Below are 98,178 nucleotides of genomic sequence, written 5' to 3' on the forward strand. Positions count from 1 at the left end.
AAACTAAAGTAAACTGACGGTGGAGGTGTCTTTCCAATTAAAACAATTGCCTCGTCAGGACGCAGCTTATAGTACACCCCCGTCATTGCATAATCAATATTGGGTGGGTAATTATTTGTGTCGTCAGGATTATAGCCACTTGGTGGTCGCTGCCCAGGTGATGGTTCCTGATTTGGTGCAGGGGGAAGGAGATAGGTTGCATAGGGTGCTCCTACAATATTCCCGAAAGCCGAGTCAACTTTACCTTCACTGGCCAGCTTTAATATATCAATATATCTTAAGTTTCCTTTCTGTACAATAAAACCTCGTTCTTCTAAGTTTGAGATAAAATTACTTATGCCGTCTTGTTCATTAAAGTAAGGGTTATAGATTGGTGTGTTGCCCAAGTGAGGAGAGGGGTATGGTTTGTAAGTAGTATTATGCATATTATGTGGGTGATACATGGTTGGGGTAATGCTATAAGGATAGTAGCAGGGATTATACATATTATACATTCGGCTCATTCCTTTCATAAGACTTTATAATATAAAGTAAGTTATGGTTAGGAAGGGTAATTTAAAGCTATTGTATTATAAGGATGTGGAATGAAAGGGAATTTTGAGATGAAATAAATGCTTGGATTTAACACTAAAACTGATACGAAACTTTAAAATTAGCGGCTTATACTTTCCTACCATACTCTTTTGAGTCTTAACAATAGTTTAATATTATGTTAATCCCACCTCATTCGTTTTTGTGTTATTCCGCTTTATTTTATTCCTACATATATTTGTACTATAACTCTTTTATTTATGATTCACGTTAAGACGGAGTTCGAGGGTATTTCTTCTTCGGGTTATACCCATTATTAAAGTGGTTGATGATGGTGGGCAGAACCTTCAACAAATGTGAACTATTATACTTAAACAAACGAAGAGCAATAGTTTAATAAAAAGGGAAATTGTGTTTTTTATAGAATTAAGTAAAAAACACAATGAGCGGGGGAATTTTAATGAACCTAACAATTATTAAGAGTGTTAGAACTAATAATTTTAACGATAACGCTATTATGCAAAAGATTACAGAAATGTGGAAAGAAGCATCAAGTATTTTGAAGCATCATGATGAAGTTAAATATGGTCTGTATTATGATTACGAGAGTGATTATAAAGGCGATTATACATTAAGTGTAGCAATTGAAAGTAGTGATAACGATCCCACAATTAAGATTTCAAACAAAAGTAAATATGAAATTTTTGAAGTGGATACATCAGATGAATTTGGGATACTTAACGCTTGGAAGGATATATGGAGACTTGAAGAGATAGGAGATCTGGAGAGAGCTTATTCAACAGATTTTGAAAAATACTATCCCAATGGTCAAATTGAGATTCACATAGCAATTAAATAGTTTACATCGCTCATTAAATTCCTTCAAAAAGATAGATATCTCTCTCGAATAATAGCATGTGTAGGGGCTAAATACGTTGATATTGTGAATTAATATTCTTACACTAACAAGTGCGATCGTAAATTACGGGCTGTAATAGATGCAGCTCGTTTTTTTATGCCTATGTATTGGAAAATGATGTTAAAATAAAGAAGCAGTATTGCAAATTAAATAGGTTAGGAGATTTTTAGTAATGATACAGTCGTTGATCATTGGGTTGTTCCTTATTTAGAATATAGATGAATTTTTTTGAGATTTTGTGGTGAAATTAGGATAAACTATGGTGATGGTAAGGGGGTATTGAATGGAAAATATTATACAATATGAAAAAGTTAAATCTTCTATCAAGCTATTGTTATTAGTCTTAACAATCCTAATGATGGGCGTTTTAGCATGGGCAGGTTTTAGTGGGAGAGAGTCTATTTTTCCGTTTTTACTAACTCTAACATTGTTTCTGTCTATCTGTAATTTACAACTTGTTAATGAAAATCCAGACAGAAAGAAGTTGTATAAGATAATATTTTTTGTGTCATGTCTGTCGGTTATATTCGCATTTATAAAATTAATGGTTGGATAGTTAGTACATAAACGTCTTTAATTAACGGGCTATAACAAAAAAATAATTATTGAAGGACTTGGTTACATATCTAACTAGTTTTTTATTTGGTTCAAAAATTTTCTATTCGTGATTAGAAGAAATCTTAAAATATACTTATTCAGTTAACGGAGTGGTTTAGTGAAGGACCCATTCTAACTTTTTTAAATTTGATTATGATATAATCTCCAAAATCGGTAAATGTTGTAGGGGGAATTTATATGAAGTTTACAATTCGCGAGATGCTTCATGATGATACAAAACAAGTACAAGAAGTGGCGAAAAAGACTTGGAATGCTACATATGAAGGAATAATTCCATTAGAGGTTCAAGATGATTTCCTGAATGCAGCTTACAATGACGAAAGAATGAAACAACGATTAGAACGCTCTTTTCTCTTTGTAGCCGAATTCGATGGTAGAGTTGTTGGTTTTGCTAACTTTTCTCCAGTAAGAGACAACGGAAAAGTTGAATTAGCTGCCATTTACCTTTACCCTGAATACCAAGGAAAAGGGATTGGTTCAGCGTTGTTACAACAAGGAATTAAGGATTTAGACGGGATAAAAGAGATTTATATAAATGTAGAAAAGGATAATAAGATCGGCAAGGCATTTTATGATGCAAAAAGTTTTAAAGTTGTTAAAGAGTTCGATGAGGATTTCGATGGACATATCTTAAAAACGGTACGAATGGTATTAAAAGTATAGATATTAAGATAACGGGGGGGCTGTCATGAGCAGGAACGTTTTTCTTTTCCAAGTTAAAGGAAATTAATGTTAATATTAAAATATAATTGATTATTAAAGCCTAAAAAAATGACCTTAACTATTGAAAGTATTAGTGAAATTTTAATACATAACAGAAAGCAGGAAACGAGTTGGAATTGTTAATTTTGGTATTACTATTTGCTGGTTTATTTGCCATATATGACGCAATAAGAAAAGTGAACAATAATATCCTCGAGCAGACTGAGGAACTAAAAAAGATCCGTGAAGAATTAAAGGAAAACAATAAAAAGTAGGTTTTATTATGAGCTAACGGATACTTTAGTACATTACGGGCTGTAATAGATGCAGCTCGTTTTTAATGCCTATTTATTGGAGAAAGATGTTCAGCTAAAATAGCAAGATTGTGAGTTTTAATATTAGGTGTATAAAAGCATTGGGGGGAGATGTCCATGAAGAAGAATATCATTCTTTCATTATGTTTTATGTTATTGATCACTATGTTTATTTTTATTAATCCTTATGAGATGTATCATCATGTTAAAGCAGAGGAGAGAATATCCAATTTATTTGGTGACCCCAGTGTAAGAGAGAATGTTTTTGGTGATGACTCGGTAATAACTAATATTGAATATGTGGGAAGTAATATGTACCGTTTAGAAATAAAAAATAATGCGTTTGTAATTAAAATAAAATCTAAAGGGTCTCGGACAAGTTATGAAGTTTTTGAGTTGAAACATAGTATTGATCAATTCGGATATTAAGTTTGCGAAAAGCTCGGCTTAAAAGTAGTGTGATTTCAATAACGCATACAATAGCTTAAATAAAGGTTAAGTCGTTTAATCTCAAAATATGTCAACTGTAAATTGGAGGTACGTGGTGGAATTATGGGATGTGTATGATATAAATCGAAGCAAAACAGATCGTACTTGGGTTCGTGGTATCGAGCTTGCCCCTGGGGATTTTCATTTAGTTATTCATGTATGTATTTTTAACTCAAACGGGAAAATGCTCATACAACAAAGGCAGTCCTTCAAAGAAAGTTGGCCTAATCTGTGGGATCTCACTGCAGGAGGGAGTGCCACAGCTGGGGATACAAGTCAAACGGCTGCACAAAGAGAATTGTATGAAGAAATTGGCTTGAAATTAGATTTTCAGTATATACGACCTCATTTAACGATAAATTTTGAGAATGGATTTGATGACATTTATTTAATTCAAGAAGATGTGCAATTACATACGCTCACTTTACAGTATGAAGAGGTTCAAAACGTGAAATGGGCAAGCAAGGAAGAAATTTTGAAGATGATCAAAAATAAAGAATTTCTTCCATATTACGAAAGTCTTATCCACTTACTATTTGATTGCCGAAACAATCGTGGTACTATTCAAAGGTAAAAGAATTTTATAAACAAACTGAAGGAAATTCAGCCAGGACATTATTGTTAGGAAGCTTTAGTTAGCGAGTAGAGCAGAGTGTTGAGTCTGAATGAATGCGTTAACGAGTTATTAATGTTCTACTGATATTTACAAAAGTAGCGCACATAATAAAGTAATAATGTTTACTCAGTAAAATAAGGTATAGTATATTTGTTGAATAGCTCCTGTTTAAAAGACAAGAAAAGTAGGTGAACAAAGTGGGAAAATATCAATTGGATGCCAAAAGTAAGGTAGCTGTGAGAAAGTATCAAGAAAAACAGACGCCTGCCAAAGTTGATAAAAAGCAGCAACTCGAAAAATTACGTGCGGAGTATTTGAAAAAGAAGGAAAAACAAACAGATAACTAATTTGAATGAAAACATAGGAAGACAAAATCTCCCTATGTTTTTCTTATTCAAAGTTTTTTTCGATTGATGAAAGGTTTATCCCGTTTAACTGGCGCTAAGACACTCCCACTTCAAGACTTTGACGACGTGATAAAGGAAAAGTGGGAGACGATTGAACACAGACTAAGGTTAGAGAAGAGTCAAAGTATAAAAGAGGCTCTAGGATTGAGCAATGAACAGGACTATATTCAATTTAATGAAAATAAAATCTTTATTGCCAACTCAGCTGTGGAAAAATTTAGTGAAGAATTCGTTGAAATACATTACAGGTATGAAAATGGAAAATTAGTTAAACAATGATATGCTCATAATTACTATTTTTAAAAGATACAAAATGGATCTTAGCTATGAGGAAATAGAGGGGTTTTCAAATGATGAAAAAGATTAACATTTTGTCATTTATCTTATCAATAATTTGTATTTTATTATTTATTATCGTTTCTTTTTCAGGTCCAATAGATTATTCCATAATGGGCAATCACCCTTTAAATTTGGTCTTATATATTACATTGATTACATTTGTTTTAGGGGTATTAGGTTTTTCGGGTACTCAAGATTGGAAAGGGATGGCGAGAAGCGTAACTACTATAATACTTACATTGGGATTATCAGTGTTTTTAACTTTCGTTGTATTTTTTGGAAACTTGTTAAGCTAAAGGGTAGCGTTTCTGCAATAAGCAGAGACGCATTTTTTTACAAAACAAAAGGAAATTAATGTTAAAATGATAACAATGGTTATTCAAGTCATGAAGCAGAATACTTGAACAAGAATTTAAATTTGAAACCATATATTATAAATTTACGTAAATAAAGATTAGAAAAATTAGAATTTTATTTTGGCGGGTATTGAAACTACAAAAAGGAGATGAGATTAATGAGGATAAAGTTAGTTGGGAATGGCATTAGTTCTTTTGGATTGGGTGTAATAGTAAGTTCAATTGTTCATCCTCTCGGTTTTATGAACTCTCAATCCGTTTTTTATGTAATGCTGGTAATCGGAGCGGTTTTACTACTAACTGGGAAACTTATTGGTAAAACGCAGAAAGAGATCGAGATCATAAGTACCAAAATACAATAACGTTAACATTATCGAAGTAACGGGATGCTTTAACAAAATAGGATAGTGAAAGGGTGGAATAATTGGTTTTGTTTTTTATACAATTGGGAATCGCCATTACTTCTCTTTTGTTTTCAACTTTTGCAAGTTGGTATGAAGGAAGTGCTATTTTAGATAATCCATGGGAATGGAAATATTCAACACCATTTTCTCAATTATTATATGGAGATGTACAAAATATAAATCAAATATCACAACTTGACCATTTTGTATATGCAGCGAAGTTTCAACCAACTTTCCCACTTATTATGCTAATCAGTGGATTGTATTTGTTAATTCTTATAGGTTACCAGTTATTTAAGAGCCGAAAAATACGATTTGTTTATTTTCTATCTTTATTAGCTGGAACCTTATTTATACTTAGCTATTTAGTATTCAATTCTCCAACAATAGGTGGTCAAATCTTCTTCTATTTTGGCTTAACAAGTGGCATTTTATGTATCGTAGGAGCTGCAATTATTTACTTTATACTTTTTAAACGTAATACGAACGAGCATGATAGTTGAACAAGGTATTTAAATAAATGGGGTGAGTTAATGAAAAAGTATTCATTCATTTCAATTCTTGTTTTACTAATGGTAATTGGACTCATTTTAATATTTATAGAGTTAAATAAGGATGAAACATTTACAGTTGTTCAAAAAGAAGCGGAAATAGGAGTTTTAATTGAAAGCAATAAGCTATTAAACCCAAGCTATAAACGTGCAACTTTAGGTTTAAAGGATGTACTTATAGTAAACGCATCAGGTAATGAAATAGATATTAGTAAATTAGAAGTAGGAGATGAAATAAAAGCTGAGTTTAGAGCAATAGCAGGGCTATCTGATCCTCCTGTTTTGAGTGCAACGAGAGTAGTTTTATTGGACTAACGGTGAGCAATAGTGCAAGAAGCTGTTGCTCCGTTGTGGTGCTAACGAAGCAGTTTAATTGAAGAGTGTTGTTGAACAAATCTTTTGCGTAGTTGTAGAAAAGTGTGCAGTAAAAGGAGCAGGAGGAGGCAGTAAATATGACTGACAAAAATAATACTAATAAAGAACAAGATAATAATGATAGGAACTCATTTGTGGGTTTTGGAGTTGCCTTCGGATTGCTTGGAGGTGCTTTATTTTCATCTATTGTTGGAATGTTTTTTGAATCTCCACTAATTTGGGCTTTTGGACCTGGATTAGGAATGCTTATTGGAATAGTAATAGGCTCAATAATGGATTCAAATAAAATTAAAGAATAGTTTAATGTGATGTTTAAAAAAAATGCGCAATATTTATATAATATACAGTTAGATTCTTCAACTAACGGGTTGCGATAGCTTAATTAAAAGCTATCGTTGTTCAGCTAACGAGGGTAAGTATTATAGGCGGCTTAATATGGATTGGATATTTTCATGGATTGCGATTTCGATTGCAATTGGTGCATTTGTTGAAGTGGCAATTAAAAATAGGAAATTAGAAAAAAGAATAAAAGATTTGGAAGATAAAATAAGTTTGGTGGTATGTTAGAAAATTAACAACTAAAGTGGTGATATTATGAATTTTAATGGTGAGTTCACTAATTTCGAGCAATTGGTTCGTTCAATGGATTTAATTCCAAAAAAACAATCAACTTTGTTAATTGGAATAGACGGTTGTGGCGGTTCAGGAAAAAGTACATTAGCAACTATATTAAAGGATCATGGTTCTAACATAACTGTTGTCCATATGGATGATTTTTATTTACCATCCTCACAAATTATAAAGTTAAGTCCAGAGAAAAAGCCAATTGGTGCGGACTTTGATTGGAAACGTGTATTAAATCAAGTTCTTGAACCAATTAGTAATAATCGAGAAGGACACTATCAGCGCTATGATTGGGAGAAGGATGATTTAGTAGAATGGCATACAGTTCCGATCGGAGGAATTGTTATAGTGGAAGGTGTCTATTCTATTCGTGAGGAATTAGCAGCTAAATACGATTTTACCATATGGGTTGACTGTCCACGAGAAACAAGGCTTTTGCGTGGTCTTGAAAGAGACGGGGAAGAAGCTCGTGATCGGTGGGAAAATAACTGGATGGTCTCAGAAGACATTTATGTTAACGAACATAAACCTTTTAAAAGAGCAGACCTCGTAGTTAATGGAACTAAATAATATCTTGTTAAACTTTTACATTGAATTTATGTATTTGGAGTTTGGTTTTGTTGTCCAGGAGTTGAGGACAAACAACTGTTAAAGGATAATTTCAAAAAGTTATTGAAGGTTTGTTCAGGCAGACTACCGTCGATCATTAGAATTGACTATCAAATTAACATAAATTACTTACTTTAAGACGATTACGCCCAAAGTGATCGTCTTTTCATATTTGACGCCTTCTGAACTTACAACAATGTCTTCCTCATATATTGCTTACTTTTTGAAAGAATATACTTAATCTAGCAAGAGGCCATAGATTACCACAATTTTATAGATAATTCGGATAGAGCATTATTTCAAGCGAAAGAAAGTGGTCGAAATCGATTGGTTGTTAACTAAGCATGGTTCTTATTTATTAGTTTAAACATCAGAAAAAAAGGGAGATTGTTTTCGAAACAATCTCCCTTTTATATTTAATCAGCTAATCTATTAGTTTGTGGTCACTTCTTGTTGAAGGAAATCCTCTGTCGAAATTACATTGGCATATATTCCGTTAAGTGCACTGATAAATGCATAATGAACCTGCTCAGCTGGCACGACCTTCCCTTGGTAAGCTAAGTCCGTTGTAGTACATGCATCTTCAATAAGTGTAGATTGAAAACCTAGCTCCATTGCTGCTCTTACTGTGGCATCCACGCACATATGTGTCATCATACCTACAATGACTAGCTTCGTCACTCCATTTTCTCTTAAGTGGCTTTCTAGTTCAGTGTTGAAAAAGCTGTTAGGCGCATGTTTAATTATAATATTTTCATTTTCTAATGGTGAAACAGCTTCATTTATTTCGACTCCTTCTGTATTTGGAAGAAAGAAGCCTAACCCTTCGTCAGCCGCGATATGCTGGACATGAAAAATATTTTCTTGATTATTTTGTCTAAACCATTTAAGAATTTTACCTGCATTATCAGCTGCTATTAGTGGATTGCTTAACTCCATTCTTCCGTTCGGAAAATAATCGTTTTGAATATCAATAATAATTAAAGCAGTGCTCATGTATTCACCTCATTAAAATATTTAGTATAGTATAATTCTATTAAGTATATTAATTATTATGAATTTTTATATAAAATATTTAGATTATTAAGATTGAAGTGTTAACGGATGAGAACGGGAGTAATGAATGATTAAAGCCAATTATCAATCTATAGAGACACTCCTGCTTCCCTCTTTTAATAGTGAGATGAAGAATTTAGCGGACTGAGAGGACCTTATTTTCATGAAAACGGCCATAATCGATGATAGAGGACTGAGAGGCCATTATTTGCTAAAAAATACGCCGAAATCAACGGAATTGGGCTAAATAAGGGCCTCAGAGTCCGTTCCGATCATTAAAGCATAGGATTTTGCTTAAATAGCGTCCTCTCAGTCCGCTTAGAATTCAATTCGGGAAATTGATCATTCTCGTATTACTAAAATCATCTATAGCTTGAAAAAGTAGGGTGGGGAAAACGCTAAATTAAACCTGTATTGTAAAAAACGAAGTATTCTAGCAAAAAGGGCCTTCCTTTTCTCCTAATATAGTAGTATCTGAAGTAGTACATGAATTAATAGAAGAATTCTTTTTGTATCTAGCTAGAAAATAGACATATGAAAGAAAAATTCTCTGCAATAAAAAATTTGACCATCGTTAGATTTAAAATTGTGATATCAGTAATAGATATGTGTAAAGGACTATACCTTTTTACCCTTTCTTCTGCCATGTTTTAGCTCTATAATTTTATGGGGAAATTATCAAAAATAGGAAAAATTGATGTGGAACTAAAGTACGGTAATGTAAAGAAAAGGAGATAAGAACGTGAAGAAAAAATCATCCGGAGTAGGGAAAAAGGTACAAAGTAAGAGACTTCAAAGAAACATGGTTGTCTGTATAGCTTCCTTAGCAATTCTTTCAGCTTGCAGCAATTCAACTTCACAAGAAGATGTTACTGTAACCGATAACGAGACATTGGTTGAACAAGAGGTCATTGCTGATGAAGAACCTAGTAATATAGAACCTACCAATGAAGAATCTCATAATGAAGACAAAGAAATGGAAGAGAAAAAAGATACTGTTAAATCAGAACTGCCAAAAACAATTGAGGTGGATCAACAATTAATACATAATAACGGTACGGTCTTGACAATAGAAAGTGTCCATTTAGGAGAAGAATTCATAACGATTGACATACAAGCGATTAACGGGGCAAGTAATAATGTATTCCTTTCCTGGGGTGGAAAAAATTCGATGATCTTACAGGATGATACAGGAGTAACCTATCCTTTCTTGCCACCAGAAAGGAATCATAACTTAGAAATAAAAATTGGAGAACGCTTATCAGGTTCGCTTATTTTTGTTGGCAGGATTAACGGTGAAGCGACCTCTCTTCATTTAAAAACCAATCCAAATGGCTCAGAGGATAAAGATGCGACAGATATGCCATCTTTCTTCTTCGAATATGAAGACCTCTAAGACTAAGGGAGGTTAACCAATGATAAGCAAAGCTGCATTTAATATATTAGGATTACTTCTATTAATCTCATTGATGGTTTCCTGCTCAAATGACAACACAGTTAATCAAGAAGACGAGTCAGAAAACACTCACATACAGGAAGTAGATTTAGAGACGTCTAACAACAATACCCAAAAGTTCACATCAGATGTCACAATAGAAAACAACGTACAATCACAAGTCTATTTGTCTCAAGTACCTAGGAGTAGGGTCATTGTAAGAGAAATTCAACTGTCACAAGTGGAAAAGGAAATTTTGGATACATTGACGGAATTTGAAGCTGTTGTTGAAGAACAGCTAACAACCTTAACGTTACCTGACAATATCCTCTTTGATTTTGGTTCACATCAACTTCGAGATGAGGCAAATGAAGTAATTGAACAACTAGTACAAGTAATAGAAGCGTCAGAAGGTGAAGTGCATATTGCAGGTCATACCGATCATATTGGAGAGGCATCGTTTAACAAGCAATTATCTGAAGATAGAGCACAATCAGTTTTACAAGCATTCGTTAATAAAGGCCTAGACGAGTCCCGCTTCGTCGCTGAGGGATTTGGTGAAGAAAAGCCCATCGTCAGCAATACTCGCCCTGACGGTTCTGATTACGAAGAAGGACGACAAAAAAACCGTCGAGTCGAAATTACAGTCCAAGGATTATTTCAAGAATAAATCAGTAAGGTTCACTTTTATATAGGGTAAGGAGTTGTTTCAATTTTTTGGAACAACTCCTTTTTTATAGCTGATAGATGTTGTTGCAGCTCTTTTTTATTTTCATTAGCCGTTTGATATAGGTATGATGATGAAGTTATGGTACTATCAAGTTAACAAATTCATATTGCATACTAAGGTAGAGACACTAAATTAAAGAATATAGGAGTATTTGTTATGTCATTTTCTAATGGAGATATCGGATTATTAGTTACTTTTTTAGTTATTTTATTTTTTTTAATGTTTGTAATTGCTATTATGGCAAACGTCATAAAGTTTGTAAAAAAACAATCCAGTGAAGAAAAAGACTTGAAAATCGAAGAATTACACAATGAAATTGTAGAGTTGAAAAAAGAAATTGAAGAGCTGAGAACAGGTCGAGATGCGTGAGTATAAAAGTAATAGGTTACAGCTGAGGGCGTTTCTGCAAGGTGGCAGGAACGCCTTTTTCAATTCAGCGCGGAATACTGCCCGAGCAGCAGCTGAAACGAAAGAAGAGGTCATCATAGAGCGCGAATGAAGCCCGAGCAATTATTAAAATGAGGTAGGAGATCATCCCAATACTCATCCACACAAAGATGCTCCCTAATAAAAAGAACCAGTCATTCGACTGACTATCCTTATTCTACTTACATGCATTTATTTTCTTATATTTTATTTGGAGTAGTTTTTCTTGATGATGGTAGGCTTTTTGAAATAATTTGCCTTTTTTTGTTACGTCGCTTGCTGGACAATTGGTATATTTCGAGAAATAGTATCTTGTGCACATTTCTCGCCACCACATTTGGATTCATACCATATGGTTCACCTCATTTGGCCATACTTGTAAGGACTTGGAACGTATTCGGCAGCTGGCTGGCATGACTTACGTTTTAGCCCCTATAGCTTTGCGTTAGCATTTTTCAAAGATTTTGCCTGTTCGTACGAAAATGGTAGTTTTTCATGTCATACCATCAAACATTTTTGAAGCCCTGTAAAAATATTTAATTAAAGTTATCTACATGTAGATCGAATTTATCCTGGCGAATCGCACCGCTGTGTCGCAGCTTTAGCTATACTATACTAAAGAAGGAAAAAATACCTGGTCGGTCATTCATCGGATGAATGAAAGTACTCTTTTATCTTGTTTTTCCCAAGTTCTTTTAGCGCCTCGATTTCCTCGGCTGAAAAATGGTGTTTTAATGTCGTTTTCATTTCTTCAAATTCTTTTTCAGTTAAGCCATTTTTTACTTTATCTACCATTGTGACCAACTCTGTCATCGAAAATTCAGACAGCACCCTTGTGATCGCCTCATCTTTTGTTAATGCGAGCTCCTCTTGTTGGTCGGTGGAAGTTTCATCCGTCATTGGGCCGAGATCATGGTGGCGCAACTCAACTTCATCATCGGCTAAACCAGCATCATGTTGTGACTCAATTTTGTCTTGCCCCAACATATCAAACTTTTCATTACTAATAAAGTTCTCCTTCAAATCTTTACCTTCCTCTAAGAAGTTGTGATCTGCCATTAAGTTTTTCCCAAAATTCGTGCCTGTCAAAATAAAAAGAGCAATGAAGGCGAAAAGAATAAGTCTAAGCATGTTGTTCACCTCTGATATGTGTGTGTTTTTAGTGATGAAACCCGATATAACCGAGCATATACACATTGGTCACAGTGTCGACATCAATTAGAAAGGACATACATAAAATCGGGAGCTTAATATTTATATCCATGCTATTTCTCATTTTCTTAGATGACAGTAAAGATGTAAGAGTGATTGTACCTGGGATGGAAGAGTTAGTATTAGAAAGTGGAAAGTATACAATTTTTCATGAGTATCCGTATCCTATCGCAAAATCGTATATTATAATCGGAAATGCAGCTAATTTGTATTTGTATTTACAGCTTAATTTGTGGGGCAATTAAATATAAAAAAGCTCGGTTTACACATCGGTGAACCGAGCCATTTTTATTACTTTTTTTACCTTCTTATATCACAAACTCTCTCGTTAGTGGACTATGATTAGTTAGGGTTCCTTTTTTCTTCGAGTTCTCCCCAAATTATGTACGCAATTCCTGTAATCAAAGTAAATAAACTGAAAATATTTAGTGTATAGCCAACATCACTTACCATATCCGCTATTATTCTTCCATTACCTATACCTAAAGCAGAGCCAAAAATGGCTACACTTAAATATTTGGTAGATATTAGAAATGCAGATATAGCTATAAATGCTACGCCAGCTCCTCGTTTCGTCATAAATTCGCCCTCCATTTCAAAAAACATTTTTCAATTCTAATCATTTGTTTTTATTAACCTTAGTTTAACATTAACGCTTTTTACTGCAACTCTATGAAACCTTTTTACTTTTAAAGCGTATTAAGAACATACAATAATTAATGGGCTTACAAATAACGTAATGGTATTTGAATGAGGTGAACTTATTATGAAGAAATTGTTAATGATCTTTTTCGCCACAACTAGTATTTTTGGATTGACGATGTTTATCAACGATCGTGATGTTTCAACCAATATCACATCTGGTTTAGCCTTTGGGATTTTCATGACGGTCATTCTAGGGGCTATGAACTACCTTTTAGTTAAGCGAGTCGGTGGAAAAGCTGAAAGTAGTGTAAGGCAAGAAAAAGAAATTGAACTTCAGCTGCCATATCAAGATGCCTTTGAGCTGTGCAAAAACTCTCTTTCTAGTATTAACGGTACGAAAATTACTCATGAAGATGTAGAAAAAGGGATCATCCAAGCAAAGACAGGAGTCAACATTCAAACATGGGGTGATAAACTAGAATTTCATATTCAAAAAGTCGATGAAGAAGTTTCTAAAGTATGGGTTCAAAGCAGGCCTATCGTTCCAACCACTTTAATTGACTACGGGAAAAATTTAAACAACATCAAACTGATCTCTAACTATCTAGAAGAAAACCGTTAAAGGAATACTTTTTTAGTTTTATGAACATCCAACATCTTGCTGTAGATTACGAGAGGATGAACTGCACAATTACTTTTTAAGGGCAAATAAGTAAAGTAGATTGATGAATTGGGGTAAAAAGAAATGGACTTCTTTGAAGAAAAAGGTCGAACGTTATTATTAGAAGTTATCGGAATACTATTGATTTTAGCCGTGATTTCTTTTTTGACCGAACCAGATGCTTTTTCACTTTTTGTACTTTTACTAAACATTGGCTTGTGGGGGGTAATGTATAAAGGATATTTTTGGGCTAAAATAGTTACGGTCATTTGGCTGTTTATTCAAGTTGTTATATACATATGTACAAGTTTCATTTAAATATTTTCAAAAAGTATCTCGGCGTATATGCTGTACAAAGAAAAGTAATATACTCATCAATTTACTATAATTCAATTGTGAGCTTAAACGTTTAAACATTGTAGTGAAAAATATTAAGTAGTGGTGGGAAGCTAAATGAAATTTCTTTTTATTGGTTTAATGTTAGTACTGTTATTCACTATTCCAGTTACGGGTTGCTCTAATGATACAAACGTACAAAAACACTTAGATAAAGAAGTAAATTTAGATTTTGAAGTTCAGTATATTCGTACCAATGCGTTCGTTGACGGAAAGAGTTATCCGACCGTTTCACGGATTTCTTCAACCGAGGAGTTAAACGCTTATTATATCGAGAACAAAGATGCCTACGATTTAGAAAAAAAAGAAGTAGTTTATTCCGATGCAACCATTGGTTTTTTGGATGCAATAGAGAAATATAACGATGATTTTTTCAAAGATCATGTTCTTGTGTTTGTGTTATTACAAGAAGGTAGCGGGTCTATTCGGCATGATATTACAGACATCAAACGTAATAAAAGTCTTGTCGATGTTAGTGTCAAAAGAAATGTACCCCAATACGCAACTGATGATATGGCAGAGTGGCATGTCATGGTTGAGCTTAAAAGAGATACATATAATGCTTCTGAGTTTAAAATAGTATTTGAATAGGATGATTATTTTACTGTGACTACCGGTGAAGGATCGGTCATTGCACATATTTTTTTCTTGTGATATTATTTCATTGAACAGGCGGTGAATGAAATGACAGATAAGAAAATGACAGAACGTGCAAAGCAGGCTCAACAACGGAGAAATGAGCTTCTTCAATCTGCCAAACGATTGTTTGCAGAAAAAGGCTACCATGCAACTACAACAAGATCGATTAATCAATCTATCGGTATGGCTGACGGATTGATATACCATTATTTCCCTGAAGGTAAAAAACAAATCCTGTTTACTCTTATTGAAGAGGAATCCGAAAGAAAGCTTAATGGCATGCGACAAGCTGTTTCTTCCCTTCATAAGGAAATGCCTGTAGACGAATTTTTGTTTAATATCGCAAAAATAATTTTTAAATATGCAACGAAAGACAAAGAATACATTCTTATCCTATTTAGAGAAAGTAATATTTTGGAGTCGGATGCTATTACTAGCTTCTTTCATCAATTTAAAGAAACGATTGATTTTGCAGTGGACATTTTGAACCATTATATTGCGGAAAATAAAGTAAAGGATCTTGATCCAAGAATGATGCTTATGCAATTTTCTAACTCGATCACCATATATATTATTCAAAAACTCATTATGAACAAAGACTTTATTTTTGGATTGGAAGAAGAGGAAGATTACATTCGTATGTTAGTGGATCATACAGTAAAAACGTGGTCTCGATCATAAAAGGAGGAGGCCACTTATTTTACCTATTTAATTCATTGATTGTTCAATGAAATATATATTTTTAAAAAGGAGGAAGGAACATGAAAAACTTTATTTTAAGTAAGAATTTTATTGGAGTTATTCTATTTGTCTTTGTCATTCAAATGTTGTTAGCCTATGCGAGCTTTGGTCCGGTCATATTTACTGAGGTTAAAAACTTACCCGTAGGATTTGTTTCGAGTGACACTGGAGAAATGATCAAACAAGTGGAGTCAGAAATGATCTCAACAGACATGAAAGAGGTGGAATGGATTTTATATTCCAACTATGAAGAGATGATGGAAGGCTTAGAGAATAAAGAAGTATACGGCGCTCTTCATATTCCAGAGAAATTCACTTCAAGTTTAAGTGCTATAATGGAGGGAACACTTCAACCTGTAACGATCGACATATTTATTAATGAAGGAATGAATCTCCAAGGAGCACAGATAGTTAGTTCGATCCTAGGAGGCGTTGTTGCAAAACAAAATGCCGAGATAAGAAATGAATTACTTGTACGTTACGCTGCGAATGACATCCAAGTTTCACCAGATGATGTATTATTAATAGGTAACATAGTGACAGCAAACACCACTCAAATACATGCTCCAAGCAGCAATAAAGAAGGGCAGCTACCAATGATATTTACTGTATTGATTTGGCTTGGTAGTTTAATAGGTGCTTTAATGGTATGGCTTGGGATGCATCGTCCTGAACAAAAGCCTGGCTCTTTTATAAGTACACAATTGGTATCTGGTCTTCTGCTATCAATCGTTCAAACCCTCTTAGCCTATATCATTGTAAATGTGTTTATGGGACTTGAGGTCACAAATACAGGACTTCTTTTATTTTTCATTTTATTGACAGCATTCGTTTTTTTCTTAATTCAAAGCTCCGTTTTAAATTGGTTTGGATTTAAAGGGTGGCCAATTCTAATCATTATTTGGCTCTTTGGTCCCGCCCTAGTCCAAGTTCCGCCTGAAATGTTATCTAATGCCTATTATTATGGCGTTTATTCGTGGATCCCAATACGTTTCCATGTGGAGGGCTTTAAGGATATTCTCTTCTTTAATGGAGGGGGCACGTTTAACCAATCGTTAAGTGTTGTCATCGGTATTGGGGTTGGTTTTCTACTCATGATTACCCTTTCTATTTTTTCTTTAAGACAAAGGGATTTAACAAAGAGCCCTCTAAAAAAGCGAATGGATAATGTGGCATCCTAACATTTTATAAAAGATTAAAAAATATCCCAATTTCTCAAAGTTAGTGCAGAAATTGGGATATTTTTGTTGAAAAGTATATTAAGTTGTAATTGAAATAAAATTTGCACTTACAACTATGTTAAAGGGTGTACTTAACAACGAAGAGCTTTAATTAAGTAGGTGCTAAATAACAGATGAAACGGGTCGAGCTTCAATGTAGCCTCTATAGCCCATTGGTGCAAGTTGGAATCTTGGAGCTGCTTCAGGTTGCCATTTAAAACCGTAAATAGTAGGGTTAAAGTTATCGATATGTTTCCAAACTTGATCAATTTCAGCCATAAAGTCTTCATCGTCGTAAGGCTCTCCTTGGAACACCATCATTGTACAAGGGTCAAGTTCAATTAGCTCAAATCCCTCTGGAATTTTGTTGCTATAGTCCAAAGGCACTTCAACTCCTTGGACGTACTGAGACGTATTTTCTTCAATGAGGTGGTTTGGTAGCCACATACCAACAGGTTCATATATCGCCTCTTTAACGCTTGTAAGGATCGACCAAACTTCAACACTATCAACCTCCTCACAGTATTGAAAATAGTCTTTGGCGCTTACGCCACGCTTCAACAATACCTTTCTTGCTGGGCGCTCGACCACTTGAACAAATACCGATTTCGTATCTTTTTTTTGACTCATTGATACTCCTCCTTTTTGTAGGGCATAGTAGGTGTCGAAAACTTTTTCTGGCATGAATAATTTAATTGGCGGTGTAGATTGCTTATACCTTTTAGGTGGTAATCCGAATTCCTTTGAAAATGCTCTTGTGAAACCCTCATGGGAATGAAATACAAAATTTAGTGCAACATCAATGATCCTCTCATTACTATCACGTAAAATAAGGGCAGCTTTTGTAAGTCGTAAAGATCTGATGTAATCAAAAGGTGTCTTACCAGTAGCATTCTTAAAAATCTTGGCTGCGTGCCATGGTGAGTAACCAGCTACATTAGCTAATTGTTTAAGTGTAATTTGCTCATGCAAATTAGCATCAATATATTCTTGCATTCGTTGTACCGCCATTTTCATTTCCAATGCATCCATTTCCGAACCCTCCTTGTTTTAAATAATATAATAGAAAAGTTGTCATTTCTTGACTTGTATAGCGAATTCCTCAAGTGTGAAAACATGATTTTCTATTTTAGAGAAGGTAAAAAAGTTTATGAAATAAAGAAATTAACATATTGTTCAAATAAAAACAAAACTATCTGTCTAATGAAGGTAAAATTTGTATTAAAATTATTTGTGGGGGGGTTGGGATGTTTTATAATTTTGATGGTGGAAAATTATACTATAAAGTATCTGGTCAGGACAATAAGACTTCATTAGTATTTTTACATGGAGTTGCAATGGACCATATAACGTTTGAATCTCAGATTGTTGAACTAGAAAAGCAGTATAAAATCATTGTATTAGATTTACCTAATCATGGGAAATCTTCACATCTAGATCATCGTTTGCCATATTCTAAAACTTGTGCACATCTTGTAATTAAATTATTAAATCATTTAAATATTGATAGAGCAATTCTAATTGGTCAATCACTTGGTAGTTTTATCGTTTCACATGCGGCTAATTTATATCCAGAAAAAGTTATTGCCACAGTTCATATTGGTGGAGGTGGGCTATATCCTAAGTCTAGTATTTTACTAAAGGCAGTGGTTCCGTTTATTAGCCCAATGATTATGCTAATTCCAAATAAGTATATGTTTAAAATGTTCGCTAAACATAAGGCGTTACAAAAGCAGACTCAAGATTACTTGGAAAAATCTTCTGCTAAAACAGGAAAACATGTCATCATACACCTTACAAAAGCTATGTTACTTGATATGGTAGAAGGTATTTCCACACCAATTGAACAGCCAACTTTAATTTTATATGGAGATCATGAAGCAGGATTTGTAAAGAAAATGAATATTAAATTTAACGAAACTCTAGAAAATAGTAAACTGACAATTATAAAAAATGCTCACCATATTGCAAACCAAGATAACCCAACTGATTTTACTAAAGAATTAATCACATTTATTACAGATACAACAAAAGAAAAACTAATTTCACAAAAGAAAGTTAATAATAGTCCAGATGTAATTTTTTCGAAGAATGTGGAAGTGATGAAATGAATAAGGTTAATGTTAAACATATAGAAGAGCCAGAGATAGAGGAAGGAATGAACGTGTTGGTCGAATCTTTTCAACACGAAGCTTTTACTAGTGCTGTTTATGATTTTTCAAATGCTAAAACGAAAGAGCTATTCTATCTTTTGTCGATATTAAAAGCGAAAGTATATTTTAATGCAGGTCACTATATTCTTGTGGCTACTAAAGATGACTTAATACTAGGGATCGCAATAATAAAAAAAGATATGAAAATTCCCTTTAATAAAGCAATCCAAATGGTGTTTCCGGATGTTTTGAAAGCTATCTCTATAGTATCAAAAGTAAACTGGAGAAAGACATTAAAACTTGGTAAGGCTATGAAGCATTCTCAAAAATTTTAGAAACCTTATCTAGTGCTAGAGGCAATAGCAGTCCACCCTGATTATCAAGGATATGGGATCGGTAAGGCATTAATGGAAAAGGTACACCAAATTTCTGAATCTGATGCTATGGGGACTTATTTGTTTACTGCTGATAAAAAAAATCAACAAATATACGAGTATCTTGGTTATAAAACAGTAGAAGAGTGTCCATCTAAAGTATTGACGGTATATCATATGTTTAGAAATAATGATTAAATTTCGAGTTTACTCCAAAGTGAATGATGAATTGTGTTAGGAAATGGAAGTCTGTATATAAAATTAGAGTAAGTGTGGGTGAAATAATTATATGGACGAAAACAAGATATAGATTAGAAAAACATAGAGACGATTTACTTGAATTACTTTCGTATCTCAACATTCAGCAAGTTCATTATGTAGGGAATTCTGCAGGGGGTATTATCGGGTATGTCCTTTTACAAAAACAAGATCAATTAATAAAAAGTCTTTGTACATTTGGAACAACTGCAGAATTAAAATATCCGAAAATAGTAGCAGGCTGCATAGTCGGATCATTAATTAAATTATCTAATGCTGGTCACATTGCAAATTTGGATAACCCTAGAGAGTTTAATGAAATTATTGAAAGTTTTATTAAAAGTATTTATATAAATGATAAGACAGATAACCATATATCTTAATGGATCAATCTCGAACAATTCTCTAGTAAGAGGTTGTTCCTTTTTCTATTAGTGGACCATAGTTTTGAAGGGTATATAACCATTTGGTTGTTACTACACGAACGAGGGGGAGACATATGACCAGATTGTCAAATCTATCAGAAGAAGAGCTGCTAGAAAAGGAAGATGATTGGTGGGAACGAGAGGATGAAACGAGCCTGCGTTGGATTAACGAAGGGGTCGAGATTTTTAGAAATCTCTCGAGGTTAAAGCCGAATGTCATCCGTTTTAAAGAAACGCTTGCTTATTTATTACTTGTGCAAGGGGAAGACTTGAAACTCCGTCAGCATTCTTACAAAAAAGCGATCATGCGATTTCATCAAGTCGTCAAAATCGATCCTGAAAATGCAAGGGCCTATTATCGTTTAGGATTTCTTTATTTTTATGAGCAGGAATGGGCGAAGTCCGTTGACTCGTTTCAGCGTTCTCTGAATTGTTTTCCTAGGCAGGCCCGAAATCAACTTGAAAAAGAACAACAAATTAAGGCTCATTATTACACATTAAAAGCAACGCAAATTATTTTAAAAGAGAGTCTTGGTAGGGTGGAACAAATTCCTCCTGCAGACCTCGAACTGTTTGGCGAATTTAAACATTTATTAAGTGAACTAAAAGCAACCGGCCAACCGGAAGAAAAACCTTACCAAATGATTGTAGACGGAAAAGAATTTAAAGAGATTAGTGAGCGGGAATACGAACAGCTTTCCGATCCCTTTGAAAATAAGAGTTGTTATATTTTAAATCAACGCAGCATAAACGATACTACTTTATCATTCAACGAACGGGAAGTTTCCATCCCAGCATCACAAGTGCCTTTGATTGAGTTTTTAATGCGGCATCCTGAAGGGGTTCATCGCGAAGAAATTATTCAGAGAAGGTATCGACATTCCAGGGATCCCCACGCTGCGTTAAGACGCAGTATTTCGAGATTACGGGAGCGATTGGAATTTTTAGACCCGCAGCATGAAATGATTGAAACGATTGACGGCGGTTACCGCTGGAATCGTCTATACCAATATCGTATGTTTAAACATAACCGAGATGTGAGCACCGATCTGCTTCTGGATTAATCCAGAGGCTTTTTCGCTGTGACAGTGGTGTCACACCCCATTGATTATACTTCAGGTATCAAATAACAAGGGAGATGATGTTGATGCTAAAAAGAAAAGAGAGCAGCTTAAAGATGAAAAATGGATATGAGGTGTTTGTTTACGGTACACTGCGTCAGCATGAAAACAATCACTACTTACTAAAAGACGCGAGATGTGTAAGCCGTCAATGCTGGACATATGGAAGCTTGTATGACACAGGTTGCGGCTATCCTGCAATGGTTGCTGGCACGAGTGAACGTGTCTATGGCGAAGTCTATGAGGTAACGCCGGAGCAGCTTAAGCGACTGGATGTGTTAGAAGGGTATGAAGGTCAAGGTAAAAACAATCTGTACGATCGAATCACCCAGGAGGTTCATACCGACTTCGGAACCATCGAAGCGTTGGTTTATGTGTTCCATGATGAAAACGTTTCTGAATTTGATACAATTAAGTTCGGTGATTGGAAGTGTTATCGTTATTTACAGCAGGACGAATTGCTATACTTTGCCTATGGGTCATGCCTTGATGATGAACGATTTCAACTGGCCGGCGTAAAGAACCAGTTTGAAAGAGTGCTAGGTTGTGGTGTGGCAAACGGTTATTCATTAGCATATACCCGAAAAGCGCATGATGGCGGGAGAGCCGATATCATAGAATCGGATGAGTATGCAGAAGGAAAAGTCTATCACATTAGCCGTGACACTCTACCTTACTTGTTCCGGAGAGAGGGTGTGACCGCTGCCATTTATCGACCTGCTTTTATCGATGTGACGTTCGGTGGAAACACCTACAAGAATGTATTAACGTTTTTAGTCGTTGATAAAACAGAGGAAGTGGCGCCGCCTGACCACTATGCAGAAGAAATCCTTCGAGGGGCAGAAGGGTTTATAAGTGACAGCTACTATCAAAAGCTCGTAACCGATTTGCAGACTAAATTTAAAATGAAACAATAACTAGGAGGGGTTCGAATGAGTACATTTACTGCCCAGCTGCTTGTTGGTCATGGACATCCAAATGACGGGGGGATTTGTGGAATTACACATACCCTTCATTTATCAGAGAATAGCAGGCCTGCGTGGGTTTTACAGACAGCAGGTGCTGGAAGGAAGAATGAGATTACATGGATCCCTACTCTCGAAAACATGCTAGACGATGCCTTGTTAATGATTGGGATATATGTTTTGAAGGATGAAACCTTATGTAAAATGATAGATTGCTTTTTTTCCAATAAGCAGAAAAACTATATTGAACTATATGATATTGAACCGATTCATTTGAGTGAAATGCGTACGCGTTGTTATGAGCTGTCTAGTGATCTTAAAATAATGATTTCAGTGTTTGAGGGATCAACGGTTCAAAGGCAGCTACACGCTATTAGTGCGTATGACTTTGATTTTGAAGTTTGTTTGTCTGTTTATCAGAAAACGTACAATGTGTGGAGCGGAAAGCGAGAGGAACGAGGTGAAATAAGACCATCATGAGATATGATGGTTTTTTGTTTTTTTTAAACAGAGATGACAGCCTGATGACAGAGATTGAAAGCTAATTCCTCTGATACAGTATTTACCACCGCAATCTTACTTGGTGTAAAAGATAAAATGTATAAAGCCATAGTTTGGAATACCGATATTGTTAAACAGTTGATTTAATTTCAGTAAGAATAAGGCCAGCCTTACGCAAATGGGATTGAATATGTGAGTAACTCTTGTATTACGCAGTAGACCATTACTGTGCAGCAAGTAATTAACCAAAAAACTCATAGCTACAAGTAGTTTTACAATTCACGGAGCAGAAGTTAATAAAAAGTATGAATAAAGGGTCTCAATTAGTAAAACCCTAAAATTTGTAAAAATCCAAAACTAACAATTGAGGCGAAAAAATTGAATAATTTTAACTCCACGAATAGGGAACGTCGGTTTAAAGCACATGTAAGTGCTGTTGGTACTACCCAACTCCATTTAAGAAATCCATATATAATAGCATGGTGGTCGGCAGCCTTCCCAGGCTTTGGTCATCTCCTCTTATCAAAATATTTGAGAGGGTATGCATTGTTTTTATGGGAAATTCTTGTGAATAATATGGCAAATATAAATCTGGCAATGGTCTACTCATTTACTGGGAATATTGAATTGGCAAAAGAAGTTCTTGAACCAAGATGGATGCTTTTGTATATTCCAGTTTATATTTATGCGATATGGGATAGCTATCGTACATCTGTTGATATGAACAAAGTTTTCTTATTAGCAGAGCACGAAAATGCTGATTTTAACTCATATACCATTGGTGCTTTAGAAATAAATTATTTAGATAAAAGAAGACCGATAATGGCAATCATTTGGTCTCTTTTTACACCTGGGCTTGGTCAACTCTATATACACCGAGTGATTACCGCTATTTTCACAATGGCTTTTATGATAGGATTTGTATACTTTTCGAATGTTTTAGTCGCTATCCATCATCTTTTTTTAGGGGAGATAGCATTAGCAACACAAGCAATGGACCCACAATGGTTACTTTTTATTCCTTCACACCTCGGATTTGGCGTTTATGATTCTTATGTAAATACTGTTGAGAATAATAAACTATACGAAAGTGAACAGAGAAAGTTTTTAATAGAAAAATATCAGAAATACCGTGTGAAGTTCCCTTACTCTGTAAATGAGGTGAAATAGTTGCAAATATTTTCGACATTTGAGCACTCGTCGTATCTTGAGTTATCCATTACATCATTAGAAAAAATTGGAGTGAGTAGAGAATGTATATTAGCAGTTCCTCTTATTAACCGAGTAGAAGAAAGAAGGTTATTTGATACCCTTCATCGAGCAGATGGAATTAGCTTATTTGACAAGGGAGCTGCAATAGGAACTGCATTTGCAGTAATTGGGGCAAGTGTCGGGTTTGTTTTAGAGTGGGGTCCAATCTACTGGGGGTTAATTGGGGCAGCAGTTGGTTTTATAATAGGATTTATTATTGACTATATTATTTTTAAAGTTATCCATAAAAGAAAAAGAGTATTAAAAGGAAAACAGTCAGAAGTAGTTTTAGTTGTAGAGTGTTCGAAGGAATTAGTTGATAAAGTAGAAGAAATTTTGTGGGAACATCTTGCACTAGGTGTTGCAAAAGTTGAAGAATAATTCTCTTGGCTAAAAAAGAATTATTATTACATAAATTTAACTAGACGATGCATCCTAATTTTTAAAGGGGTGCATTTTTCATGTGGGGAAATAAGAAATTAGATAAGTTTATTTTAGGAACTCTATTTGTGGTAGGTATTGGGTTACTACCGCTTGCTTTAAGGAAGCGACCAATTAAAGATTGGTTATTGGTTTTTCTTTGGAATGCCGCTACAAATGGAATTATTGATAATTTTGTTGTTACCTACAACACAGTGAAATACCCTACACGACTATTGCCTAAAGTGTTTAAAATAAATATTTTATTTGACTTTTTACTATATCCGACAATGACGATGTTCTATAATCAGTTTACCGAAAAAGATAACAAACCTCTTACCATATTTTTAAAACTACTTTGTTTCACAATCCCAATGATTCTGATTGAGCTTTGGGCAGAAAGAAATACAGGTTTAATAAAATTTAAGCGGAGTTGGAAATGGTATCATTCCTTTATTAGTCTTAATGTAAAATCCTTAGTGACTAGGTTATGGATTGGTTTGGTGAGGAAAATGGAAGAAAAACAAAAAATGGTTCAATAAACAATGAGTTTTAATGAAGATTTATGATTAGAAAAGGATTTATATCCCTATGTGAATTGTTACACTTAAAGTAACGATAAGCTTATGTTGAAGAAGAAATTAAGGAAAATAACAGCTCCATTTGTTTCGCAATTCAAATATACTGTTGAAAAATTACGGAGACGATTACGTTTATTAAGTGATCGTCTCTTCTTCATATATGACGATAACTGCGCAGTAAAGTTTCTTCATTTTTAAAGGAGTTTGTGAAAGAATGTACTTAAGCTAACGGTGCTTTTGTTGAGTAAGAACGTTTGGTCAAATATAAGACACCTCCCATTAATGAGAGGTGCTAATTGGTTAATTATTTGTCTTTTGCAAGGTTTTTTCTATTTGGAGAAAGTGGAGGCTCCTCTAACCACTTATACTGCGTCATTATATTGAACCATTCTTTTGTCACCATCAAGTTTTTTAATATAATCTTCTCATAAGTTACGGCAAGGTCAGTTCGCATTGCAGAAGCAAGTCCTGTTCCATGATAGGCTTGTGCGGTTTGTAGTAGGAAACCAATATGATACAACATTAACTTATCTGAAAAAGGAGGATCCTGAGAAGTTGTGACCTCTGTTTCCCAAGACATTGGTACAGGCAAATTATCTTTTTTTAATATAGAACTAAGTGCTTGAATTTGGTTATCCGAGGTCTTTTGCGATGATTCCAAAAATTTTCTTACTTCTTTAGATTGGGCAACTTGGCTAAATGCAATAGAAAGAGTTTTCTCCAATATCTTCTTTTTCAAATTAAAAGAAAGGCTAATCATTTCGGTTGCAGCTAAAGGTCGTTTGTCCCCAAAGTAGCCATCTAAAAATTGTTGACCTGAAATAAATTCAGGAGTTGCTTCAGGATAAAAGTAAGGGTCTCTTTGAAAATGTCCCTTTTCTAACAGTAATTCTATCGTTTGATGATACATTCTTTTGCCGTCATTATCGCACGAATCATAAAAATTTCTCAAATCCTTTCTTACAGAGGCACTAAGTGATGTTGTGTGTCCCAATAAACCATGTAACGTCATAACGTGTAAATAGTGTAAACAAAAAATGTCCGAAAATAATCTTTTTGTCCCTTTATTAAGGTCTGCATCAGTAAATCCAATTGGTACAGGAAATCCCTCATTTTCAATAAACGTAGCTATCTGATTTTTCTGTTTTGCAAATGTACTTATCGCATCCTCAAAAAGTGTTTTTATTTTTTCATCTTCTATAATGGATAACATATACTTGTTTATAATATCAACAGCTGTACCATTAACATATTCTCCCCACAAAGTCCCTATCTCAGCAGATGTGAGCTTTAAATCCTCTTTATCCATAAAATCACCTCATAAAGTATATTTTACTAAATCGGATAGAAATATAATCTTTTTAAAAATATAGAGGAAATGTAAAGTTTGAATTCTTGAGAATTATTTAAATAAGTATTAATATGTATTAACTAAAAAAGGCAAGCAAAATAATTGGCTTGCCTCTTTCGTAAACAATGTACACAAGGTAATACTTGATGAATATTCAATAATTTAATTTAGAGATTGCATCCTTAACATCGTATTTAATCTGAATATGATATTGCTAAAGAAGAATGCTACTCTAACTCCTGCTGTAATTATGCCTGAGAATAAACTAAAAAGAATATCCAAAGTATATCCCTCCACATTGAGTTTAGTGTTAAAAAATAACACTAGAGTTAGTATCTAGCTGGTAAGGAAATTTATTCAGTGAAATTTATTCAGTGAAATTAATTTTAAAAGGATTTACTATTAACTTCGAACTCTGTAATTAATAAAAAAGAAGATTACTTATTCAACTAACTGACCTTTAGTTGAACAAGACCTATCATTTATAACAGGATCTCTTGATGAGCAGTTCAACGATATTACGCAACAACGGTTACCAAGATTGTGGAAAAATAAACAAAAATACTCTTCTGATATGATTTTAGTATGAAGATTGTGTAGGGTGTTTTAGCTTAGACTAAAAGGCAGAATGTTAATGGGAGAAGGGTTTCCTGTATTACCTATAGAATAAATAATGATGAATTTCTTCATTTTTTGGTTTTGGAAATAACAGGGAAAGATGATTAGAATAGGAGGATCTGGAATGAGTGAAAACAATGCGATTGAAAATTCCTTTACAAAGCTTAAAAACAACCAATACGATACAAAAGCATTAACTTCCGAAGAGCGTGAAATCTTACAAGAATTTGCCCCTGCTTTATTAGAAGCGGCTACCAAATTTATTCAAGAAGGTAGAAAAGTACAGAAAAAAGTGTTAAGCATTATCGATAAAGCAATGGATACTTATGCAGACCAATTAAAAAATCCAAATTTAACTCCAGAAGAGAGAGAAAATTTGAATGATAGAATCGAACGAATGGTTGAGCTATCATTGAAAAAAGATACGGAGTACAAACAGTGGATGGGTTACATAGTGGTTGCAGCAGTAGGTGGAGTAGGTTTATTTTGGAAAGCAAAGAATTCTAACTTACTCAAAAATGATAAATCTTAACCAAAAGAAGAATACCGACTTCCAATCATTATCAATCGAAGAACTAGAAATGTTAAGAAATTCCTGCAATACAGTCCGGTAGCGAGGAAGGCATTGTCTTTTACACTGCCTTCCTTTTTCCTCCTTGGGTAGCTAATTGTTGTTACTGGAACACACCGCTTGACTTAAATAGTGTGCTCAAATTAATTAGTTATTAGGCATAATCTTTTTTTCGGACTGCTTTACACTAAGTACGGTAATCGTAAGCAGGACGAGCACCATTCCAAGAAGTTGAACGATTGTCAAATGATCTCCAATAAGCAGAACGCCAAATAATGAAGCTGTCACAGGCTCTACCATAGCGACCATCGAAGCAGTTGTCGCAGTAGTCCATCGAATGCCAATCAGATAAATTATAAATGAAATTCCAGCACCCACGATCCCTAATAGAAGAAACCATCCCATGTCACTCGATGTCACCACACTAGCTGCCTCACCAGTGTCCATAAATAGAAAAAGGAAGAGGCAAAATGAAAAAAAAGCGATAGTTAAAGTGGTCTGAGGCTTTCCGATAGAAGAGGCGTTCTTAAAGCCGAATATAAATAATGCATAAGAAAGACCAGAAGCAAGCCCCGCTGCCGTCCCTACAAAACTCACTGAAATGGATTCGGTGTTGTAGGCACCTGTAAGCAGGATAATCCCCATAAGTACTCCGGAAATGCACCCCCATTTAAACCAAGTCGAACGTTCTATTCGTAATAAAAAGGAGATTAAAAGAACGAACAGAGGTGCGGTGTACATTAAAGTAGACGCAACAGCAATGCTCGAGGCTTCGATACTTATAAAATAAAAAGTGAAATTTCCAGCAACACCAACACCTGCCAATAGGGACCATATGTATAAACGAGTAGAGAAGATCCAATTTTGTCTAAAGTGAAAGAGAAACCACGCGAAAAAACATAGAAATCCAATAGCCCCTCGGTAAAATGAAATCACAATAGGGTCCCAGCCCTTGTTTATTAAAATGTTGGCAATTCCTCCACTAATGCCCCAGCATATAGCGGCTAGCATAACCAAACCTACACCTGAAAATCTCATCGTGTGCCTCCTAAGATAAGTAATGGTACGAATTTTATTTTATATTGGAAACATTATTTCAGTAATTAGGGGTTTATGCTTAATCATTAAAGTAATTAAAATTAAGTTCAATTAACTTACTTTTCTTATTGTTTAAAGGGCTTATTTTGAAGAAGGCCAACTGACTAAAACAAAGTGGTTTCCTGCGCAGTCCAATACTACTAGCAAAAGAAGATGATAGTCCACAATCTGGCGTGATTGTGACAAACCATAGCAGACGTGATACATCCTTGTCGCTGTAAACACAGCCCGAGCACCGAGTGGCTATTGGGCTACACTCATCTACTTTTGGTGATCAATATCTGTTCACTAGCTTAAACTGCGTTTTCTTAATCTCATACGGCGGGCTAAACCTTGACACAGGTGCTTGCGGCTTGCATATGTCGCAAATCAACGTTTCTTTCCAAGTTTAAATTGTGCTTTCTTGTTTCTTTCGCGGTGTGACAGGTGTGTCACAGCTCCTTTGAGATAATGTGTCTAGAAACAAAAGGGAGATGATACGATGAAAACTTGGAATCAATTATTTACTCGTCATGGATGGCTACTGGAAGAACAAGGGGGAAACACGTTTGATTGTATAAATGAAACGGAATTAAATCTTCAATTTCTATTCGAGTGCCTTGAGAAGGCGAACGTTGAATTTATTTTCAATAAGGGCATGTTATCCCTTCTCGAAGAATCCATAGGGGAAGAGGACTGGATTGAAGCCATTCAATTTCCTCAACGTGGAAGAGGAGAAGGGTTATGGTTTCATTCTGGCCACGAGGCTCCAAAGGTACGTGAATTAGATGTGTATATTAGTGGTGTCGTTCGCCAGTTTAATCGCATTGGTTTTTATACCACAGGGTCATGTGATGGTCACGGTAGAAGAGCAGCTCATGTAATGCTTACAAAAGATTGTAACATCGAAACATTGAATGAAATGTTGCTTGCCCTTGGCATAAGACGTGTATATTGGCGGGAGCACCGTAATTCTTTCCATTTACCATTAGCTCTAAGCCAAAATGAGCTTCTAAATTTAGCAGAAAAAATGAGCGTTGTTGATGAAAACTGGCTAGGGCATGGTGTTGATTTTATAAAAGAACAATTGTTCTATCAACAACTGGAGCAATTGTTAATGATCCCTGGAGTGAGTGGGAATGAAGGAAGAGTAAGAGAATTTGTAATGAAAAAACTATCCCCTTTTGTGGACCATATGACCGTCGACCACACAGGAAATGTGTTGGCTGAAAAAACATATCGCAGCGGGCATGGACCAACGATTTTGTTAAACGCTCACTTGGATACAGCCTATGAACTAGAAGAGGATCGAGTCATTTCGAAGAAAGCCACGATCTGGTCTAGCAGTAAAGGAATATTAGGTGCTGATGACCGTGCAGGGATTGCGGTTATCCTTCATCTTATTGAACATCTGTATCATTCTACTTTCAGCGGGAGAGTAAAAGTTATCTTTACAGTCGAGGAGGAATGCGGGTTAATTGGCGCAAAGAAGGTGGACGAATATTTCCTTTGGGGAACGGATGCAGCAATCGTTGTAGACCGACGGGGAAATGGTGATATTGTCACTTCTTGCGGGAGTTTTCAACCGTTTTGCGATCCAGAATACGGTGACTTTTTCGAAAAAGTAGCGGTTGAAGAAGGCTTGAGCGGTTGGGCGACTACAATAGGCGGAAGCAGTGACACAAGAATTTGGGCTGGCCATTCCATTCAAAGCGTAAATTTATCGGCGGGTTATATGAATGAGCATACGGACGAGGAAAATCTCGATGTAGCAGCTTGCTATCAAACAGCTAAACTACTAATAGGAGTTTTTAAGAGAGAAAAAGAATTGAGAAGAGTGCTTAGAAAAATCTCTCGTCAACAACAGGTTGCAAAAATTTGCCGAGAAGCACAGTAAGGAGTTGCGCCAAAGCAGGCACGCTGTTCGTGGTTAACTTAGGGAACTGAGAGGCGCTTAATTTCATATAAAACGCCTTTTTAGAGGTGTTGCGGCACTGAGAGGTCCTTAATTACTATGAAACACGTAAAAATCATCCTATTTTTGCTAGATAAGGGCCTCTCAGTGGTATAAAATCGTGAAACCATCGATTTTATCACAAATAGAGGCCTCTCAGTTCCGCATAGTTAGGGTGAAGGGGTTTGTCCAATTAATTAAACGCAATTGAAGAGGGGATGTTGCCCCATCAAGTAGCGAGGGACAGACCTTGCTACTGCTCTTATTTCATCACTTTATCTACTATCACATTATCTACTATCACATTATCTACTATCACATTATCTACTATCACATTATCTACTATCACTATTCGCAGGACAGCATTGTACACGTCCTCAAAGACGAGAATTCGAGATGAGTCCAACCGTTTTCCTCCTTGGTAAATAGATTTTCATGATTGCAAGAAGAATCAATGCAATTGCACCTGCTAGAAGGGGAACGCTATCAATCTTTTCCCATAATGCAAGAGGATTGGGTACAAGCTGACCGAGTGTAAAATACAACAATGCCCAAATAAAAATACTCGGATAGGAGTAAATAGCATACGTAGCAAAAGGAATCCTTTTCATTCCGCATAGTAAAGCAGCCACATTCCGAATACCGGGCATGAAATAGGTTACCAAAAGAATTTTTTCGTTAAACAAATTAAGGAGGGTTTCTGCTTTATGAAAATATTTTGTTCGATTATATCGTGATACAATGCGTGACCCACAGTATTTGCCGACCAAGTAAGATGTTGTATTTCCTGCTAAAAGTCCACTGAACACCACAAGGAAAAGAATAATCGGATAAGCTTGATCGTTATGGGTACTGCTGATGGTTAACAACATTAATTCATTCGGCACAGGAGCTATAAATCCTCCTAACCAAAACCAAAGAAATATGAAAATCATAGAATTTCCTCCTATATTTGACAGACATAATGAATGACTGTTGTTTCTTTTCTATTCTAGGGAAAATATCTTAACGAATAGTAAGGGTAATTCTTAAGATTTTCTTAATGTATTAAAAGACTTTATTAAATGATAGTGAGAGGGGGCAGGGTTATAAGGAGAGGACGCCTTTTTTTAAAAGGTACAGGACTTGAATAGAACAGTCAGCAGCCTCAGATCTTGTTGAGGAGGCAGGCGAAGAAAATCAAGGGAAAATGGTATCCGAAGATGAAATAGAACCGTTCCTATAACTTTAAAATATTGACGAAAATTGACGAATCCTTTAGTATAATAAAATAATATAATAATATAATAAAATTAATTAACAGCTTAATCCTGAAAAGGAGCGGGGGAACCATCATATAGTAGATTGTACTATTGGGGTGAATCCTTGAAGAAGGAAGGGAATTTCTCTGTTCCCGAATCCGACAGCTAACCTCGTAAGCTATTTTAGAGACCTATGCTTATTTATTTGTGAGTAAGTAAAGCCATGATGGAGTTCTCTTTTCATGGCTTTTTTTATATTAAAAAAACTTAATAGGAGGTAACATATGAAACCAAATAGTAATCTTACAAAAAAGATCATCATTGCACTAATTCTTGGTATTTTCGCTGGATTTGCGCTTAATTTGTTTGCACCAGCAGCATTTAGTATTATTGATAAATACGTCCTTTATCCATTAGGACAGCTCTTTTTAAATTTAATTAAAATGTTAGTTGTGCCACTAGTCTTTATCTCCATCACTTTAGGGGTAGCAGGACTTGGCGACCCGAAAAAGTTAGGTAGAATTGGTGTGAAAACGATTGGGTATTTTTTAGTCACGACTACAGTTGCCATAATGATTGCATTAGGCGTTGCTTCTGTAATGCAGCCGGGGTTAAATGGGAACTTCGATACTGAAAATGCCCAGTTTGAGGCAACCGAAGCACCACCTGTTGTTGATACACTGTTAAATATTATACCAACCAACCCAATCGATTCTATGTCTAGTGGAAATATGCTTCAAATCATTGCTTTTGCAGTGTTCATTGGTCTTGCACTTGGTGTATTAGGTCAAAAAACAGAGGGAATTTACCGCCTTGTGGAACAAGGTAATGAAATCATGATGTACCTTGTTAATCTAATTATGAAATTAGCTCCGTATGGCGCCTTTGCCCTAATCGCATCTGCGATCGGAAAACAAGGCTGGGAAGCTTTTGAAGTGATGGGCATGTATTTTATTGCCGTTATGATTGCATTATTCATTCACGCGCTACTCACTTATGGAACAGCGGTGTCAGTGCTTGGAAAGATGAACCCCATTAAATTCTTTAAAGGGTTAGCTCCTGCCATGTCCGTTGCATTCAGTACATCAAGTAGTAGTGCAACCCTGCCTATATCAATGGAAACGGCTCAAAAAAATCTTAACGTGCCAAAATCAATTAGCAGCTTTGTTCAACCTCTTGGCGCGACGATTAATATGGATGGAACAGCGATTATGCAAGGTGTAGCAGTTGTTTTCATCGCACAAGTATTTGGTGTGGATCTATCTATCAATGAAATTCTCATTGTTGTTTTAACAGCTGTGCTTGCAAGTATTGGTACTGCAGGTGTTCCTGGTGTAGGATTAATCATGCTTGCTATGGTTTTAAAATCAGTTGGGTTACCAGTGGAAGGGATTGCCCTGATTATCGGTGTGGATCGACTGTTAGATATGACGAGAACCGCGGTTAATATTACTGGTGATGCATCATGTGCTGTCATTGTTACAGAAACTGAGAAAAAGCATGGCTTAGATGAAGGTAATAAAAATGTTTCTGCTTAATCAAGAAGCTTTTTTAACGGCAACCGTTTTGAAACACAGAAATTAAATACAAAGAAATAATTAGTTGAAACACACCAATTCGCTCAATGGTTGGTGTGTTTTTTTGTGCTGTTAATGGCTGAGTAATGTGCTAAAGGTGTTTATTTTCGCATGGCTCCTGCTTCACGAGCAGTCATTGCCCCTTGGCCTTGGCTTACATCTTTTTGGATTTCTTTTTTTACTTTTTGCGGATCACTTAGCAATTGGGAGACCAAACCTCATAAGAGTGAAACATTTACGAAATGGAGGACAGTTCCTTTTATTTGAACAAATATGGATTGTACAAACACAGAAAACGACTACTTATATATTAAATTCTACAGAACTCGACCAAGTAACAAAATTGTTACATAGCCACAATTCCACCGATACAATGAAATTTTATACTTTAGTTGTTAACAAAAACCAACAGGAGGTCAAGAAGATGAAAAAAATAAGATCCATTATTATAGGTGTTAGTGTTGCTGTGATTGTTGGAGGAATTGGAGTGGTCAACGCTTCAAGTTATCTAACTTCAGGAAGTGACCAGTCGAGCCATGCAGAACAAGGAGAACAAGAGATGGTTGTGTATCAAGAAACCGGGACATTTATCGGTTTAGCCGATCCGCATACGGTTGAAATCAAAACAAGTAAAGGCTACGAAGCGTTTCAATTAAGTCCAGTTGCTCAAAAGAGTGCTTTATCTTTAGGAGCGAATGAAACAATTACTTTTTCGTATACAGAAAAAGGACAGCAGTTTATTATTGTAGAGATTAACAAGTAATGTCATGATAACAAGTAAGTAAAGGCTCATTTTACCGAGCCTTTACTTTTAGCATCCAGTAGAAAGTCATTCGAGAGGTCACCTTAGGTTGTTTTATAAAGGGGGGATGTTCATGAAAAAACTATTATTAGTTGAAGATGAAAAGGTATTAGCCAAGAACGTTGCTTTCTTTTTGAAGAAAGAAGGCTATGAAATAGATGTGGTCTATGATGGAATTGAAGGGTGGGAGTTCTTTCAAAAAAATCATTACGATCTTCTCCTGCTCGATTGGATGATGCCAAAAAAGGATGGGTTGGACTTATGTCGGGAGGTACGCCAAGTTTCGGATGTCCCTATTATTATGCTGACGGCGAAAAGCGAAGTCATGGATAAAGTGATTGGATTAGAAGTGGGTGCCGATGACTATCTAGTCAAACCGTTTCACCAAAGGGAACTATTAGCTAGAATTCATGCGCTTTTTCGTCGTAATGATAAGACGCATTCTCGCACCACATCTGATCGTTATGTCCGCTTTGAAAGGTTAGAATTAGATAAAGACGAGATGGTTGTTCGTTACAAAGATGAAAGTATTCCGTTAACGGTCAATGAATTTAAGCTGTTAGATGTGATGATGAAACATCCTGGAAAGGTATTTTATCGAGAAGCGTTGTTTGAAAGAGTATGGGGTGATTCGATAGGTTTTAACGATCGAACAGTTGATGTCAATGTAAGTCGTCTAAGGAAAAAGTTAAATGAAGTGACGGGCGAAAATTACCTTCATGCCGTTCGCGGGATTGGATATCGTTTCGGGGGACATCAATGAAATTAAAATATCAAATGTGGCTCCTATTTTCGCTTCTTTTTATTGTAATGGGAGTTGCACTTTACTATTTCATTGTACAAGCCTATGAAGAACGAGTGATCGAGGGACATAAAACGATAACGATCAATCAAGGCGCAACGATTGTGGAAAGGCTTCAAGGCGTTTACCCTAAATTTCCCGAGAGAACGGCAGGTTATTTATCCACGTACAGTAATCGATTGGATGTTCGATTACTCTTAATTGATTTACAAGGACAAGTGCGGTATGACAGCTACGGACAATTGGAGGCAGGAACGAAGATTAGTATACCGGTACTAAAAGAAGAAAATTCATTACCGAGGACGACGTTTCAAATAACATCTAATTACGGATATGTACAGCATACCTTGTTACCCTTGGAAGGAACTCAACCAGTGGGTACTTATTTATTAATGATTGAAGATGTCAATATATTATATGAGGACATTCAATCGTTTCAGCGTTGGACGCTTCTTGTAATCGGAACGGCTGTAATCATCTTTTTTATTTTGAGTTTTGGAATTGCTTCTTTGTTTTCACGACCGATTTCTCAAATGATTTCCGAAATGAATAAAATTTCACATCATAACCGTTCTTTTACATTTAAATATAACCGTAAAGATGAAATTAACGATCTATCGGTAGCGATTGAAGGAATGGTTCAACAGCTAAATCAGTACGAAAAGCGTCAAAGACAATTTTTGAGCGCATCCTCTCATGAATTAAAAACACCGCTTGCCACGATGCAGTTGATTAGTGAAAATTTAGCGTTGGTTCGGGAAAACCCTGAAGACCATGAAGAATTTGTTGCTGATCTTATGGTTCAAATCGATAAGATGAAACAAATGGTGAATCAACTTCTTGATATGAACCGTGCCTGGGACCGATCCTTAAGGAAAGAGCCTTTGGAGGCTTCAGAAATAAAAAAACATCTACAAAAGAACTTTCAGCATGCCTGTGAAAACAAAAGGATTAAATTAGATTTTACTCTTGAAGATGTAATGCTCCATGTTGACCATGCTAGTTTTTTTCAAGCAATCGATAACATCATTAGTAATGCGGTTCGCTATTCTCCTTCTAACACAATGATTTCAGTTACAGTGACCAAATCCGAAAAAGATAATGTCGAACTGTCAATTGATGATGAGGGAATTGGGATATCAGAAGAAGACCTTCCCTACGTATTTGACCCTTTTTATAGGACTAGGGATGCGAGTGAATGGAGTCAGGAAGGCAGCGGTCTAGGACTTGCTTTAGTAAAACAAATCATTGAACAGCATGGTGGGACGATTACCGTTCAATCAACGAAAGGGAAAGGAACTTGCTTTCTCATCACGTTATGTAACAAAAATGTTACGTAGAGACAATCATTAAGATACAAATCTATTTTATGATGAAAGTGGATAGAAAAAAAGGAGGAATGACGATGAAATGGTATTTAAAATTATTAATGGGAGTTTTCCTGCCAGCCATTATTATTACAGGGTGTGGAACTAGTGTAGAGCAACCGGTCGATCCAGAACCAGGTGAGGAGATTAATGAAGAAAATCAAGGAAATACGGTAACAGAACATGAATTAGACCCGAAAGAACCAGAACAAGAAATAACGAAGTCAGTCGTTCTGTATTTTGCAGATAATGACCTAATGAAAAATTATCGGGTAAAAGAAGAAGTAACAGCTCCAACAGAAGAAGAAATTATTTATGCGGCCTTTGAGGCATGGATGGAAGGACCTGATCATGACCAGCTTGCCTCTCTAGTTCCTGCTGACGTTGTTGTCGAAACGATCAGCGAAGATAACGGTACAGCGTATATTAGTTTTTCACAAGAAATTCATAACGCGAATCTCGGATCTAGTGGGGAAGGGCTGTTGGTTGAACAAATCGGGCTACTATTAGAACAGTTTGGATTTGCTCAAGTACAGATTTTAGTAGAAGGAGAAGTAAAGGAAACATTACTCGGTCATGTTTCAATTGATCAACCTTATGCAACCGGTGATTCCCAAAAAATAGAATGGGTAAATGAGTAATAAAAATACCTGAAGAAGCTTTAGGACGGTTGAGTACAGTCTCTCTGCCTCTATAAACAGTTGAAACACACCAATTTGGACAATCATTGGTGTGTTTTTTATGACCTATAATGGCTGAATTCTGTGATAGAAGGTTTCTATTTTCGCATGGCTCCTGCTTCACGAGCAGTCATTGCCCCTTGGCCTTGGCTTACATCTTTTTCGATTTCTTGTTTTACTTTTTGCGGATCCTTTCCAGCAAAATTTGGTTTCATCATAGGATCCAATTTTTCATTCGGATTTTGATATGGCATACAAGTCCCTCCTTATTCCAGTTCACCCTTGGGTTTCGTAAAGATTTTTCCATTATTTAACTCGACCCATTCTATTTTTTCAGCGGCTTCTTCATCGTTTCCGTATTTTTCCGTGAAAGCTTCCTTCGTTTCAAAAACTTCCATTACACCATCATCTAGAAATGTGAGCATTCGATATGTATTTAACCCGAAAAAATCAGAAACGGCTATTAATTCACCGATATCGATTTTGTTAGAAAAATTATTCATGAGTTCCTCTCCTTTGGTTAGAAGGGATGTGTTCTTGAACTTAGGTTATACAAAATGCTTTTTTACATTCGATACATCTTGAAGACAACAACAAAACCCTCACTTTCCTATTCGGATTAAATGTTGGGGGATGCCCTACTATGTTACTAAGTTAAGGAAGTGGGGATACAACCTGCTTCTATTTGCTTAATATAAGCTCCCAATGATTAAGCGTTACATATTGTATGTTAAAAAGGAGGGAATTGAATGAATTGGCAACATAAAATAGGCTATTTGTTAGGGCAGCCAGTAGGAATTTCGTTTATTGATGGTACAGGAACTTCAGGAGTCCTCTTTGATGCATATGGTGGCAGCTTGTACGTTATGGAGTATTTATATCATTCACAATTTGCGATGAAGCATTATAACTACAACACTATTCAAGATATCCATCCTTTTCCAAGTTGTTATAATCAGCGCTAAAACCCTCACGTAGTACATTTTTCGTTCTGGATCAATCCCAGAACCCTCGCCTTTCTTCTTATTCTTCCACGATACAAAAATTTATTACAAAAATTTTTGTATCCACTTCACCGTTTTCATTCGAATCTCCATATATATATAGTGAAAGGAGGTGACAAGGATGCTTTCAAATTCACGATTAGTTATTGTGTTTGAGTCGGGTTACAACCAAATTGGTGAACCGATCTTAAAAACGAAGAGCTTCAATAACATCAAGACCGGTGCGACGAACGAACAGTTAAAAGCTGTTGCCGATGCGTTAATTCCGCTTCAAGGCTGGATGCCTTACAAAGTGGACCGTGCCAACACATACTCGCTTGATCTTTAATTGGATGTACTAACTAGTGAATAGAGAGGAGGGAAAGAGATGACGAAAAAACTGGAATTAGTCTTTGAAAACGAATTTGCAAAAAACGTTACGATTTCATTGGACAACCCTGTTTATCCAGTGGACCCCGCTGCGATTAGTGAAGCGATGGATGAGATTATCGCACAAAATGCGTTTACATCATCTGGCGGTAATCTGGTATCGAAAAAAAGTGCGCGTGTCGTCGATCGCACAGTTGAAACGATTGAGTTTTAATTGATGATGGATCCGGAGGGAGGAGGCTTTGCCTCTTCCTTTTTATAATTTGAAGGTGTTTAGCTCCAGACGCCAACGGTTTGAGGTCGCATCGGTCTAGCAAGCATCCCTAAAGAGCAAGACACTTATAGTTGGTCCAGCGCTTGTAGCCGATAAACAGTACTCCGCTTTTAGATCGTTTAGCTTCAGCGCCAAGCGACAAGTGAGTCTCAGCTAATTCCTTTTGAAAAGTAAAAATCAGCTCACTAGCTTTCATCGTTTTTCTAATCTTATATTGCGGCAGGCTCAAACCGTAATTCATTATGAACGCTTGCGTTTACTTAAAAAGAAAGGAGGTTCTAACGATGGAAATGTGGCTTCCGCTTTTGAGTGAGTTCGGTTTCCCTGTTATGGTGACCCTCTACTTGCTGCATCGCGTCGAAAAAAAGCTAGACGTGGTCAACCAGTCGATCCAACGACTACCAGAAAGCTTAGCACCTATCCAGTATTACCGAAGCGCGGATCAAAAGAAGAGTAGTGTGTAAAAAAGTAATAGCTTCAGTTTTGGAAGAAAGTCCAGCAATAGCAATAGAAAAAGCGTACAAATTTGTTATGAATTTGTACGCTTTTTATTATTACATCAATGTTTTATGAGAATTTATGGAATTTAATGTTAAAATAAACATAAGAAATCGGTATTCAACTAACGAAGCAGGTTGCTTTAACAAAAAAATTAAAAAATTTACTTTTTATTGAAATAATGAATTTATAATTGAAGTCCATAATTTGGGAATAGTCGGAAGTGAGGGTTAAATATGCTTTGGTTAATTTTACTTATACCTCTTTATTATGTCGTTAGAAAGGTACATAAATTAGAGGATGAATTGAGAGAGGTAAGGCAAGAACTGGATAAATACAGAAAGAATACATCGAATTAAGATATTACATTAAAAGTGTGCCTTCTTGAAGTAACAGATAGTAGTTTAGGGGCTGTTTATTTTACAGTTCATACGATTGTTGAAGTAACGAGCAGGATAGTTGAAGAAAGAATTGGAACTTATTTGTTTTTCTAATGGTAAGATTAGGTTGATTAACTGTTAATAGGGGGAGTTTTCATATGGATAAATATAAATTAATTTTATTTGATTTAGACGGAACACTTTCAGACCCAAAGGTAGGAATAACTAAATCCGTTCAATATGCGTTACATAAAATGGACATTGTTGAGCCTGATATTGATAAACTAGAATGTTTTATTGGACCGCCATTACAAGTGTCATTAGCTGAATATTATAATTTTGATGAGACAAATACACAAAAAGCAATAGATTTTTATAGGGAGAGGTTTAAGGAAAAAGGAATGTTTGAAAATAAGTTATATTCAAATATTCCCTTGTTATTAAAATCGTTAAAAGAACAAGGAGTTACTTATGGGTATGGTTCATTTGAAGAATTAAGTCATTCTAACCCTACTTATATTGTCAATAATGTTGACCAATTAAAAGATATTCTGATGGGGAGCGAAGTGAAATAAATAGTATTTACTTCCTCAACTAACGGATGGTTTAGTTGAGGAGCTGTTAAAATGCCAGGTTCTATTGCTTTTGATAAAAACGAGAGAGTGTAACAGGAGATATGAATGAGAAATAACTTAGCTATTTTTTGTTTATTATGTATTGTTTTTACAATGGTGGGTTGTGAGGGGTCAGTCGTTGTGAATAACAAAAATATTAATAATTTGAGTGAAGAATTGAGTATAGAAAATATTGAAATGTTAAGGTTTTACCAAGATAAAAAGGATACGGATTTTACCGAAGAGAACGGAAGCTCAATGAAAACGCGATAGCACACCAGGGCTGTCGCTTCTTCAATTTTGAAGCAGAATACTAGAATAAGATTTTCTAAAAGCGAGGTATAGATACTAATTTTTGAACTTAATGAATGTGCGTTGTTACTCTAATAAAAGCAAAAATAAAAATCTCGAATTAGGGGTGTATTTATGAGGTTTGATGAGTTTACAATTGGACAGGTATCCAGGTGATGAAATGTATACTGTTGCTCAGGTTTTTGATAAGACAACAAAAAAAGCAGAGTTCGGAGTCATTACTTTATTATTTTCTACTTATAATCATAAAGAAGAAAAAGTTTTTGAAGGTGATTTATCGGTATTGATTAAGCGATGAGAAGCTATTAATAGTTCGCGGAATTATCTACAAATAACTCCTATCACGAATTATTTGATAGAGTTATTTTAGTTTTGATATTAGATTGTTTCTTATTAATAACCGGTGCGATAGCTAATAAAGGCTATCGTTGTTTTTCAAACGACCAGTTTTCTTCAAAAAAGTGAATGGATTTCTTTTCCCGAAAAAAGAGATTGATATTAAAGTTGAAATAATATTTACAAGAAATAAACATATTTGATGGGGGATCGAGATGAAACATCTAACTATGGTTTCAATATTTATAATGATTATGATACTGACTGCCTGTTCAAACGAAGAAGTGAATAACTATGAATACACGTTTATAGGAGAAGGGGAGTCTTGGGAAGCTGAATATCTTTATGAGGGAACAGAAGTGTGGGGCGAGGAAGAAGGCGTAATCACATATTCTAATGAAGATAGCTATGTATTCACAATAACTTTCAAGGGTTCAAAAGAAGAATTTCAATCTATTGAAAAACTAGCATTTTCTTATGATGCAAGAGCAGGAAACGGTAGTAAAGTTATGGAGTTTAAAGAACCGCCTAATGATATTATGTTCACAATGAGTGGTGGCAGCACGGGGGCAAAAGTACAAGAGGATGAGATTATAAAAGTTATTGTAAACTGGGATGATTTTGAAGAGTCATTTGAATTGATCAATCAAGAGAAATATTAATACAGCTTCTATTTCAACTACTGTTGTTGAAGTGGTTAAGTAGATTAGTGAAAGTTTCTAAAAAGGAGGAGTTGATTTGGGAGTTTTAGAGATCTTAGGTTTTTCAATTGCAGCAGGTTCGTTATCTATAGCGGTAATATCAATGGGGAAAGTTGAGAAACTAGAAAAGAGATTAAAAGAATTAGAAGATAAAATAAATGAAAAATAAATATTAGTATTAACTAAAGGACGGCGCTCTTACCAAGGGGCGTTTTTTCTACGTCAGTAAAAAGAAATTAAGGTTAGTAATAAAATATCTACTAAATATTTAGGTGTAGGCATTTTTGTCGATAATTAATGTGGTCTCTCTATTTATTAGACATAATGACGAACAATTTAGTAGTGACATGTTATACTTAAATAGTCCGAATAATGAATAAATACAAATGAAGTTCGGAAAATACCAAATGATTGAGGAGGAAGACAAGATGGAACATATTATTATTGAAACGAACGATGGTGTCCGTACACTAACTCTAAACAGACCTGAGCGCCTAAATGCTGTAAATGATACACTTAGTAATGAGATTATCCAGGCCATTTCAGAGGCTTCCGCAGACGATGAAGTGCGTGTTATTGTCATTACTGGCAGTGGAAGAGGATTTTGTGCTGGTCTCGATTTGACCGATTATGCGAAGAGGAATCCAGGCGAACAATCTCGTCATCAAAAATTAGATGAATTGGGTTGGGTTGGACATCAAGCATTGGGGATTGTTCATTGTGATAAGCCAGTGATTGCTGCAATCAATGGGATTGCGGCTGGTGCAGGACTCGCGCTAGCTCTAGCTTGCGACATTCGCTTCATGTCTGCTGATGCAAGGGTAACGGCTGGATACATACGCCGCGGTCTCAGTCCTGATGCGGGAATGAGTTATTTTTTACCGCGATTGGTCGGACAAGCAAAGGCAGCCGAATTAATTTTAACGGGCAGGGATATCTATCCTGAGGAAGCCGAACGAATTGGATTGGTGAACCAGATCTTCTCTGATGAAGAGTTGCAAGAACAGGTGATGAACTTTGCACGGGAATTAGCCGCAGGACCGCCGGTAGCGATGACGCTTTCTAAAAGATTGCTTGCTGCAAGCCCTGACACGGATCTTACCACGATTCTTAAACAAGAATATGCATTTATTAAACAATGTTTTGGGACCAAAGATGTTCAGGAAGGGGTCCAAGCCTTTGCTGAGAAAAGAAAGCCCGTATTCCAAGGTGAATAGGGATATTCATAATAATTTTGTGAAAGTACGTACTTAAATAAAACGGGGAGCGATAGCATAAAGGTTATCGCTTTTTTCTTGTTTTGAAGGGGATGCACAGGAGAGTTTTATGTATGTCATAGAGCCTGCTTTTTGGCTCAATTAATATGGTTGTTAGCTATTGTGTTAACCGAGAAAGAAGTTGTATAAAAACAAATTGCACTACTAAGAGTTACAACCAATTCCCTAATGGAAGTCTGAAAAAATTGGTGAAGTAGTATTTAGGTTTTATGTTTAATTTTTTTACTAAAGTAGGCGTTAGTAAAATTACGGGCTTTCATTTTGAATTACAATCAAACATGAATTAGTTTACAAATGAAAAAGGGATAAGCCATATATTTGCGGCACTCAGAAGCCCTTATACTCATTTAAAACGCCTTTAAGAGGCGTTTGCGGCAGTGAGAGGCTCTTATATCCTATGAATCACGTGAATTTTATCGTATTTTTGCTAGATAAGGGCCTTTCAGTGCCTTAAGATTGTGAAACCATTGATCTTGTCACAGATAAGGGCCTCTCAGTGCCCTTTAGTCATGAACTGCTGTTAAGCCATGAACTACCCTTAAGCCATGAACAACAGCACCTACTGTGTAAAAGTGGTTAAAGCCCGCTCACCAAAGGTTAATTCACCTGATAAGACCACACAAACATTTTACATAGGAATAATAGCACAGAAGTCAAAATAATGGATCAAGAATCCTCACTTATTGTAACTAGTATGCTATGATGGAAAATTGAGGGAGTGCAAGGGTTAGACAGACAGTCGTAACTTTTGTTTTATCAAGATGATGAGAGCGAGTACCCGAAAAAAGTTATATCCTACATAACTAGTTGAGGGAGGACACATAGTGTATAGACTTTTGCTGATTGAAGATGATCAAGAATTAGGTTCTTTGATTAAAGAATCGTTAGAACGGTACGGTTATGTTGTGTTTCAACAGACCGATTTCAAAGCAATTATGGAAGATTTTCATCAATTTAAACCCGATTTAGTATTACTAGATATAAACTTACCTTATTATGACGGGTATTTTCTCTGTCGAAGTATTCGCAAAGCTTCAAACGTACCTATAATAATGGTCTCGGCTAGAAGTGATGAGATGGATCAAATTATGGCGATTGAATTAGGTGCGGATGATTATTTGACAAAGCCCTTCACTTTTGAAATTCTCCACTCTAAAGTGAAAGCGACACTTAGAAGAGTGTACGGTGAATACGCACAACAGGACCGTGATGAGCTGCAGATGGGGGATTTGATATTGAACCTTTCCACACTTACGATGAGTTACGGGCAAAGCAGGGTTGAGCTTAGTAAAAACGAGCTCAAGCTCATGAAGAAGTTTATTGAAAATGAGGGGAAGTACCTATCTCGTGAGATCTTAATTGAAGAGGTTTGGGATGATCTAACCTTTGTTGATGATAATACGTTGACAGTTAATATAACTAGGATTAGGCAAAAGCTCCTTACTTTAGGCATTCATGACGCGATAAAAAGTAAACGAGGAGTAGGGTATATTTTTGATACGAAAGTGTTTGAGGGGCAGCAAGGATGAGTAAGAAGATAACGCTGAATTTTTTAAAAGATAGAGCTTTGTACATGGCATTTTATAGTTTAAGTATGGCATGCATTATAGGCTTCTTTTATTTGAGTGAACCTACATACAGTGAGTATTTCTATTCTATATTAATGGGTGTGTTCCTACTTATCGTTTTTATAATCATTGATTTTGCAAGGTATTATGACTTTAATAGTAAAGTTGAACTTATACTAGATGGTCAAACAGCCGAGATTCAACCTTTTACAGAGGAGCAGAAATCTCTCAAAAAGTTAATCGATAAAAATAAACGCGATGCCATAAAGGAAAATAGTGAATTAAAAAAACGAAATAAAGAAAGACTCTATTTTCTTTCTCACTGGATGCATCATTTAAAAACACCTGTTTCTGTGATTGAATTAATGATAGATAAAGAAAGTCAAGAGCACTTAAGTACCGGTCTGGAACAAATACGAAATGAAAACCAACGTTTACATACGAGTATTGAGCAAGGCTTAACGATGATTAGGATGGAGAGTTTTGAAAATGATTTTGAACCGCGATCCATTGATCTTGTCGCTTCGTTGCGAAAGATCATTAATAATAGAAAGAGTGAATTTATTTACTATCGGCTTTTTCCTTCCATACAATTTGACCAAGAAGCAATATATGTTGTAACCGATAAAAAGTGGAATGAAATCTTGTTAGACCAGCTGATTTCTAATGCAATCAAATATTCTAGTAACCTCGCAGAGACTAAAAAGGTTTTCTTTCGTATTACAGAAGAAGAGAATTCAATCATTTTATCAATAAAAGATGAAGGAGTAGGGATTCCTGATTATGATATCGACCGAGTATTCGAACCATTCTTCACAGGGGAGAATGGCAGACGATATCGAAATTCATCTGGAATTGGCCTATACCTTTGTAAGAAAGTTTCAGAAAGGCTAGGACAAACCGTAACGATCCAATCGGAAGTATCCAAAGGTACAGAAGTCCAAGTGAGATACCTTACAAAATTGTAAGGTATTTTTAGCTTGGACGATGGTTAGATCATAGACCATTTATTACGCTAGGTAAAGGAGGGATGAACAATGGATATTTTACGGGCAGATCACTTAGTGAAAACATATGGAGACCAAGGTGCAAATGGTATGACAAGAGCGTTAGATGGTGTCAGTCTTTCTATAAAAAAGGGAGAGTTTCTTGCTATCATGGGCCCTTCAGGAAGTGGGAAAACCACTTTATTGAATTTGTTAAGTGGCATGGATAAACCCACGTCAGGAGATGTTGTGATCCACGCTGAAGAGATTAGTAATATGACAGGGGATAAGCTAGCTCTCTTTCGGAGGAAAGAACTCGGGTTTGTCTTCCAGGAATTTAATTTATTAGACAGTCTCACAGTTAAAGAAAATATTATGTTACCGATGATTTTAGAAAAAAAGACGGCTGTTTATATGGAGGAAAAAGCCCAAGAAATGATGTGCTTATTTGGAATTGTTGATGTAGCAGATAAATATCCTTATCAAATATCTGGTGGTCAGCAACAGAGGGTAGCGGTAAGCAGAGCTCTTGTAAATGAGCCGAGTATAATAATGGCTGATGAACCAACTGGAAACCTAGATTCCAAATCGTCAACAACGATTTTAGAATGCTTTGAAAAAATAGCGAAAGACTATCAAACTACTGTATTAGTGGTTACTCACGATGTGTTTGCTGCAAGCTATTGTAATAAAGTTACGTTTATCAAGGATGGACGGATTCATTCCCATATCGTGAGAAAAGGAACTAGAAAAGAATTTTTGGATCAAATCATGGATAGCCTTGCTGTTCTAGGAGGAAGAAGCCATGACATTTAAACAACTTGTATGGAAAATGGCCAAGGTTAATAAAAGAAAATATATTTTTTACTTTTTGTGTAATAGCTTTGCTGTGGTGATTTTCTTTATGTTTTCAACGCTGTATTTGAATGAGAACATCACCGAAAATGAGCAACTGCAAAAAGGAATGGACGACATTTTATTAATTCCAGCGACTGCACTGCTGATTTTTACTGTATTTTTTATCAGCTATGCTCATTCTATTTTTATTAAAAGAAGAAGAAAAGAATTTGCTCTATTTATGACATTAGGAATGACATATCGTGACCTTGTGAAATTATTATTACTTGAAAATGGAGCGATTGCACTGGCTTCTCTAGTGGTTGGTCTTTTATCAGGAAGTGTATTTTCACGCTTATTTTTTCTTGTTTTAATGAGCAATGTGGATATGGCGGATACTCCATTTTATCTGAACGGAATGATGTTTCTATATACGGTTGGTTTGTTTCTGCTTGTTTTTATTGCAGCGGTTGGAAAGACGCTGTTCATTACGGGAACTCATGAACTGGTGAATAGCTTGAAAGAGGATCGCACGTCGGACAAGAATAATTTCAATAACCCATATATAGGAGCAGCAGGCTTACTAATTATGATTGCATCTATGGCCATTCTCTACTTATTTACATATGAAAAGAAATTCAATTTAGATCAGACAATATTCAGGGGGTTGTATGAAATAGGTGAGGGCACATACTTTATTTTATGTACCGTAGGACTTTTCTTAGGTTTGTATTTGACGTTTTCTCAATTTGGCAGTTTTCTAATCCAGTATGCGAAAAGGTATCCTGACTTTTACTATCGAAGGCTCTTGATCGTAACGAATATCGACTATAAATTTAAACAACTGAAATCGACATTTCTGCTTATTATTATTATGGCGATGGTAACGATTTTTTATAGTACACTTACCTTATTCTTCTATTCTTCTGCCGAACGTCTAGCTGAAGAACTGCCATTTGATATCGCTTTCGTGCAAACAGAAACGAAAAATAACATTACGAGAGACGAATTATTCTCTATTTTAGACAATGAGAACCATTCAATAAATGAGTATTTATTGGTGGAAACCTTTGATTATTTTGAGCCGCATCCTTCCGTCGTCGACTTTATATATAGATATACATTTATGTCCGTCGAAAATTTTAATAGACTTTCTTCACAAGAGCTTCAAATTCGTGAGGGGGGATATGTGTACTTAGTTAACTCATCTATTAACAATATTGATAGTGATTTTACACAAGGATTAAAGTTTTCCTCTGGTCAGAACACAGTTACGTTAACTATACAGGAAATTGTTAATGAACCGATATTGGATTATCGGATTCAATATTACAACCCTCATTTTATTATAGTAAATGAAGAAGATTATACTCGAGTAAAATCGATAGTAGATGTCTATACAGCGAAATTTCATTGGGTCAACGTAACGAACTGGAAACAAACGACTGAAGCCGTTTCAGAATTGAAGCAAAAGTTGCTGGCAAATAATCAAATAACACCACCACTAGACGAAACACTTTTTACTAGAATTTCTTATAGTGGAGAACAAGATTTCCTAAAGCCCGTTTCCAAAGTAGATGAGTATAATTTGAATAAAAAAGGTGGAGGTATCATATTTTTTGTTTCTACTTTTTTAAGTATATTATTTTTCTTTGCTTCCTTTATTCTGGTCTATTTGAATGTGTTTACTGATATTGAACAGGAAAAAAGAAATTACCGAAAGCTGTACAAAATAGGGATTACGAAAAAGGAAATAGAAAAAATAATATCTCAGGAATTGTTTATCTTATTTTTCCTTGCTCCTCTAGTTGGGATTCTGATTGGGTATGTTTATATAGCGACGTTTGCTCAAGATGGGGGAGGAATTATGTCTATACCTAGTCTCATCGTAAACTTCTTAACAATAGGAGGCATTTATCTCTCTTTACAAACCATTTATTATATCTTTGCGAGAAAGAGGTATTTAAAGGAGTTACTCGATTAAATGTGGATTTACATTACAATTAGTGGCTGTACCAGTAATATACATTCTTGTATATAGCATACTTTATAATATTGGAATAATTTTTATTTAAACAAAGGGATTTCGTTCTGTCTATTGAATTAACTTAATAAAGTACTGAAATAACCTTTGTTAAGGGCATAAGAAGAGTTGGGATTTTATTAACACTGATACGTTTCGTGGAAATATTAATATGTTAGAAGTATTGGATAATTTAAAAGAAGGTTGTTATTTTTTAAACTCGAGAATGGAATTCGAATTTATTAACCGAGCAGCTGAAGAAATAATAGAGAAACCAAAAGAAGAGTTATTAGGAAAGTGCCTTTGGAGTGCTTTGCCGGATTATATAGATACAGAACTTTATCACTTATATAATAAGGCGTTCCAAGAACAAGAATTGCAATATGCTGAATTACAAACAATGTATTCAAAGTCTATCGTCGAAGTAAAAGTGTTTCCTAATAAAGATGGATTGTTATGTGTATTCAGCGATATTACCAAAAGAAAAGAAAAGGAAAACGAAGAAAAATATTATGACAAGCTCAAGATTATCGGTGAAATGGCAACAGGAGTCGCTCATGAAATTAGAAATCCTATGACTACCGTTAAAGGATTTTTGCAGTTAATGTCCAAGGATAAAGAATTAGAAAACTATGATAGTCGTCTTCAATTGATGATAGATGAATTAGACCGTGCAAATAGTATTATTGCTGAGTTTTTAAATCTGGCGAAAAATAAAGCGAGAAAACTAAATAAAACATCTATAAATCATATCATAACATCGATGTATCCTTTACTTGAAACAAGAGCCCTGAAGGAAGGAAAAAATATAAAACTACAATTAGTCCAGATACCGAATATATTAGTAGATCAGGACGAGATACGACAACTCTTATTAAATATGATTAATAACTCTTTAGATGCCATGGAAGAGAAGAAATCAGTTACAATCATTACCTATGAAGAAAAAGGAGCCATTGTTCTAAGTATTGATGATGAAGGAAGTGGAATTCCTGAGAACATAATTGATAATGTAGAAATTCCTTTCGTAACTGGAAAAGAAAATGGAACTGGTTTAGGATTGCCTATTTGTTATTCAATTGCACAAAGAAACAATGCAAAAATTGATTTTAACACAGGACCCAGTGGAACTACTTTTAATATCCGCTTTCGTCTTGTAAAGTGAATATATTCCGTTTTGTCTCAGTATTGTGTCACAGTGACTACCCAGAGAACCTTCCAACTAAGTAACCATTTAACTCCATTCTATTTGTGATTGTTTCACGACCCATTAATAGTAAAAAACATATAATATAATGAAGAGAATACACCGAAAACGAAATAAATGAAGAGAGGGATGAAAATCACGATACTCGGGATCCTTAATTCATTTTTGTTTTTAATATTTACATATAAAAATGCGAGAATGATTAATATGATTATTAAATGAATGAGATTCACCTCCAGATTTCTCATACAATTATTTTAGAGAAAAAATGCTTTAAGTGGCCTATATGTTCCAAACAATAACGTAGTCATAGGATTTATTCTTGGGAATGCTATTTTGAGTGATTATTTGTTCCACAATTTCCTCACACTTATATTTTAACATTAATTTCATATTTTTGAATTAAAAAACCAACATGAATTAGGTTTTAAAGGAAAAAGGGATAAGCCAAATATTTGCGGCACTCAGAAGCCCTTATTTTCATATAAAACACCTTTGAGAGGTGTTTGTGGCACTGAAAGGCCCTTATATCCTATGAATCACGTGAAAATCAACGTATTTTTTCTAGATAAAGGCCTCTCAGTGCCTTAAGATTGAGAAACCATTGATTTTGTCACAGTTAAGGGTTTTTCAGAGCCCTTAGGCCATGAACTGCATCTAAATGAAAATAGTTCTTTAACCCGTTCACTAAAAGTTATGTTTGTCCGGTTATAGAACAGGTAAAATTAACCTAGAATACCGGAAATGAGGTCAAAATAATTGATTATGCCTCCTAAACCTTCAATTGAATTTTCAGAAAATAACTTGACTATAACCCTATAAATATAGTAATACTAGTAAGAGGGTATATTGAAAACGTTTTCTACTATATTAAAAGCAGCTTGATTTTTTTCTTATTCCCAATGATCTATTCATTTTCAGTTATTATCTTTTAGAAATTGGAGGAAGTTAAAATGTCAAACATTCCATCTGTCATGAAATCTTTAAGAATTCCTGTGATTGGATCACCAATGTTCATCATCAGTAATCCAAAACTTGTAATTGAACAATGTAAGGCAGGAATTGTGGGCTCTATGCCTGCACTTAATGCTAGACCAGCCTCGCAACTAGATGAATGGTTAGCTGAGATCACGGAGACACTGGCTGATTACAATGCGAAAAATCCAGATCGTCCAGCAGCACCATTTGCCATTAACCAAATTGTACACAAGTCAAATGACCGGCTTGAACATGATATGGAGCTTTGTGCAAAATACAAAGTACCAATTATTATCACATCTTTAGGAGCCCGTGAAGATGTGAATGTAGCTGCTCATAGCTATGGCGGAATTGTGTTACATGACGTCATTAATAATAAGTTTGCCCACAAGGCAATTGAAAAGGGAGCAGATGGTCTAATTGCCGTTGCTTCAGGGGCAGGTGGACATGCTGGAAGCAAGAGTCCATTCGCTTTAGTTCAAGAAATTCGTCAATGGTTTGATGGTCCATTAGCGTTAGCAGGTTCTATTGCAAATGGGAACTCGATATTAGCGGCTCAAGCGATGGGTGCCGATTTTGCCTATATCGGAACACCATTTATCGCTACTCATGAAGCACGAGCAGCAGAGGAATACAAGCAAGCTATCGTTGAGTCCACGTCTGATGATATCATACTTAGCAATTTATTTACGGGAGTTCATGGAAACTATCTTGCACCATCGATTCGAGCAGCAGGCTTAGATCCTGAAAACCTTCCTGAAAGCGACCCATCCAAAATGAATTTTGGAGACGGTTCAGCAAAAGCTTGGAAGGATATTTGGGGGGCAGGTCAAGGAATTGGTGTGATTAACGAGGTGAGAAGTGCAGGAGAGTTTGTTGATAAACTTCATCAGGAATATATCGAAGCAAGAAACAGCTTATTGAAGGCAAGCCAAGTATTTGCTTAATCATTAATTGAAAAACGTGCAAAGAAGCAAGGGGAACGGGTCTCTTGCTTTTTTCATTTGTCAAACGAAAAGCACATCACAAATTTTATCTAGTAATATTTTAAAAGAGTAAGACTTGAGGTACTATAAAAAAGGGTTAAGTAGTTATTAAAACATCATGTACGAGACTAAGCAAGAAGAAATAAATATAAAGCACCTTGGGAGTGAAGCCTATGCAAATAACGTTTATAAGCTCAAAAAAAGCAAAAAAGATTGTTAATGGGTATCTTATTTTTCTAATTGCCTCTCTATTTGTCATCTCCTATTTAGGCGGCGATCACGATTATATTTCCGTTAAGGCTGGGCTTATATCTGCTAATATATTATTCGCTGTTGGGATGATTATAGGTTATATCTACCTTTTCACTTACCCAAAGAAAGAACGAAAGGAATACTGGTTTGTCCATAGCATTACTGTGGCCTTCTATGTGTTGTTAAATATTTATCTCATCTTTTTACGTTAGATAAATTGTTGTTGAATTGGAAATAAAATTTCATTTTCCGCGATGTCATAAAAGGGTCATTAAGGGCTTGTATAAGAAAAAGAAGCAAAAAGAGAGGGGCTTCGAACGTTGGAGATAAGGGTTGATCAAGTCTTTGCGGTCTCCTGAGGCAAGACCTGGTAAGGTTCTTCGCGTTGGTTCGAATTAAACCACATGCTCTACCGCTTGAGCGGGCCACGGTAAATTCCTTTGGTCTTTGGGGTCTCCTGAGGCCCTTATTTTGATAAAATTGGGGGTTGAAAGGTGTTTGTGGCACTGAGAAGCCCTTATTTCCTATGAATCACGTAAATATCATCGTTTTTTTGCTAGATAAGGGCCTTTCAATGCCGTTACATCGTTGAACCATTGATTTTGTCACAGATAAGGGCCTCTCAGTGCCGTTTAGGGAATTGGAATCGCCGAATTAATGATTGATTTCCATGTCATAAGTTTCATTCATTAATTCGCGATTAAGGAAAACCCCATTGAAAGAGTATTACAGTTTTAGGCAGTCTTTATTGACTTTGTAGTTCTTTTGCCAAGATGACCTGAATGGCTGCGACTTCATCAGGAGTCAGACGGTCTTGCAGTTTATTCAGAACATCAAGGGTATTAACGTTTCCTCTGAGTGCTTGATCTTTGACTTCATTGATTTCACTCGTTGAAAATTCCCTTAAAATCGTCTTCATTGCATCTTCTTTTGTTTCAAAAGGTAAGTTGTTGGATACCTGATCTTTATCTATTTCTTTTATTAGATTTTGTATGTGCGGGTCGTTTATGAGTTTATTGTATTCTTCCTCATCGTTTAAAATATCATTTGTAATTTGTTCCACTAAGACTTCAGAGGCTTTGCTGATAAAAAAGTTATATCCCCAATATCCTAAACTACCAATGATAACAAGTGTAATCACAATCCACTTCCACATCGCTCATCCCTCCAAGTCTAAGTTCTATAAAAATTATTTTATCATGCAGGACAAGTGCCTGTCACCGCTAGAACGTTTTGATGTAAGCTGGTTTCTAGACATTATACTTCTTTTTGATTTACGATGAACATAGAGAATTCATAATAGGTTGGATTCATTATATTTCTTAGAAGGGGTGGAGAGCATGAAAGTTCTTGTTGTTGGAGCGAATGGCCAGATTGGAAAACATCTTGTAACATTAATGCAAAATAGCGATAGCTTCAAAGCAAAAGCAATGATCCGTAATCAAGAGCAAGCGACCTTTTTTGAAAAATTAGGTGCAGAAACTGTTGTGGTCGATCTGGAACAGGATATCGAGTCCATTGCAAAAGCCGCTGAGAAAGTAGATGCGGTTGTATTTACAGCAGGGTCAGGAGCACATACAGGAAAAGACAAAACCATAATGGTTGATTTGGATGGTGCCGTGAAAACGATTGAGGCCGCTAAAGTTGCTGGGGTGAAGCGTTTTATTATGATTAGCTCGTTTGACACGAGACGTGAAGCCATTTTATCTGCGCCACCTTCGTTTGCACCTTATGTAGCAGCCAAGCATTATGCTGATGAATGGTTAAAGCGGTCAGATTTAGACTATACGATTATCCATCCGGGCTTGCTAACGAATGATCAAGGTACAGGAAAAGTAAACGCTGCATACGAAGTAGACAGAGGTGAAATTCCAAGAGAGGACGTAGCTAGCGTCATCATGGCCACTTTAGAAAATGACACAACGATTGGGAAGCAATTTCAGATCGTAACAGGAAATACACCTATAAAAGAAGCGGTTGTTTCTATTTAACACTTTAACTAAGGTTGTAATCCAGGTAATTTAAGGATAAACACACTTGCTTCTGCAACGTGAGGCTTTTAGTGAGTTTAAATAAAATACTTGAGATGAATTTTAGGAATCGATTTAAACAATCGGTTCCTTTTTTTGGGTTATAACTGCAAAGGTAAACACCGCCTAACGATGAGTCTTGCCACAAATAAAGTGTCGTCGTTTTATGGAATTCAATGAAAAAGGAGCTAAGAAATAGCTCCTTTGCTATAAATGACTATCTAATCGACCTTCCAGCAGCAATCTCGATTTGCCTTTGCATAGTAGATTGAACTTGGCCATCACTGTGTCTTTGACTATTTAGAAAGTGGATACAGAAATGTCCATTATAGTTGTTATTACGTATGATTTGATCTCCATGTGGCATAGAATGCATAGCAGCAGCTAAACGTCTTCCGTCTACTTCAACAATTATAGCTCTCGGTGTCCATGAATAACTGCCACCCCAAATTTCCCGCATGATTTGAGCATCCCTTGATGTTAGAGGTTCACTGTCTGCATGGTTTCCACCCATTGTATGCCTCACTTGAAATTGTCTTCCTGTTTGAAAATCTGTTATTGTTGCAACTTTTCCAGTGGAGAACACATACCTTGCTTCAGTCCACCAATCTAACACTTCACCATGTCTTGCTGAGACAACTGGCCTAACAGGTACTTGGAATTGCGGTACTTGTATTACTTGTCCAATTCGTAATGTACTCTGTGCTGTCATATTGTTATGTCTAAGTAAATCATTATAAGGCACGCCATATTGTGTACTTATATTCCACATATTATCTCCTGAACGTACCGTATGGTTGATGTTCCTTATCGTTACAGGACTTGTTGAGCCATTTTGAACCGTATTTGATGGTGCTGTCGAACTTGTTCCATTTGGTATGGTTAAAATTTGCCCGATTTGTAATACGTCCGTTCGCAGATTATTAGCGGTGCGTAAAGCGTTTACCGTTGTTCGGTAACGATTCGCAATGGACGACAAGTTATCTCCTGAGACAACTGTATGAGTTGTAGCAGTTGCTGCAGGAGCCGGGGCTGAAGTAGATGTTCCATTCGTTGGGATCATCAACGTCTGACCAATCCGAAGGACATCGGAAGTTAACTGATTAGCTGTACGCAAGGCATTGACAGTAGTGCCAAACCGTTGGGCAATCACAGACAAGTTATCACCGGCTACAACCGTGTAAGTGGATCCTTGTTGAACCGTTGCCGAAGTTGTTTTAACGGTCGATTGTGAAGGAGATGTAAGATTCGTATTCCCACCAGGAATTACTAGCCGCTGCCCAACTTGCAAGACATCGGAAGTTAATTGGTTTGCTGAACGTAAGGCACTAACAGACGTACCGAATCGTTGAGCGATTACCGATAAACTATCCCCAGCAATTACCGTATAGGTGCTAGACTGTGTTGAAGATTGTGGAGTATGAGATGGCTGCATACTTGGTTGAGTAGGGTGCGCTAGCTGTGCACCATTAACTACAATTGGAATAACTAACGTTTGTCCAATCCGAATGTTATCATTTGATAAGCTGTTTGCTTCGCGTATAGCAACTATGGGTGTATTGTAATCTCTTGCAAGAACTGATAAATAATCACCCGATCTTACCGTATGGAGAGCTTTTGGAATAATTAACCGCTGATTCGGAAGTAAATGATCTGATTTTAAATTGTTCACGATTCTAATGTTATCTACGGTTGTTCCATACATTCTTGATAGCGTCCAAAGTGTATCACCAGGGGCGACCTGATAATAAATGGATGTATTTTGAGTAGTCTGTGAGGAATCCGTAGACGTTTGTCCTGACACATTTTGGGTATTGGTTAACAGTGGAAGAGAGGTTGCGAGCATTCCTCCAACCATTACTTTAACGACTTTTACCTTAATGCCCGGATATTTTGCGTATACGATATTAAGCGCAATCGTTCTTAAATTTTTTTCGGATTGAGGTTTTGTTCCTAGTTCATTAGCAAATTCCACTTGGTGGTCATCAAGGTGTACAACCAGTGCGAACTCCACTTGTGGTTTATCTAATTTTTGTAATTCGTATCGTTGAATGTTCATAGTTGCACTCCCTTTATATGTAAACTGGCATTTGTTAGGATACCTCACTAATATTCATTTATAAGCACATAGTGAAGTTATTTGATATTAGTCACTGTCACTGTCACTAACCGCAACAGTAATGAGTTCATTCAAATACATACGCACAATAGAAATAGAAACGGTACGATTTAGTCATTTTCATGATAACCTTTTAACTTCTAGGGAGTATTTGGATACTATTTTTTTACAATATTTATGAAAAAGAACCTTTTTCCTTTTTTACTAATCTATGAAAAGGCGTAGTTTTTGCCTATGTTTCGAGCTTCTTTAATTATCCTTATTTTGAAAAAATAAGTAGACAAAATATTCTGACAGGAATTTTGTCGAGTTTGTAGAAATCATGGTATAAGGATAAAAGGATGTAAAAAATCCCTAAAGGAAGGTGAACGGTATGTTCAAAAAGATGTTCCATAATGAACAAGAAATGTGTGAAAGAAGGCTAATAGCCGTTATGAGGCGGTTAAAAATTGATGATTCCCATTACAATTTCAATTGGAATCGCAGCAGTTGCTATATTGAATTTCAGTATAAGGAAAACATGTACAGGATGGAACACTCTGTTGAAAGCGCAAAAGAAAAAGGAATTGTTATATTGAGAAATGGATTGGATTGTTTAAGTGAGTTGGTCCGATCTCTTGAAGATCTGTGTCAAATCACTGAAAGAGGAACCCACAGACTCGAGACATGGTTATCTGGCATGAAACAGTCGTCTCCAGAAGAAGAAATGTCTGAATTTTTAGAAGAAGTTCATATTAGATACAAGTCTGTCGGGAAACAAAAACATTCGGATTATATGAATATGAATGATGAGGTAATCCAAGTGGAGCCTGAACCATCTCTAAATCATTTAAATAGAAACCGGATTAACCTTCAATCGCAGGACAAATCGTAATATACTAAGTAATATCCTATTGACATAATAACAATCTAGCACTAAAATTTTGTAAGTAATTTATTTTTAAAGTTTAAGGAGGATTATTAAAAAATGTTACCATCTAGAATTCGGTTCCGTGCTTTGAACAACAAATAATTTCATATGTTCAAAGACTCTGCTTGTGTAGGCAGAGTAAGCGGGATCAGTCTGTCCTTTTTTAATAATCTTCATTTTGCATAAATATATGCTATATGTAGAAAGGCGGATTCGTTCTGCCTTTCTTTTTTATACTTTTAGAAAATATAACTTCCCTATAGGATAGAGGTAAAGAACAACTCTAATGTTTCGCCGGGCCTTGGCGATAGCCGAGTTTTTCTAATGCTGCTTAACGGGAAAAGTATAAAATAAATGAGGCTATTGGCCATTGGTCTGCTCTTCTTTTGTAGGAAGTTGGCTTATTTGGTCAGACGACTGTACGTAAGATCCATAAATTAGTTATCTATCCGTTTACTCAAGAACACAGACAGCAGTCCTGTGTTTTTTATTTTGGGGAAAATCGGTAAAAAATTTCTGTGTTCTCCTGATCGAATGTTCATTGATCATCGTGCTGATGTTGTCATTCTCATGGATGAGCAACAATTTAATTTATGAAAGTAGGGTTTAACGTTATGAATAAAAAAGTTAAAGAAATACTAGAGATTGCTAATAGAAATGGCATTTTACTAGAAGAGAGTTCTGTAAAAATCAACGAGTCAGGCTTGGACTTTCAAGTGGTTCATGCTGTTGATCAAGAAGGTGTTCAATGGATTTTGAGGTTGCCGAGAAGAGAAGATTCGATGGCGAAAACGGCTGTAGAAAAGAACGTGTTAGATGTGGTTAGTCGTCATGTCTCTTTTGAAGTGCCTGTTTGGTCGGTATATACAGAAGACTTCATTGCCTATAAGCAATTGTCAGGTACACCAGCAGGGACTGTAGATCCGGGCATTCAAGATTATATTTGGGAGTTCAATCAAAATCATGTTCCGGAAAGCTATCTCAAATCGCTTGGTGAGGTATTAGCAGAGCTGCATCACGTACCTAAAGAGTTATTGAATATTCCTGGTTTCAAAGTACAGACTGCGGATGAAGCGAGAGCAGAGATGAAAAAACGAATGACCGGAGTAAAAGAAAAGTACGGTGTTAGTGATACATTATGGGCAAGGTGGCAAGCTTGGGTGGACAATGACAGCATGTGGCCGAAGCATACCGGGCTCATTCATGGTGATGTTCATGCTGGACATACACTGATCAATAGGCTAGCCGAGGTGACCGGTTTAATCGACTGGACAGAAGCAGCTGTAACAGATGTTTCAAAAGATTTTGTCGGTCCTTATATGATCTTCGGTGAACAGGCTTTAGAACAGATCATTGCCGCCTATGAAGCAGCAGGTGGAGTCACATGGCCACTCATGAAACAGCATATCATTGAGATTCAAGCGACTTCTGCTATCGATATTGCCGAGTTTGCGGAATCATCGGGTTTAAAAGAATATGAGCAAATGGCAAAAGAAAGTTTAGGTGTAGAAAAATAGCAACAACCGAAACTAATCATGTAGGGATCTCATCATATGGGATCCCTATTTCTGATTTATGGAGAGAAGATCACATTGCCTTGAGTTTACCTATCTTTAGAAATACAGATCATGTTCCATTGACAGAAGCTATTTTTTATATATTAGTCGCACTTAACCAACCCATGCATGGGTATGGAATTACACAATTTGTAAAGGAAATTAGTCAGGAAAGAGTCGAATTAGGTCCCGGAACATTATATGGGGCAATTAAATCTTTACTGGAAAAGGGCTGGATCAAGCCAGTAAAACAAAAAGAAGACAGCAGAAGAAAAGAATATGAAATAACAGAAAAAGGAAAAGAAGTACTTCAAATGGAAATGGAACGCTTAGAAGAGCTGGTAAGGAACGGAAATCAATTTATTCGGGGTGAGAAGAATGACAATTAAAAAGAAGAAAATATTTATCGACTATGAAAAAGAAGAAAAGTGGTTGAATGAAATGGCTGCTAAAGGTTTACACCTAGTGAACTACAGTTTTCCAACGTATTTTTTTGAGAAGGGCGAACCAGGAGAGTATTGCTATCGAATTCAATTATTGGATAATTTACCAAATCACGATGAAAGTAAGGAATACATTGAATTTATGGAGGAAAACGAGGTAGAGTATATTGCTTCTTCGATGCGCTGGGTGTATTTTCGCAAAAAAGCTACAGATGGTCCTTTTGAAATTTTTTCCGACTATAAGTCAAAGATTAAGCACTATAGCAATATTGTAGCTTTTATGAGTATCTTTATTTTTATCAATCTTATCCCAGCTATTTATAATATGACTATCTCTCGTATTAATATGTATGTTTCATTACTAAATTGGGCTGCTATTCTACTTCTCGGTTTCGCAGTGATCATGTATATGAGAAGGATTAACCAACTGAAGAAAGAAGAAAAGCTGTACGATAAATAAAGGGTCTGCTTCAATAATGAAAAGCATACACAATGAGTAGTTAGAAGGGAGGGGAATGATTTGATCGCGCTAACTATAATCCAGCTATTTATGATTTTATTGTTTTTTCTACTAGGGTACCTCATTGTTAAAAGAGAAGCCTATTTTCTTCTATCTGGTTTTTCTGCAAAATCTAAGGAAGATCAACAGATACTTATTCAAAATGGCTATCCACAAGCAGCAGGCAGAGCACTAATAAATTCCGGTTTTATTTTACTAGGTGGATTAGCTTTATATTTTTTCAGGATTCCATATATGATCGAGTTTTCATGGCTTGTCATGATCATTTATTTATTTGCTCGCTTACTCTATATCGGTAAATTAGATACGACCAAAAATAAGAAGCGTAATTCGATCATTTTAATCATTACGATCGTATTCACGTTTGGTGTTTTAGGAGGGGTTGCTTATATTGGTATCCAACCGAATGAAGTGACAGTATCGGATGATGGATTGCACGTTAGTGGATTTTACGGAGTAGAGTGGCCTTTGGATGAAATTACGAATGTTGAGTTAGTCGATACGATCCCCAATGTCCAAGTAAGAACAAATGGTTTTGCTTTTGCTAATCGATTAAAAGGTCACTTTCGCTTGGAAGGGTTAGGTGGAGGCAGATTATATTTATACCGTAATCATCCTCCTTTTATTTTCGTTGAAAAAGGTGAAGATTATTTGTTTATAAACTCAAGGGACAGTCAGGAAACAAAATTGTGGTACGGAAAAATGAAGGAGCAATTGAACTAGTAGACCGATATAGCGATTCTTGCATATGGCGCCAATAAAAAGAAGAAGTAACCGTCTCCGCTTTGCCCAGTGGATAGGATGGTTACTTCTTTTTTGTGCATTTAACGTTCATTCAGTCAGCCGTTCTTGCCGCATGTTGTGGCTACCATTTAAGGTTTCTTTGAATTCATTATATATAGTAGTAATGGATCGTGTTGTACGCAAGGTGGTGTCATTAGACTCGATAAATTAGTAGAAAGTGGACTTTCAACTATTGCGGTCTCCTGAGGCCCTTATTTTCATTAAAACGCGCTTAGAGAGGTGTTTGTGGCACTGAGAGGACCTTATTTACTATGAATCAGGTAAAAATCATTGATTCTTTGCTAGATAAGCGCGTTTCAATGCCGTAACGTTCGAATACCATTGATTTTGTAATAGATTAGGGCTTCTCAGTGCCACATAGCTAAATGAGTTCGCCGAATTAATGATAATTTTCCATGTCATAAGGTTTTCCACGATTTGAGATCTTTCTTCGAATATTAATTCCTTTATATATTATAATGTAGGCTATAGGGTATGCGATGTAAGGATGCTTTTATCACATACGTATTTTGAGTAAGAGGTGTTGAATATGTTAGAAACCAATCAGCTTTATCCTTCGGGTGTCATTCATTTATTTCATAAAGCTCGTGTGGATGACTGGAAGAATAATAAAACTTATTGTTTTAAAAAAGGTGAACAAATTACGTATCCAGGTAAATTAACAGATGAAATCTATTTAGTAGTCGATGGAAATGCTCGCATTTTTCATGTGCATCCAGATGGGAAAGAGTGTGTATTGGGCCTTCTAAGTGAAGGAGATTTTATAGATTTATCAAGTGCTTTTATAGATAAAGAAAGTGATGCTTATTCAATTGCTTTAACAGAAGTTATGGTAGTTAAGGTACGAATTCAGGAAATAAGAGAAGAGGTTATTCAAACACCGGATTTAGCTTTAGCTTTGTTACATCATTTTTCAACTCGCTTACGAGATGTTGTACATATTTTAGAGCAGGTTGCCTATGAAAAGGTCGAAGAAAGACTCATCAACTTATTTAAAAAGTTAATGGATCCGAAAAATGAAGTAGATGGCTGGTTACCGTTACCTCCCTTTATTACTCATAAGGATATCGCTGGAATGATTGCCTCAACAAGAGAAACCGTCACCTTTTTAATTAATAAGCTGTCGCAAAATGAAGTGATCCGTAATGAAAACAGTAGACTGTGGATTTCAAAAAAATCGGTAGAGATGTAAGGAGGCTTACATACAACACTTAACCCCTTGGGGTATTATAATGATGTGAAATCATTATACTTGGAGGGAATAACATGAATAATATTAATGTAAAAGCATTAGAACAAACAGTAGAAGCGATTAAAAAGGATCCTACTCTTAAAATGAGAAACTGGGCAGCACAGGTTAAATGGGAAAATGGCGTAAAAAACCTAGTGAAAATTCGAGACTTTGAAAATATCGTAATGGATGAACCCGAAACATTAGGTGGAACAGATGAAGGGCCCAACCCAGTTGAAATGTTAATCGGCTCAGCTGCAAGCTGTTTTGCGATTACATTTGAGGTGCTGGCAAGTCAGAATGGTATTACGATCGAAGCTGTTACTGTTGATATTGAGGCAGGATTAAATGCGGCTGTATTTTTAGGTCTGGAAGAAGGTGACGGTGGGATCACAAATCCAGTGATTACATTAAAGGCTGAAACATCTGCACCTAAAGAAATAGTAGAAGAAATTGCAAAAGTTGCGTTCGTTAAATCACCTGTACTGGCAAGCTTAAGTACAGAAATACATGTAAAAGTGGTTTGATGCAATTAAAAATATAAAGTAGTTGCTTGACTCAATACATCACTTATAAAGTGGTGTATTTTTTTACTTGTGAAGCAGTGGTAAAACAGAAGTAATGTATCCTTTTATTTATCGATCAGAGTGTGAACGTTAATATGACTTACTTTTTCAGGAACAAAGATTGGACGTATTATTACAACTGTTTAAATGGTAAGTGATGTTAAAATATAATGAAGGTATGACATGATTATGCTAACGTGGAAAAGATAGCTTTAGAGAGAGATTTAAGGAAAAGGAGATGTTTGAAAATGAATTATATCCGGATATTCCTTTGCTGTTAAAGTCTTTAAAAGAAAAAGGTCTCATTTGGTTAGCAGTGTTAATGGTTTAAAAGATATTCTAATGGGCATCACTAAGTAAATTAAAATCTCTATTATAAGTCAATATAATCGATAGGTGAGTGAACGGTGAAAAACGGAGCAAAGAGTTCAAATAAAAAAGAACGATTTTTGAAAGGCATACTTCGTGACATTCGTGATTCAATCTTCATAGAGGTAGTAGGTAGAATTTTATTATTTCTCCCAAGAATGATAATAAGACTAATAAAAAATATAACTAACTAAAACGGATAAAAGAACCGCCAGGCACTTATGATATTTGTAAATTTGTTTTAGGAAGATGAAGGTGTTCAATGTTAGGACATGATTATGAAGGCGGTTCAAACCAATTCTCTTAAAGCCTATCAAAAGGCATTTTAGTTGTGCATTATTTATATTAAAACGCCACTGAAAAGACAATCACAACATTAATTCGACTAACTGCCTTTTATACATATTTCCTTAGTGGCACCAATTGGTTAATTTTTAAATACATGTTGTCCAATTACAATGGTTGTCTCTCTTGAGTCTAACCAACGACTAGTCGCAATGTCTGGGTTGTAGAAGAATAATGAACCTTGTGCGATATTTCTCATGTCGGATAAGGCAGCTTGTACTGCTTTGATGGATTCTTGATCAGCGGGTTTGTTCACTTGACCGTTCGCTACAGGTTGGAATTGTCTAGGTTGATAAATCACTTCTCTTATTGTATTCGGAAATTGAGAGCTTTCTAGGCGATTTAAGACCACATCAGCGACTGCTACTTTTCCTTCAAAAGGTTCGGTTTGAGCTTCGGCTCGTACAATTCTTGCCAATAAATCAAGTTCAGTTTCCGTGAGTTTTAGTTTGTTAGCGTAGTTTTCTTTTTGTTCTGTATTAGCGTTGCTTTGCCCTTTACTACGACTTACGTTATTTGAATTACTTGTTTGCTTTGGTGGGTTGAAGTTGTTTTTACGTTTACCTATATGTATATGCTCACCGACATAGATCCGATCTAAATTTTTAACTTGCGGGTTAGCCTCTGCTAATTCATCTAATGTTAAGCCATGTTCTTGTGCAATTTTCGTCATGGTGTCACCTTTTTCAACTGTATAAGCCAAAACTGGTGCGGCAAAAAATAGAGCAGCCAGCAATGTTAGTAAGAAAATTAGTTTTTTCATAGTTCTCCTCCTAGTAATTCTGTTTTTTGTGAGCTCTTATGTAACTCTACAACTCTATCCTTATGAGAGAATAAAATAGAATAGTATTACAATATGTTTACATAGAGATTAAAGTAGTATTGGAATTGGTTGTTTATGACAGAATTACTATTTTATAATAAAAGAAAATCATTGGAGTTTAATGAGTGGCGGGGTAGACAATGAGGAGCATTTACTTCATCAAAGAAAGTGATCTATTAAAAATTTAAAAGAATAGATATAACAGCTTAAAACTAAGATCAAGGAGCCTATCATTACGATGGACCCAAGCGATTAACCATCAATTTTAAAATAAAGGAAGAGATTCGTGGAAAAGCATAATCTGGAGTTAACCAAAAACTTACGTCATGAATTACATGAGCACCCTGAGCTTTCTAATCAAGAAGTTTGGACGAAACAACATTTAATTGACTTTCTAAAAAAACATACCCAACTAGAGATTGTAGATAAGGGTCAATGGTTTTATGCGATATATCTGGCAGGTGAAGGTAAAAAGAACATGGCGTTCCGGGCTGATTTTGATGCGCTTCCTATCGAAGAAACGATTGATATCCCTCATGCTTCAAAGATCCGAGGCGTTTCTCATAAATGTGGGCATGATGGTCATGCCGCTTGTTTAGCTGGCTTTGCTCTTGAAGTCGATCAGAAAGGTGCTGACAAAAACATTTACTTCTTGTTTCAACATGCTGAGGAAACAGGGGATGGTGCAGCCAAGTGTGTCTCGTTTATAAAGGAACATAATATTGATGAAATTTTTGCCTATCATAATATGAGTGGTATGGCTTTGAATTCAATTCATGTAATTGATGGGACTGCTCACTGTGCATCGAAAGGAATGAGCATTCGTTTGGAAGGAGCGCCGGCACATGCTAGTCAACCAGAAGATGGAATCAATCCGGCTTTTGCAATCGCAAAAATTATTAATTCAATCCCCGAGTTTACAGCGTCAAAGACGAATAAAGGGATGGTGCTTTGTACCGTAGTTCAGGTCGATATTGGGGAAAGAGCGTTCGGGTTATCGGCAAGCAAGGGAGAATTGTTGCTAACCATCCGTGCATTTTATGAAGAAGAATTAGTGGGGCTTCAAAAGAGTCTTGAAGAGCTTTCACTTTCTCTATCAGCACAATACGGACTGAAAACGAGTTTCTCATACAACGATACCTTTCCCGAAACGGTAAATCACAAATCAAGTTCGGAAAAGATACGAAAAGTCTGCCAAGAAAACGGGTTTCAGCTAGTTGAGATGAAGGAAGCCTTTCGGGCGTCCGAAGATTTCGGCCACTATTTAAAAGAGACAAAGGGTGCCATCTGCTATATCGGAAATGGGAAAGGGTATCCTCATATCCATACCGTACAATATGATTTCCGGGATGAGATCATCGAAACCGCAGTTGAACTTTTCAAAGGACTCGCTGAATTGTAAATCGTCGTTAATAAATAAAGAATTCAGTGTATGACGGTTTTTCTTGATAACCGAATTAAATGGTAAATGATGTTATAATATTATTAAATTAGTATTGTTTTGCTAAAGAAGGATAGAAGAGAGTTGGGTTAAAAGTGATAAAAGCCGCTATATTTGATTTAGATGGAACTTTATTAAATCGAGATGAGTCAGTCAAAATTTTTATCAGCAGGCAATACGATAGATTAACTCAACAGGTAGGACATATTCCTAAAGAAAAGTATGTGACAAGATTTATTGAATTGGACAACAGAGGGTATGTTTGGAAAGACAAAGTCTATCAACAAATCGTTCATGAATTTAAGATTGATCGACTAACCTGGGAAGAACTGCTTCAAGACTACATCGACGAGTTTAGGTATAGTTGTGTTCCTTTTGCTCATTTAACTCAGATGTTGGATGAATTAAAAAGGAGCAAACTTCTGTTAGGGGTCATTACGAATGGTTATGGCCAATTCCAAATGGATAATATAGAGGCTTTAGGTATTAGAGAGTACTTTGACGTAATTTTAGTATCCGAATGGGAAGGGATAAAAAAACCAGACCCAAAAATTTTTGAAAGAGCTTTAAAGAAACTCAATGTTTCACCGAGTGAGAGTATCTTTATCGGCGACCATCCAGAAAATGACGTATACGCAGCCGAAAATGCTGGGATGAAGGGGATTTGGAAGAAAGATCCACACTTAAATAAAGTTGATACAGATTACATAGTTGAGGACTTAGCCGAAATTCCATTGCTTATAAAAAAAATCAAAGCGGAAACTAACAACAATTGTATTATAGATTAAAAGATTAGTAGCTATGGCACTCATAGGGAGCCTTAAATTGCATAGGTGCTTTTTTTAGGTTCGAATTTTTTAGATACGAACATGGATAGGAACAAAAGCCAGAAAATACGGGAGGATACCATGAAAACAATCGGATTAATTGGTGGGATGAGTTGGGAATCTTCATCTGAATATTACAGGATTATTAACGAAGAAGTAAAAAAACAATTAGGTGGTTTACATTCCGCAAAGTGTCTTTTATATAGTGTCGATTTTGACGAAATTGAACGCTACCAAGCAAAGGGCGATTGGGAAACTGCTGGTAAAATGTTAGGAGAAGTAGCTTTATCTTTAGAAAAAGCAGGTGCAGCATTTATTGTGATCTGCACGAACACGATGCACAAAGTAATTGACTACATTGAAGAGAAAATTCAAATTCCGGTATTACATATTGCAGAAGCAACGGCGAATCAAATTCAAAAATCAAATATAAAAACGGTTGGTTTGCTTGGAACGAAATATACGATGGAACAAGATTTTTATAAGTCTAGAATAGAGACGAATGGTATTAAAGTAATCATTCCGGATCAAGAGGAAAGAAACATAGTAAATCAGGTGATTTATGAAGAGTTGTGTTTAGGAGACATCAGGAAATCATCCAAAGACTATTACCAAAAAGTAATGGAGAGCTTAGTAGATAAAGGGGCAGAAGGGATCATATTGGGGTGTACGGAAATTGGATTATTAGTAAAACAAGAAGACTCAAAAGTACCTTTATTTGATACAACCGTTATTCATGCGATTGAAGCCGTTAATATGGCACTGAGAAAATAACAAACTTTACTAAAATTGAATGACTTCGTATAGTAAAGGATACAGAACAACGAGACGTGGTGGCTGACAGACCCTTTACTATTTAACCAAAGCACTTTGTGCATATAAGGAGCCGACTTCTCTTGTTATATCATGATAGAAAATTCATGATCCTCATAAATGAGTTGATTCTAATGTAATATCACCATTTTAAAAAAACTAATAGGATCTTGGCAAAAATTATTTTTTTACAAAACCGTCTAAAGCATAGCGTAAATATGTAGTTGACTCTTGAACAAGATCCACTTCATCTTTATATAATCCCCAATCATAAATCAGTCCTCGAATGATTCGTGCCATACATTTCGTCATATATTCCGCATTGACGTCTGTTCTAAAATCACCTTCATTGATCCCTTTTTGGAAGTAAGTAGTCAAAACTTTGTATAATGTACGATCAGGATTGGTAAAAAAGCTCGTTCGATTAGGGTTAAGCTCATTTATATAGATAACTCTTAGCATGTCCAAACCAATTTCATCTCGCATGTATGTCATTAAAGCTTTAAAGAATGACAGCAATTGATCGTAGGCTGTAAGGGTTTTGTCATGAGTCGAAAAATATGACTCATAAAAATTATCCATTTCCTTAAATTTTTCTAAGAAAATTTCATGCTTTGATTTAAAATGCGTATAAAATGCACCTTTTGAAGAAGATGCAGTTGCTACTATTTCATCAACGGAAACATTATCAAATCCCTTTTCAGCAAATAAATGAAGAGCTGTATTTAAAAGTTTCTTTTTTGTTTCTTGTCCTTTTTTATGTTTAATAGTCAATGACATCACTCATTTCTATAAAATATTCAGAAAATATTGACATTAAGACCACAGTCTGTTTTAATGTTTTGTAGAGACTATAGTCTGTTTTATGTAAAAGAGACTGTAGTTTGTATCACTACTAAAATTGTATATTAATAATTCCAGTTAGAAAAGGAGGAGCGAAATTTTTTTACTTTCGAGTAAATGAAAGCGCTTTAATTTTAAATGGAGGTGGAATTTTGGTGGATATTATCGGTAATAAAACACTAAACTCTTTACTTGAACAACAATTACAACAAAATCCAAACAAAACTTTTCTAAAAGTAGAATCGGATGATCGTACCATTGAAACGGCTACCTATAAACAATTTGCCGAAAAAGTTAGGAAACTGATGACGGTACTAGACGAGATGGGTATTAAAAAGGGAGATAAAGTATTACTACACTTACCGAACTCAATGAATTTTATGATTTCATGGTTTGCTATTTCTGGAATGGGAGCGGTTATGGTACCGACAAATATTCTATCAGCTAAAGCGGAGATGGATTTTCTTGTCACTCATTCTAAAGCAAAAATGGTTGTTACTGAAGAAGAATACATAGAGAAGTTTACAGACCTAAATGTGGAGATATTACTTTCTAGGTATAAAGGAACAAAACATCAAGATAAACATTTAGATCATCTAATGAACCTTGCTTCACCTTATAGTAGACCACTAGACATTAATAGTGATGATCTAGCCGCAATTTTATATACATCAGGTACAACTTCTAATCCAAAAGGAGTAATGATTACCCATGCTAACTATGTATATGCGGGTGAATACATGTCACGAATGCTAAAGATGACTGAACAGGATTGTGGTTTAGTTGTACTTCCCATGTTCCATGGAAATGGCCAATACTATTTAACGATGCCATTATTAACTGTTGGTGGAACGGTTGCAATAACAGAAAAGTTTAGTGCTTCTCGATATTTTGAGCAAGCTGCTTTGTTTGAAGCTACGATCGGTTCATTGTTTGCAGCTCCTATTAAAATGATCCTGCGCCGGGGAAGTGGGAATACATGCGATCATCAGCTTAAGAAAATAATCTTTGCACAGTCTGTTACAAAAGAACAGCTCGTTGAATTTGAACAGACATCTCATGTGGAATTATCACAAATTTACGGGATGACTGAAACGATTGGAACGCCACTTATGAATCCGATAGACGGGATTTGTAAAAACATGAGTATTGGTCAACCTGGCCTCGGGTATGAGGTGAGGCTTGTCAATGAACATGGAAATGATGTGGCTACAGGTGACGCAGGTCAAATTATTGTTAAAGGTGAACCAGGACGGACGTTAATGCTTGGTTATTATGACGATGAAGAAGCGACTAAGAAGGCTTTACAGGATGGGTGGCTTTATACAGGAGACAATGCTCGAGTAGGTGATGATGGATACTTCTACTTCGTCGATCGTTTGAAAGATATGGTTAAGCGCGCGGGAGAAAATATTGCGACGAGTGAAATTGAGACCGTCTTAAATCAACACCCACAAATTGCTGATAGCGCAGTAGTTGGAGTAGATGATGAGATTCGCGATGTCGCCCTTAAAGCGTTTGTCATTCTAAAAGAAGGAGCTCATTTAACGGAAAAAGAGGTCATTTCACATTGTCAAGGATTACTAGCTAAATTTAAAATCCCAGAGTATATCGAATTCATAGATGAGTTCCCTCGTACCTCAGTTGGGAAAATCCAAAAAGCTAAACTTCGTGATTTAAACAAAAAGGTGTAACTGCTAATAAGGGTGCTAATCGCGCACCCTTCACTTAATCTACAATTCTATGAAAGAGGTGTATATAATATGAAACCTGAACAAATGCCACAACAAAATCTACCTCGTAAAGGTCCAGGGGATAATTTGTTAGCGAAAGTTGCCATGTTCTTTTCTAAAATTTCAGAGAGGTGGCTTCCAGATGCGTTTGTATTTGCTGTTCTATTAACAGTAATTACGTTCTTAGGTGGAATTTTTATTACTAGTAGTAGTCCCTTTGAGATGATGACTTATTGGGGAGATGGAATGTGGTCGTTATTAACATTTACAGCTCAAATCATTACAACATTTATTATGAGTTATGCTCTTGCACTCACGAAACCAGTTGCTCGTGGTCTTGAAAAAGTTGCGAGCTTATGTAAAACACCAAATACAGCGATTATCGTTGTTACGTTTTCTGCGTTAGCTGCATCCCTTATTAGTTGGGCATTTGGCCTTGTTGTCGCTGGAATTATGGCAAAGCTAGTCGCAAAAAAAGTCCATGATGTAGATTACCGAGTACTTGTTGCTGCAGGTTACTCTGGTTTTGTGATATGGGAAGGCGGATTATCATCTTCGCCAGCACTTTTCGTAGCTACAGAAGGTCATAACTTTCAAGAAATGGTAGGTCTCATTCCTACATCAACAACATTATTTTCTGCAATCAATATTGTAATCGTTTGCATTGTATTTTTTACATTACCTTTTATTATGAAAATGATCCATCCAAAGAAGAAAGAGGATCGTTTTATTATTGATCAAAAATTACTCCAGGAAGAAGCAGAAGAAGTGAAAGAAGAAAAGAGAACTGCCATTAATGATAAGTTGGATCGCAGTCGAAGTATCGTTATGATCGGTGGAATTTTAGGGTTAGCTTACCTTATCAATCATTTCTATACCAATGGTTTTGCCTTAGATCTAAATACTGTAAACTTAATTTTCTTAACATTCGTACTTCTTCTTTACGGAAATGTTAAAGAACTAGGCACGGGCTTGAAAAGGGCGTCAGGAAGTGTTGGACAATTTGCTCTTCAATATCCTTTCTACGCTGGAATCATGGGGATGATGACAGCTTCAGGGCTAGCTATTTGGATCTCTAATATTTTTGCAGATATTGCAACGACCAAAACATTACCACTTTTCACGTTCTTTGCGGCTGGAATTTTAAATATGTTTGTTCCTTCTGGTGGTGGTCAATGGGCCATTCAAGCACCAATCTTTTTACCGACTGCCATGGAGCTAGGCGTTGACCCAGCGAAAATTGTTCTTGCTGTTGCATGGGGAGATGCGTGGACTAACATGATACAACCATTCTGGGCATTACCGTTATTAGCAATTGCTGGGCTAAAAATACGTGATATTATGGGCTTTACAGTGATTACTCTACTATACACAGGGATCGTCATCTCAGCAGTGTTCCTTATCTTATCTTAAAATGATAACGCTTTCAAATATTCGTTTGGAAGCGTTAGACGATTGATAACTTCATTTGTAAGAGGCAAGAAAAAAGCTTAGTTTGCGTAGAATGGTTACGATTGACTAAGCTTTTTTTCTTGTGCTAGCGAGTCAGGGTGAAGACCTTGAAACACCTCCATTATTTTAGCCAGGGGAGTTGAAATCGTTTGGGCGGACCTTGATTGGGTTCTATCACGGTATTTTCGATCAAGTTGAAGTTTTGAATATTTGCTTCTACTTTGATATTCACTTTTGCTTCTTTAAATGCTTGATCCCAATCATCTTGAACTGTTTTCCAATACTCAGGAAGTCGGCGTCGAACTTCTGTCCCCATTCCGAGTATATCGGTGACAGGCTCTTCCTTCATTTTTTCCAGCAGCTTTTCCATCCTTCCTCGAACCTCGTCGGCATATCCTTTTTGTATTTTTTTAAACATGTGTGCATCGATGTCAGCACTTGAGTGCCATTCATTGATATTCGCTAATGTACTGACGGATACATCGATAACTAACTGATTGTTTTGGATTCTCGGAAGAATGGAGGTTTGTGCGCTTAATCTCTCTAAAGAGATCCAATCATCTCCGTCTGGCACCTGGAATGTAAATGTATCGTTTCCTGCTTCATTGCGATATAAACGAAGGGCATCTGCTAGAATGTCATTGATGTCCTTAACATAGACGCCTTCTTTAATAATTGCTGTCCCATCTAAATCAACATGCGGTTCTTTTTGAGCTTCGTTGGAATGCTTCTTTAATCTTATAACATAAGCACACCGGCCGGGTTCATAGCTCATTTCCATAAATTCTTTTAGTGTTGGGGTAATGACCCTTTGGTGACTATCTTCAGCTACTTCTATTCCGTTGGATAAGCTTATTCCTGACAGTGGGTCTACTGGAGCAGGTAAGGCAAGTAAGGTGGATGGTTGGTCAGCAATAAATAAATAACTTGTCAGACGGAACATTTGATCACGGAAGATAATATCTAGTGTAGGGAATACGCCATTTTTAGCAATTTCACTACTTACGATAAACGTCTGGGCGTGTGAGAAAAAAAGCCTTCGATGCAACCCTTTGATCGCTCCGCGACCTGCTTCGAGATGCGAAAAACCTTCAGTGGCAATCATAATATGGGCATCAGTGGCACCCTGATCCAATTTGACAGGTTGAAGAAATTGAAGCTTTGGTTTAAATAAATCCCCTTCTCTTTCGACCGCTACGGCTGCAACGAATGCGGACTCTCCCAGCTCTTTAGAACTCCAACAACCAGTAAGTAAACTGCAGATTAATAAGCTTATTAGAGCTTTTTTCATAGTTGCTCATCCTTAGATTCCAATTGATTAGGGTTATTTCTCTTGCATAATATATTAAGTAATTTCTCACACTTCTGTATTTAATATCCATATAATTACCATTTACTCTTACATTCAATGAGCTTTTTTGTCTCAATTAAATCTTAATAGCTAGTTTAAAGGTGAAATTCTATTGCAGTTAGTTATTGTACAAAAGGGGTTTCTTTCTTTCGTGTAGCAATGAACATCGAATAGGCATAGTTCTTAAGTTTAATAGGGGAAATAGATACTAAATTTCAGTATATATCCCGATAACAATTTTTAGTAACTCACGATAAGATTAAAAAGAGGTAGTAGATAAACATAAACGCTGGAAAGGAACACTCACATGGAAGTTAAACAAAATTCACAAAGACCACTCTTACATTATTTTTTAATCTCAATGTTAGTTGTAATCATGCTAAATGCATTTGTGTTTCCATTTATTTCAGATCAACAGGTTAAGGAAGTCGATTATGGTACTTTTTTGAAAGAAATTGAAATGGGAAATGTTAAATCGGTAGAAATTCAAGACAACCAAATAGGATTTATATTACACAATAAAAGTGAAGCAAACCATATCTATGTCACTGGTCGAATGGAAGATCCTGAATTAGTGAATCGTTTATATCAAGAAAATATTGTATTCAATCGAATCATTCCAAAAGAAAGTTCTCCGATCCTAACGTTTTTATTAATGTGGTTCCTTCCATTTTTCTTGTTTATTCTAGTTGCACAATATTTTTTACATAAGCGAATCGGAAGCGAGACCAATGTTCTAAAGTTCGGAAAAAGCAATGCTAAAATCTATGTTGAGGCACAGACCGGTAAATCGTTTGATGATGTTGCTGGGCAAGATGAAGCGAAAGAGGCTCTAGTAGAAATTATTCATTTTCTAAATAACCCTGATAAGTATAAAGAGATTGGGGCGACCATTCCTAAGGGAGCACTTCTAGTAGGACCTCCTGGAACGGGGAAAACGCTGATAGCAAAAGCCGTAGCAGGTGAGTCAAAGGTTCCTTTCTTTTCAATCTCTGGTTCAGAGTTTGTTGAAATGTTTGTTGGTATGGGTGCAGCTCGAGTCCGAGATTTGTTTAAACAGGCCGAGGAAAAAGCACCATGTATCGTATTTATCGATGAAATTGACACGATTGGAAAGAGTCGTCAATCGACAGGGTTTTCTTCCAATGATGAAAGAGAGCAGACATTAAATCAACTACTCTCAGAAATGGATGGGTTTGAGGCAGATAAAGGGGTTGTCATTTTAGCAGCCACCAATCGACCAGAAACATTGGATAAGGCCTTGTTACGGTCAGGAAGGTTTGATCGTAGAATCCCTGTGGAATTACCTGATATCGCTGGAAGGGAAGCGATCTTAAAAGTTCATGCGAAAAAAGTAAAGTTAGCTGATGATGTCGATTTAAACATGATCGCAAAAACGACGCCAGGGGCTTCGGGTGCTGATTTAGCCAATATTATGAATGAAGCCGCTCTTCGTGCCGTAAAATTGGACCGGAAGCAGATTATCCAAGCAGATTTGGAAGAAGCAGTAGCGGTCATTATAGCAGGATATCAACGGAAAAACACAGTTCTATCGCTGGAAGATAAACTAACGATATCCTATCACGAAATCGGCCATGCCTTAGTGGCAGCGAAGCAAACGAATTCTGCTCCTGTGCACAAAATTACAATTATTCCAAGAACATCAGGAGCTTTAGGATATACGATGCAGTTAGAAGAAGTAGAACAGGTGCTGCTGAGTAAGGAGCAAATTCTCGATAAAATTTCCGTGTATATGGGCGGGCGTGCTGCAGAAGAGTTAGTCTTTCAAAGGATTACTTCAGGTGCAGCCAATGACATTGAACAGGCGACTAAGCTGGCAAGGGCGATGATCACAAGATACGGCATGAGTGACGAGTTTGGTATGATGGCATTAGAAACAGTTAATAATCAGTATTTAGGAGGCGATACTTCACTATTAGTATCCGAAGGCACAGCAACCAGAATTGATGATGAAGTGTTAAAAACCATCAAAAGTTGCTATCAAAATGCCGTGCAAATTTTAGAAGCTAATAAGGAAAAGCTCCATGAGTTGGCCAAATACCTTTGTGAGAAAGAAACCATTTCAGGCGACGAGTTCATGGAAATCTTAGAAAGGAAGGATCCGAGTTATAAGGTTAGTATTCGGGACTATTAGTTCTATGATGATTCAAAAGCGTGTAGGATTACGATGGTTCTTCGCAAAATAGCCAATTTTTAGGCCGCAGTTTGATCGCTGGCAGTGGGGGGTTCTTTAGCGGACTCAGAGGACCTTATTTTCAGAAAAACCGCCATTGAAGAAGTGTTAGAGGACTGAGAGGACCCTATTCTCTATAAATCACGTAAAAATCAACGCTATTTTGCTAGATAAGGGTCTCTCAGTCCGCTCCGACCGTGAAATCATTGATATTGCAACAAATAACGGCCTCTCAGTCCGCTTAGGGATGGGAGGTCCACTATGATAACAATTTGATTTTGTGCTGGGGTAAAAACATATGAAAATATTATATTGACAAAATTTCAAGTATCATAGATAATAATCTTAATTTAATACTGGTACCTTTAATTCAGTCCTGTGAGGCTGACAAGGTAGGTCGTTACAGATAGGGGATTCGTGTGTCTTTTGAAGCCTTGTCTATTTATGCGTATCTAGGTTTCTTGTCAGCAAAAAAGGTTGACGAGAAACCTTTTTTTGTTGTTCAAAACCACCGATCGTAACGAGAGCTTCAACCTCCATGGTGCCAGGTACCGAAAATATTGGAGGAATGTATTATGAAACAAACAGTTGATCGAGATTATGCTTTACAACCTGTCCCGCAATCGGCTCGACAAGGATTTTGGAAAATGTTCGCAGTCATGCTAGGACTCACCTTTTTCTCAGCGAGTATGTGGTCTGGGGGAAGTCTTGGTGCGGGGTTAACGTTTACGCAGTTTATTTTGGTTGTCATTGCCGGAAATTTAATTTTGGGTCTTTATACGGGAACGCTAGGTTATATCGGGGCGAAAACAGGGTTATCGACACATCTTTTAGCTCGTTACGCCTTTGGTGAAAAAGGTTCTTATGTTGCATCCTTTATGCTAGCTGCAACGCAAGTCGGCTGGTTTGGAGTAGGCGTTGCGATGTTTGCTTTACCTGTACAAAAAGTGACAGGCATTGACTCTTATATTTTAATTGCGATTGCTGGTGTGTTAATGACAGCAACGGCTTATCTTGGAATGAAAGCATTAACGGTTTTAAGTATTATCGCGGTACCATCGATTGCTGTACTAGGTACGTATTCAACGTTCGAAGCGGCAAATACGGTTGGAGGACTTGGTGGACTACTTGAGTATCAACCGACGGAAACCATCGCGATCGCTGCAGCTTTAACGATTTGTATCGGTTCTTTTATCAGTGCGGGAACATTAACACCAGACTTCGCTCGTTTTGCTAAAACGAAAAAGACAGGATTTTTTACAACGGTGATTGCTTTCTTTATTGGAAACTCATTAATGTTTCTTTTCGGAGCTGTCGGTGCGATAGCAACTGGGCAATCTGATATTTCGGAAGTGATGTTTTTACAAGGGCTCATCATTCCTGCTATTATTATCCTAGGCCTTAATATTTGGACAACGAATGACAATGCGTTATATGCTTCCGGATTAGGGTTTTCACATATTACAAAGATCTCTAAAAACAAAGTTGTCATTTTTAACGGGATTGTTGGTACGATATTTGCGATGTGGTTGTACAATAACTTTGTGGGTTGGTTAACGTTCTTAGGATCAACATTACCGCCAATCGGTGCGATTATTTTAGCAGATTACTTTCTAGTTCGCCGTAAACAAGGTTTAAAAGAAAGTGCAATCAAAGTCGTGAACTGGACGGCATTAGCGGCATGGGTGATCGGGGTTTTAGCGGCAACATTTATTCCAGGGATTGCACCGTTAAATGCACTTTTCGCATCAGCACTAGCTTATGTTGTGCTCACATTAATACAAACCCGTAGAAACAAACAAGAAGAGGTAGTCATTGAACAGAAAAAGGTGAATTAATTGTTAGTAAAAAACGCAAAATTACGTGGCCGTGATGGCCTTTGGCAAATTTTAATTGAGGACAATCAATTTAAAATGATCTCTGAAAATGTAGAAGGCTATGAAGGAGAGATTTTGGATGTAGAGGGCAATCTTGTCCTTCCTCCATTTGTAGAGCCCCATATTCATTTGGATACTACACTAACAGCGGGAGAGCCTGAGTGGAATAAAAGTGGAACGCTGTTTGAAGGTATTCAACGTTGGTCAGAGCGAAAAGAGTCGTTAACGAAAGAAGATGTAAAGACGCGTGCCAAAAAAGCGCTAACTTGGCAAATGGCACAAGGTATTCAGCATGTGCGTACACATGTTGACGTGACAGATCCTTCTTTAATTGCATTAGAAGCCTTGTTAGAAGTAAAAGAAGAAATCGCTTCAAATGTTAACTTACAAATTGTTGCTTTTCCTCAAGAAGGTATTTTATCCTATCCTAACGGGGAAGAGTTACTTGAGGAAGCGCTTCGAATGGGAGCAGATGTTGTCGGAGGTATTCCGCACTTTGAATTTACTCGCGAATATGGTGTCGAGTCGATGAAAAAAGCGTTTGCTCTTGCTGAGAAATATGACCGTCTCGTTGATATTCACTGTGACGAAATTGACGATGAACAATCACGTTTTGTAGAAGTTGTCGCCGCCGAAGCGTATCGTCTCGGGATGGGAGAACGTGTGACGGCGAGTCATACAACAGCGATGCATTCTTACAATGATGCCTATACGTCTAAGCTGTTCCGTCTTTTAAAACTTTCCAAAATTAACTTTGTAGCTAACCCACTTGTGAACATTCACTTGCAAGGTCGTTTTGATACGTACCCAAAACGCCGAGGGATTACACGAGTGAAGGAGTTACAAGAGGCAGGTATTAACGTCTGCTTTGGGCATGATGATATATTTGATCCTTGGTATCCACTTGGAACAGGGAATATGCTGCAAGTTCTTCATATGGGAATCCATGTATGTCAGCTATTAGGCTATGATCAAATCGTTAATTCGATCGACTTGATTACGAAGAATAGTGCAAAAACGTTACACATTGAAGATCAGTATGGCATTGAAGAAGGAAAAGTAGCGAATTTCATTGTTCTTCACGCTGAAGATGAATATGATGCGATCCGTCGCCAAGTTCCTGTACGATATTCGGTTCGTAACGGAAGAATCATTTCGGAAACGAAACCAAGTGAAACTACTGTTCAAATAAATGAGCAGGTCCAACACGTTACATTTAAAAAGTAACATAATACCTATGATTATAGTGAATGGTTCGGTTTATATGCCGAGCCATTTTTCTTTTGTTCAGAAGGCTTCTTTTTTGTGTGTAGTTTAGTCAACGTGTAGAGGTAAAAATAAATTGAAAATATAGGAAAAAAACATCTGTTATTTGTAAGAATTTTCTATATAATAAATATGATAGGCTCTACAGTGATATGTAGTGCTCCTTTTTAATAAATGAGCAGAAGGAGGAGAAACAGTTAATGCCTAATGAGAACGAAGTTGTTTTAGAAGACGAAAAAGAAAAACCATTGGCTCCCATAATGAAGGAAGAAAGAAAAGCCGGAGAACCAACTGCCGCTTTTAAAGGGGCAACTTGGGCAGCGTTGTTAGTTGGTGTTACAGGCTATCTCATCGGCTTGTTTAATGCATCAATGGAACTGAACGAAAAAGGATATTATTTCGCTATTTTAGTTTTTGGACTGTACGCCGCCGTATCTTTGCAAAAAGCAGTAAGGGATAAAGATGAAGGTATCCCAGTGACGGGTATCTATTATGGAATTAGTTGGCTTGCTCTTATTATTTCTGTTTCTTTAATGGGGATCGGTTTATACAATGCAGGTAGTATTGTTTTAAGTGAAAAGGGCTTTTATGGTATGGCATTTGTTCTAAGTTTATTTGCAGCCATCACGGTTCAAAAGAATATTAGAGATACACAGAAAGCCAGAGAAAGAGATTAATTTATTCATCGTTATAATTTACATCTTAAACTTGAGGGTGCGTTCCTACAATAGAAATAAGATAACGAATTTCCTTAGCGAATAACTGGAGTTGTCATACCGGCAACTCCCTTTTGCTTATTGTGTTAACTAGCAGTTTAGTGAACTTCCTTTAATAATGATAATAAGGCTGGTGAGAGAGGAGTGTCTTTTTCATGAAGTGGCTTGCTATTTTTTTGTTGGTTTTGTCTTTATTTTTAACAGGTTGCAAGAGCAACGATTTACATAAAACCCCACCTTTTCACCCTCATTACTTTGATATGACAATTGATTTATACAGCGAAGATAATGAATATATAGTTAAGACCAAAGTGACACTCCTGATGGAAACTTCACAAATTGTTACGCTTCAATTTATTTTACAAGAGGTAAACACTTCGAATGCGCAGCCAGCAGCCCAACATGTTTCAAATGTAGAACCTTTTGAGAAGGAGCTTTATTTCGGATCGTGGACAGTTGGCGAAGAAAAGTATTTTGAAATACCCTTTAATGCATTGCCAAAAGGAGAGTACAACATACAAATAAAGGCGTTAACCGCAGAAGACTTAAACGGCGAGATGTGGGGAGGTCTAGCAACAATTAACTTCAAAACGAATGAAGAAAGAGATGTTATAGAAAAAGTAATCGATATTGTTATGGACCACTAATCAAAATAAGAGCAAAATGACACTGTAAAAAGTAAGTTAAGAATTCAACATTAGAGGATAAAATTAACAAAATTGAAAACAATAATTAGGAATAATCTAATAAGGCGGTGCAACTAATTGGGACAAACATTATATGAAAAAGTTGGTGGCGAAGAGGCTATCGCAAAAGTAGTAGATTATTTTTACAATGAATTGGTTCTTAAAGATGATACGGTTAATCACTTTTTCAAAAATACAGATATGGAAAAGCAACGTCTTCATCAGACAAAGTTTATAAGTTATGCCCTTGGAGGTCCTAATACATATTCGGGTCAATCTATGGCAAAAGCTCATGAGGGAATGAACATCCAACCTGAGCATTTTAATGCGATTGCAAGACATCTTCATGATGCCCTGGCACACTTTGGTGTTAGTGAAGCTGATATAAATGAGGCTTTAAGTAAAGTAGCTGCACTGAGAGACGATATTATTTATAAATAAATACTTCAAATGATTTTAAACAGCACGTTCTGAAAAATTATCAGAACTGCTGTTTTTCTATATTCATATCGACTATTCAGGCAGGTGATGGTATGGAATACTTGTTTCATACACCGATAACTTTAATAAGTGCTATGTAGGATAAATTTAACATATTACCTAATTTTTGTTACAATTCAAACGAGACAGTTTAGTTTTTTCAACAGTTGCACTTTTTATTTAACTACTATCAAACCGAAAGCTATGGATAAAAAATAATGGACCCTCAGAAATTATATATCTAGTGGATTAATAAAAAGGAGACCTTTATGAATCTTGTTTTGTATTGGAGATTTTTCGCTTTATTTGGATTGGTTTTACTCTATATAATGGGAGTCCTCCGACTTGATCTCTTTCTATCTGCCATCGTTGGAATATTTGCTTTTTATGGGGTGCCCACTTTAATGAACTATGGTAAAAACCAGTGATATTGTTTTTAACTAACGAGGATTATTAATACACAATGGATTATCAAATGGAGGATTTAAATGGATATTCTAATTCCAATTGGTTTAGGCTTTCACATCAATTTAATTGTTTTTATCGCTGCTAAGATCTGTAAACAAACGGATGAAAAATCTTTATACATTTGCCTAATTGCCTTTGTTGTTGCTCTATTAACCTCATTTTTTAATGAGGCTTGGTTAGGAATGGGTATCGGTGTTATCAGTTTAGGTATGCTATTATTTGTGATTGTAACTAGAGTTATCATTTCTTTAGGTAATCGTAAAAATACTTTCACTAAGTAGTGTAGGATAAATGGAACGAGCCAACTCAGTATGATAAGGAGGCGCATTTTGGATAGTCTATTAGAAAACATACATGAATTGTCGGTACTATTACTGCTCCTATGCACGTTCTTTTTTTATAGACATCTTAAAAAATTGAAAAGGGAAAGAAAGCTGACAGCGTTTGAGTTTTGCATGCTTATCATCACCCAGATTGCCTATTTACTTTGGGCTGCACTCTATTTAATTACAATATTAGGTAAGAATTAAGTAGGTTAGTTGTTTTTTAGCTTGCTACATTGACACTATTTAATATCATTTAAGTATCTATTACTTTACACGATTTACATTCACCATTATGTACACTGATCATCTAGACCTTACAACTTGGTTACGTTTATTACAAATACATATTTTAATCGGAGCATGTTTTGAGGATTCATTTCAAAGCATGCTTTTTTGTGCCATATTACATTCCTGATTTAAACCTAGTTATACCAAGCTTTTGATCACAGTCTGCATTTGTTAAAATTCCAATTTATTTGAAATTAAGTGGTTGCAGGAAAAAACATGTGTGTATATAATGTATATAAAGTATATATACATTATAATAATAGAAGAGGGATTGGCATGCAAATCATTATCTCCAACCGTTCCAAGGAGCCGATATATGAACAGATCACAAATCAAATGAAATCAGCTATTCTTTCAGGTGAACTACAGGAAGGGGAAGCGATCCCTTCGATGCGACAACTTGCAAAGGATTTACAAATTAGTGTGATAACGACGAAACGCGCTTATGAGGAATTGGAAAAGGCAGGCTTTATTTACTCCATTGTCGGTAAAGGATCTTTTGTCGCAGAGCAAAATCTAGAAGTGATTAGAGAGAAAAAGCTGAAAGTCATTGAGGAACAAATGATTTCGGTCATAACGAACAGCAAAGAAATAGGACTGTCACTTGATGAACTGCAGCAATTAATGAAGATTTTATATGAGGAGTGAACGTAATGGAAAATGTGGTTGAGTTAAGGAATGTAACGAAAAAGTATAAAGACTTTGCCGTGAAAAATATAGATTTACAGGTGAAGCAAGGGTTTGTAACAGGGTTCATTGGAGCAAATGGCGCTGGTAAGTCGACAACGATTAAGATGATGATGAATCTGATAAAACCAGATGACGGGGAGATTAAGCTTTTCGGTTTGGACTACAAAACGCATGAGAAGGCTATTAAGGAGCGCATCGGGTTTGTATACGATGGCAATGTATTTTATGAAGGTATGAATCTAAAAGATATCAAGCGTATTGTTGGACCCGCTTACAAACGCTGGGATGATTCGCTGTTTTATCAATATGTGGAACAATTCGAATTACCGCTTAATAAAGCCATAAAAACATTTTCAAAAGGGATGCAAATGAAGGCATCGTTAGCAATCGCCTTGTCCCATCACGCAGAGTTGATCATTATGGATGAACCAACAGCAGGCCTGGATCCAATTTTTAGACGCGAACTGCTAGATTTGTTACAGGATTTAATGGTTGATGGAAGTCGCACCATTTTATTTTCTACTCATATTACATCAGATTTAGACCGGATCGCGGACTATATCGCTTTTATACAGAGAGGGGAATTGGTCTTTAATCAGTCGATTCACGAGGTAGCTGAAAACTATGCGCTCGTTAAAGGTGGGTTGGATCTATTAGATAGAGACACAGAAAAGGCATTTGTCCGTATTCACCGAGCACCAACAGGTTTTGAGGCATTGACGGATAATGTTAAGGATGTAAATAATATATTCGGTCAATCCGTAGTCATTGAACCGGCTTCTCTAGAAGATATAATGTATTACATGAAAGGGAGGAAAAGCTATGTTTAATTTAATTAGACGAGATGTGATCCTACAAAAGAAGCTTATATTAACCTTTATTCCTTTTATCTTATTCTTTATTATTATGGACTCACACCCAGCGCTCATATTTCTTGTTGCCAGTATCTTTATACCTTTTAATGCTTACGCTTACGATGAAAAAGCCGAGGTAAATATCTTGTTAAATTCCTTACCCTACACACGTAGCGAAATTATAGCATCACGCTATCTAGGTGCTATCATTTATATGCTTTTATCTATCGGGGTTACAAGTCTAGCATTATTTGTCTTTAATCGTCCGTTTACAATGACTGATATTTCAATTGGTGGAGGCTTATTCTTAATGTTTGCCGCATTTACTTTCCCGTTATTTTATATATTCAAACAGGGTTCTATTACCATGATTGTCATTGTCAGTTTTCTTATTTTAGCAGCGGTAGGACCAGCTTTTGTCAGGTTTTTAGCCACACATTTACCGGCGATCACTGATTTTATTGTCAATTCATCCACTTCGTTTTTATATGCTGGAGCGACAGTTGTGGTTCTGACACTTTATGCTCTATCTTGGGGAGTTACGACTTTCATTTATCAGCGAAAAGCGTTTTAAGAGTTAACATATTAAATTTTAATTAGGAGCTGTTGCAATGACAGTTCCTTTTGTTGCGGATGTAAAATATAACAAGCTTTTAACAAAGTATTAAGAGAACCCGAAACTTATTTGTACTGTTTACCGTATATTCTTTTATAGAAACTGAGGAGATGGTGTAGTTTGAAAGATACTAAGTGTTCAAAGTGCAACGGGATTGAATTTGCAGAAGGAACTGATTTTATGCCGATTAAACCATTAGAAAAGAAGTTCTCAATGGGGTCTAATAAGATTTACACTTTTTGTTTGAACTGTGGTGAAGTTGTTTCAATTAGAATTGAAGATCCGAGTAAGTTTAAATAATAGGGTTTCCTTGGTTCGCATCGGTGGTTGATAGTTTATTGATTGAACGTGGCGAAGTAAAATTTAAATAGTAGATCCGTAATTTAGAAAGGGGAAACGATATGATTATATTAAATCCGATTGGTATTGCTTATAATGAGAGGTACGAGATTGAAGACGATTACTGGGGTGAGATCGTTAGTAAGATTGTATTGGATCGTTCTCTCCCGGAGGATGCACTATACGAAATTGAGTCATTTTCTCATGCAGACATTATTTTTCATTTTCATAAGGTAGAGGAACGTAAAATCGTTACCGGTACCAGGTACCCAAGAAATGATCAAAGTCTTCCTAAAGTTGGAATACTAGCGCAACGCGGAAAAAATAGGCCAAATCAATTAGGTCTTACAACTGTAAAAGTCATTAAAAGAGAAGGAAGAGAATTAACAGTGTCTGGGCTTGATTGTATTAATGGAACACCGATTTTAGATATAAAACCCGTTATGCAAGAGTTCCTGCCTAAAGAGCCATTTACCCAACCAAAATGGTCTCATGATATTATGAAAAAATATTGGGGTTAGAGCATATTCGTGCTAAGTTTCAAAGGAAATTACATAAAATTCATAGGTGATCTCTAATAAAGTTACACAACCAGTGTGAAATGGGAATATAATTAACCGCAGCTATTCTTCAAAAAGGAGAATGGCTTTTCTTTTTGGTTAAAGGGGAGTATCGTTTAGCGAGCTCTTATAACATAGTTAATAAACGATAATACACTATCTATTAATTCCTCTATTAATTCCTCTATTAATTCCTCTATAAATTCCACTTCATAAATAATAGAATTAAAATAAATTTAAGAAAAAAATAAATGGTGAAACATTTTGCCTGTCTATATCACTCTAATTAGTGAGAGGAGGGAGGGATTACACGATGAAACACGATCTGTACACTGTAAAGAGAGCTATTAATGGAGATGCTGATGCTTTTGAAGAATTGCTTATTAAAGAAGAAAAAATGCTATATTACAAGGCACTTTCTTATGTTGGTAAAAAAGAAGATGCATTAGATGCCATTCAGGAAACGGCCTGCAAAGCATTTCTTGCGATAGGACAATTGCGAAGTCCGGAGTATTTTTCGACGTGGCTGTTTCGAATTTTAATACGTGAATGTTATAGTCTGCTGAGAGAACGAGATCAAATGATTGTTTATGAGGAAAGTGAATTATTGAAAAAAATAGATCGTAAGCAGGATGAAGAAATCGATTCTTTTCATTTAAGCGAGGCATTATCGAGGCTAAACTCGTCTTATCAGACAACCATCATTTTATTCTACTATCATGATCTGTCCATTAAAGATATTGCTGAGGTGATGGAGAAGCCAGTTGCTACAGTGATAACGAATTTACGTAGAGCGCGAAAAAAATTAAAAAGTGAATTAGAAAGGAGTTATCAATTAAATGAAAAAGTCACATGATCCTTTCGAGGAGTTTCCACAAGACGAAGTTCGTTCAGCTATTCGTTCGGGAGTCACCCAAGCTAAAGAGCAAATCGATACACCCCCTACTAGAATGACCAATGGGAAAAGAAAAATAGTGTATGCTTTGTCTAGTGCCGCGGCCATTTTTGGACTATTGGTTGGTTCGTCTTACTATTCACCCGCTTTGGCAAGCAGCTTGTCCCAACTACCGATTATCGGCTCTGTATTCGGGAATTCTGACCTGATCGGTTTACAACAAGCTCAAAAGAATGGGTTGACGAATGAAATTGGTGAAACACAGACGATCAATGGAATTTCCGTTACGCTTGATGAAATCTTGTATGATCAAAACAATATTACGATTGGCCTTTTTATTGAATCTGATAAGGAACTCGATGAGTTTTATTTTGGGGCTGGGATGGATTTTACGATTAATGGAAAATTCCCTGCCGCAGCCTCTGGAAGTTACGGTGAAGAGATGCTTTCGCCAACCACTTTGACTGCTATTCAAGAAATCAATGTAAACGAAGGTTTACCGGAGAAATTTGAACTAGGTTTAATGCTCCATGGGAATAATGGAGAAACGTGGTACTTTTCAACTCCAGTTGAAAAAATTACTGACATTCATAATATCCCTGTTCAACATTCACAAACGGTTGATGGTTTGACCCTTACTGTAAAAGAAATGTCAATTAGTAAAACAGGTGTAAGTATAGCTTACGAGAGTTTGGAAGAGGAAACCGATTTTGATCTAAGTCGCGGAGGAAATATCGAATTTGTGGTTGTTGATCAAGATGGCAATGAAATTACAGGTCACTCGGGTGGCGTAACAGGTGAAAGGGTGAAGGATAAGTTACAGTTCAGAAGTAATAAGCAATTTGATCCGATTGGTTCTCATGTTACTGAACTGACCATTACTCCTTATGTAGTCATTCCTTCTGCCGGCGGAGGAATGGAAATAGACGAAGACGGCAACGAAAAGGAATTAGAATATAAAGGGCACACAATCCAGCCGGTTGAGTTTGACTCTTTTAAAGTGAAAATTACAAACTAATTTCTTTTTTATAATGACCTGATATCTTAGGGCATATTTTTAGTAGATACTAATTTTCTACTTATTCCATTCTAGCGTGGAGTTATTCAATACGATGAAAAAAATAATATGCTTTAGTGGTAAGGGCACTCAGAAGCCCTTATCTGAGAACAAAATGCCTTTTTGGTCGAATTAGGGAACTCACAGGCCCTTATTGCAAGAAATATTCGTCAATATCACATGAAATTGTGTAAATAAGAGCCTCTCAGTGCTCTTAATTCATAAAAACGATGATTTTTATATAAATAAGGGCTTCTCAGGTCCCTATTACCACGGGAACTCTTTTAAGGCTGCTTTAACCCTGCTCTAAAACAACTTAGCTATGTCAACTAGCTTCCAAATTACTATGCCATAGTTTGATATTTGTCTAAAGAGCAGCACTAATGAATTCACCGTCTAATGTCCCGTAAGAAAGAAAGATTTAGAGGGCGTCGCTAGGCACAAAGCACAAAAAACTCATTGTTGGTGAGTTGTTTTTACTAAGAGAGCATTTCTTCAATTAGAAGAAGTGCTTTTTTTGAAGTTATCAAAGACTATGAAGGTTGATATGGAATTTTATGTTAAAATATGATTATATGAATTTATTTGTATCGTATATCGAGAAGAATGGTAAAGGGGAAATGACGAAATGTGTATAACATTAGAAGGCGTACTAGAAACGGAAAAACATATTTTAAGAAACCTCTACTCTTTGTATCTCCATGACCTTTCAAAATTCACTTCATTTATTGACATTGGAGCAGATGGTTTTTTTGAATATGAGGATCTAGAGAAGTTTTGGGAAGTTGATGGAATCTCACCGTATTTTATTAAAAAGGAAAAAAGCATTATAGGCTTTATATTATTATTAGAGCGCCCTTTTTTGAAAAAGGATAAGGATTTTGGAATAAATGATTTGTTTATATTGAACAAATACAAAGGCAAAGGGTTCGGTAAACAAGCTCTTGAAAAATTATTTCAAGAAAAGCAAGGGGCATATTTTGTTATTGAGCTTGTCGAAAATGCACCTGCTGTTTCCTTTTGGAAAAAGATTTATACTGATTTCAATATTCACTTTGAAGAAAAAGAAGACATAATTGATGATGAACCGTGTTTAATTCAAACTTTTAAAATAAGTTAAGCTAAATTCAAAATTCCTCTTGAACCTCTAGTTACGTGAGGTTCTATAATTAAATTATAAATTTATTTGGAGGGATATTGATGAACAAGAATAATAAGTTTTCCATTGGTGAATTTTCAGAAAAGACAGGAGTATCCATTCGTACTCTGCATTACTATGATGAAATTGGTATATTACGACCAGAAAAAAATCCTTCTTCAGGGCACCGCATTTACAATTATTTAGATATTATCATTTTACAGAAAATCCTAAGTTTAAAATTTCTAGGCTATAGCTTAGATGACATCAGTAATTTGTTAGATGAGACGAGTTTTACCGTTGAATTAAATGAGAGTTTATCCCTTCAGTTGCAAGCTTTAGAAAAAGAAAAGGAAAAAATCGAACAATCCGTAATAGCAATTAAAAGAGTCATTCGGTTAGTTGAGGAAGAAGAGGAAGTGGATAGCACCGTATTATTTAGTCTAATTCACGGTATGCATACGGAAGATAGGCACAAAGAGTGGATGGAACGACAAATGTTAACGGATGTCGCAGAAGAGTTATCCAAGAAGTCGGAAGAAGACAAAATCGCTTTAGATAAAACATTTATTCAGTTGTCTAAAAAAGTGAAACAATTATTTGGTAAGCCTGTAGAGGATTTGGAAGTTCAAGCAATGGTTAAGGACTATTTGGAAGCCTCTTTTGCATTTCTTGGTGAGGAGGTAATGCAAAAGCTAGCCGATGCTGACGTTGAAGAGCTAGATCTTCAAGAAATAGAAAATACAACCTCACCTTTCACAGACGATGAACAAAAATGGTTAAATGAAGCAATGGAGTATCATGTGAAGCAAGTCGAACAAGAATAAACTTCAACATTTGAGCTGAAACCTATTAAACTAACGTGCGTTCTTGCTACAGGGACGCTTTTTCTTTTTGTTATAATAAAAAGGGAATTAATGTTAGTATATATTTATTATGTTTAAAAGGGGTAAAACTACCAGATTGCTTAGAATGTGATCAATCGGGAGGAGGATTACGATATGGTAAACATATCCTTAATGATAGAAGAGGAAATTAAATCGGTCTCTGCATTTATTTCAGAGTTGAATCAGAACGAACATTCCCATATTGGCTACTGTGGAAAAGATAGTGTAGAAATAGCCAATTCAATGATAGAAGACATTACAGATATACCTTACAACAAAAGTTTTCTAACTGCATATGAGCATGATGAATTGATTGGTGTATTAGGATTCGATGCGGACCTTGAAGGGAATTGTGCTGAGATATGGGGACCGTTCATTAAAGAAAATAAATGGGATATTGTTACGAGTATGTGGAAAGAAATGAGTGAATTAATACCAGATAAAATAAGTTCAATAAGTCTATTTCCGAATAAGAAAAATAATAGAGTGGTTAAGCTAGCTAATGACCTCTCATTTAATAAACATAGTGAACAAACGATATTGGATTTCAGTCGTACTAGAAAAAGTGAAATAGAAGACGTTTCGATTGTAGAATTAAGTGAAGTCTATTTTAGAGATATGATACGTCTGCATGATGACAATTTTCCCCATACATATATTAGCGGTAAACAAATTATTGACAGAAGGAATGAGTTTAGAAAAGTTTTTATAATTGAAAATAATAATGATTTATGTGGATATATTTATGTAGAAGCAGAACCCGCTTATGGAGAAGCGAGTATTGAATTTTTTGCGGTAAAAGAAACTGAACGTGGGAAAGGAATTGGGCGTCAATTATTATTGGCTGCTTTAAGTTGGCTATTTACGATTAATAATATTAAGTCTATTCGACTTTGCGTTAATTCCAATAATCAAAAGGCAATTAATTTATATAAGAAAGTCGGATTTCAACATCTTCATGATTTATGTTTTTTTACCAAGGAATTATAAGACCTTGAATTATTAAAGTAGCATAATAGGTAACTAGATTTAATTCTTGTATTCACTTAGTAAGGAGTGACCAACAAATGGGAATATACCCTGATTGCCGAATGATAACCCGAACAATAGAGGTTGGCGGCTTAACGAAATCACAGCTTTATGCGAAAATGCAGCAATACTCCATCTTGATGAATGAGTATGGTGAGAGGCTATTTTTTGATGATAGATTTCCTACTTCTAATACAAAGTACAGCTTGAAGACCGTTGAATTAAACGTTAGGAACCTGGGCTTTCCTGATGGAGCTACTACGGATCATATTTTTAAGAAAGCTAGGGATCTCGGATTGGATTTATGCCCGCTTGAGGTGGGACCCTACCTTAGGCTAGAGTACTTGGACCAGCCTGATAGCCATTCAGGTATACCATCACAACATCAGGCTCCAACGGGCTCTATCACAATAGCAGCGGAGGTAATTGCTGCAGATGATGAATTTCCAAAAGGCTTTTACCTTAGAAGAATGAATGGTGAGTTATGGCTGCGGGGATATGTTGCTGACCATCTGCACGTTTGGAGTCCTGATGATCACTTTATCTTTTGTCATCCAAAAAAGCCGTAAAGTTATTGAATTGACACGTAAATTGAGATGCTAATGAGATAATGGGTTTAATAAAAATGAGTGAAGAGGAGGTCGGTTTTGCTAATGAGAATTATGACATTTGGTGAAAAGGAAGTCGGTCAAGAATACATATGGAGACCTGCTGTATATGGCGTTATTTTCAAAGACGAAAGAAAAAAAGTGGCGATTATTCAAACGAGCGATGAGAAGTATTTCCTTCCAGGTGGTGGTATAGAAAACAATGAGACACACGAAGAATGTTTGAAACGAGAGGCAATAGAAGAAATGGGGATGAGTATTGAAATGGGTCACTTTTTAGGGTGTGCAAGGCGGTACTTCTATTCTACTAAAGAATTCAATCATTATTTAAGTGAAGGCTATTTTTATTTCTGTAACATAGGTGAAAAAATTCAAAAACCCATTGAAGAAGACCATTTTCTTATATGGATGGATCCATCTGAAGCGATTGAAAACTTATATCACGAACATCAAAGTTGGGCCATTCGTCAGGCCGTAAAACAATGGAGTACAAAAAACTGACTAGAAACAGGCACACCTATTATTTAAACCTTTAATTTCTTTAATTCATCTTCAGATAACCCGGTAATCTCACTAATTTCTTTTAGAGAGAAACCTTTCTGAAGCATTCGTCTAGCAATATCATATTAGAATTCAATTTTTCCTTAATCTTTCCTTTCTCAATTCCCTGTTCGAGACCTTTTTCTAGGCCTTTTCGTTCCCATGAAGTCATTAGTTCCATAATGTGACTCACCTCATTTTTTGGAATGTGTATAAGTTGTCCTCATTTTCGTTTAAACGTGAGTACTTGTAGAAGGTGATGTTTTTTAAGGCCTATTTAATTTACATTTTTTAAATATCGATTTTTTGCTTACCTTGATTATATAATATTAGATATGCCGTAATTGGCACGATTTTAAAGGCTTTCAATGATCACGCTATTTATTAGGAATGTAATAAACTGAAAGGGGTGTCCACGGTGGATGCAATTTGGATTGTAGCTGAGGATAAAATTAAGGCTGCCATCAAAAATGGGGAACTCGACAATTTACAGGGCATGGGGAAACCGATCGTTTTTAAAGATGTTCTGCCAGGAATGCCCCAGGAAACGAAGATGGCTTATCAAATGTTACGGAATGCCGGGTTTGATCCTTTAGAAGTTGAAAAAGAAATTGAGGAGCAAACGAAAGGTGCGAAGTTAGACGACTTATTAGAGAAACGACAAACAAAAGAAACCAAGTCGTTTAAACAGTATGCTAAAAAGATTTATAATAAATTTTCTAAGTAGGGCAGTGGAAGACCGGTCTGTCCTTTATAAATGATGTCTGTCCCCAGTATTAGGGAGAGGCTTTTTTTATTGAAATTCATCAGATAAAATCGTTGCTGTTAGCGCACGTACTCAATTGGTTACTGTAGATCATTTTACAGGACTCACAGGCCCTAATTTTCATTAAAATTGGTAGTTTCAGTACTTTAGCGGACTCCCAGGCCTTTATTTCTTAATTTTCCACTTAAAATCACATGTATTTCAGCAAATAAGGGCTTCTCAGTCCGCTTAACTTCACAACCAGTCGGTTTTCCTCCAAATAAGAGCCTCTCAGTCCGCTTAGCATTACCACACTTTACTTCTAAAAAACTAGATTGGTTGGGAACCTCAAAAAAGTCTTTCTTTAGTTGTGGTCCCCCATTAAATACCCTAGCATTTAATTTACCAATGATTGTAGAGTTGTATAACAACGGAAATAATCTCAACAAATTTCAGGTCGTCCCTGTGACATTAAAAATATAACTAAATAACGGCCATACTAATCATTGATGTAGAAAAATGGAATGATTAAGTTGAAAACATACGGTGGGAGAACTAAGCAATGTTAATACTATGGATATTCATCATCTTAACCTTATTATTAATGACTTCACTATACATCCTGAAACAAAAAATGAATTGGTTGAGCATAATTGGGTGTTATATGTCATCAAATATTTTAATTGAATTCTCAGGTATTTTAATTAACCTTAATTTAAAATTCACACAAAGTCCCAATGAAGCCATTAGTTTATGGACACAAAAATTAGCATCCATCTGGACTAAACCAATAATAGTCATTTGGTGCATATTTATTCTTTATTCTAATTTAAAATTCTTCAGCAAAGGCATCATTGTAACATTATTAATTTCTAGTCTAGTTTCTTTTGAATTGCTATTTATTAAAGTGGGAGTCTTAGAATTTGTTCAATGGAACACATTTTATGAATTTTTACGCTACCTTGTAGTTATTATTTTTACTGCCTTATACGCAAAAATTCTTAGGAAATTAATTGTAAAAGAGTTGACTTTCTAATGTTACTTTACCCGCCCAAAAAGTTCGATGAAAATGAAATATTCGTTATTATTCTATTAGTATTTGTCTGGATTTTAGTATTTGCTATCCAGAGACATCTAAGCGCTCTTGAAATTTTTCTTATTTGGACTCTAAATGTGTATTTAGTGTTTACAGCAGATATGTCACTTGCCGTCCCACCGGTAGAGTTATATGATACTATGGATCGATTGGAACATGAAATTTTTGATTTTATTATGTTTTTCTTTGGTTATTTTCCCTTTGCCTATTTTGCTATGAATTACTTTAAGCCTCGAGCATTTTCTAAAAAACAAACTGTTCTTTTTATTATTGTTTGTGCATTTTTAACCACAATATTGGAATGGGTTGCAGTGGAACTCAATGTTTTCACATTTAATGGATGGAAGAGTTATATGTCATTTTTAGTATACATTGTTGTTTATAGCCTCAACTTGCTACTCCTTTTGTATATTAAAAGTAAACGACCTAAAAAATCACTTTGGAACAAATTATTATAGCTTTTTGTCTTACACTACTATTCTTATTAAACGAACTGATAAACCTATTCAGTGGTGCGCCTAATAAGAAGCAAGGGACTTCCCCTTGCTTCTTTATGTTTGATCGAAGGCTGTTATCTCAAAGGAATGCTTTTGAGAACATTTTCACGGACTTACAGGCCCTTATATTCATTAAAATTAGTAGTTTCTAAACTTTAGCGGTCTCCAGGGCCCTTATTTCTTAATTTTCCGCTTAAAATCACAGGTATTTCAGCAAATAAGGGCCTCTCAGTCCGCTTAGCATTAACTGCACCTAATCTACTAGAATGACATTTTTTTTGCTGTGGCTGCATTGTCACCATAGATAGTTTTTATTCTACGTATATTTATTACGTCCCCAATCCAATACACCGGTGACTGCATCGACCTGCTCCAATAAGAATTCATAAATTAGGCTTTACATAAAAGGAATAATGTGTAAAATGAAGATTAAATAACACCTGTTATATATCGAGTGATTTCCAAAGAGGGAGTGCTGTAACGCATATGCCGCCAAAGAAAAAATTTTCTCAATCTCAAATTATAGATGCAGCTTTTGAAATCGCAAAGAATGAAGGTCACAGCCACATCAGCATTCGTAAGGTAGCCGATCGACTCGGAAGTTCCATTGCACCAATTTATGTGAATTTTACGGATGTAGAAGATCTCAAACGTGCAGTGATGAGAAAAGTAATGGAATTAAGTGAACAAAAAATCAAAGAACAAAATTCAGGGAACACTTTCAAAGATCTGGGTATTGCCAGTCTTAGATTCGCTGAAGAGTACCCCGTACTTGTGAGGGATTTAGCATTGAATCCGAACGAGTATATCCAAGAATACGACCAAGAAATGGACTTTGTGTCCCTGATGAAACAGGATCCGGAGCTTGCAGGGTTTACAGATGAAGAACTGATGATGATTTTTTTAAAAATGAGAGCTTTTCAATTGGGCTTGACGATGATGGTGGCTAATCGATTATTGCCAAAGGAGTTGACGATGGATCAGATGATAGAGTTATCCGGAAGTGCTGCTGAAGATATTATAAGTGCGACCAGATTAAGAAAAGAAAAGGATAATGGCTAGTCATGAGAAGTTGTTTAGTATACTTCCAGTTTTTAAGGAGGAGAACGATGGGGAAAAAATTAGACGATGTGTTCCTGGAACAAACAGTAAGGAAAATGGTAAAAAAGAAAAACAATTTCGGGGCCGTTCTGCGTGTGGAGCAAGGAAAAAATCTTTCATGGGAAGGAGCTGCCGGCAACCTGAATGCGGATGATCAATATTTCATTGCTAGTGTCACTAAATTTTATATGACAGCGGTTGTATTGAAATTAAGAGCGGAGAAAAAGTTGGCATTGGAAGATCCGATTTCAAATTATTTGTCAGTGGATATCATGGATCGTCTCCATGTTTTGAACGGGGTCGATTATTCCAAAGCCCTGACGATTAAACATTTAATCTCTAATACTTCAGGGTTACCAGACTATTTTGCTTACAAACAACCGAGTGGGGAGTCAGTAGCCTCACAGCTTATGAAAGGAAAAGATCAGAAATGGACACTGGAAGAAACAGTAACTCTTGTAAAAGGATTAAAACCGAAGTTCGCCCCTGGACAAAAGGGCAAAGTAAACTATTGCGATACGAACTATAAGTTACTAGGTAGAATTATAGAGAAGGTAACGGGAATGAGCATGGCGGACGTATTCCGGACCTATATTTTTGAAGAGCTAAACTTATCGAAAACGTATGTGTATGAAGATGTAAATGACACAAAACCTGTATCCTTAAACTATAAATCTAATAAAATACACCTGCCGAACTATCTTACTTCCATCCCTTCAGAAGGCGGAATTGTGTCTACCGCTAAAGAAACGATGATCTTTATTAAAGCCTTCTTTGCCGGGCGCTTTTTCCCAAAGGAAGAGATCGAGGAACTGAAGCAGTGGAATATGGTCTTTTTTCCTGGACAATTTTACTATGGGATTGGTCTCGAGAAGCTATGGACTCCTCGGTTGCTCTCTCCTTTACGCCCCATACAAGAGGTCTTAGGTTTTTGGGGACAGTCGGGCGCATTAGCCTTTTACAATCCAGAGCGGGACGTGTATTTTACAGGTACCATCAACCAATTAAGCGGGTTCGGTCACAGTGCGGCATTCCATGCAATGATCCGGATCATTAAAGCCTTAAAGTAGACTTAGGAAATTGAAACACGGGGGAAAAAAAATGAAAACGAAATCACCTGAAAAAGTGATTCAGTCCATTGAAAAGTCATTTCGGAAACAAGTCCAAAAGGATCCAAACGTAAAAAGTGCTTGCTTACTCGTTCATTCAGACACAAACGATATTCATTTAAATATTCATGAAGGACTGAGTGATTCGAATCAACCTGTCTATATGGCTAGTGTAGGGAAAATCTTTACATCCGTCCTCATCGGTATGTTGGTTGAAAAGGGGAAGTTAGCGTATGATGATCATATCAGTAAGTATTTAGAGGACTCACTAACAGAAAAATTACATGTATACAACGGGAACGACTATTCGGAACAAATCAAAATAAAACATCTTCTAAATCATACATCTGGCTTACCTGACAACTTCCGTCCATTATTCGAACAACTTCTTAACGAACCGAATTTCTACATGAGTCCAGAGGAAACAATTACTTGGGCAAAAAATCAGCAACAACCTCTAGCTCCTCCTGGTACTCGTTTTAATTATACAGACACAAACTACCATCTATTGGGGTTAATCATTGAGAACCTTACTAACTTGCCATTCCATGAAGTTATCACACAATATATCTATAAACCTCTCGAAATGACAAACTCATCTATTTTATACGATTCAGAACCACTAGATAAACAAACACCAGCTGTCGCAGACTTCTATGTTAATAAAAACAAAATCACCAATTATAAAGGATATGCAGGGATCGACTATGCCGGGGGCGGAGTCGTATCGACGGGAGAAGATTTGCTAAGATTTATGAAGGCTTTAACCTCACATCAATTAGTGAAAAAAGAAACGCTTAAGAAAATGATGAGTGATAAAGTGAAATATGGTGCTGGCATTGACTATGGATATGGGATTATGCAGTTCAGACCTGTGCCGCTTTTGATGCCAAAAAAATTTCAAGTATGGGGCCATGCAGGTGCAACAGGGTCTTATATGTTTTATCACCCTGCGCTCGATACGTATGTCATTGGGACGTTTAACGATTTTGCGTACGAAAGAAAAGGCGTTAAATTTATGTTAATGAACGTGATCCAGCGGTTATAACGAGATATGTATTTTACTGGAATGGGGGAATTGCAATGGGCATCGATTTTCATAATAAGAAAAATAAAGGAAGTTATACGACACGGAAGGCGGACCAATCATGGACTGAAGCGATACAGAAACTTGTACCGATAGGAGATGTATCTGTAGCTTTAGATGTAGGGTGTGGCGGGGGCATTTATTCTCAGGCCCTTTCTGACATGGGGATTGATTTTGTTACAGGCGTTGATTTTTCAGAAGCGATGCTTGAAGATGCGAGAGAAAATTGTAAAGACTATCCAAATATCTCGTTTCAGCATGGTAGTGCATTTAAAACAGGAGTTGAAAGTAAAAGTTATGATCTGCTCCTTGAACGCGCATTGATCCACCATATAAAAGATTTACGTGCGTGTTTTACAGAAGGACATCGTGTCTTAAAGAACGGCGGGTTTTATATCATTCAAGACCGTACGCCTGAAGACTGCTTATTAGCTGGTTCTGATCATCATATTAGAGGGTATTTCTTTGAACTGTTTCCGAAGCTGATTGAGAAAGAAACAAGTCGCAGACACGAAAGTCCTGTAGTAAAAGAAATGCTGAAAGAAGTTGGATTTAATCACATTGAAGAAATTAAGTTATGGGAAACAAGAAAAATTCACGACACGAAAGAGCCATTACTCCAAGATTTAAGCGAACGAACGGGTAGAAGTATTCTACACGAATTAGATAATGAAGAGTTAAATCGATTAGTAAGTCATATCGATGATGCTTTGCCAGCTGACGTAAATATTATCGAGCAAGATTGCTGGACGATTTGGAAAGCTGTGAAATAGGAAAGGAAGTAGAATAAGTGGATTGAAAACTAAGTTGGGGATAGTAAGTAATTTTATTGTGCTAATTCCGACTGAGGTTTGACCGAGTAGATCATTTTAGCGGACTCACAGGCCTTTATTTTCAATAGAATAAGTAGTTTCTGATTATGTCCATATAAATGTGTAATTACATCCGTTGAAGTCGCGGGTTTTGTGACAAAAAGAGTACTTAGTGTGGGTTCTAGTCCGTATCTCGCTCTCGGCCACTGCGCCTTACTATTAAAATTCCACCATAATTTTAATATTTCAAAGAAAATCTTTCCAAATTTATGAAACCTTATAATCACATGTGGCGTTTCATGATTGAATTTAATAATTAGGAGATGATTTTCTTGAATAAATGGAAAAAGGTAACAGCAACAGTGGCAGCAGCTTCAGTATTATTATTAGGAATTCCTGCAGGGATTGGGGCGCAACAAAGTACAAATTACTCTATTTTTGATTATGCTTCAACGGGTGTTTTAAAAGAAGGTTCACGAGGGGAAAACGTTAAGATTATGCAGCGCGCATTGAATAAAACGATGGGGGCTGAGCTAACAGAAGACGGGATCTTTGGACCGAATACAACAACAGCCGTGCTCGCGTTCCAAAAATCACATAGACATTTAGTGAATGATGGAGTGTATGGTGCACAAACACATGCAGCACTATCTAAACAAGTGAATTCATTTGGCTTTGCAGACAGTACATTAAAGCTTGGCAGTCGAGGGGAAGCTGTAAAGACTCTACAAAAAGGGTTAAAAGATATGAGTTATAACGTAACTGTTGACGGTGTATACGGGCCAAATACAAAAACAGCCGTCACTAAATTCCAAGAGCGTTTCCCAGAGCTAACCAACGATGGAATCTTTGGACCAAAAACGAAAAACGTAATGGATAAAGTGTTGAATGATTAGTATCTTGAATTAATATTGGGACAACACGATAGGGATTATGGAATTATCCTGAAAAGCATTCTTTAATGGAATGCTTTTTGTTTTCCATTTACTATGTTTTACCTGCCAGCAAATCTCACTCGAATTTAATATCGTTTTTTCCAAAATTGTTATGAGAACTGTAAGGAATAGTAAAATCTATTATAAGAGATAATACCAAGGAATTACATATTCGGAGGTGTGTCCATGTTTTTTCACGTAAAAGAGTTACAGTACACAGCAAAACCTAGCAAGCCTGATCCGGTGTATGCGAAAAAGCTTCAAGAGGTCCTTGGTGGTCAGTATGGTGAGATATCCGTTATGATGCAGTATCTATTTCAAGGTTGGAATTGCCGCGGCGAGAAAAAGTATCGTGACATGCTCCTTGACATTGGGACTGAAGAAATTGCACATGTGGAAATGCTGGCTACGATGATTGCGCAACTCTTAGACAAAGCACCCGTTGAGGAACAAGAAGATGCAGCGAAAGATCCAATTATCGCAAGTGTCATGGGTGGGATGAACCCGCAACATGCGATAGTGAACGGACTTGGTGCAAGTCCAAACGATAGTGTAGGATTCCCGTGGACAGCACGTTACACGATTGCGAGTGGAAATCTGTTAGCTGATTTTAGAGCAAACCTCAATGCCGAGTCGCAAGGAAGGCTTCAAGTTGTCCGGTTATATGAGATGACAGATGACCCTGGAGTTAGAGACATGCTTTCGTTCCTTATTGCGCGTGACAGCTATCATCAAAACCAGTGGGCAGCTGCCATTGCAGAGTTAGAAGAGAAGGAAGGCATCGTCGTTCCTAGCACGTTTAATAGAGAATATGAAAAATCAGATGTAGCCTATACATTTATGAATTGTTCTGAAGGTACGGAAAGTCAGCAAGGTCGCTGGGCTTCTGGTCCTTCGATGGATGGGTTAGGCCAGTTTACGTATGAAGCGAAACCGGTCGGTACAGGACAAGCTCCTGAACTATCTCCTGCACCTGGGTATATCCACGGAACACCGACAACAAAGAAGCAATAAGGAAATCTTACGTAAGGGATGATAGGGTCAGTCTCCCGATAAGTTCATTTGTTATCGAGGGGGAGTAGACCCTTCATACATTTACACCTTTGATGGAGGCTTGTGAGAACAATTTAACGGACTCACAGGCCCTTATTTTCAATTAAATTAGTATTTTTTGTACTTTAGGGGACTCAACGCGGTTCAACCCCCTAAGTTTGGACACATACTCACGATTCCTTCGTTTTATTTAGTTTTTCATTTTCTTCTAGCGCGCTTACGCTTACTGGCCTATTGATCGAGACGAACAGAAATCTGTCCATCTCGATCAATAGGAATTATTCCTACATGGCTTGTTCTACTTGTTTTGTTTCTCCAGCTTGCCATTTCAAATAATATTCCAACGG

At 36.2% G+C, this 98,178-nt stretch carries 114 protein-coding genes and 2 riboswitches (1 of these 116 running past the window's edge); of the genes, 97 read left to right on the plus strand and 17 right to left on the minus strand.

Going from position 1 to position 98,178, the window contains the following annotated elements; all coding sequences use genetic code 11:
- On the minus strand, nt 1-494 hold the 5' end (the start) of the coding sequence (locus N7Z68_RS12870; protein WP_275118876.1) for a hypothetical protein. Its footprint begins 1,147 nt before the window's first position; only the first 494 of its 1,641 coding nucleotides appear in the window; it begins with the start codon at nt 492-494; its stop codon lies beyond the left edge, outside the window.
- Nucleotides 495-991: 497 nt separating this feature from the next.
- Here N7Z68_RS12870 and N7Z68_RS12875 point away from each other — a divergent pair, with 497 nt between their 5' ends.
- The 14 genes from N7Z68_RS12875 to N7Z68_RS12940 all read left to right on the plus strand — a co-directional run bounded on the left by N7Z68_RS12875 (nt 992) and on the right by N7Z68_RS12940 (nt 7,815).
- Nucleotides 992-1,390: a GyrI-like domain-containing protein gene (locus N7Z68_RS12875; RefSeq protein WP_275118877.1), complete on the plus strand. Its 399-nt coding sequence runs from the start codon at nt 992-994 to the stop codon at nt 1,388-1,390.
- 855 nt (nt 1,391-2,245) lie between these two features.
- Nucleotides 2,246-2,731 (plus strand): GNAT family N-acetyltransferase, encoded by a 486-nt coding sequence (locus N7Z68_RS12880; RefSeq protein ID WP_275118878.1) that lies wholly within the window; start codon nt 2,246-2,248, stop codon nt 2,729-2,731.
- Nucleotides 2,732-2,901: 170 nt separating this feature from the next.
- Nucleotides 2,902-3,045 (plus strand): hypothetical protein, encoded by a 144-nt coding sequence (locus N7Z68_RS12885; RefSeq protein ID WP_275118880.1) that lies wholly within the window; start codon nt 2,902-2,904, stop codon nt 3,043-3,045.
- A gap of 156 nt (nt 3,046-3,201) precedes the next feature.
- Nucleotides 3,202-3,513: a hypothetical protein gene (locus N7Z68_RS12890; RefSeq protein ID WP_275118881.1), complete on the plus strand. Its 312-nt coding sequence runs from the start codon at nt 3,202-3,204 to the stop codon at nt 3,511-3,513.
- Nucleotides 3,514-3,628: 115 nt separating this feature from the next.
- Nucleotides 3,629-4,147, plus strand: a complete 519-nt coding sequence (locus tag N7Z68_RS12895) for an NUDIX hydrolase (RefSeq protein WP_275118882.1) — start codon at nt 3,629-3,631, stop codon at nt 4,145-4,147.
- Between the two features lie 239 nt (nt 4,148-4,386).
- Complete coding sequence (locus tag N7Z68_RS12900) at nt 4,387-4,536, plus strand: hypothetical protein (RefSeq protein ID WP_275118883.1); 150 nt, start codon at nt 4,387-4,389, stop codon at nt 4,534-4,536.
- A 204-nt stretch (nt 4,537-4,740) separates the two neighbouring features.
- Complete coding sequence (locus N7Z68_RS12905) at nt 4,741-4,875, plus strand: hypothetical protein (protein WP_275118884.1); 135 nt, start codon at nt 4,741-4,743, stop codon at nt 4,873-4,875.
- A 71-nt stretch (nt 4,876-4,946) separates the two neighbouring features.
- On the plus strand, nt 4,947-5,231 hold the full coding sequence (locus N7Z68_RS12910; protein WP_275118885.1) for a hypothetical protein: 285 nt from the start codon (nt 4,947-4,949) through the stop codon (nt 5,229-5,231).
- Between the two features lie 218 nt (nt 5,232-5,449).
- Entirely contained in the window at nt 5,450-5,653 is a 204-nt protein-coding gene (locus N7Z68_RS12915; protein WP_275118886.1) for a hypothetical protein, read from the plus strand.
- 62 nt (nt 5,654-5,715) lie between these two features.
- Complete coding sequence (locus tag N7Z68_RS12920; protein ID WP_275118887.1) at nt 5,716-6,198, plus strand: YjdJ family protein; 483 nt, start codon at nt 5,716-5,718, stop codon at nt 6,196-6,198.
- 30 nt (nt 6,199-6,228) lie between these two features.
- Nucleotides 6,229-6,561 (plus strand): hypothetical protein, encoded by a 333-nt coding sequence (locus N7Z68_RS12925; RefSeq protein ID WP_275118888.1) that lies wholly within the window; start codon nt 6,229-6,231, stop codon nt 6,559-6,561.
- A gap of 137 nt (nt 6,562-6,698) precedes the next feature.
- Entirely contained in the window at nt 6,699-6,920 is a 222-nt protein-coding gene (locus N7Z68_RS12930) for a hypothetical protein (protein WP_275118889.1), read from the plus strand.
- 136 nt (nt 6,921-7,056) lie between these two features.
- The gene (locus N7Z68_RS12935; protein ID WP_275118890.1) at nt 7,057-7,188 is read left to right on the plus strand and encodes a hypothetical protein; all 132 of its coding nucleotides are present in this window, start codon (nt 7,057-7,059) and stop codon (nt 7,186-7,188) included.
- A 75-nt stretch (nt 7,189-7,263) separates the two neighbouring features.
- The gene (locus N7Z68_RS12940) at nt 7,264-7,815 is read left to right on the plus strand and encodes a uridine kinase family protein (RefSeq protein ID WP_275118994.1); all 552 of its coding nucleotides are present in this window, start codon (nt 7,264-7,266) and stop codon (nt 7,813-7,815) included.
- A 471-nt stretch (nt 7,816-8,286) separates the two neighbouring features.
- Here N7Z68_RS12940 and N7Z68_RS12945 read toward each other — a convergent pair whose 3' ends face one another.
- Nucleotides 8,287-8,850, minus strand: coding sequence for a cysteine hydrolase family protein (locus N7Z68_RS12945; protein ID WP_275118891.1), 564 nt, complete (start codon nt 8,848-8,850; stop codon nt 8,287-8,289).
- An 802-nt stretch (nt 8,851-9,652) separates the two neighbouring features.
- On the opposite strand from N7Z68_RS12945, the gene N7Z68_RS12950 reads away from it, so the two are divergent.
- The 3 genes from N7Z68_RS12950 (at nt 9,653) to N7Z68_RS12960 (ending at nt 11,444) form a co-directional block, all read left to right on the plus strand.
- Nucleotides 9,653-10,306: a hypothetical protein gene (locus N7Z68_RS12950; protein ID WP_275118892.1), complete on the plus strand. Its 654-nt coding sequence runs from the start codon at nt 9,653-9,655 to the stop codon at nt 10,304-10,306.
- A 19-nt stretch (nt 10,307-10,325) separates the two neighbouring features.
- Nucleotides 10,326-11,015, plus strand: a complete 690-nt coding sequence (locus N7Z68_RS12955; RefSeq protein WP_275118893.1) for an OmpA family protein — start codon at nt 10,326-10,328, stop codon at nt 11,013-11,015.
- Nucleotides 11,016-11,231: 216 nt separating this feature from the next.
- Nucleotides 11,232-11,444, plus strand: coding sequence for a hypothetical protein (locus N7Z68_RS12960; protein ID WP_275118894.1), 213 nt, complete (start codon nt 11,232-11,234; stop codon nt 11,442-11,444).
- A 453-nt stretch (nt 11,445-11,897) separates the two neighbouring features.
- Nucleotides 11,898-11,980, minus strand: a riboswitch (cyclic di-GMP riboswitch).
- Nucleotides 11,981-12,143: 163 nt separating this feature from the next.
- Here the strand turns inward: N7Z68_RS12960 and N7Z68_RS12965 are convergent.
- Entirely contained in the window at nt 12,144-12,632 is a 489-nt protein-coding gene (locus N7Z68_RS12965; RefSeq protein ID WP_275118895.1) for a hypothetical protein, read from the minus strand.
- Between the two features lie 423 nt (nt 12,633-13,055).
- Nucleotides 13,056-13,292, minus strand: coding sequence for a hypothetical protein (locus N7Z68_RS12970; protein WP_275118896.1), 237 nt, complete (start codon nt 13,290-13,292; stop codon nt 13,056-13,058).
- Between the two features lie 187 nt (nt 13,293-13,479).
- On the opposite strand from N7Z68_RS12970, the gene N7Z68_RS12975 reads away from it, so the two are divergent.
- The 5 genes from N7Z68_RS12975 (at nt 13,480) to N7Z68_RS12995 (ending at nt 16,976) form a co-directional block, all read left to right on the plus strand.
- Nucleotides 13,480-13,980 (plus strand): hypothetical protein, encoded by a 501-nt coding sequence (locus N7Z68_RS12975; protein WP_275118897.1) that lies wholly within the window; start codon nt 13,480-13,482, stop codon nt 13,978-13,980.
- Between the two features lie 123 nt (nt 13,981-14,103).
- Entirely contained in the window at nt 14,104-14,337 is a 234-nt protein-coding gene (locus N7Z68_RS12980) for a hypothetical protein (protein WP_275118898.1), read from the plus strand.
- 135 nt (nt 14,338-14,472) lie between these two features.
- Nucleotides 14,473-15,006 (plus strand): hypothetical protein, encoded by a 534-nt coding sequence (locus tag N7Z68_RS12985; protein WP_275118899.1) that lies wholly within the window; start codon nt 14,473-14,475, stop codon nt 15,004-15,006.
- Nucleotides 15,007-15,099: 93 nt separating this feature from the next.
- A complete protein-coding gene (locus tag N7Z68_RS12990; RefSeq protein WP_275118900.1) occupies nt 15,100-15,735 on the plus strand; it encodes a TetR/AcrR family transcriptional regulator in 636 nt (211 codons plus the stop codon).
- Nucleotides 15,736-15,815: 80 nt separating this feature from the next.
- Nucleotides 15,816-16,976 (plus strand): YhgE/Pip domain-containing protein, encoded by a 1,161-nt coding sequence (locus N7Z68_RS12995; RefSeq protein WP_275118901.1) that lies wholly within the window; start codon nt 15,816-15,818, stop codon nt 16,974-16,976.
- Between the two features lie 162 nt (nt 16,977-17,138).
- Here N7Z68_RS12995 and N7Z68_RS13000 read toward each other — a convergent pair whose 3' ends face one another.
- Nucleotides 17,139-18,047, minus strand: a complete 909-nt coding sequence (locus tag N7Z68_RS13000) for an AraC family transcriptional regulator (protein WP_275118902.1) — start codon at nt 18,045-18,047, stop codon at nt 17,139-17,141.
- Nucleotides 18,048-18,262: 215 nt separating this feature from the next.
- Between N7Z68_RS13000 and N7Z68_RS13005 the strand changes: the two genes are divergently transcribed.
- From N7Z68_RS13005 to N7Z68_RS13050, 10 genes are all read left to right on the plus strand, one after another.
- On the plus strand, nt 18,263-19,126 hold the full coding sequence (locus tag N7Z68_RS13005; protein ID WP_275118903.1) for an alpha/beta fold hydrolase: 864 nt from the start codon (nt 18,263-18,265) through the stop codon (nt 19,124-19,126).
- Nucleotides 19,123-19,503, plus strand: a complete 381-nt coding sequence (locus tag N7Z68_RS13010; RefSeq protein ID WP_275118904.1) for a hypothetical protein — start codon at nt 19,123-19,125, stop codon at nt 19,501-19,503. The genes N7Z68_RS13005 and N7Z68_RS13010 overlap by 4 nt, the downstream gene beginning before the upstream one ends.
- A gap of 12 nt (nt 19,504-19,515) precedes the next feature.
- Nucleotides 19,516-19,740: a GNAT family N-acetyltransferase gene (locus N7Z68_RS13015; RefSeq protein WP_275118905.1), complete on the plus strand. Its 225-nt coding sequence runs from the start codon at nt 19,516-19,518 to the stop codon at nt 19,738-19,740.
- Between the two features lie 74 nt (nt 19,741-19,814).
- Nucleotides 19,815-20,183, plus strand: a complete 369-nt coding sequence (locus tag N7Z68_RS13020; RefSeq protein WP_275118906.1) for an alpha/beta fold hydrolase — start codon at nt 19,815-19,817, stop codon at nt 20,181-20,183.
- 116 nt (nt 20,184-20,299) lie between these two features.
- A complete protein-coding gene (locus N7Z68_RS13025; RefSeq protein WP_275118907.1) occupies nt 20,300-21,289 on the plus strand; it encodes a tetratricopeptide repeat protein in 990 nt (329 codons plus the stop codon).
- A gap of 83 nt (nt 21,290-21,372) precedes the next feature.
- The gene (locus N7Z68_RS13030) at nt 21,373-22,263 is read left to right on the plus strand and encodes a gamma-glutamylcyclotransferase family protein (protein WP_275118908.1); all 891 of its coding nucleotides are present in this window, start codon (nt 21,373-21,375) and stop codon (nt 22,261-22,263) included.
- A 15-nt stretch (nt 22,264-22,278) separates the two neighbouring features.
- Nucleotides 22,279-22,791, plus strand: a complete 513-nt coding sequence (locus tag N7Z68_RS13035) for a hypothetical protein (RefSeq protein ID WP_275118909.1) — start codon at nt 22,279-22,281, stop codon at nt 22,789-22,791.
- A 399-nt stretch (nt 22,792-23,190) separates the two neighbouring features.
- Nucleotides 23,191-23,982 carry a hypothetical protein gene (locus tag N7Z68_RS13040; RefSeq protein ID WP_275118910.1) on the plus strand — a complete coding sequence of 264 codons (792 nt, stop codon included), beginning with the start codon at nt 23,191-23,193 and terminating at the stop codon, nt 23,980-23,982.
- Nucleotides 23,983-24,444, plus strand: coding sequence for a hypothetical protein (locus tag N7Z68_RS13045; protein WP_275118911.1), 462 nt, complete (start codon nt 23,983-23,985; stop codon nt 24,442-24,444).
- A gap of 80 nt (nt 24,445-24,524) precedes the next feature.
- Entirely contained in the window at nt 24,525-25,025 is a 501-nt protein-coding gene (locus tag N7Z68_RS13050; protein WP_275118912.1) for a CBO0543 family protein, read from the plus strand.
- Nucleotides 25,026-25,368: 343 nt separating this feature from the next.
- On the opposite strand, the gene N7Z68_RS13055 is transcribed toward N7Z68_RS13050, so the two are convergent.
- The gene (locus N7Z68_RS13055; protein ID WP_275118913.1) at nt 25,369-26,373 is read right to left on the minus strand and encodes a DUF3231 family protein; all 1,005 of its coding nucleotides are present in this window, start codon (nt 26,371-26,373) and stop codon (nt 25,369-25,371) included.
- Nucleotides 26,374-27,157: 784 nt separating this feature from the next.
- On the opposite strand from N7Z68_RS13055, the gene N7Z68_RS13060 reads away from it, so the two are divergent.
- A complete protein-coding gene (locus N7Z68_RS13060; protein ID WP_275118914.1) occupies nt 27,158-27,565 on the plus strand; it encodes a hypothetical protein in 408 nt (135 codons plus the stop codon).
- Nucleotides 27,566-27,751: 186 nt separating this feature from the next.
- On the opposite strand, the gene N7Z68_RS13065 is transcribed toward N7Z68_RS13060, so the two are convergent.
- Nucleotides 27,752-28,642 carry a DMT family transporter gene (locus tag N7Z68_RS13065; protein ID WP_275118915.1) on the minus strand — a complete coding sequence of 297 codons (891 nt, stop codon included), beginning with the start codon at nt 28,640-28,642 and terminating at the stop codon, nt 27,752-27,754.
- 541 nt (nt 28,643-29,183) lie between these two features.
- Between N7Z68_RS13065 and N7Z68_RS13070 the strand changes: the two genes are divergently transcribed.
- Nucleotides 29,184-30,578, plus strand: coding sequence for a M20/M25/M40 family metallo-hydrolase (locus tag N7Z68_RS13070; protein WP_275118916.1), 1,395 nt, complete (start codon nt 29,184-29,186; stop codon nt 30,576-30,578).
- Nucleotides 30,579-31,012: 434 nt separating this feature from the next.
- Here the strand turns inward: N7Z68_RS13070 and N7Z68_RS13075 are convergent, their stop codons facing one another.
- The gene (locus N7Z68_RS13075) at nt 31,013-31,570 is read right to left on the minus strand and encodes a DedA family protein (protein WP_275118917.1); all 558 of its coding nucleotides are present in this window, start codon (nt 31,568-31,570) and stop codon (nt 31,013-31,015) included.
- A gap of 356 nt (nt 31,571-31,926) precedes the next feature.
- Nucleotides 31,927-32,070, plus strand: a riboswitch (cyclic di-AMP (ydaO/yuaA leader).
- 90 nt (nt 32,071-32,160) lie between these two features.
- On the opposite strand from N7Z68_RS13075, the gene N7Z68_RS13080 reads away from it, so the two are divergent.
- The 5 genes from N7Z68_RS13080 to N7Z68_RS13100 all read left to right on the plus strand — a co-directional run bounded on the left by N7Z68_RS13080 (nt 32,161) and on the right by N7Z68_RS13100 (nt 37,065).
- Nucleotides 32,161-33,414 carry a dicarboxylate/amino acid:cation symporter gene (locus N7Z68_RS13080; RefSeq protein ID WP_275118918.1) on the plus strand — a complete coding sequence of 418 codons (1,254 nt, stop codon included), beginning with the start codon at nt 32,161-32,163 and terminating at the stop codon, nt 33,412-33,414.
- Between the two features lie 463 nt (nt 33,415-33,877).
- Nucleotides 33,878-34,216 carry a LytA/YqiH family protein gene (locus tag N7Z68_RS13085; RefSeq protein WP_275118919.1) on the plus strand — a complete coding sequence of 113 codons (339 nt, stop codon included), beginning with the start codon at nt 33,878-33,880 and terminating at the stop codon, nt 34,214-34,216.
- A gap of 112 nt (nt 34,217-34,328) precedes the next feature.
- Nucleotides 34,329-35,018, plus strand: coding sequence for a response regulator transcription factor (locus tag N7Z68_RS13090; protein WP_275118920.1), 690 nt, complete (start codon nt 34,329-34,331; stop codon nt 35,016-35,018).
- Entirely contained in the window at nt 35,015-36,397 is a 1,383-nt protein-coding gene (locus N7Z68_RS13095) for a sensor histidine kinase (RefSeq protein WP_275118921.1), read from the plus strand. The genes N7Z68_RS13090 and N7Z68_RS13095 overlap by 4 nt, the downstream gene beginning before the upstream one ends.
- A gap of 65 nt (nt 36,398-36,462) precedes the next feature.
- Nucleotides 36,463-37,065, plus strand: a complete 603-nt coding sequence (locus N7Z68_RS13100; protein WP_275118922.1) for a GerMN domain-containing protein — start codon at nt 36,463-36,465, stop codon at nt 37,063-37,065.
- A 137-nt stretch (nt 37,066-37,202) separates the two neighbouring features.
- Here N7Z68_RS13100 and N7Z68_RS13105 read toward each other — a convergent pair whose 3' ends face one another.
- Complete coding sequence (locus N7Z68_RS13105; RefSeq protein WP_275118923.1) at nt 37,203-37,358, minus strand: hypothetical protein; 156 nt, start codon at nt 37,356-37,358, stop codon at nt 37,203-37,205.
- Between the two features lie 12 nt (nt 37,359-37,370).
- Nucleotides 37,371-37,607 carry a hypothetical protein gene (locus N7Z68_RS13110; RefSeq protein ID WP_275118924.1) on the minus strand — a complete coding sequence of 79 codons (237 nt, stop codon included), beginning with the start codon at nt 37,605-37,607 and terminating at the stop codon, nt 37,371-37,373.
- 246 nt (nt 37,608-37,853) lie between these two features.
- On the opposite strand from N7Z68_RS13110, the gene N7Z68_RS13115 reads away from it, so the two are divergent.
- From N7Z68_RS13115 to N7Z68_RS13125, 3 genes are all read left to right on the plus strand, one after another.
- Nucleotides 37,854-38,069, plus strand: coding sequence for a hypothetical protein (locus tag N7Z68_RS13115; protein ID WP_275118925.1), 216 nt, complete (start codon nt 37,854-37,856; stop codon nt 38,067-38,069).
- A gap of 160 nt (nt 38,070-38,229) precedes the next feature.
- Nucleotides 38,230-38,436 (plus strand): DUF1659 domain-containing protein, encoded by a 207-nt coding sequence (locus N7Z68_RS13120; protein ID WP_275118926.1) that lies wholly within the window; start codon nt 38,230-38,232, stop codon nt 38,434-38,436.
- 39 nt (nt 38,437-38,475) lie between these two features.
- Complete coding sequence (locus N7Z68_RS13125) at nt 38,476-38,691, plus strand: DUF2922 domain-containing protein (RefSeq protein WP_275118927.1); 216 nt, start codon at nt 38,476-38,478, stop codon at nt 38,689-38,691.
- Nucleotides 38,692-38,800: 109 nt separating this feature from the next.
- Here N7Z68_RS13125 and N7Z68_RS13130 read toward each other — a convergent pair whose 3' ends face one another.
- Nucleotides 38,801-38,992, minus strand: a complete 192-nt coding sequence (locus N7Z68_RS13130; protein WP_275118928.1) for a hypothetical protein — start codon at nt 38,990-38,992, stop codon at nt 38,801-38,803.
- A gap of 43 nt (nt 38,993-39,035) precedes the next feature.
- Here N7Z68_RS13130 and N7Z68_RS13135 point away from each other — a divergent pair, with 43 nt between their 5' ends.
- From N7Z68_RS13135 to N7Z68_RS13200, 14 genes are all read left to right on the plus strand, one after another.
- Nucleotides 39,036-39,215 carry a YvrJ family protein gene (locus N7Z68_RS13135; protein ID WP_275118929.1) on the plus strand — a complete coding sequence of 60 codons (180 nt, stop codon included), beginning with the start codon at nt 39,036-39,038 and terminating at the stop codon, nt 39,213-39,215.
- Nucleotides 39,216-39,787: 572 nt separating this feature from the next.
- Complete coding sequence (locus N7Z68_RS13140; RefSeq protein WP_275118930.1) at nt 39,788-40,204, plus strand: HAD hydrolase-like protein; 417 nt, start codon at nt 39,788-39,790, stop codon at nt 40,202-40,204.
- Between the two features lie 105 nt (nt 40,205-40,309).
- Complete coding sequence (locus N7Z68_RS13145; protein WP_275118931.1) at nt 40,310-40,516, plus strand: hypothetical protein; 207 nt, start codon at nt 40,310-40,312, stop codon at nt 40,514-40,516.
- A gap of 163 nt (nt 40,517-40,679) precedes the next feature.
- Nucleotides 40,680-40,853 (plus strand): hotdog family protein, encoded by a 174-nt coding sequence (locus N7Z68_RS13150; protein ID WP_373323144.1) that lies wholly within the window; start codon nt 40,680-40,682, stop codon nt 40,851-40,853.
- Between the two features lie 253 nt (nt 40,854-41,106).
- Nucleotides 41,107-41,553 (plus strand): hypothetical protein, encoded by a 447-nt coding sequence (locus tag N7Z68_RS13155; RefSeq protein WP_275118932.1) that lies wholly within the window; start codon nt 41,107-41,109, stop codon nt 41,551-41,553.
- Between the two features lie 76 nt (nt 41,554-41,629).
- Nucleotides 41,630-41,761, plus strand: coding sequence for a hypothetical protein (locus N7Z68_RS13160; RefSeq protein WP_275118933.1), 132 nt, complete (start codon nt 41,630-41,632; stop codon nt 41,759-41,761).
- 259 nt (nt 41,762-42,020) lie between these two features.
- Complete coding sequence (locus N7Z68_RS13165; RefSeq protein WP_275118934.1) at nt 42,021-42,809, plus strand: enoyl-CoA hydratase/isomerase family protein; 789 nt, start codon at nt 42,021-42,023, stop codon at nt 42,807-42,809.
- A gap of 884 nt (nt 42,810-43,693) precedes the next feature.
- Nucleotides 43,694-44,398, plus strand: coding sequence for a response regulator transcription factor (locus N7Z68_RS13170; RefSeq protein WP_275118935.1), 705 nt, complete (start codon nt 43,694-43,696; stop codon nt 44,396-44,398).
- Nucleotides 44,395-45,405 carry a sensor histidine kinase gene (locus N7Z68_RS13175; protein ID WP_275118936.1) on the plus strand — a complete coding sequence of 337 codons (1,011 nt, stop codon included), beginning with the start codon at nt 44,395-44,397 and terminating at the stop codon, nt 45,403-45,405. The genes N7Z68_RS13170 and N7Z68_RS13175 overlap by 4 nt, the downstream gene beginning before the upstream one ends.
- 69 nt (nt 45,406-45,474) lie before the next feature.
- Entirely contained in the window at nt 45,475-46,239 is a 765-nt protein-coding gene (locus N7Z68_RS13180; RefSeq protein ID WP_275118937.1) for an ABC transporter ATP-binding protein, read from the plus strand.
- Nucleotides 46,229-48,244 carry an ABC transporter permease gene (locus tag N7Z68_RS13185; protein ID WP_275118938.1) on the plus strand — a complete coding sequence of 672 codons (2,016 nt, stop codon included), beginning with the start codon at nt 46,229-46,231 and terminating at the stop codon, nt 48,242-48,244. Before N7Z68_RS13180 ends, N7Z68_RS13185 begins: the two co-directional genes overlap by 11 nt.
- Nucleotides 48,245-48,455: 211 nt before the next feature.
- Entirely contained in the window at nt 48,456-49,448 is a 993-nt protein-coding gene (locus N7Z68_RS13190) for a two-component system sensor histidine kinase NtrB (RefSeq protein ID WP_275118939.1), read from the plus strand.
- 995 nt (nt 49,449-50,443) lie between these two features.
- A complete protein-coding gene (locus N7Z68_RS13195; protein ID WP_275118940.1) occupies nt 50,444-51,415 on the plus strand; it encodes an NAD(P)H-dependent flavin oxidoreductase in 972 nt (323 codons plus the stop codon).
- Between the two features lie 212 nt (nt 51,416-51,627).
- Nucleotides 51,628-51,918 carry a hypothetical protein gene (locus N7Z68_RS13200; protein WP_275118941.1) on the plus strand — a complete coding sequence of 97 codons (291 nt, stop codon included), beginning with the start codon at nt 51,628-51,630 and terminating at the stop codon, nt 51,916-51,918.
- 533 nt (nt 51,919-52,451) lie between these two features.
- Here the strand turns inward: N7Z68_RS13200 and N7Z68_RS13205 are convergent.
- Nucleotides 52,452-52,862, minus strand: coding sequence for a hypothetical protein (locus N7Z68_RS13205; protein ID WP_275118942.1), 411 nt, complete (start codon nt 52,860-52,862; stop codon nt 52,452-52,454).
- Between the two features lie 184 nt (nt 52,863-53,046).
- On the opposite strand from N7Z68_RS13205, the gene N7Z68_RS13210 reads away from it, so the two are divergent.
- Nucleotides 53,047-53,697 carry an SDR family oxidoreductase gene (locus N7Z68_RS13210; protein WP_275118943.1) on the plus strand — a complete coding sequence of 217 codons (651 nt, stop codon included), beginning with the start codon at nt 53,047-53,049 and terminating at the stop codon, nt 53,695-53,697.
- 256 nt (nt 53,698-53,953) lie between these two features.
- Here the strand turns inward: N7Z68_RS13210 and N7Z68_RS13215 are convergent, their stop codons facing one another.
- Nucleotides 53,954-55,795 carry a LysM peptidoglycan-binding domain-containing protein gene (locus N7Z68_RS13215; RefSeq protein WP_275118944.1) on the minus strand — a complete coding sequence of 614 codons (1,842 nt, stop codon included), beginning with the start codon at nt 55,793-55,795 and terminating at the stop codon, nt 53,954-53,956.
- A gap of 433 nt (nt 55,796-56,228) precedes the next feature.
- Between N7Z68_RS13215 and N7Z68_RS13220 the strand changes: the two genes are divergently transcribed.
- From N7Z68_RS13220 to N7Z68_RS13250, 7 genes are all read left to right on the plus strand, one after another.
- Complete coding sequence (locus N7Z68_RS13220) at nt 56,229-56,729, plus strand: hypothetical protein (RefSeq protein WP_275118945.1); 501 nt, start codon at nt 56,229-56,231, stop codon at nt 56,727-56,729.
- Nucleotides 56,730-57,379: 650 nt separating this feature from the next.
- Nucleotides 57,380-58,282: a macrolide 2'-phosphotransferase gene (locus N7Z68_RS13225; protein WP_275118946.1), complete on the plus strand. Its 903-nt coding sequence runs from the start codon at nt 57,380-57,382 to the stop codon at nt 58,280-58,282.
- Between the two features lie 80 nt (nt 58,283-58,362).
- Nucleotides 58,363-58,710: a PadR family transcriptional regulator gene (locus N7Z68_RS13230; RefSeq protein WP_275118947.1), complete on the plus strand. Its 348-nt coding sequence runs from the start codon at nt 58,363-58,365 to the stop codon at nt 58,708-58,710.
- Nucleotides 58,700-59,224, plus strand: coding sequence for a DUF2812 domain-containing protein (locus tag N7Z68_RS13235; RefSeq protein ID WP_275118948.1), 525 nt, complete (start codon nt 58,700-58,702; stop codon nt 59,222-59,224). The genes N7Z68_RS13230 and N7Z68_RS13235 overlap by 11 nt, the downstream gene beginning before the upstream one ends.
- A 60-nt stretch (nt 59,225-59,284) precedes the next feature.
- Nucleotides 59,285-60,007: a DUF3784 domain-containing protein gene (locus tag N7Z68_RS13240; RefSeq protein ID WP_275118949.1), complete on the plus strand. Its 723-nt coding sequence runs from the start codon at nt 59,285-59,287 to the stop codon at nt 60,005-60,007.
- A gap of 610 nt (nt 60,008-60,617) precedes the next feature.
- Entirely contained in the window at nt 60,618-61,280 is a 663-nt protein-coding gene (locus N7Z68_RS13245) for a Crp/Fnr family transcriptional regulator (protein ID WP_275118950.1), read from the plus strand.
- A 74-nt stretch (nt 61,281-61,354) separates the two neighbouring features.
- Nucleotides 61,355-61,846 (plus strand): OsmC family protein, encoded by a 492-nt coding sequence (locus N7Z68_RS13250; RefSeq protein ID WP_275118951.1) that lies wholly within the window; start codon nt 61,355-61,357, stop codon nt 61,844-61,846.
- 835 nt (nt 61,847-62,681) lie between these two features.
- On the opposite strand, the gene N7Z68_RS13255 is transcribed toward N7Z68_RS13250, so the two are convergent.
- Nucleotides 62,682-63,362 carry a cell wall hydrolase gene (locus N7Z68_RS13255; protein WP_275118952.1) on the minus strand — a complete coding sequence of 227 codons (681 nt, stop codon included), beginning with the start codon at nt 63,360-63,362 and terminating at the stop codon, nt 62,682-62,684.
- Between the two features lie 346 nt (nt 63,363-63,708).
- Here N7Z68_RS13255 and N7Z68_RS13260 point away from each other — a divergent pair, with 346 nt between their 5' ends.
- From N7Z68_RS13260 to N7Z68_RS13270, 3 genes are all read left to right on the plus strand, one after another.
- Complete coding sequence (locus N7Z68_RS13260) at nt 63,709-64,824, plus strand: M20 metallopeptidase family protein (RefSeq protein WP_275118953.1); 1,116 nt, start codon at nt 63,709-63,711, stop codon at nt 64,822-64,824.
- Nucleotides 64,825-64,958: 134 nt separating this feature from the next.
- Nucleotides 64,959-65,651 carry an HAD family hydrolase gene (locus tag N7Z68_RS13265; RefSeq protein WP_275118954.1) on the plus strand — a complete coding sequence of 231 codons (693 nt, stop codon included), beginning with the start codon at nt 64,959-64,961 and terminating at the stop codon, nt 65,649-65,651.
- A 120-nt stretch (nt 65,652-65,771) separates the two neighbouring features.
- Complete coding sequence (locus N7Z68_RS13270; RefSeq protein WP_275118955.1) at nt 65,772-66,464, plus strand: aspartate/glutamate racemase family protein; 693 nt, start codon at nt 65,772-65,774, stop codon at nt 66,462-66,464.
- 219 nt (nt 66,465-66,683) lie between these two features.
- On the opposite strand, the gene N7Z68_RS13275 is transcribed toward N7Z68_RS13270, so the two are convergent.
- Nucleotides 66,684-67,277: a TetR/AcrR family transcriptional regulator gene (locus N7Z68_RS13275; RefSeq protein ID WP_275118956.1), complete on the minus strand. Its 594-nt coding sequence runs from the start codon at nt 67,275-67,277 to the stop codon at nt 66,684-66,686.
- Nucleotides 67,278-67,501: 224 nt separating this feature from the next.
- On the opposite strand from N7Z68_RS13275, the gene N7Z68_RS13280 reads away from it, so the two are divergent.
- Nucleotides 67,502-69,040 carry an AMP-binding protein gene (locus N7Z68_RS13280; RefSeq protein WP_275118957.1) on the plus strand — a complete coding sequence of 513 codons (1,539 nt, stop codon included), beginning with the start codon at nt 67,502-67,504 and terminating at the stop codon, nt 69,038-69,040.
- Nucleotides 69,041-69,109: 69 nt separating this feature from the next.
- Nucleotides 69,110-70,492, plus strand: coding sequence for a short-chain fatty acid transporter (locus N7Z68_RS13285; protein WP_275118958.1), 1,383 nt, complete (start codon nt 69,110-69,112; stop codon nt 70,490-70,492).
- A 160-nt stretch (nt 70,493-70,652) separates the two neighbouring features.
- Here N7Z68_RS13285 and N7Z68_RS13290 read toward each other — a convergent pair whose 3' ends face one another.
- Nucleotides 70,653-71,822, minus strand: a complete 1,170-nt coding sequence (locus tag N7Z68_RS13290; protein WP_275118959.1) for a Ger(x)C family spore germination protein — start codon at nt 71,820-71,822, stop codon at nt 70,653-70,655.
- Nucleotides 71,823-72,189: 367 nt separating this feature from the next.
- Between N7Z68_RS13290 and ftsH the strand changes: the two genes are divergently transcribed.
- The 20 genes from ftsH to N7Z68_RS13390 all read left to right on the plus strand — a co-directional run bounded on the left by ftsH (nt 72,190) and on the right by N7Z68_RS13390 (nt 89,357).
- Entirely contained in the window at nt 72,190-74,037 is a 1,848-nt protein-coding gene (gene ftsH, locus N7Z68_RS13295; RefSeq protein ID WP_275118960.1) for an ATP-dependent zinc metalloprotease FtsH, read from the plus strand.
- A 614-nt stretch (nt 74,038-74,651) separates the two neighbouring features.
- Complete coding sequence (gene codB, locus N7Z68_RS13300) at nt 74,652-75,914, plus strand: cytosine permease (protein WP_275118961.1); 1,263 nt, start codon at nt 74,652-74,654, stop codon at nt 75,912-75,914.
- Nucleotides 75,915-77,180, plus strand: coding sequence for a cytosine deaminase (locus N7Z68_RS13305; protein ID WP_275118962.1), 1,266 nt, complete (start codon nt 75,915-75,917; stop codon nt 77,178-77,180).
- Between the two features lie 239 nt (nt 77,181-77,419).
- On the plus strand, nt 77,420-77,896 hold the full coding sequence (yiaA, locus tag N7Z68_RS13310) for an inner membrane protein YiaA (RefSeq protein ID WP_275118963.1): 477 nt from the start codon (nt 77,420-77,422) through the stop codon (nt 77,894-77,896).
- Nucleotides 77,897-78,090: 194 nt separating this feature from the next.
- Nucleotides 78,091-78,582, plus strand: a complete 492-nt coding sequence (locus N7Z68_RS13315; protein ID WP_275118964.1) for a hypothetical protein — start codon at nt 78,091-78,093, stop codon at nt 78,580-78,582.
- Between the two features lie 117 nt (nt 78,583-78,699).
- Complete coding sequence (locus N7Z68_RS13320) at nt 78,700-79,062, plus strand: group I truncated hemoglobin (protein ID WP_275118965.1); 363 nt, start codon at nt 78,700-78,702, stop codon at nt 79,060-79,062.
- A 527-nt stretch (nt 79,063-79,589) separates the two neighbouring features.
- A complete protein-coding gene (locus N7Z68_RS13325; protein ID WP_275118966.1) occupies nt 79,590-79,850 on the plus strand; it encodes a YesK family protein in 261 nt (86 codons plus the stop codon).
- A 30-nt stretch (nt 79,851-79,880) separates the two neighbouring features.
- Nucleotides 79,881-80,099 carry a hypothetical protein gene (locus tag N7Z68_RS13330; RefSeq protein ID WP_373323142.1) on the plus strand — a complete coding sequence of 73 codons (219 nt, stop codon included), beginning with the start codon at nt 79,881-79,883 and terminating at the stop codon, nt 80,097-80,099.
- Nucleotides 80,100-80,459: 360 nt separating this feature from the next.
- Entirely contained in the window at nt 80,460-80,831 is a 372-nt protein-coding gene (locus N7Z68_RS13335; protein WP_275118967.1) for a GntR family transcriptional regulator, read from the plus strand.
- Between the two features lie 5 nt (nt 80,832-80,836).
- Nucleotides 80,837-81,703, plus strand: a complete 867-nt coding sequence (locus tag N7Z68_RS13340; RefSeq protein WP_275118968.1) for an ABC transporter ATP-binding protein — start codon at nt 80,837-80,839, stop codon at nt 81,701-81,703.
- On the plus strand, nt 81,696-82,301 hold the full coding sequence (locus N7Z68_RS13345; RefSeq protein ID WP_275118969.1) for an ABC-2 transporter permease: 606 nt from the start codon (nt 81,696-81,698) through the stop codon (nt 82,299-82,301). The genes N7Z68_RS13340 and N7Z68_RS13345 overlap by 8 nt, the downstream gene beginning before the upstream one ends.
- Before the next feature lie 162 nt (nt 82,302-82,463).
- Nucleotides 82,464-82,643, plus strand: coding sequence for a hypothetical protein (locus N7Z68_RS13350; RefSeq protein WP_275118970.1), 180 nt, complete (start codon nt 82,464-82,466; stop codon nt 82,641-82,643).
- 101 nt (nt 82,644-82,744) lie between these two features.
- A complete protein-coding gene (locus N7Z68_RS13355; protein ID WP_275118971.1) occupies nt 82,745-83,203 on the plus strand; it encodes an SAM-dependent methyltransferase in 459 nt (152 codons plus the stop codon).
- Nucleotides 83,204-83,555: 352 nt separating this feature from the next.
- Nucleotides 83,556-84,098 (plus strand): sigma-70 family RNA polymerase sigma factor, encoded by a 543-nt coding sequence (locus tag N7Z68_RS13360; protein WP_275118972.1) that lies wholly within the window; start codon nt 83,556-83,558, stop codon nt 84,096-84,098.
- Nucleotides 84,082-85,155 (plus strand): DUF4179 domain-containing protein, encoded by a 1,074-nt coding sequence (locus N7Z68_RS13365; protein ID WP_275118973.1) that lies wholly within the window; start codon nt 84,082-84,084, stop codon nt 85,153-85,155. Before N7Z68_RS13360 ends, N7Z68_RS13365 begins: the two co-directional genes overlap by 17 nt.
- A 667-nt stretch (nt 85,156-85,822) precedes the next feature.
- On the plus strand, nt 85,823-86,314 hold the full coding sequence (locus tag N7Z68_RS13370) for a GNAT family N-acetyltransferase (RefSeq protein WP_275118974.1): 492 nt from the start codon (nt 85,823-85,825) through the stop codon (nt 86,312-86,314).
- 80 nt (nt 86,315-86,394) lie between these two features.
- Nucleotides 86,395-87,159 carry a MerR family transcriptional regulator gene (locus N7Z68_RS13375; RefSeq protein WP_275118975.1) on the plus strand — a complete coding sequence of 255 codons (765 nt, stop codon included), beginning with the start codon at nt 86,395-86,397 and terminating at the stop codon, nt 87,157-87,159.
- Nucleotides 87,160-87,333: 174 nt separating this feature from the next.
- Nucleotides 87,334-88,209, plus strand: a complete 876-nt coding sequence (locus N7Z68_RS13380) for a GNAT family N-acetyltransferase (protein ID WP_275118976.1) — start codon at nt 87,334-87,336, stop codon at nt 88,207-88,209.
- A gap of 77 nt (nt 88,210-88,286) precedes the next feature.
- A complete protein-coding gene (locus tag N7Z68_RS13385) occupies nt 88,287-88,817 on the plus strand; it encodes a helicase (protein ID WP_275118977.1) in 531 nt (176 codons plus the stop codon).
- Between the two features lie 84 nt (nt 88,818-88,901).
- Nucleotides 88,902-89,357, plus strand: coding sequence for an NUDIX hydrolase (locus N7Z68_RS13390; RefSeq protein WP_275118996.1), 456 nt, complete (start codon nt 88,902-88,904; stop codon nt 89,355-89,357).
- A gap of 23 nt (nt 89,358-89,380) precedes the next feature.
- Here the strand turns inward: N7Z68_RS13390 and N7Z68_RS24435 are convergent, their stop codons facing one another.
- Nucleotides 89,381-89,464, minus strand: a complete 84-nt coding sequence (locus tag N7Z68_RS24435; protein ID WP_502550505.1) for an Rpn/YhgA-type helix-turn-helix domain-containing protein — start codon at nt 89,462-89,464, stop codon at nt 89,381-89,383.
- 350 nt (nt 89,465-89,814) lie between these two features.
- Between N7Z68_RS24435 and N7Z68_RS13395 the strand changes: the two genes are divergently transcribed.
- From N7Z68_RS13395 to N7Z68_RS13430, 8 genes are all read left to right on the plus strand, one after another.
- Nucleotides 89,815-90,123 carry a DnaJ family domain-containing protein gene (locus N7Z68_RS13395; RefSeq protein ID WP_275118978.1) on the plus strand — a complete coding sequence of 103 codons (309 nt, stop codon included), beginning with the start codon at nt 89,815-89,817 and terminating at the stop codon, nt 90,121-90,123.
- A gap of 1,053 nt (nt 90,124-91,176) precedes the next feature.
- Entirely contained in the window at nt 91,177-91,695 is a 519-nt protein-coding gene (locus tag N7Z68_RS13400; RefSeq protein WP_275118979.1) for a hypothetical protein, read from the plus strand.
- A gap of 525 nt (nt 91,696-92,220) precedes the next feature.
- The gene (locus N7Z68_RS13405; RefSeq protein WP_275118980.1) at nt 92,221-92,796 is read left to right on the plus strand and encodes a TetR/AcrR family transcriptional regulator; all 576 of its coding nucleotides are present in this window, start codon (nt 92,221-92,223) and stop codon (nt 92,794-92,796) included.
- Nucleotides 92,797-92,843: 47 nt separating this feature from the next.
- Nucleotides 92,844-93,905 carry a serine hydrolase domain-containing protein gene (locus N7Z68_RS13410; RefSeq protein WP_275118981.1) on the plus strand — a complete coding sequence of 354 codons (1,062 nt, stop codon included), beginning with the start codon at nt 92,844-92,846 and terminating at the stop codon, nt 93,903-93,905.
- A 31-nt stretch (nt 93,906-93,936) separates the two neighbouring features.
- Nucleotides 93,937-94,992: a serine hydrolase domain-containing protein gene (locus N7Z68_RS13415; RefSeq protein WP_275118982.1), complete on the plus strand. Its 1,056-nt coding sequence runs from the start codon at nt 93,937-93,939 to the stop codon at nt 94,990-94,992.
- Nucleotides 94,993-95,027: 35 nt separating this feature from the next.
- Complete coding sequence (locus N7Z68_RS13420; RefSeq protein WP_275118983.1) at nt 95,028-95,804, plus strand: class I SAM-dependent methyltransferase; 777 nt, start codon at nt 95,028-95,030, stop codon at nt 95,802-95,804.
- 371 nt (nt 95,805-96,175) lie between these two features.
- Nucleotides 96,176-96,739, plus strand: coding sequence for a peptidoglycan-binding domain-containing protein (locus N7Z68_RS13425; RefSeq protein ID WP_275118984.1), 564 nt, complete (start codon nt 96,176-96,178; stop codon nt 96,737-96,739).
- Between the two features lie 225 nt (nt 96,740-96,964).
- Entirely contained in the window at nt 96,965-97,792 is an 828-nt protein-coding gene (locus tag N7Z68_RS13430) for a manganese catalase (RefSeq protein ID WP_275118985.1), read from the plus strand.
- The last annotated feature ends 386 nt before the right edge of the window (nt 97,793-98,178 follow it).

Origin of the sequence: Alkalihalobacterium chitinilyticum (genome assembly GCF_029028005.1) — a bacterium.
Lineage (GTDB): Bacteria > Bacillota > Bacilli > Bacillales > Bacillaceae_F > Alkalihalobacterium > Alkalihalobacterium chitinilyticum.

What these genes read in the sequence shown, in the direction of transcription:
- N7Z68_RS13185 (WP_275118938.1), top strand. Translation starts at nt 46,229, where the DNA reads ATGACATTTAAACAACTTGTATGGAAAATGGCCAAGGTTAATAAAAGA.
- N7Z68_RS13355 (WP_275118971.1), top strand. Translation starts at nt 82,745, where the DNA reads ATGATTATATTAAATCCGATTGGTATTGCTTATAATGAGAGGTACGAG.
- N7Z68_RS13140 (WP_275118930.1), top strand. Translation starts at nt 39,788, where the DNA reads ATGGATAAATATAAATTAATTTTATTTGATTTAGACGGAACACTTTCA.
- N7Z68_RS12880 (WP_275118878.1), top strand. Translation starts at nt 2,246, where the DNA reads ATGAAGTTTACAATTCGCGAGATGCTTCATGATGATACAAAACAAGTA.
- N7Z68_RS13065 (WP_275118915.1), bottom strand. Translation starts at nt 28,642, where the DNA reads ATGAGATTTTCAGGTGTAGGTTTGGTTATGCTAGCCGCTATATGCTGG.
- N7Z68_RS12930 (WP_275118889.1), top strand. Translation starts at nt 6,699, where the DNA reads ATGACTGACAAAAATAATACTAATAAAGAACAAGATAATAATGATAGG.
- N7Z68_RS24435 (WP_502550505.1), bottom strand. Translation starts at nt 89,464, where the DNA reads ATGCTTCAGAAAGGTTTCTCTCTAAAAGAAATTAGTGAGATTACCGGG.
- N7Z68_RS13125 (WP_275118927.1), top strand. Translation starts at nt 38,476, where the DNA reads ATGACGAAAAAACTGGAATTAGTCTTTGAAAACGAATTTGCAAAAAAC.
- N7Z68_RS13290 (WP_275118959.1), bottom strand. Translation starts at nt 71,822, where the DNA reads ATGAAAAAAGCTCTAATAAGCTTATTAATCTGCAGTTTACTTACTGGT.
- N7Z68_RS13330 (WP_373323142.1), top strand. Translation starts at nt 79,881, where the DNA reads ATGATAAGGAGGCGCATTTTGGATAGTCTATTAGAAAACATACATGAA.
- N7Z68_RS13415 (WP_275118982.1), top strand. Translation starts at nt 93,937, where the DNA reads ATGAAAACGAAATCACCTGAAAAAGTGATTCAGTCCATTGAAAAGTCA.
- N7Z68_RS13035 (WP_275118909.1), top strand. Translation starts at nt 22,279, where the DNA reads ATGAGTACATTTACTGCCCAGCTGCTTGTTGGTCATGGACATCCAAAT.
- N7Z68_RS13010 (WP_275118904.1), top strand. Translation starts at nt 19,123, where the DNA reads ATGAATAAGGTTAATGTTAAACATATAGAAGAGCCAGAGATAGAGGAA.
- N7Z68_RS13245 (WP_275118950.1), top strand. Translation starts at nt 60,618, where the DNA reads ATGTTAGAAACCAATCAGCTTTATCCTTCGGGTGTCATTCATTTATTT.
- N7Z68_RS13225 (WP_275118946.1), top strand. Translation starts at nt 57,380, where the DNA reads ATGAATAAAAAAGTTAAAGAAATACTAGAGATTGCTAATAGAAATGGC.
- N7Z68_RS13030 (WP_275118908.1), top strand. Translation starts at nt 21,373, where the DNA reads ATGCTAAAAAGAAAAGAGAGCAGCTTAAAGATGAAAAATGGATATGAG.
- N7Z68_RS12945 (WP_275118891.1), bottom strand. Translation starts at nt 8,850, where the DNA reads ATGAGCACTGCTTTAATTATTATTGATATTCAAAACGATTATTTTCCG.
- N7Z68_RS12990 (WP_275118900.1), top strand. Translation starts at nt 15,100, where the DNA reads ATGACAGATAAGAAAATGACAGAACGTGCAAAGCAGGCTCAACAACGG.
- N7Z68_RS13235 (WP_275118948.1), top strand. Translation starts at nt 58,700, where the DNA reads ATGACAATTAAAAAGAAGAAAATATTTATCGACTATGAAAAAGAAGAA.
- N7Z68_RS13405 (WP_275118980.1), top strand. Translation starts at nt 92,221, where the DNA reads ATGCCGCCAAAGAAAAAATTTTCTCAATCTCAAATTATAGATGCAGCT.
- N7Z68_RS12935 (WP_275118890.1), top strand. Translation starts at nt 7,057, where the DNA reads ATGGATTGGATATTTTCATGGATTGCGATTTCGATTGCAATTGGTGCA.
- N7Z68_RS13085 (WP_275118919.1), top strand. Translation starts at nt 33,878, where the DNA reads ATGAAAAAAATAAGATCCATTATTATAGGTGTTAGTGTTGCTGTGATT.
- N7Z68_RS13060 (WP_275118914.1), top strand. Translation starts at nt 27,158, where the DNA reads ATGAGTGAAAACAATGCGATTGAAAATTCCTTTACAAAGCTTAAAAAC.
- N7Z68_RS13380 (WP_275118976.1), top strand. Translation starts at nt 87,334, where the DNA reads ATGGTAAACATATCCTTAATGATAGAAGAGGAAATTAAATCGGTCTCT.
- N7Z68_RS13250 (WP_275118951.1), top strand. Translation starts at nt 61,355, where the DNA reads ATGAATAATATTAATGTAAAAGCATTAGAACAAACAGTAGAAGCGATT.
- N7Z68_RS12980 (WP_275118898.1), top strand. Translation starts at nt 14,104, where the DNA reads ATGGACTTCTTTGAAGAAAAAGGTCGAACGTTATTATTAGAAGTTATC.
- N7Z68_RS13135 (WP_275118929.1), top strand. Translation starts at nt 39,036, where the DNA reads ATGGAAATGTGGCTTCCGCTTTTGAGTGAGTTCGGTTTCCCTGTTATG.
- N7Z68_RS13115 (WP_275118925.1), top strand. Translation starts at nt 37,854, where the DNA reads ATGAATTGGCAACATAAAATAGGCTATTTGTTAGGGCAGCCAGTAGGA.
- N7Z68_RS12970 (WP_275118896.1), bottom strand. Translation starts at nt 13,292, where the DNA reads ATGACGAAACGAGGAGCTGGCGTAGCATTTATAGCTATATCTGCATTT.
- N7Z68_RS13000 (WP_275118902.1), bottom strand. Translation starts at nt 18,047, where the DNA reads ATGGATGCATTGGAAATGAAAATGGCGGTACAACGAATGCAAGAATAT.
- N7Z68_RS13075 (WP_275118917.1), bottom strand. Translation starts at nt 31,570, where the DNA reads ATGATTTTCATATTTCTTTGGTTTTGGTTAGGAGGATTTATAGCTCCT.
- N7Z68_RS13130 (WP_275118928.1), bottom strand. Translation starts at nt 38,992, where the DNA reads ATGAATTACGGTTTGAGCCTGCCGCAATATAAGATTAGAAAAACGATG.
- N7Z68_RS13055 (WP_275118913.1), bottom strand. Translation starts at nt 26,373, where the DNA reads ATGGATAAAGAGGATTTAAAGCTCACATCTGCTGAGATAGGGACTTTG.
- N7Z68_RS13165 (WP_275118934.1), top strand. Translation starts at nt 42,021, where the DNA reads ATGGAACATATTATTATTGAAACGAACGATGGTGTCCGTACACTAACT.
- N7Z68_RS12925 (WP_275118888.1), top strand. Translation starts at nt 6,229, where the DNA reads ATGAAAAAGTATTCATTCATTTCAATTCTTGTTTTACTAATGGTAATT.
- N7Z68_RS13220 (WP_275118945.1), top strand. Translation starts at nt 56,229, where the DNA reads ATGTTCAAAAAGATGTTCCATAATGAACAAGAAATGTGTGAAAGAAGG.
- N7Z68_RS13195 (WP_275118940.1), top strand. Translation starts at nt 50,444, where the DNA reads ATGTCAAACATTCCATCTGTCATGAAATCTTTAAGAATTCCTGTGATT.
- N7Z68_RS13205 (WP_275118942.1), bottom strand. Translation starts at nt 52,862, where the DNA reads ATGTGGAAGTGGATTGTGATTACACTTGTTATCATTGGTAGTTTAGGA.
- N7Z68_RS13285 (WP_275118958.1), top strand. Translation starts at nt 69,110, where the DNA reads ATGAAACCTGAACAAATGCCACAACAAAATCTACCTCGTAAAGGTCCA.
- N7Z68_RS13210 (WP_275118943.1), top strand. Translation starts at nt 53,047, where the DNA reads ATGAAAGTTCTTGTTGTTGGAGCGAATGGCCAGATTGGAAAACATCTT.
- N7Z68_RS13430 (WP_275118985.1), top strand. Translation starts at nt 96,965, where the DNA reads ATGTTTTTTCACGTAAAAGAGTTACAGTACACAGCAAAACCTAGCAAG.
- N7Z68_RS12995 (WP_275118901.1), top strand. Translation starts at nt 15,816, where the DNA reads ATGAAAAACTTTATTTTAAGTAAGAATTTTATTGGAGTTATTCTATTT.
- N7Z68_RS13080 (WP_275118918.1), top strand. Translation starts at nt 32,161, where the DNA reads ATGAAACCAAATAGTAATCTTACAAAAAAGATCATCATTGCACTAATT.
- N7Z68_RS13365 (WP_275118973.1), top strand. Translation starts at nt 84,082, where the DNA reads ATGAAAAAGTCACATGATCCTTTCGAGGAGTTTCCACAAGACGAAGTT.
- N7Z68_RS13050 (WP_275118912.1), top strand. Translation starts at nt 24,525, where the DNA reads ATGTGGGGAAATAAGAAATTAGATAAGTTTATTTTAGGAACTCTATTT.
- N7Z68_RS13005 (WP_275118903.1), top strand. Translation starts at nt 18,263, where the DNA reads ATGTTTTATAATTTTGATGGTGGAAAATTATACTATAAAGTATCTGGT.
- yiaA (WP_275118963.1), top strand. Translation starts at nt 77,420, where the DNA reads ATGCCTAATGAGAACGAAGTTGTTTTAGAAGACGAAAAAGAAAAACCA.
- N7Z68_RS13120 (WP_275118926.1), top strand. Translation starts at nt 38,230, where the DNA reads ATGCTTTCAAATTCACGATTAGTTATTGTGTTTGAGTCGGGTTACAAC.
- N7Z68_RS13090 (WP_275118920.1), top strand. Translation starts at nt 34,329, where the DNA reads ATGAAAAAACTATTATTAGTTGAAGATGAAAAGGTATTAGCCAAGAAC.
- N7Z68_RS12960 (WP_275118894.1), top strand. Translation starts at nt 11,232, where the DNA reads ATGTCATTTTCTAATGGAGATATCGGATTATTAGTTACTTTTTTAGTT.
- N7Z68_RS13100 (WP_275118922.1), top strand. Translation starts at nt 36,463, where the DNA reads ATGAAATGGTATTTAAAATTATTAATGGGAGTTTTCCTGCCAGCCATT.
- N7Z68_RS13315 (WP_275118964.1), top strand. Translation starts at nt 78,091, where the DNA reads ATGAAGTGGCTTGCTATTTTTTTGTTGGTTTTGTCTTTATTTTTAACA.
- codB (WP_275118961.1), top strand. Translation starts at nt 74,652, where the DNA reads ATGAAACAAACAGTTGATCGAGATTATGCTTTACAACCTGTCCCGCAA.
- N7Z68_RS13410 (WP_275118981.1), top strand. Translation starts at nt 92,844, where the DNA reads ATGGGGAAAAAATTAGACGATGTGTTCCTGGAACAAACAGTAAGGAAA.
- N7Z68_RS13150 (WP_373323144.1), top strand. Translation starts at nt 40,680, where the DNA reads ATGAGTTTACAATTGGACAGGTATCCAGGTGATGAAATGTATACTGTT.
- N7Z68_RS13385 (WP_275118977.1), top strand. Translation starts at nt 88,287, where the DNA reads ATGGGAATATACCCTGATTGCCGAATGATAACCCGAACAATAGAGGTT.
- N7Z68_RS13420 (WP_275118983.1), top strand. Translation starts at nt 95,028, where the DNA reads ATGGGCATCGATTTTCATAATAAGAAAAATAAAGGAAGTTATACGACA.
- N7Z68_RS12875 (WP_275118877.1), top strand. Translation starts at nt 992, where the DNA reads ATGAACCTAACAATTATTAAGAGTGTTAGAACTAATAATTTTAACGAT.
- N7Z68_RS13180 (WP_275118937.1), top strand. Translation starts at nt 45,475, where the DNA reads ATGGATATTTTACGGGCAGATCACTTAGTGAAAACATATGGAGACCAA.
- N7Z68_RS12915 (WP_275118886.1), top strand. Translation starts at nt 5,450, where the DNA reads ATGAGGATAAAGTTAGTTGGGAATGGCATTAGTTCTTTTGGATTGGGT.
- N7Z68_RS13360 (WP_275118972.1), top strand. Translation starts at nt 83,556, where the DNA reads ATGAAACACGATCTGTACACTGTAAAGAGAGCTATTAATGGAGATGCT.
- N7Z68_RS13110 (WP_275118924.1), bottom strand. Translation starts at nt 37,607, where the DNA reads ATGAATAATTTTTCTAACAAAATCGATATCGGTGAATTAATAGCCGTT.
- N7Z68_RS13095 (WP_275118921.1), top strand. Translation starts at nt 35,015, where the DNA reads ATGAAATTAAAATATCAAATGTGGCTCCTATTTTCGCTTCTTTTTATT.
- N7Z68_RS12955 (WP_275118893.1), top strand. Translation starts at nt 10,326, where the DNA reads ATGATAAGCAAAGCTGCATTTAATATATTAGGATTACTTCTATTAATC.
- N7Z68_RS12940 (WP_275118994.1), top strand. Translation starts at nt 7,264, where the DNA reads ATGGATTTAATTCCAAAAAAACAATCAACTTTGTTAATTGGAATAGAC.
- N7Z68_RS13325 (WP_275118966.1), top strand. Translation starts at nt 79,590, where the DNA reads ATGGATATTCTAATTCCAATTGGTTTAGGCTTTCACATCAATTTAATT.
- N7Z68_RS13270 (WP_275118955.1), top strand. Translation starts at nt 65,772, where the DNA reads ATGAAAACAATCGGATTAATTGGTGGGATGAGTTGGGAATCTTCATCT.
- N7Z68_RS13370 (WP_275118974.1), top strand. Translation starts at nt 85,823, where the DNA reads ATGTGTATAACATTAGAAGGCGTACTAGAAACGGAAAAACATATTTTA.
- N7Z68_RS12965 (WP_275118895.1), bottom strand. Translation starts at nt 12,632, where the DNA reads ATGCTTAGACTTATTCTTTTCGCCTTCATTGCTCTTTTTATTTTGACA.
- N7Z68_RS13175 (WP_275118936.1), top strand. Translation starts at nt 44,395, where the DNA reads ATGAGTAAGAAGATAACGCTGAATTTTTTAAAAGATAGAGCTTTGTAC.
- N7Z68_RS13345 (WP_275118969.1), top strand. Translation starts at nt 81,696, where the DNA reads ATGTTTAATTTAATTAGACGAGATGTGATCCTACAAAAGAAGCTTATA.
- N7Z68_RS13375 (WP_275118975.1), top strand. Translation starts at nt 86,395, where the DNA reads ATGAACAAGAATAATAAGTTTTCCATTGGTGAATTTTCAGAAAAGACA.
- N7Z68_RS13200 (WP_275118941.1), top strand. Translation starts at nt 51,628, where the DNA reads ATGCAAATAACGTTTATAAGCTCAAAAAAAGCAAAAAAGATTGTTAAT.
- N7Z68_RS13400 (WP_275118979.1), top strand. Translation starts at nt 91,177, where the DNA reads ATGTTACTTTACCCGCCCAAAAAGTTCGATGAAAATGAAATATTCGTT.
- N7Z68_RS12985 (WP_275118899.1), top strand. Translation starts at nt 14,473, where the DNA reads ATGAAATTTCTTTTTATTGGTTTAATGTTAGTACTGTTATTCACTATT.
- ftsH (WP_275118960.1), top strand. Translation starts at nt 72,190, where the DNA reads ATGGAAGTTAAACAAAATTCACAAAGACCACTCTTACATTATTTTTTA.
- N7Z68_RS13025 (WP_275118907.1), top strand. Translation starts at nt 20,300, where the DNA reads ATGACCAGATTGTCAAATCTATCAGAAGAAGAGCTGCTAGAAAAGGAA.
- N7Z68_RS13105 (WP_275118923.1), bottom strand. Translation starts at nt 37,358, where the DNA reads ATGCCATATCAAAATCCGAATGAAAAATTGGATCCTATGATGAAACCA.
- N7Z68_RS13145 (WP_275118931.1), top strand. Translation starts at nt 40,310, where the DNA reads ATGAGAAATAACTTAGCTATTTTTTGTTTATTATGTATTGTTTTTACA.
- N7Z68_RS13335 (WP_275118967.1), top strand. Translation starts at nt 80,460, where the DNA reads ATGCAAATCATTATCTCCAACCGTTCCAAGGAGCCGATATATGAACAG.
- N7Z68_RS12890 (WP_275118881.1), top strand. Translation starts at nt 3,202, where the DNA reads ATGAAGAAGAATATCATTCTTTCATTATGTTTTATGTTATTGATCACT.
- N7Z68_RS13390 (WP_275118996.1), top strand. Translation starts at nt 88,902, where the DNA reads ATGAGAATTATGACATTTGGTGAAAAGGAAGTCGGTCAAGAATACATA.
- N7Z68_RS13155 (WP_275118932.1), top strand. Translation starts at nt 41,107, where the DNA reads ATGAAACATCTAACTATGGTTTCAATATTTATAATGATTATGATACTG.
- N7Z68_RS12975 (WP_275118897.1), top strand. Translation starts at nt 13,480, where the DNA reads ATGAAGAAATTGTTAATGATCTTTTTCGCCACAACTAGTATTTTTGGA.
- N7Z68_RS13340 (WP_275118968.1), top strand. Translation starts at nt 80,837, where the DNA reads ATGGAAAATGTGGTTGAGTTAAGGAATGTAACGAAAAAGTATAAAGAC.
- N7Z68_RS13215 (WP_275118944.1), bottom strand. Translation starts at nt 55,795, where the DNA reads ATGAACATTCAACGATACGAATTACAAAAATTAGATAAACCACAAGTG.
- N7Z68_RS12910 (WP_275118885.1), top strand. Translation starts at nt 4,947, where the DNA reads ATGATGAAAAAGATTAACATTTTGTCATTTATCTTATCAATAATTTGT.
- N7Z68_RS13190 (WP_275118939.1), top strand. Translation starts at nt 48,456, where the DNA reads ATGTTAGAAGTATTGGATAATTTAAAAGAAGGTTGTTATTTTTTAAAC.
- N7Z68_RS13070 (WP_275118916.1), top strand. Translation starts at nt 29,184, where the DNA reads ATGAAAACTTGGAATCAATTATTTACTCGTCATGGATGGCTACTGGAA.
- N7Z68_RS13255 (WP_275118952.1), bottom strand. Translation starts at nt 63,362, where the DNA reads ATGAAAAAACTAATTTTCTTACTAACATTGCTGGCTGCTCTATTTTTT.